Here is a 115,343-nt window from a genome sequence, read left to right as displayed (position 1 = left end):
CTTTTGCGTATATACATCTACCAGCAAATTTACATCCTTCCATCTCATATTCTTTACTCTCCATGACGGGTGGTGCGACATCTTGGTCCCATTTTCTCCCTACGCGTGGAATCGAATCCAATAGTAGTTCCGTGTAAGGATGAGCTGGTTCATTTAATACCTTCTTGGCATAACCAAATTCAATTAAATTACCTCGATACATGGTAGCAATATAGTCACTCACATAGTAGGCTGTTGATAAATCATGAGTGATATAAATAAAATTAACATTGTATTCATCCTTTAGTTTTTTAAACAAATTGACGATATTCATCCGTAAAGACGCGTCTATCATCGCGACGGGTTCATCTGCAACAATTAATTTTGGCTTTGGAATCAACGCTCTGGCAATAGAAATTCGTTGCAATTCTCCTCCTGAGAACTGGTTTGGGTATTTGCCAATGACATGATCAATCTCAATACCTACAGAAGCTAGCACTTCAGAAACAACAGCTTTAGCTTCTTTTCTTGTTTTTGCAATATCTAAATTTATTGCTGTTTCATAAAGATATGAGTCTACTCTTTTTCTTGAACTAAAAGATGTAAATGGATTTTGAAAAATTGGTTGCACCATTTTATAAAATTCTTTTCGATTTTTTCGTTTTGCATAATGAGATAACGGTACACCATCTATTACGATATTACCCGATGTCGGTTCTAGCAGTTGCAGAATCATTTTCGCCATCGTTGTTTTTCCACAACCAGATTCCCCGACAATGCTCATAATCTGTGGTTTATCACCAGCCAGTGAAATGGATACTTGATCCACAGCCGTAAGCTTTTTTCCAAAGATCATTCCACCAATCTTAAATTGACGGGAGAGATCATTGATTTCCAAAATATTCTGAGCCATGAGCAACCTTCCTTTCCTCGCCACTTAATTTAGCAAATGGCAGCTAGCATAATGTTCTTCTGACATATAAACCCTTTCAGGCTCCACAGTACGACAAATATCCATAGCATGTGGACAGCGTGCAGCAAATCTACAGCCAACTGGAGGATTTTTTAAACTAGGTGGTGTACCAGGTATTCCTTCCCTTGAACTGTTATCTCCTATTTTAGGAATGGCATTTATTAACATTTTAGTATATGGATGGCGTGGATTATTGAAAATTTCTTCAGTCGGTGCTACCTCAATCATTTGGCCTGCATACATGATCCCCATTCTGTTTGTAATTTGATAATGAACCCCCATATCATGGGAAACGATGACAATTGAATTTTTCATCTTCTTTTGTACTTGCATTAACATTGTTAATATTCCTCTTTGAACAACAACATCTAACGCAGTGGTTGGTTCATCCGCCAAAACAATATCTGGCTTTAAAAAGGTAGCAAGAGCAATAAGAATTCGTTGCCTCATACCACCACTTAATTGATGAGGAAATGCCTTCAAAACTTCGGGAGGTAATTCCAATTCTTTCAAGTAATTTAGAATTTCTTGCTGGAGGACCTTTTTGTCAGTAATGTCATGGTATTTACTGATTGCATCAAAAAATTGATTCTTTATCCTAGCAACTGGATTCATGACATGCATAGCCCCTTGTGGTACATAGGAAATTACCTTCCACCAGCTTTTATGAATTTCTCCATTGTTATAAATAACTGGGGTACCAGATTTATCAGAGGAATGAATTTCTACATTTCCATTTGAAATTTCCAACGGATATTGGATTAGATCGTACATCACCTTCAATAATGTAGATTTCCCACAACCTGATTCACCTGCTATACCGAATATCTCATTTTTTTTGACTTCAAAATCAACCTTATCTACAGCTTTCACGTATCCTGTTAATATGTTGTACTGTGCACTTACATCATTTAATTTCAGCATATTACTTCCCTCTCCTTAATGCAGAATATTGCTGATACCCTGTCATAACCAGGAATAGTGCGATAAATATCAAAGTGGTTGCAATAACTGGTGAACCAATCCACCACCATCTACCCGCCAGCATTGCTTGATGTTGATTTGCCCAATAAATCATAGTTCCCAAAGTAGCTTTTTCATTACTGGACATTCCAATAACAGCAAGCCCCGCCTCTGAACTAATTGCAACCAATATGGTGTTAATAAAGTTAGCTATCGACCATCCAGCAACAAAAGGAAATATTTCTTTCATTATGATTTTTAAGACACTTTGACCCGAGAAGATTGAAGTACTTATGAAGTCATTTTCCCTTAACGATAACGCCATGGAACGAAGCTGTCTTGCAGGCCAAGGCCAATTAAAGATTATCAATACAATTGCTATATATAATAATGAAGCTTTTCCCTTCATCATACTTCCAAGTAAAATTAAGATTGGTAGTGCAGGGATTACGATAAAAGAGTCCGTAAGTAGTGTAATAAGTCTGTCAATAAATCCACCTTTAAAACCAGCCCAAAGCCCTAATATCGCGCCAATTAAAGTGGCAAAAAACGCGACAAAAATACCTATGAAGAAAGAATTTTGAATCGCTTTTGCTAACAGCCAAAACGTGTCTTGTCCTAAGTTTGTAGTGCCAAACCAATGTTCCCAGCTAGGCTGTAAATTATTGGGATACGTTCCCCATTCAGTAGGGTTTCCATTATAGAAAAAAGGAACAATAAATCCCAATATTAAGAATACTATAAGGATAAGGAGCCCAAATTTTAATCGTACATTCCAGTTTTTCATATTATCATCTCCAAGGTTGCTTATCGATATCGAATCCTAGGATCTAAAAACGGATACAATAAATCGACGATAAACGTTGCAATTGCAACAGCAAGAATTGAAACGGTTATGGTTCCCATTATTAAATTGTAATCTGCCTGTAAAATGCCACTGTAAATTAATGTGCCTAGACCAGGATATCCAAATAATATTTCTGTAATTAATGCTCCATTAAAGATAGTTCCAATTTGTAGTGCCAGCATTGTTACTTGTGGTAATGCAGCGTTAGGCAATACGTATCGAGTCATGATTTTTCGTTCCTTAAGCCCTTTTAATCGAGCGAAGTGGACATAGTCCTCTTCTGCAATACCTGAAGATAAGGTTTTCATACTTATCACCCACCAGCCAGTTCCTACGAGCATAATGGATAAGGCTGGCAAAATGGAATTATAGGTTACACTTTTAATAAATTCCCAAGTAAACACTTCACCTTGCATTGTTGCTGAAAGTGGAAAAATCGGAAAAATATAGGATAGCAACATGATGAGTATTAACGCCACAATATAATAAGGGATGGGGTACAAAACGATTGAGATTGATTCAAGTATTTTGGAATAAGATTTTTCTTTACGAAAACCAGCTAATAGACCGACAGCATTGCCAATTACCCATGAAATTAAAGTTGAAATTAATAACAGTCCCATTGTCCATGGTATTGCTCGCGCAATCAGTTCATTTACTGGTGTAGGATAATTTGCCAATGAAGGTCCGAAATCTTGAGTTAGTACAACACGTTTAATAAATCCTCCATACTGTGACACAAGCGAACCTTCAAGTCCGAATGATTCATTTAATGTAGCACGCATAGATTCAACCGCTTCCGGCTCCATAAACGAAGATTGAGACATCATTCTCCCTATCATTGCTTCCACCGGGTCAGAAGGTAAAAACCTTGGTATAAAAAAGACCGTAGTAACACCAATAAAAATAACTAATAAAAACGTTAATATTCTAGAAAACAAAAATTTATAGAAGCTCATGTGTATTCAACTCCTCTGCTACTTGTTTTATCAAGTAACTTCTAAAGTAAGGTAAGATTGAGAAACCAGGCTATTAAGTCCTTCCTGGTTTCTCAACCTCATGGTTTTTACATCTATTATCTGCCTGAAGGCTTAAAATGTGGAGTGTAGAACTTAAATTGAGACCACCACCACCATGGGCCCTCGTAAGCATTATCAGATGTCTGTATCCCATCCCAATAGTACGTATCAACAGGAACAAACTTAGATGTTCCGACCATAGGAAGGAAAGGTATTTCTTTCACAAATTCTTTATTAATTTCTGTTATATTCTCTATGACTTTTGGATCATCGCTTTGCAATGCATTTAGTTCATCAATTAAATTACTTACACGGTCGTTTTCCCAACGTGCTCTATTACCAGGAGCTTGCTTACCGTTTGGTACGACATATTTTTTATGCCAACCTTCCATTTGAGCTGTCGTATCCGGTAGTAATCCACAGGCTGGCCAATATGACCCTACTTCGAATCCCCCCGTTGATTCACTATCCCAGAATGTTGCAGCATCCATTTGTTGAACATTCACTTCGACACCATTTTTCCTCCAACTATCCGCTACGGCAAATGCTAGTCTCATAGACTGAATTTCGAAGTCTGCAGGTGCATTAATTGTTATTTCCCATGGTTTACCATTCGGTAACATCCACTTACCGCCTTTTTGAGAAAAGCCCGCATTTTTCAACATTTTCGCTGCCTGTTCAGGGTCATATTTCCACCAACCGACACCAAATATATCCACCATTTCTTCAGTATCAGCGGGTAGACCATCAATTCCTTGTTGTTTTAATACTTCAACAATTTGTTCAGCGTATTTTTCTTCAAACGGCTTGTATCCATCACTTAATTCAAAGTCTTTCAACCAACCTATCATTGGTTTATGATAATTTTCTTGCAGAACCGCAACCGGTGGCAACTGGATTGGCGAAACTCTTAGCATACCTCCAAATGTCGCCATCGAAACATTCTTAATATCTGTCATTAATGCTAATGCCCAACGTACATCCGGGTCGTTATATGGCTCTTTAGATACATTGAATGACATACCACGCTCACATGGATCATCCATAGTTGCATAAGGGAAGGATTCATACCAAGCCCTTGCATATTCGTTTTTGCTCTTTATGATATCCCAACTTTCTGGGGTAATATCCTGAAGAATATCTAAATCATGCTGGATTGCAGCCATAATTCTTTTCTCTTCTGGTCCATATGATTTAAATAAGATGTATTTAGGTCCGGGTTCACCTACTAATTTTCCTACATCACTTTTTTCCCAATCCTCACGTTTTTCCCATAAAAACCAATTTCCTTGTTTGTCACGATCTTTCAATTTATACGGTCCAATTCCTATAGGATCAGAGTACTTAAATTGTGTCGGATCTTCATTTTCCCAAATATGCTTAGGCACAACTCTGAAACTATTTCCCCAGATGACAACACCTAGTTTTTGAGATAATCTTGTTTCTGGATTATTTGTTTCCACTTCAATTGTATAGTCGTCTACAGCCTTCATCCTTTTCACTAGATTCGTAAAATAACCACTATAGCCTAGTTCTTTGTTTTCATATAACATATTCGCGGTATATTCGACATCATGTGCAGTAAACGGAGTACCATCTGACCATGCTAAACCTTCTTGGACTTTGAAGCTAAACTTCGTGAAGGTGTCATCCAATGGTTCTGGAAAGGTTGCTGCCAAATCCGGAATTTGTTCGCCTTTAACCGTATCAATTTCCCATAGATGTGCGTGCAATAATTGATGTAGTCCAGCATCCTGTGGCGCACTTCCTGCCATATAGGGATTCATACGAAACGGGTCAGCAGTTCTTCCGCTTAGAATATCTACGATTAAAGTCTCACTTCTCGGTGTCCCTACATCGGTCATTTTACCAGTACTTCCTCCACTATTCTCCCCCTTATCTGTTCCGGAGGTTTTTGGTGAGGTTTTATTATTGCCCAAACAACCAGACAATACTAATACTATTACCAACAATAGCACTGTAATCGTTTTCACATTTTTCATTGTTCTCCCCCTCTACTAGAAATTACTTGTATTTTATCAACTATTGTTTTTGATAACTTTTAAATATCTTAGATTTGTAGGAAATTTATTAGTAATTTATTAAATTGTTTTTTGAAATTCTTTAGGACTTATTTGCTCTATATGTTTAAAAACAGTACTAAAGTATGCAGCATCTTGAAAACCTACCATTTCCGAAATTTGATATACTTTTAGGTCTTTATGCCGTAACAATTCTTTTGCTGCACGAATTCGAACTTGATTTAAAAATTCACTAAATGATTTAGAAGTATATTTTTTGAATTGAGAACTTAAATACCAAGGGTTTAGATATACCGTTTCAGCCACTTTTTGCAATGTTATATCCTCCATATAATGAAGCTCTATATATTTGATCGAAGCACGGATATAGTGAGGGCTATCTTCTTTGTTTTGAAATTGTATATACAGTGACATTGCATATCGTTTTAATAGATTCAACAAGTGTCGTAACGTTTTGATCTTTTTAAATTCCTCTATGACGTCAGGCAGTTCTGCTTCTAATTTGTGCTGTTTTATCTCTTTTTCTATATAAGCGATTTCCCAAATAATTTCCCTTTTTAATCGAATAGGGTCAAGGTAAAAATCAAGATGATATAATTGGTTTAAATTTCTTTCCAAGTAATCCAACAATTTGCTATCGTCATAGCCTAATAGCATTCTAGTAACTTCATTTCCTGTGAAATAGGAGGTAATTGATATAGACTTTTGCTTCTCTATCATTTTTGTATAAGACTTATCATCCATCACACAAGTAAGTTCATTAAATTCCATAAATTCTATTATTCGTTTGCAATTCTTATAAGCATCCATCAAACACTTTGGATAATAATTAAAGCTATGAAAAACCATTCGGATGGAAGAAACTCCATTAGAACAAAACCTTTGTTGATATTTATAGAGCTTTTTTTTCATCACTTCCACACTTACAGGATTGTGTAAAATCATTACGAAAAGATTTTCAAACACTACAGCATCCATTCTTTGCGTGTCATGCACATATTCTAGTTCTTGATAAAATTTTTCAAATATTTTATCAACATACTTATTTGCTGAAATAACTGCCATATGAATCGAAGTTTCGGTGGTCCATTTACTAGATAATTCTTGTTGTCCATTAAGAAGTCTTTCTAATATTTTCCCATGTTTGGATTTTTTATTTTCACTTTGCAACTCAAAGTGTTCTTTCTCTATATTTTTTAGAACTTCAATAATTGCCTGGTATCTACAAGGCTTTAATAGATAATCAAAAGCTCCGTTTTTCAGAGCATTTCGAACATATTCATAATCATCATAACCACTTAAAACAATCACTGAAATATGGGGGTAATCGTTTTTAATTTTTTTTGTTAATTCGATTCCATTCATTTCGTGCATCATTACATCAGTAATAACCACATCCAATTCAGTTAATGCTAATACCTGTAGTGCTTCTCCCGCACTCTGAACCATGCTCATGATTTCATATTCCGAGCAATGTTTTTTTAAAATATAAGCAAGACCGTTCAATACAGATTTTTCATCATCAACCAACATAATTTTAAGCAATATCTTCACCTCTTTTTATTAAATTGTTAGTTTCAGAGTAATTTGTCTCGGTCCAATATTCTTCTTTGAAATCTGCCCTCTTTTTTAGCGTTACAGTAATTTTTGTACCTTGATTTATCGAGCTATCAATTGATACACCATAATTTTCACCGAAAAAGTATTTAATTCTTTGTTGTACCAGCCAAATTCCTATACCTCCAACCCCTTCTTCCTTTTGACTCATTTTCTTATATAGCAATTCAAGCTGATCTTTTGACATGCCACACCCATTATCTACAACATTAAAAATGATGTCATTTTCCTCCCCATATCCAATAATTTGAATTTTTCCTCCATCCTTCATTTCACGAAAAGCATATTTAATGGAATTTTCCACCAAAGGTTGAATTAATAACTTTGGTATTTTCTTCTCTGAAATACTTGGATCAATATGAAATGAATACTGAAGTTTTTCTTCATATCTCAAACTTTGGATATGTAAATAATTTTCAAGTTGATACATGTCTTCTCCCACTGTAACAAAATCATCTTGATGCGTTATGGAATATCTTAAGATATCAGATAACACTCGGATGACATCGCCGGTCTGTTCATCATCTTTCATAATCAACATCCAATAAATCATATCTAGAGTGTTATAAAGGAAGTGTGGATTTAACTTAGATTGAAGATTTGCCATTTCAGCTTTTCTGTTGAGCAGCTGTTTTTTGTAAACAGTCTGTATCAATGTGTTCACTTTTTCCACCATATAGTTAAAATGATGAATGATAGTGCTGTACTCATCATTTTGAGTATCCTCTATTACAACATCTAGATTACCTTGTTGTACCTTTTCTATGCCTCCTAAAATTTTCTTTAAAGGCCTTAAAATAAGTCGGGCTGTAATCATTGCGAAGATGAATATCGCCGTTAAAATTGCTAAAACCATAATTAGCAATATATGATTTATTTCCTGTACCTGGGTAACAATTTCTGTATCTGGAACAACTCCAATTAATTCCCATCCATGGTAATCTAATAAATAGCTAACCTTTGTACCTGAAATCTGACTTAATATTGTTTTTGATTTATTTATCAAATCTCGGTTCTTTGCAAAAATGACTTTATGATCTTTGACGAGGTATATATTTCCTTCATATCCAAGTTGTACTTCATCCATTTGTTTTAAAATTTTTTCACTAACATCAACTCTTAACAGGCCAAGTAGTTCACCGTTATCATGAATAAACATCATCACAGTGTTTTTTAGTGGACTAGTTTCTGTCGACCAAATAACATCATTTGCTTTATGTTCATCAAAACTCTCCAATATTTTTCTAGTTTGCTGATCTATCTCAAATATAGGTGAAGAATAATATAAGTTCATTGGTTTATAATTGACTGGAATGATATAGATATTGTCAATCATGTCAAGATTAGATAGTTTAAAAATTTCCTTTGTTATTTTGAATTTAGCGATGTTGAAGTTTACCCTATCGTTTTCTATGTCTTTTAAATAATTTTTTATTACTTGGTTATTTTTAATTTTGTTTACATCCTCGTCAATTTTCTGATATTGCATCTCGACTCTTTTCCCTATTTGCCGGACTGTTTCCCTAAAATATGAATCTGATTTTTCTTGAATGATTGAACTAATCCATTGCTGAAAAACAACCAAATGAAAAAAAACTACAATTGACGAAATTACTACAAACCAGAGCAGAATTTTCTTTTTAAGTGAATTTATTTTTAAACCCCTTATTATTATCATCTCATTAATCCTTTCGTTTTAATGCTCGCTTATATATGTAGTTTTCTTGTAAAGTTTCAATTCCACTTGGTAATATATCCCATTATTTTCAATTGATTTTCTTTTCGTAAGCAAGGTCTACCGAATATTAAAATTAGTTGAGCTAATAGGGTTTTATCCTTTTTGTCGAAGTTAGGTGCTAGGAGCATTTATTAAAAATCTATTAAAAAAGCTTGTTCACGAAGGGGGTTATCATATATGGACATAATGTAAATCAATTGATTATGCCGTTTGGTGGACAATTACAGTTTTAGTCGAATTTTTCCTTGGATAAATCACTATAATTTCATATCTCCGTTTTTTTCGGTGGCTATCTTACTTTCATTTATAGCTCCTTATATCCTTTTTAGATGACATACACGTAAAAGGTGTCAATAAATAGATTTGCAGAGAAACAAATGAAGACCATAACAAAAGAATAGGAAAAGGATATCTTAAATTGCTTGTCATACAAGAACTTTATCTTAAACATCTATCGTTGTATCAATAAAACAAATAAATCTCATCGGACTGTCAGAGTCTAGCATATACTTGAGAGAAAAAACTTCTCTCTCAAAATGTGAATATCATTAAATATGAAAAGAAGTCCTAATACTGGTAATGTTATAGGTGACAAAACTAAATACATACCAAGAAGGACTTCTTTTACTGATTTTTGCATTAACCTTGTGGGTTACCAACTTTATTCGCTAATCTTTAGGTTAAGTACACTATAATAAGAGTAGGTGTTCCTCTTTAAATGATTTCCAATTCATCCTTACCCGGAAGTTTCGGCAAAGCTGCATGCGGTTCTGTCTGATACCAATAAGCAACAGATGCAATATCATCTTGCAACGGAAGATATCTGCCTTCGGAACGCCATCCAAGTGCTTGAATTGTGACTTTTAAATCTTTTTCAAAGCGGATAGGATCCATAATATGCCAGCGATACATACCAAATCGCTGTTGGCTTCTATATAATCCGTCCGGTTTTATCACTTGAGGAAGTCCAAGAAAGGCCGTTGAATATACTCCATACTCCCCCTTCGGTTGCTCAAAATTCCATGCACCACCAAAATAATCTTCGGTACCAGTGCCGCAAATGGTTGGGAATTCCTCATCTCCATCCATATAAAACTTAATTTCACCTTCTCCCCACCAACCATTATTATTGACTCCCCAAGCTATGTAGGTACCAACGTAATGGCCATGTCCTTCGATTCCATCTACTATCGTATGAACGTCTTTATACTTGAGGGGATTGCTGCGATTCCAAAAAGCATGGAAGTAGCCTACATCTTCCGGTATCTCAGTAAGACTGTAATCAATTTGAAAGTATAGCGGAAATTCATCATTACTGATATTTTCAATCGTAATTTTGGCTGACTTTCTAAAAGGCATTTCCCAATACGAATTCATTCCTCCAGCTGGATTGACTGCAACAGGAAGAGAATTTACATTACATCTCTCATTCCATCCATTACAGTAGAAATCACCATAAGGGACTTCTACAGAAGGAGATTCCTCGCCATCCCAGTACATACGGATGATTGCACTACGCCAGTGAGCCGGAAAACAAGTCATCCAAATATGTTGAATGACACCAGGTCCTTCAATTTCAGCTAAAGTAAAAGTACTTTGCGGCTGGAGCATAATAGATGGAGACACTTTCCACCCTTGACCCAAATCACGGGAAGGACCCTTACCAGTTCCCTCTGTCGCCATTCCTCCTTTTCCTTTTTCACCTGTAAAGTTCTCTGCACTGATCGATCTTGTTTTAGCCTTTGAGATTCTTGATAGATTGCCTAATCCCATTCCTAATCCATTAAACATGTATGTTCTCCTCCATTTCACATTTTTTTATCATTTCAATCAGAGAGGATGACGCAGAACCATTTCCCCAATCAAAAATAGTAAACTCACCAGCAATATCGATATTTTCACCGTGATGGGCATTTTCCATTTCAAAACCGAAGTCCAATTCACTAAAATGTGGGAATGTCTTATCATAAAGCTCCTTAACCTTTGGATTCTCTGGACAATACATCATATAAAAAGATGCCTTCATCGCCCATAAACTGCGAAGTTTATATTCTTTTTTTTCAGTAATCTTAAAATAATCCAAATACGTAAGAGCAAATAAACTTTGCCTTGCATCATTCCACTCATCGTCTGATGTCATAACACTAAAACCACCTAAAACTGGTAGATTTACATACTCCGGCTCCCAAATAGCTTGATAGAGCGAAAGTTCCGCTAAAACCTGCTCACCACTTTTTAAATAATGATCTTTGTGAGTAGTCAAATATAGCGCTTTCAATGCTTCAGTAGTCCAATAAATAGAAAAATTACATTGATTATACAATCCGCTTCTCGGATCCTTTATACCGTATTGCTTACCTACCCACATCCTCGAGCACGACCAATATGTTTCAAAGTCTTCCCAACGACCATTTGGAACTATTTCTTTTAAAACAAATTCCATCCCTTTTATGCCTGCGCTTAAATACTTAGCTTCCTTCGTGATATCATATAAGCTCGTTAAAAACCAAACATGTAAAGACGTCTCCGGACTTTCTTGCAAAAAGGCTGAAATTTCTCCTGTCTCCACATGAACCCAGCCTGGAAAACTACCATTATCATCCTGAAGCTCAATTAATCGTTCTGCAAAGTTTATTGAATAAGCCAATAGTTCAGGATCCTGTTCGATATCCTTATACCATTTCAGCATCCACAGACAAGTCCAAGACATATCCAATAGATGACCAAATCCTTCATGATTTTCCGGTCTCCGATCTGAGTGTCCCCAATGACCACTTTCCCAATTTTGATTTGGATCAGCCCAATAAACAGAAGGGAATAATCCATTTTTTTGCGGTGCTGATAATGCAAAGTTTTTAGCGTGTTCGGACCTTCGAATCATTTCTTTATTGTTCCAGCGTTCTCCCCATAGTCGGTATCCATAGGCACTGCGCAAGCTTGAAAACCACGCTTGATTCCATATGCTTTTCTTTTCACGCCATATGTCCTCCTGCCCTAATCCAGGGGTCTGAGCAGCTCGGACAATAAAAACACAACCACCAACATCTTTTTTCCCTAATTGAAATTCTTGCCATACGATAGGCTCCCAACGATTAAACGCCCAATCATAAGTATGTTTTGCATAAACTTCTAAGTTTTTTAACGATTCTCCTCTCTGCTCGCGTTCATTTTCCACCATCCGCTTTTTTCCAAAACGCTCCCATAAAAATTCGGTAACAGAGGAAAAATTTCTAGTCTCTCTCACACTTTGCCATTGAACTAAATAAAAACGGAATAATACTTGCCCATTTTCTAAAGGTATCGGTCGATCGGTTATTTTATGGTAGACATGTTTCGTTTTTTCATAGTTGCCTAATCCATAAAACAGTTTCCTTTCGGGTTCAACGTAATCCATAATGTGTGGAGCAATTCTCGATCCATCTATGAAATCTAGATCCGGAACTAAAGCAAACAGATTATCCTCTTTTTCAAAAATAACCGCAGGCGATTGGAAAAACAAATCCCCTATTACCATTTCTTCTTCCGGACATAAATGTGGTTTCCAAACACATTTCGTTGTTGGGTCTATTAATTTCATATTTATAGAAATACAATTTCGGGAAGATGATACATCTTTCCATTTAACTTCTACAACAGCTACATCGTCCTTTTCTTCCGTAATCGTCATATCCAAGCTACCGTTTGTCTGATCTAACTGTATCCATTTATCGAGCCATACAGGAAATTTATTATTCAACATTTCACCCCTTATGCTCTTTTATTAAACTAAGATTTTACAAATAACACATACAATCCATTAATAATCCGTTCTCCTGATGTATGTCTGAAAATGATGAGATCTATCCCGCTTTCTCGAAGTTAGTTCTCGTATTTTTCCTATTTATATTGATATAAGATCTCAAAAAATCGAATGTAATACTTTTATACCTGCTTCTTTCATCAAATAACATTTATAGGAGGTGTCTTCAGTTAATTAATAGTCAAAACACTTTTTCAAATCCTCTTCGTTGAATGGTAAAATATCTGGTAATGGTAAACGAGCCTTTACAGGTAAAATCGGCGATACTTCTTTATGTGGTTCTGTTTGGTACCAATAGGTAGTGCTTGAGTAATCATCACTTCGATTGTTATTATGGCCGTGTTCAATCGTTACTTTAATAGACTTATCAAATGTGATCGGATCTTGAATATGGTAACGGTATGCTGATATTTTCCCCGACCAGTTCGGACCGCCTCCTAGAATAATTCCATGATAAGGCGTATTTTGTTCTTGTTGTGGGCACCATGCCGTATTAAAATAGTCTTCCATTCCTGTCCCATGTAAAGACGGTGGCCAAGCTTCTCCATCTATAAAAATCATATCGTCCCCTTCGCCATACCAATTCCATTCCCTAGTAACTCTTAGATTATGAATATTTAAATTGCAGCCAACATAATGGCCCTTACCTTCTGCTTCAAGCATGACATAATTACCTTCACCTGTCGTATTCTTACCTCCAAAACAATAGAGCGCGTTGGAAACGCTTTCATCTATCCCTTTTGTTAATTCGCGATTCCAAATCGCATGAAATCGAAGCGGACTATCAATTTCTTGTTGGTAAAGTTCATAATCTACATAAAAATAAAACTTGATAGGTCTCTCAGTATTACTTTCAATTTCAATTCTGGCATTCTTTCCAAAAGGCATTGGGAAAAAGCAATTTAATGCCCTACCATCTTCAGGACTCATTTGCAATGGTGCAGATGAGTAGTTTTTAGTTATACCATGACCCATTCCAAAGAAATCACCAATTGGAGCTTGAACACTAGGATTCTCTTCCCCATCCCAATACATCCTAATCACAACTTTTCGATGAAGGAATTCCTCCAAACTATCATCCAACGGCGCCATTGTCATCCAAATATGCGTTATGCATCCAGAACCTGAGATTTCACAAATATCAATTTTATCACCTGGAAAGATTTTCAAAAAATCTCTGTTTCCACCTGTTGTATCATAGCTAGATACTCTTTTTCTTTTACAGTCCCTCTCGCGGTATAGATCTCTCAATGAAGTGCCCAAAAAAGCCATAATCGATTCTCCTTATCTATAAAAATTGCTATGAATGATTAGATAGATGTTTGCCTAGACTTCCTCCAGGGTGGTATAAATGGAAATCTTCCTTTGTAAATTGTCTTAATTTAGAAAGGGCTACGGCCAATGCGTCTCCAATCACAAGCGTTAATGTAGAGCTTGTAGTAGGAGCCAATCCAAGATGATCCGCCTCTGTTTGATAGTAATACGTAAGTGCCACATCACAGGCCTTGGCTAATGTTGAATCTCCCCTTGATGTAATAGCTATTTTTTGTGAACCAATTTTATCGATTGTTGGGAGTAAATTAAGCACTTCTGTAGTTTCGCCACTATTTGAAATCATAATGACAATATCGTTCTTTTCAATCATCCCTAAATCGCCATGAACTCCTTCAGTGCTGTGTATAAAAAAGGCTGGAGTTCCAGTACTTGATAATGAAGCAGCTATTTTTTTCCCAACATGACCAGATTTCCCTACACCAGTTACAATTACTTTCCCTCTTCCCCTAAATATCATATCGATCGCCATTTCATAGCTTGGTCCAATATGGTCTGAAAGTTTTTTTAAAGCGGAGGCTTCTATTTCAATAGCGTTTTTAACTAAATGAAGTACTGACATTTGATCCCTCCCAAAAATAATGGATTATTCACTAATATCAATAATTGGGTTAAATATTTGATTTGTAGGTCCTTTTATATTGTTAATTAAACGATCAATCAATATTTTCCCTACTTTCACACCAATTTCATATGGTAATTGCTTAACATGTAAAATACTTGGAGATTCCAATAATTGTGCTGCTTCTGTTTCACCGTAAGATGCTACAACAATATCCTTAGGTATTGTTAAACCCATTTTTCTCAATTGAATAATGGCACCAAAAGTCATTGTGTTATTAAATGATAAGATTGCTGTAGGTTTACGATCTAATTTATAAAAGTTCGTAATTGCTTTAACACCATCATCTTCTATAAAGTTTCCATTAAAAATAAGCTCACTTTCTATGCCTAAGCAATATTCGTCCATTGCTTTTTGATAACCTATATACCGTTCCATACCTGTACTGACTTTCAAAGACCCGTTAATCACACCAATATTTGTGTGACCTTGTTGAATAAGTTGCTTAGTTAATTGATAAGCACCTTCTAGATTATTTTCAACTACGGAATCTATTTCCCCTGTATCATTTTGTAACTTTCGGTCAATCAGAACGATGGGTACGCCTGAATTATTAATTTGGTTAATTAGCTCATCATTGCCTCCGGACGTTGCTAAAACAATAGCATCTACTCTCTTTTCCATTAATACTCTTAACATTTTCCGCTCTTTTTTTTGATTTTCATCGCCGCTTACAAATAATAAATAATAATTTTCATTTTGAAGAGTATCTTCAATACCTCTGGAAATTCTCATGAAATATGGATTGGAAATATCCGGAATAATTACTCCGATCGTATTCGTTCTATCTATTTTTAAACTTCTTGCTATTGCATTTGGCTGATAATTCAGACTTCTTGCCACCTTACGTACTCTTTCTTTTATTTCATCACTGGCGTATCCAGTATTACTTAAAACCCTTGATACTGTGGCCGTAGAAACCCCAGATTCTTTTGCAATATCTTTTATTGTTACCTTATTCAAAATCATCACTTCCCTTGTGTAATCGATTAACTAATCCTTTTTTACACGTATTAGAAAAGTGGGATTGATTTTGCAACTTATATAAGGGTTTATGAGTAAAGTCGTGTTAAATTTATAATAACTCGATAAAAATCCATTATTTAGAAGGAACATTTAACTTTAAATTGCCTCCTTTTTTAAAAGTGCTTTCACTTTTTATATTCTAATATTTGTTAATAATCTACTTTTCTTTAACAAAACTAATATCCTGAATTAATTGAAAAAATGTCATAACTATTACACATGCTGCAAAAAATTATCAACCTCTTCTAATCTAGGAAGAGAAGGTATAGCCCCATCTTTCGTTACCGTCAATGCACCTACAGCATTGGCAAATTTCACAGCTTCCTTCAATGGTTTTCCACTAACTATTCCAACAGCAAGCGCTCCGTTAAATGAATCTCCTGCCGCTACGGAGTCCACAGGATTAACTGGGAACCCAGGGATATGATAAGTTCCCGATTGATTAACAATTAGTGCCCCTTTTTCTGCTAGAGTAATAATAATATTTTCTACCCCTTTTTCCATTAAAATCCTTCCAGCAGCTTTTGCATTTTCAATACAATTAATTGTAATTCCAGTAAGAATTTCCGCTTCGGTTTCATTCGGCGTTAAATATGTTATTTTACTCAAAAGATCATCACTTAATTTTTGCGCCGGGGCAGGGTTAAATAAAATGGGAACATCATAATTCGTAGCATATGCTATCGCCCGTTCGACCATTTTAATATCCATTTCAAGCTGCAGTACTATTATCTTTGCATCCCTAATTAAATGTTTAGTATTTTCCAAATCATTGATTGTAAAATTCAAATTGGCACCTGGTACGACAATAATTCGGTTATCTCCATTGTCCTCCAAAATCACAGATCCAACACCCGTAAAATTTTCCCTATCCCGCAATATATATTTAGTATTTACATTTTCCTTATTTAAGGCTAACATAGCCTGATCCCCAAACTGATCGATTCCTAGTTTACCTACCATTGTAACTTTTCCACCAAGTCGCGCAGCTGATACGGCCTGATTTGCCCCTTTCCCGCCTGGAAATATTGAAAAATTTGTACCAATTAATGTTTCCCCATTTTCTGGGGCTCGTGGTGTTCGTACAACAAGATCCATCATAAAACTTCCAATTACTAAAATACTCACAATATGCCCACCTCTTAATAATGGTTTTCATAATCAACACTTGGAATGTATGGATTTACCCCAAACCAACTTGTTTTCCTACCTTTACAATTTAATGCTGAATCTAATATCAACATTTTTATTTAATGGTTTTAACTACCTTGACTTTGTAAGTCAATTATTTTCGATTACACCTTTTTTAAGAATAACGTTTGCATAGAGAGCGCTTTCTCCGGATGCAACTATTGCATAAGCTCTTTTTGCATGTTCATAAAACTTGAACCGTTCTAACATTTGTATCCCATGTTTTACATCGCTATTTTTTTCAATTACCTTTTTATATTCATCCCAGATTACTGGTTTCAAATCATCACCTTGAGATACAGCCATTAATGAAATCGGATATTCAACATAGGTATCTAAAGGCATTAATTGAAGGATTGCATCTAATATTTCAGGGATTCCATGTCCGTCACAACGTATTAGATGGCTGGCATGAGATGCTGCAGGAAAATTACCATCTGCAAGTACAATCTCATCTCCATGGCCCATTTCTATTAATGTCTTTAGCAGTTCAGGAGAAATAATTGCAGGTATATTTTTTAACATGAGAATCCAATCCTCCCCTATATTTCCATAAAACTCTATGCCATGCGATATGTTGGAACTGGACGCGATGGTTTAAAGCAATCAAATTCTTTTATGATAACTTCTAAATTAAATTCTTTATGGACTAAATGAATTGTGTCCTCTACTATTTGTTTCAAATGGTCAGTTTCTGCATTAATTCTTGCATTAATCAATAACTCTAGTTTGTTCGAATCCCAATTATTAGAATGAATATCAAAAAAAATTGGAATATCTAAATTTCTTACAGCACTTAATTTTATGGATCGTTTTTCATCTTCCGCCCATAATTTTAGATGAGCTATTTCAGCATCTATTTCTTTAAAGCGTTTAATTAATTCAAGCATGATAGTATTTACCAGACTTTGTGCATCTTTTATATTTCCGTAAAGTTCCATACTGGTATTTAGCCAACCTAATTTGGCTTCTCCTTGTGCATATATGTCATAATCAATTATCAAACTTTTATCCACTGAATTACTTACATGTAAAACTTGATTAAGCCAATTCGAAGCTCCGTCATCCTTTATTGCAGATAATGTTACACATGGAATTCCAGTAAAGTCCTTATTAAGTTGCTTCCTTAAATAGGCTATGTCATCTTCTTCCATAAGATCAACTTTATTTAGGACTAGACATTGGGCCTCCTCCAATTGTTTCCGGAAAACATAGGTTATTTCCTCTGCAAAGTTTGTTGTCTGTTGATACATTTCACCTAAACGCCTTGGATCTACCACAACTGTAAGTGGCGCTAATTGTAAGCGGTTACCATGAAAGGCTTTCAATGGTTTGATAACCGTAGCTACTATATCTGTACAACTACCAACAGCTTCAGCAATGATTACATCCGGTTCATTTTCTGAAATTATTTGATTGATTTCATCAGTTAAATCCTCAAATCTACAACAAAAGCACCCGCCATTGATTTCTAATATAGGAAATTGTTTGTGCTGAACCATCTTTGAGTCCACCAATTGTTGCCCCTGATCGTTCGTTACACAGGCAACATTTAACCCTTTCGAACGCAAATGGTTAGCAGCCGAAAGCATAAGTGTTGTTTTCCCGGCCCCTAGAAATCCACTTAGCAGTAAAAGTTTTATCTTTTTCATTAAAAGACCTCCCAATAGTAGTTGAGTCAAAACTTGATTCAATTCCCAATTGTTATCTATCCTTCAATAGCATTATCCTTTTAGTCCTCCAATAGTAATACCTTCCAATAAATACTTCTGACAGAAAATATATAAAATTAAAGGAGCGATAAGTGACATAGTTACCCCCGCCAAAATTGCAGATAGGTTTCCTGCTCCAAATAATCCTGTTAGTACCGTCATACCAAGAGGTAAAGTCATTTTCTCGTAAGTATTTAAGAAAATTAACGGCCGAAAAAAGTCATTCCAGTTTGCAATAAAAAGCATTACAGAGGTTACAGCAACCGCCGGCATTGACATTGGCAATATTACTTTATAATAAACCCAGAACCGATTAGCTCCATCAATATATGCTGCTTCATCATAGGTTTTTGGTATCGCTAACATCATTTGACGAATTAAAAATATTCCAATCGGGTTGATTAACGCAGGTAATATCAACGCAAAATGAGTATCGACTAATCCCATCTTAGACAAAAACAAAAACTGCGGAATGATTGTAACTTGACCTGGAATCATCAAACCTGACAGAAAGATAATAAAGATGATATCTCTTCCAGGAAATTTAATACGAGAGAATGCAAACGCAGCCATACTTGAGATGAATATATGCCCTATTACAACAATACCTGAAACTTTTATACTATTAATAATAAAATCAAAAAATGGAACTCTATCGAATACATCCAAATAGTTTTTATAAATAAAATCAGTCGGCCAAAAAGTTGGAGGTAATGAAAATGAATCTTTTGGCAAACGTAAAGATGTTGAAATAATCCACATAAACGGCAATATGATATAGATAGCAAAAGCCATTAACAAACTATTGGCAAACAATTTTGAAATACGTTTATTCCTAATTGGATTTGATTTAAATTCTGCATTTACCGTATTTTTCTCTAAAACCGCATTTTCGGAGTTTTCCATAAAGTCACCACCTTGAGATTATAGTTATTCATTATCATAGTTAACCCACTTATCACTCATTTTAAATTGGAAAATGGTTACAGCTAAAATAATTAAAAATAAGCTAACCGCTAACGTTGAAGCATATCCCATTTCATGATTCTGGAAAGCTACTTCATAAATATAAAGGGTAATCGTACGTGATGCATCCAGTGGCCCACCACCAGTAATTAAATATGGTTCATCAAAAATTTGTATGGCGCCAATCATGGTTGTAATGAACACAAAGAAAATCGTTGGCGTTAACAATGGTATTGTAATTCTAAAAAAGCTCTGAACTGAGGTTGCACCATCAATCTCCGCTGCTTCATAAAATGTTTTTGGAATAGCTTGCAAGCCAATTAAGTAGTAAAGGAATCCGTTTCCAACAAATTTCCATAAACTAAAAATGGCGACAGACAAGTATACCCATGTCGGAGATGTTAACCAATTAATAGAATCGATTCCTAATAAATTCAAAATATAATTTAAAACACCAAAGTCATAATTAAACATAAACTGCCACGCAATTGCAACGGAAGCTGTCGTAACTAAAACAGGGAAGTAAAAAATAGTTCTGTAAAAATATTTCCATTTGTTAGAAATGACTTTCGTTACACCAACTGCTAATAATAACCCAAATATCATGTGCATCGGTACGAGGATGATGACAAATTTAAATGTATTCCAATATATTAATCTAAGTCTATCATCTTCAAAAAATGTCTTAATATTTGCCATACCAACAAATTTTGCCGGTGATATTACATTATACTTTGTAAAAATCAATACAATTGCATGTACTAAAGGCTCCGCTATAAAAATACCAAATGTAATTAATGCAGGTGACAAAAATAGCAAACCTACCATAGTGTTCTTAAATGTATTTTCCATATCTCACCTGTCGCCCCCAAATGCATTATAAGGTGTAATATGCCGAGCAATCCTATATATAATTACTCGGCATATTTTTAATGTATTATCATTAATCCTTAGCTAATAGTTCATCAATTTCCTGTTTTGCTTTGCTCATAGCTGATGCTGCATCCATCTGATTAGATAAAATCGCAGACATATAACGGTCGAATATTTGGGCTACTCCAGCGTATTGAGCGGGTGATTCAACTGGTTTTGAAATATCTGCACTATCCATATATATCTTCCAGTTTTTTGCCGGAGTCTGTGGAAGCACTTCCTCCATTACAGATATTCTGGAAGGAATTGATAAGCTTGCAAGAGTATTCTTTTGTGAAAAAGTTCCACTTAAAAATGCTGATAGTTTATAAGCCTCTTCTGGATATTTGGTTCCCTTTAGAACTGGGAATATACCAGCACCAAAAATAACTTCTCTAGTCTTTAAAATTGGTAAATGCTGTACATCAATAGAAGTAAAATCATTTTTCTCATAAGTTAGAAATGGCCATTTCCCTGCTGCCGCCATTGCTACTTGTCCAGACATTAACTGGGTAATTTGGTCTGTATCAGGATTTGGTACTGGTGATACTTTATACTTATAAATTAAATCCTGAAATAGCTGCATAACTTCAATTGCATTTGGATCATCCAATCTGCTAGTAGTCATATCTTCATTTAAAATAGAGGCTTCATTATTATATAACCACGCAGAAGCTCCAAAATAATAGTTAGGTATTGCAAAACCATATTGCTTGTTTCCGTTTTCTTCCTTTGTTAATTTCTGTGCATACTCAATGAAATCATCTAGATTCCAATCTTCACCTGGTACCTCTAAGCCTGCTTCTTCTAACAAATCCGTATTAAAATGCATCACTACGTTATTCCAGTCCCAAACAAACCCATAAGTTTTACCATCAATAATAAATGGTTCCTGTATTTTTGGATGGATATCCTCATAATTGTCTAATGGCTCTGGATCCGCTGCCATAAATTCATCCATTGCTAGTAATAAATCTTGATCGACAAACATATGAACTCCCTCGATTGCTACTCGAATAACATCTGGAGAATTACCACCAGCTATCATTGTTTGAATTTTGTTAAAGTAATCTGCCCATCCATTAGAATTAACGGTGATACGATTTACTTTTATATCCGGATATTTCTCATTAAATTCATCCATCAAGATTTTCAACTTCTCATCGGAAACATCCTGAGAAGATAATACTAGAGTAAGTTCCTTTGTTTCCTCACCATCTGACGAAGATGAACTGGAACATGCAACTAGTAAAGAAAATACTAATACTATACTTACTAGCATTGAGATTGCTTTTTTCATTAGAAATACCCCTCTCAGATTAGTCTTTTTCGTTCATCTTTCTTACTTTCACTAAATAGATAGATTATTTATGGTTCTTATCACCTCTTTATTATTTTTTTTCATATAATTTATAGTTACATCTATCTGTAACTACCAGTTATAAATACTGAATTTGAAATGGTTGATTGATGTCGACTACAATTTTATCGAAAAATTTGATTGTGTGACCCTCTTTTGTGTATTTAACCTTCTGCTCACCAACAAATACTGATTTAATTTCTTTAGATGTAAAAAGATCACTTTTAAATGATTTTAAGTACAAATTTCCTTTTTTAACATTGAGCTGAATATGACCATCTTGATGACGGAAATCACCCCAGCCCTGATTTAAGGACCAAAAACTACAAAAATTATCTTGATTAATGATGGGGCTAAAACCAATATGACCATTGACCATATCATATTCGAATCCACTAAGCGCCAATAAAAAGGAGTAAGATGCCATTGAGCGGGCATAGTTACTACCACATTCAAATTCATTCCAAGGGTTCCTTCTGTACCCATCATATCGGTGACGGACTGCCTTCACTACATTGAGTCCCTCGTCTATAAAGCCTTCATAGATCATATGACAAGCTGCTTGATATTCAAAACCATTCATAGTCTCATCGGCATACGGAACAGGCACTTTTGGACTATCACCATGTGGCCATGTCGCAATAACCAGTCCTTGCTCATCATTTAAAGCATAGATACGACAGGCATTAGCGTAATCTCTCATACAATCAATAAAATTATAATTATAGATAGACTTTAAGGCGGATTTTACTTTATCAGGATCAAAGATATATCCTAACCCAACAACATGTGCATGCCATTGTCCTATTACTTGATCAATATGACAGCCATTTCCAACTTGATATTTTATCTCCCCTAATTCTAGATCTATCGGGAACCTCTCATCCTGTAAATCTATTTGTTGGAAGAAATACTCACCGTTAAACAAGTTTTGATCAACCCAAGCTTTACCCGTGTTGTACAATTCTCGATACTGATTCCCATCATTGTCGCCAATAGCATCGGCCATCTCTGCAGCCGCGAGTAATGCAGTATGATATAATCCTGTTATATAAGTGTTAGGACCATACATTTCAACATCCAAAGTATGATGTTGTATACCTTCCATTACTCCGTCTTTATCTCTATCCCACCAATCGGTATTCGATGGCTCCCAAGCAAATTCTAATGCTTTCTTTACTTGTTTCCAAATGGATTTTAACCATTCAGTATCACCTGAAATTTTCCATTCCCTATAGGTTTTGATTACTCCACCCATCTGTCCATCAGCAGCTGCCCTTTTATGTCCTAAGTAATTTGATGCATTTGTAAGCGTTGTACCGACGGGAAGCATTAGCCGAAATGCCATCTTACCGTTTTCAAATTGTGTTTCTTTATAATCCACATTTCTCATAGATCTTGCTAAACTTGGAAACAAGAATGGTGTAACTTGTTCATAATTCCATACATGTGTACAGGACCCTTCACAGCAACCTTCCTCCGCATGACATCCCTCAAACCCATAAAGAGTACCATTTGATAAACGTGCAACAGTTGGAGTTTTTAAGATTGAGATATTACTAGAGATGGAATCAATAATATAGTCAGGGAATGTAGAGTTAAATAATGTTTCTTTGAACTCAGCAGTTTCTTCGTAAAGACGGGTTAAGTTGCTCCATACATATTTTGTGGAGGATACGGAATCCTCAAATAACGTAGCATAATAATTTTTCCAACTTGGATAGTCACAATTGTCTGTTCCGGAACAATTACTGACATTCCAAAAGTTTACATAGTTAGGAAAGTTCCATGAAATAATAAAACGAAACTCCTTTTTTTCTCCAGGCCTTAAAGTTTTGTGGTTACTTAGCAAACATACGTCTTGATAATTATAAGTTGCTACTTGGTGCGCCCCTCTACCCTCGTTATAGTTTCTTTCTTTAAATCTGCCAGGACTATTAAAATCCTTCCAAAAAACGGTTAGATTATCAAACCATTCACCTCTATACCAATAGCTTTGATAGCTAACATCATCACCGTCTGTACTTAGAGTCAAATCCCCATATTCAGGCTGTTCTTCAGAAAAATAATTAGAATATAGTTTAATTGACTTAAAATCCCCATAGTCCTTGTATTGATTCACTGCTTCTTTTTTAAAGGGATTTGTTAAATTACCAGTTATACTTACCTCTAATTCTTCATTAGATTGGTTTATTACCTCATATAAAAAAATTGCAACCGGTAAAGAAGAATCTTTATCATTTAACGGAATTAATGGATTAAATGCCGTCAGTTTCACATCAAGCGGTGTTTTACTATCCATGAAATCAATTTCAGCAAATGGAAATTCCCCTTTAAATGTACTACTTTCAAAATGGGGGAAACCGGACATGGCTTCCCTTTCAACCCCGAAACCATATCCTCTAAATTTTCCATTACCGCTACCTGTAAATGGTGGGTTTATATCACTATTGATTACTTTTGCGACTCTTACCTCACCTTGGTGTTCTGCCTTGATAGCAAAAAATGAGAAGCCGTTATAACTATTTTTGTTGGGTCGATTAAAAATCTCCCAATCTATTAATCTTCCATTTCCCGCCAAACCAATTGAACCTGAACCTATACCACCGAGTGGAAAAGAGATATGATTCGTGTTATTTCCTTTCCTTACGAAATCTTTTTCCATCAGATAAAGATCATTCTTGTTTTCAGATGTCACGTTTATCTCCCCCAGTGTAGACCTTCATAAAATTACAATTCTATTACTTTTCCACCTGCATTTACTTTAATCCCTGAAGCATCACCGTATAAAACGATTACTTTAGGTTCTACTTCACCAGTTTCTTTATTAATCTTTTGTTCATAAGTTCCCCATGCTCTACCGGTACTCCAGAATGAGACAAAATTTTCTTCATTAATTCGTGGATTAAAGCTTATTTCACCCCTTGGGATATCGAACTCAAAGCCACTTAATGCAATTAGTAATCCCCAGCTAGCCATACTACGTGCATAATGATTTCCACACTCTACTTCATTCCAAGGATTTCTCCTATAACCATCATGCCGGTCTCGAACTGCTTTTACGATGGTTAATCCTTCTTCTATCAATCCTTCATAAATCAAATGAACTGCTACCTGATATTCAATGCCTGTCCATACCTCATCAGAGTAGACAAAGGGAAGCTTAGGTCTTCCACCATTTGGCCAAGAGCAGAGTAATAGACCTTGTTCATCATTTAGGACATATGTTCTCTGACAATTAGAATGATCCTCAAAGTTTTCTTTAAAATTATATTTATATATTGAATGAACAGCACTTTTTACTTTTTCTTTTGGTAACAAATATCCTAATCCGAATAAGTGAGCTAATTGTTGACCAAGCATTTGATCTGATAAGCATCCCTCACCATGTTGATATTTATACTGATTGACATCTTCAAGACGCTGTATGTAGAACTCGCCATTCCAAAGTAGCTCATCTAATCTTTTGGAACTCTTTTCAAATACTGTTTGGTATTTTTCTTCCGTATCTTTCTCTCCTAGATAGGATGCTATTTCTTGACCAGCTCTTAAAGCGCCTAGGAAATAAATACCTGTTAATGGGTTTGGTCCATAAAATTCAATGTCATACGTGTTATGCTGCTCTCCATCAAAGACTAAGTCATTATCATGGTCCCATTGGATTAGCGCATAGTTCAAAGTCTTTTTAAGAGATGGCCACAATTCCTTCAAGAATGCATCGTCACCTGAGAACTTCCATTCCCGATATGCTCTCATAATAGTTCCCATTTGACCATCAGCTGCCGCTGGTGCCGTTCCACCATGCCAAATCCACTCAGAATCAAACATTTTAACTGCACGAAAGTTCATTTTCCCGTCTTCATTTACTTCTTCCAAAAATTCTGTTTGTCTCATATTTTGTTCTAGTTTTGGAAATAAGAAAGCAACTGTTTGTGCATAGTTCCATACATGTGTACAGGTCCCATCACAACAACCCCAATCATCAAAGCAACCTTCATAGCCAAGAAAACGCCCATCTTTTAACCAAAAGCAGGTTGTACTACGTAGATTTGTAATATTGCTTGCCACAGCATCTATAACATAATCAGGTAATGTACTATTAAATAATGCATCATGGAATAATAATGTTTCTCTTACCAAGCGCTCTTTATTGTCTATTAGATATTCTGCAACTGACCAAGAGCTATCAAAATAATTAGTATAGTAGTTTTGTGTAACTTCCCTACCTTCTTCCTTCACCCTATGCTGGTCTCCCCATCCATTAAGTCGATTTGGAAAATACCATGTTAAGATAAATTGAAACTCCTTTTCTTCTCCAGGTAAAATCACTTCACTAGCTCCAAGAGAAGCTGTATCACTTTGTCCATCACCAGAAGGTGTATCATAACCAAGATCATTAAGTTGTCCATCCTCTACAAAGTCATCCCAGAATTCCTGTAGAAAATCAAACCAAGCTCCGCGCAACCAGGAGCGCTTATAAGTAATATTTTTATTGGTAGTTACTAATGACATATTTCCATATTTGAGATCGTTTTCCGAGAATTTCTTGGAATGAAAGTAGATTCCTGAAAATTCCTTATTTTTTCTGATATCGTTTACATTTTGTCCTGCATTTTTAAGCGATAGATTACCAAATTGATCATAATCAACACCACCAACAGGGTTTATCATGGAGGCAGCAATCGTTACATTTACTGGTTTATCAGATGAATTCCTAACACTGTAGTTAAATACTGCTCCTGGGATACCAGAATCCTTTTCATTAAGAGGTATAAAAGGTGTAAACGTTCTCATATTAACGTTTAAAGGTAATGTAGAATCTGTGAAATCAATTCTTGCAATTGGATATTCTCCTAGAAGAGTCGATTTTTCCATACGTGGAAGTCCCGCTCCTGTTATAGGATGATAACCGTGTGATAGGTCATGAGGAGGATTAATTCTAGATTCTAAAACTTTAGCAATCGGCTCTTCACCATCTTGTTTCACCCAAATTGAAAAAAACGTATTTGGCATAATAGTCCGTTTACCTGGACGATTGAATATTTCCCAATCCCTTAATTCACCTCTACTTCCAATGGAGACATTTCCTGTTCCTATCCCACCTAGTGGAAATGCAGCAACTTGATCTTTTCCACTATATTTGCGTTGTGTATTACTACTATGTAATTTTACTTGTGTATTTACCATTTTTCTCCCCTCCCGTGCACGTGCACGTTTTTTCGTGCACGTGCACATTTATAATTGAAATTTGAATGACTTTATACTATCATTGAAAATATGATTTGTAAATGGAATATTCAAAAAAAATATATTTTTTAAAAATTTCGGAGGAGTCGCATTGTTATGAAAAACACTACAAGCTTTGAAATTGCAAAGTTATGCGGGGTTTCTAGGGGAACCGTATATCGTGCATTAAATAATAAACCTGGGATTAAACCTGAGACTAAAGAAAAAATTTTAAGGGTAGCCAATAGCCTAGGTTACCGTCCTAATTTTGTCGCACAAAGTCTTGTCAAGAAAAAGACCATGACTATTGGCATTATCGTTTTTGATCTTAATAATCGTATATTTTCCCAAATTATTAATTCCATTGAATCATATGGTAGAAAAAACAATTATTTTGTTTATCTTACACTTAGCCATAAAGATTCAGATTTAGAAAAAGAACAAATTCAATATTTAGTTGACCGACAAGTAGATGCCATTATAATGATGTCTGTCAATAAAGGTAAAGAGTTTGAAGATTTCTTAAAACAGTTTAACATCCCTATTGTCACATTTGGTAATAAAATTTCGGAAAATATTCCATTTGTTTGGATTAACGACAAACAAGCAATAAAAGATGCTGTATCCTATCTGCATAATAAAAAATACACAAAAATAATATATGTCTGTCCTCAGTTAGGACATTTGTACACAAATGAAAATAAGTATAGTCCAGAACAAAGACTTGAAGGATTCATTGAGGCATTAGAAGAGTTGGATGATATGAATGCGGAAATTGTTTCGACTCATGATTATCTACAAACAATACATGAACTTGTAAGTCATAGCTCGGAAAAAATTGCTATTTTATGTACAAGTGATATTTATGCATTGCAAGTTGCTAAAAGTCTAAAAAAGAATAATATCAAGATACCGGAGGATGTTGGGGTTATGGGATTTGATAATATAGATATCTTAGAGTTTACTAGCCCTGCACTCACTTCTATTTCTTTTTCTTTGGAAGAAATAGGTAGAAGTTTATTTAATTCCATAATGCATCTAATAAATGAAGAAGATGCTCCAAAAGAAATTTTACTAGATCATAATATCATTGCTAGGGAATCCGTTTAATGGACAAGGGGACAGGTTCCTAGTTTTCACCCGGAATAATAGGAGAATATATTCTTGATAAGGAGAAAAATATTATGCAGGTTCAATTAGTTATTGAAGAAATCGTTAAAAAATTATCAAAAATAAATGGGATTACTGCTATTGTTTTAGGTGGTTCAAGAGCAAAAGGTACTAGTACCCCAAAATCAGATATAGATATAGGTATCTATTATAAATCTGAATTGAAATTTGATATCCCGAAACTTCAAGAAACAGCAACAGAAATCGATGATACTCAACGGAATAATCTAATTACACAAATTGGAGAATGGGGACCGTGGATTAATGGTGGTGGTTGGCTTACAGTACACGGATATAAAGTGGATTTTTTATTTAGAGATTTCCACAAAGTCGAAACTGTAATGGAACAATGCCGAACCGGTGATGTTACGATAGACTATTATCCTGGCCATCCCCATGGATTTATAAATGCCATTTATTTATCTGAAGTAGCACATTGTAAGATTTTATGGGATCCTAGTGATTCTTTAAGCACACTAAAAAAACAGACAATCCCATATCCTGAAAAATTAAAACGCAGTTTAATCGACAAGTTTTTCTGGGAAGCATCATTTTCACTTGTATTTGCAAAAAAAGGTATTGATAGACTGGATGTCTCCCATGTATCTGGTAGTTGTTTTAGATCAATCTCATGTTTAAACCAAGTAATCTTTGCAATCAATGAATGTTACTGGATGAATGAAACTGGTTCGATTGATATAGCAAACTCACTAGCTATTACACCAAAAAACTATAAATCCAAGGTAAATGAAACATTTGGTCTCCTCTTGCCAGACTCAGAAAAAATGGAGAAGGCAATTAATATAATGGAAGATTTAATAAGTGAAGTGGAGGGATTAGTGATGTTACATAGTTGAATATTTCATTCGTCTCTAATCAATCATAATAACTTCTTTGGCTTTTGCAAAAATAATATGACGGTAACTTTTGATAAATGTGTACTAGTTTTTAAATGTTTGCATGATCATCTCGCTAATTTTTTTAAAAGAGACACCTGGAAATTTTATATCTCGTTACTTTTCATTGTTTACAGTACATGAAAAAAAAGTAAAGGAAAACGTTCTAATCAAGGTTTTACACGCCAAATCGTCTTTGATTAACCCACTACACAAATGAAAGTGCTCAATTAGCACTTTTCTAAAATTTGGATAAAAAACTCTTTGGTTCCATAATGTAGTGACTTCCCATCTTTTAGCGAGGATTGCCTTTTAACATGGATTTTTCGTTCTCATTTTTGCGATTTTGAAAAATTCAAAAGTAAAATAATTCCTTCAGTGAAATTTATAACATATTTGTAAAATACCATTATTAAAATAACCGAAAAAAGAGAGACTGATAATATGAAGGATAAGTTGATAAGTGAATTTTTAGGAACATATTTCTTGATTTTTGCAGGCGCAGGAGCAATTATTATAAATGAATTGACTAAAAGCCTAACACATATCGGTGTAGCCATAACGTTTGGACTAGTTATTATGGTATTGATATATACTTTCGGTCATATTTCAGGAGCGCATTTTAATCCAGCTGTGACAATTGGTTTTTTTACATCAGGTGATATAAAGAAGAAAGAAGCAATTTATTATATTCTAACTCAATTAATTGGTGGAACTTCTGCAAGCATTACCTTATTTATTTTATTTGGAAATGTTTCTTCCTTAGGTGCTAATTTTCCGAAATTCTCATCTTCACAAGCATTCATACTAGAATTCATTCTAACATTCTTTCTAATGCTCATTATTTTTGGTTGTTCAGTTCATGGAAAAGCTGAAAAATCCTTTGCAGGAATTACCATTGGTGCAACTGTAGGGTTAGAAGCGATGTTTGCAGGACCTATTTCTGGAGCTTCTATGAACCCAGCAAGGTCAATCGGCCCTGCATTAATTTCTGGAAATACAAATTATTTATGGGTGTATGTAATTGCTACTATATTAGGAGCATTTTGTGCATCAATTGTATATAAATTGATTTATAGATAAAAGTAAAATAATGCTTCCTTTCTAGTTAGTCTAAAAATCTCATTTAGTTGTCAGTACTAGGTAGAAATAACGAAAATCAAGAGCTGATAAATGTATGAAAGATTTGCAGCAGATAATAATATGTTCGATCTACTTTTGAAATAACTGAGAAACCATAATAATAACAAGATTATTAGAGGTAAATAGTATTATATGCGTTTAAAAAGATGAGTAAATGGAAGCAGTAAAATAGGCTTTGGATGAACTAGATATTTTATCATTTTATTTCTGCCCCCTCTTTGATGAGGAAATAAGACCCCATAAGTCTATACAAAAGTCAAAAAGTATTTCTGATATTCCTTAATAAAGAACCTATTTTAGATTCTTCCTTTTTAAAATATGACACATGGATAATTATCCAAATAACAAAAACACCTACAAAATCCTTTACTAGATCTATTATCGAAAAGGATCTAAATGGCACAAAGTATTGATGAATTTCATCTATGAGGCCATACAAAATAGCCACAGTGAAACAAATCGCTTCCGTTTTTGAATCAAGGCTTCGAAAGGTGAGGATAGCCAAAATAAGAAGCAGATACAAGATTCCAAATTCAATTAAATGAGCGAGTTCTAAACAAGCACCAATAATAACAATTATGGAATTACTAATATAGTTTGAAAGATTGTATACTGATTCAGGATCAAAGGAACTGGATTGTATCCATATAAATATTATGTATGGAATAGGAAGAATTCTTAAAATTAGCTTCATGGAAGGCTCCTTGTGAATTATTTACTAAAAGAGAGAAGGCAATTAACCTTCTCCCTTTTGATAAATGGATTATTCCGTTTTTGCACCGGTAGTCAAAAATCCAACTGAATTCATAATTTCTTACAGTTTTCTTACTTATCATCTTATGAGCCAAATAACTTAACCCTTCCTGTTGAGAGCATTTTCCTATACATAAAAATCATCTTGTAACCAAATTTCATGAAAAAAACAAAGAAATAATACGATAGAATTAATATTACTAAAGCTAAGAAGAAATTAAACAGAAGAGATTTCCTTAACCATTCAATATCAAAAAATTGTAGAGCCAAATTAAATATGCTTATAAACCCCATGTGTGCTACATATATTCCTATAGCATTTTTTCCAATCCATGAAATTATGGACTGGTGACCGAAGTTTTTGTTTTTTATCAATAATAAAAATAAAAATACTGTTAATGGAATAGTTGATAAGTAATAACCCATTCCACCTTTCGTACCATCCAACCATATTCTAGTTATTACACTTTCAGCAGCCTGTAAAATTGTTGCCAATATGAATAGATAGATGATCGTCTTTGCCTTTACTTTAGCTATTAATTGTTTTACCTTTTCAAAGTTAAAAGCTATATAACAACCTAGAGTTGTATAAAATAAACCAAAAAATAATGCATCTCTTGTATCTAAAGGAAGGTGAAAAATGCCGGAGTAGGTTTGACCAAAAAGCCCAATGATATTAAGTAATAAACTTATTACTAATAAGAGATGAAGTTTTTTTAATTTAATGAACAAAAACAATATAATCATGGACCAAATTAATGCTGTTAAAAACCATAAATGATATGAAGTATTTCCCATCCCATAATATAGAACGCCTAATTTTGGAATAGATAAAAAATATCTAGCAATTTCGCTTTTAATTTCAAGACCCATATGTATAGCTAATAATAAGTTTACTACGCAATCGTAAATCAAATAAATAAAATACCAAACGACAAAAACTTTTACTAATTTTAGTATATAACCTTTAAAATACTTAGTATAATTTAAGCGTTTTTTTATGTTAATTCCTAAGAAAAAGCCTGAAGCAATAAAGAAAAATGGTATCACGAACCTAGGGAACAGTAGTAACCAAATATTTAACCGATTGATTTGATTTCCATCAAATAACATTGTATGAAAATACACCACGATAAATATGGAAATACCTTTCATAAAATCAATCGAATGTATTCTGTCAACGATAATAATCACCCCATCCGTAATTTTAAAAATAGTTACTAGCAAATTGCCCCATATTAGTAACAATAAAAAGATTCAATTCTTGATAAACATTATGTAAAAAAATCAGTCTGTAGCAACTTCCTAAACAAGAAGAAAAAAAAAGAGAAGGTGATATAATCCTTCTCTCAGTTATATTTTTGCGTTTTTTAAAATATTGCTCAAAACTTCTGCATTTGGATAGTTATATTCCTTGTATTGTTGAATAACCTTATCTGTATTAAATGGAACCCTGACAATAGTAGTTTGAAAATCGTTATCTGTAATATCTATTAACGCGTATGAGGATTTTTTTATACCATCAAAAGGAAGTCCTACACTCCCGATGTTTATTACACACTTACCGTTAATGTACCGAATATATGGCTTATGAATATGGGCGTAAATATAAAAGTCTGCCTCGTTTTGCATGAATTTAGTGGTTAAAAATTCATCACTTTCAAATGGTGGTACAATTTCAAACAAACTATTAGGAGTTGCATGGAAAGCATGAATCTTCATACCTTTTGATTCAATCATTAATTCCATTGGCAGCATTTCCAAATAGTCTATACTATCCTGATCAAGTTGCGAATAAATCCAATCTCGCTCTCTATTCATCATGTCCAACGCCTGGTCCGGAACCTCTCCTTGACTCACACCTCTAACAATCCATTCATCAGCATTACCTTTGATGACATCACAATTTAAAGACTGCACCAATTCAAGAGATCGCTTCGGCTCAGGACCACGGTAGCATATATCTCCTAAAACATAAATCTTATCAACATTTTTTTCCTTGATATCCTGTAAAACGGCCTCCAGCGCGACGGCGTTTCCATGGATATCTGATAGAAAGGCTAGTTTCATTGATTTATACCTCATTTCAAATGTTTACCATTTATCATATCTGTAATTTTAACTCGTTGTCTACTGAAGAGATTAGTGAATCGCTTGAATTATGAATAATAAAATGATCGTATTTTACTAGCGTCGTTCCTTCCTGATAATTATCTTCAATTAATAAATTCGAATTACCATTCAAATTATTTATAATATTTCCAACGAAATTTTGGCCCATTTCATGCGCATGAACATAACCTCCACCAAATCTAGGATTAATTTCAGAAATGATATAGCCATCTTTTGTTTTAAAACAATCAACATCAATAGGTCCTAATGGTTTAAGAATATGAATAAGTTGTTGAATTAATTGTTTTAATTCTGGGTCTTTTACAGCTATAGACTTATCTGTTTCTCCAGCCCTCATTGAAATTTTTCTCTTCATGAATATATTCGTGTTTTCCTTAGATACAAGATCAATATAGCAATCAACCCCATATTCGTCACCATTGATGAATGGTTGGACGACTAATTCTTCGTTGTCTTTAAGGAAAAATTCCAAGTCATTTATATTGTTTACCTTGTATATCCCTAAACTAGCACTACCACATCTTGGCTTTATTAATAATGGAAAATTTAATCTTCCACTATTTATATCTTCTCTTACCATATCCATATAATAATACGTTTGCACACAGGGAATATCATGGTCTTTTAAAAATTGGTACGTTAAATATTTATCGAAGCAAATATCGACAATATCTTTATCTGAAACAATGATAGATATATTTTCTTTTTCAAAATCATTTTTATGTCTCGACAATAACGATAGTTCAGGATCAATGAGAGATAAGACACCTTTTATATCATATTTAGCGCACAAATCTTTTATATGTTGAACATAATTTGGGTGTATAATTCGAGGAACAATCTCAAAAGAATCGGCATATGACAATGCAGGGGCAGTAGGATCACAATCAACCGCTATAATTTTTCCATTGATTTTGTGAAGTTCTTCTTTAAAATATTGTATCAATTTAACTCTCCGTCCAACACTACAAATTAATATATTCATGAAACATTCCCTTTCATTAATGTCTTTTTAATTATTAAAAGCAATAAATTTCCTCATTAAAAAATTGTCTTAATGTTTCCTTCTTTCTAACTGAACAAAAAATATCATTATCCATTGCAACAATCCCAGGACGCTCTTTAATAAATGGAGGATTAAAGACAATTGTATACGCTCCTACATTTTCAAAAATAATATAATCGTCCCTTTCAGGTAGAAAATCGCACACATTGTGAGCTAAATAATCTTTCTCCATACATGTATATCCAACAATATGAAAGTCTTCATTCTCTATAATTTTCTTGCTTTTCCTAACTACTCTCATAGGTAGGTTATTCTTATGCATAGTTGGTTTTACATTGTGAACACTTCCATCTACTAACACAAAGTTTTTATTCCTTACCTTTTTTACTTCTATTACTTTTGCAATAAAAATAAAGGTATTGGCCACCATTGAAATACCGGGCTCTAATATTAGATTAGGTTTTTTGGAAAAATGTCGAAATTCTCGGTTCATAACTTTACATATTGTTTCTGCATATTGATCAAATGTTGGCGCAGCAATATTAAATAAATCAGGTAATTCACCATATATCCCGCCACCAATATCTATATATTCCAATGTCTCTAGTAAGCTTTCTTTTGCTAAGTTACAAAGTGTTTGTGTAATAAACTCATATGTCTGTAAGCTTCTATTTCTTGTAGAAAAATGACCATGCAAGCCGATTATTTTTATATTTTTCACAGATAGAAGTTCCTTAAGAATGGCATTGAAGTTTCCATTTTCTACACAAATTCCAAATCTACTTATTTCATATCCTTCTTGTAAAGTACTAACTCCACCTAGTGAAATATCAAAGTTAACTCTTAATCCAATTTTTATTTCTTTGTTTTGATTATTTAATGCATACTCTTTAACAAAATCTACCTCGTACATTGAATCAATGTTAATTAGACTCTCATTATTTAATGCATAGTAAATATCTTCCTTACTTTTTAGAGGTCCGTTAAATATGATCCTTTTTGGGTTTTCTCCAATTTTAATTGCCAAATCGTACTCTAATCTTGATACAACTTCTGCATACGCTCCTATTTTTGATAATTCTTTACATAAATACGGGAGGTAGTTTGTTTTATAGGAATAACCGATGATGAAGTTTGCATACCTACTTTTAAATGCCTTTTCGATTTTTTGATAATTCTCTCTCAGTTTATTTACATTTAATAAATAATAGGATGAGCCGAAATTCTCCCCCAGCTGATGGATTAAATCATAATTCAACTTGTTATTTCCGAGTTCTGAATGAATAACTGATTCCATTGAAAATCCTCCATTAATAATGAACCCATTATTTTTTTTCAGTTTTTGTAGTTGTATCTACTATTTCTCGACAATCAACTCGTTAATATATTTATTTCCTTATGCCATATTTTTAGATTTTTAAAAATAAGCACAATACAACGATTTATTTCAAAATTTTTTTTTCAAAAAAAAAAAAAAAAGCAATAGCTTTTCATAATAGCTATGCTAACTGATCATTTTTTCTTATTTATTCGATTATTCCTATTAACATCATTTTCTTTTAAGTTGAGTTTTACATTAGTCAAAGTATTATCCTCAATAAGATATGGAAATGATCCTATTCCTCCATTTATTGTATCAATCCCTATCAAAGATTGTTTCGAAATAAAAGTATTTCCTTTTATTGTGCTATTGAATACTTTTGTAGGGTCATGTTCAGATGCATCTCTTCCTATTTGAATAATTGAGTTCGGATCTTCTGCTAAGTTAACATTAAATTTATTGTATAGAACATTTACCTTTTTAGCTTCAAGAGCTAAAATAATTGGCCCTTCAATTTTTTCATTTTCAAATGTTGAATGATAGAAAGCAGCTTCGGTTTCGGTATTATACGTATAAAATGTCGTATCCTCAAATTTACAGTTTTCCAAAACTATTTTACCAGCAACATTTAATGAAAATAAACCATTAATCGAATAACAATCTTTATACGTACCAAGAGCTAAATTCATTTCCACTGTATTATTAAACTTTACATTATCGTAAATACTAGCATTATTTCCATCTCCACTTAGTACATTACTACCTGTCAATGTTACATCTTTTAAATGAATTTGTTTCCCATAAACATAAATACCACCATTTATGTCACTTTTATTTGTTGAACTGAGTGTAATATTATCTGCTTTTATACCTCCATTGACTGTTTGATTGAAAGATATACTTGAATCAATGCCTTCAACTCCATGTACTATTACATCCGTACCTCCTTCAAAAACGGCCAAACTTGATAACAATGTATTATTACTATAGTTAGTATTACCCCATGTAGTAAAATCTGTATGATCAAACGTATTGTTTTTTACAGTAGCACCATAGTAAGCAGGATTAATCGAAAATCCGATTCCATCTTTTACATTTGGTCCAAAATAGTTCTCTTCAATTAGTGCATTCCCCCCATATGCAAAAACCATATGAATCGTATTATTCAAGAATTGATTTCCTTTAATATTCGTGTTAATTGCAGGATAAAATCCAGGTTCTATATCGATTCCACTTTCAGGAGCTGTACCGTTCGTATTATGAATTTTGTTATTCACAATATTTACTCCATCCGATGCCCCGACTGTAATACCTTGTCTTCTGTTGTAGCCAATTTCACAATTTGTTATTGTTATATTTTTGGTTATCGCAACCGTCATTCTATTTACTATAATATTATTCTTTGAATCACTATTAAAAACTGCCCTAAAATAGACTGCATCTTCCGGTATTTCAGAGTACCCCCAGGTCGAATTAAAATGCAGATCACGTTCTGCCCGAATTAAACTATGATCCTTCCGATAAAAGAAGATATCATAATTTCCATCGACGCCCTCTGGAAGCCACATCATAATATTACGGTAGTGCGGATTTTTATAGATGGGATTATTAAAGTTTGCTATTTCATTATTTTTGGTTCTGACTTTCCCCTTCGTTGGAATTAATTTACCATTCTCATCAATTCCCCCGATTTCGATATCTTCTTCAGTTATATAATTCCCGTATATTGTCGTGCCACCAATCTCAATTCCATCTCCGGTAAATTTTTCTATCTTAACCCCATTTATTTCAATATTTTGAGCACCTGCAGTATCAATCCCGTTTCCCCATTCATGTGATCCACCTGTATGTTCACCTTTTTGGGAATAATCATGAGTTTCTCGATCTCCGCGTATTGTTCCGCCTTTTATTCTAACGTTTTCAACCTCCGAATCTAGAAATAAAGTGGAATATATTTCGAAACCATTCGATTCTTTTTGAATGATTGCTTTTTCATCTAAAAGAAAAGTCATATTTGAAACTAAATTGATTCTTGCTTCGGTATCATCCTCCTCTTTACCCTTGCAAATTAAATAGGTGCCTGGAGGAACATAAAACGTTGTATAACCTTCTTTTTGCGCCCATTTTATTGCATCATTCAATCCTTTTGTTGTTTCCTTGGGATGTGTTCCATCGTTGGATATTCTCCACTTTTTAAGTTCTAAAGAATAAACATTTTCTTCATTGTTTGTTGGGAAAGTTTTCTCAATGATTTTATCTAAATGTAGTGAATCTTGAGATGACATAAAAGCTGAATCATCATTTTTTCTGTCATACTCGTTTTTTTGACTACCTTGGACTTTGAATATCATAAAAATACCACAAATAAGAATAAAGGTTGAAAGAACCTTGAACCAGCTTTTCACAATGTTTCATTCCTTTAAATAAAAACTATATTAGCTTTTTATCTAATTTTTAATTTTAATGTTAAGAAACATGTTGATTTAATGTATTCGTTCTTTCTTGTATTTTTTGTTTATTTGAGATTTTTTTACCTAACTTCATAAATGGCTCTTCCACGAAATAATAAGCTAGTGTTGAAACACAGATTGTCACTACTATAGTCAATAGAAAAATTACCCACATCGGAACTAAACCATATAGTAAGTATGTTAAACTTAGGAGAACAATAAGATGGTATAGGTATATGCTATAAGATATCTTTCCTATAAAATTTATTGGTTTAAACATCAATATATTTGTTATCTTTTCAGATCCTAATGCGATAATAATAAATAAAACCGCCCCTAAACATGCAGTATAATCCATAACAACTCTCCCTGGATAAGTAAAATTAATGAGACTTAATAATCTCAAACCTGCCCCGGGATAATTATAAAAAACGAAAGCGGATAGTAACAATATCCACTTATTAAGCTTGGATATTTTACGATACATGATCATAATATCTTTTAAGTGTTTCGCTATCACACCTCCAAATATAAACATGGAAGTGTAATGTAACGAATCCCAATATGTAGTAAAATAACCGTTGCTAACTTGAAAGCCAAAATGGTCATTAAGAATGGAAAATAAAGATAAAAAGAAACCAATGAGAATACTATATTTCCAATTACATTTCTTAACAACAAAATAAACTAACGGGAAAATTAATGATATTCTCATTTCATGGACTAATGACCAAATAACGTTATTAAACACATCTGAGTGAATATTACCAATTAAAAGCAAGTGCTCAAATAATATTGGTATGCTGATTTTAGTAGTCCATGTAAGATTAAACCAATGACTCAAATCACTAATCCCACCTCTTGATAATATGAGTGACAAAATGATTGATAGGATTATTGAAACTAAGTATGGCATATAGATTCTTAGAATTCTCCTCCTTACAAATATTGGATAATTAATGGGTCTTCCATTTAATAACGGTAAGGATAAAACAAATCCACTTAAAACAAAAAATAGAAGAACTGCAGAATGCCCATTTATTAGTACTTTAAATGGCGAACCAGCAATTAATACCGAAAATAAGTAAGTCGGCGTTATATTAACAGTATGACCAACCATAACTGTTAATGCAGCTAACCCTCTTACTGAATCAAGTTGATCAAATCTTCCGTTCAAGTTTTTTCCTCCTTGATGAACAGCTTTTAAACCAATAAATTCCCACTATTCTGAAAACACTGTATATCCTACTATTATGTTTAGTTGGCAGCGATAACGCTATCGATCTATTTTTCACCTCGCCACCAATGAGCCTGATGTACTAAAAGATCTTGGGTTATTATTAATATTAATCACTTTTAACTTGCTAAGCTTCTCGATTAACCTAAAATCAGCAATATTATTATTACTTAAGTCCAATCTTTCCAAGTTGGTAAAATATTGTATACCATCTAAATTAGAGATGTTTTGACTACTAAGATCAAGTTCTTTAATCTTGCCTAATTCCGATATAGAAATCCAACGGTCAAGCGGATTCAAAATCTTTTTCCTTACACATCTCTCTAAATTAGGGTCAATAAAAGTTGCTACACCTGCTATTTCTGAAGTAGTATAAAATTCCATACCTATTTTCTTCGCTTCATCAATAATTTCTTGAATAACTTTAGGTGAGATCCTCCACTCACCAGCAGCATTTGATTCATCTCCCCAACCGAACTCATCCCAGTTAATATTTTCAGGCAATATTGAATGACACATAATGATTAGGTTACTCCCCGCTTGTTTTGCTGCTTTCATTATTTTTTTTATATACTTGGTATTATGCAAATAAAGGCTATCTGCACAAATAGAGGCCGCAAAACCAGTATGGTCGAATGGTAATAAATATTTATCATATAAATGCCCTCTTACAATTTTAAAATATTTTGGTACTAATTCTTCAATTGTTGCCTCGTTACTTTCAGCATATGGAAACGCAAAGGAAACTGGATTTTTAAATTTCTCATTTGTTTTAGAATGTTTTTGTTTTTTCATCCAATCAAGCATCGCTTCTATTTCATCATCTATCCATTTTGACAAACCTTTTTCCTTAGAATACTGATCAGCACGTTGATGATTAAAGCCATGATGGGCTATTTCGTGACCATAAGACTGTAATTCTAATAACATATCAATTTCCTTCTGTGTATGCTCTCTATTTCCTTCAAAATGATGAAATGCATTAATATTAAATGTTACTTTAACATCATAATATCCGAAGATCTCTTTCCCGTATTTCATCCATTGATTTACTCTAAAACTATCATCAAATGAAAAAGCAATGCCTGGTTTATTAATGTAGGGTAACTCATAATCAAATTTACTACTTTTATCTTCGGCATCTACCTTATTTATTAAGTCCATATAAAACCTTTTCCAGTAAAGTTTCCAGTACATATATTCATATATAATAGACTTAATTTTCCCTATTTTCTTTGGAAGCTTGCTCATTAATAATTCACCCTTAATTATTTTAAAATTTATTGAAGTAATAACCATACTTCAAAACAACGTCCTATCTCTCTATTACGAAAACATTAATGCCCTTATCTTTAAGGTAAGAACATAAATTCAAACGATCCTAGAAATAATTTCACTTTCGTATCTAGAGTCATTTATAGAATAAACATTCCTTCCATTTACAACCTCGCCAACATACTTGCTTTTAACTGGTTCCTTTTCGATAGCTTTATTTAAAAACCATTCATATTCAATATCGATGTGTCCAATATCTAATGCCCGATAACCACTAAGTGCTAAATCATAAGCTAACACGGTAGCAGTTGGACCAAGTGCAATCAATATCAATTTTGATTTATTTTGTTTTTTTACTTCTCCTAAAATTTGATCATAATTAGCGAACGCATTTGTAGCTGGACATAGTATTCTTTTAATGGATTTTGCATTATTAAATAAATCATTGCCTATTCCTAGCCTGCTTTGTTCTCCTTCAACAATAACGATATCTTGTTTTTCCCATAACTCTTTAAATAACCTGAAACGCCTCTCTGTCATACTCTTGTCTTTATGGTCTATATATAAGCGTGTTACTAATGAATCATAATATTGTTTGTTTTTTTCAAGCAGTTTATAGATTTTAAAACGATTTAAATTTAAATAATTAGTCCAGTAACTCCTTGATTTATCTGTACACCAATTGATGTCTTCAAAAATATTAGGAATAAAAACTGCGTGATTATTTTGGTTGCTCCTAATGATTTCCTTTAATCTGAAACTTAATTCCTTAGAATATGGTTGAAATCGCAAATTATCTCCATTCATAAGGTAAAACTCTCCATCACCAAATCTGCTTATCGAACAATTATTATTAATAATAAAATTTAAGCTTTCATCAGTCGATTTTACAGAAGGAGGTTTCAATAAAAAAAATATCATTCTATTAAATAGAATGATCATCCTTTTTTTTATTATAGGGATTTTATAATATGCTTTTAATAAATATTTTTTCAATTTCTCTTTCCCCTTATTAAAAATCAGTATTTATTTAAACTATTACAAATCTATATAAACATTATTTTAAAAGCATCCTATATCATCATTAATGTTTTAATAAATTACTTAATTAGCTTGTTCAGAATAAATGAATTTTGTCCTAACATTAATCTAATTAACATTAGTCGAAAATATAGTCTTCCTCTCAACCTAAACCCTTTGGACTTTAAGTATTTAGAACTTTCTCTATTAAAAAATGTTTTTAAAGAATACTCTTTAAATGCATTACTACTGGATAAATCTTTTAAACATTTTTCTACATATTTAATATCTTTAGAATGCAGAAGGTAATCCAACGATGCTAAAACTTGCTCACAAAAAATTGTAGGAATTGTTATTCGTGCAATTTTTTTATAATTATGATGAATTGCATATTTTTCAAACCTTTTTACCATCCTTGTTAATCTAGATAGTAAAGTATTTGGAATTGAACTTAATGAATTTGAATGTTTGTAGTAATTAACAAACACTTCAGGGGTTGTACTGATTGTCTTTGTATGACATAAATAGTACAAATTAAATAATATATCTTCTGCATAGATTTCTTGATTAGGTTCAAACCTTATGTTGTGCGTTTTTATTAATTCGTTTTTATATAACTTGTTCCAAACACAATATGCATGTTTAAATGGTAAAAAATAATCCAAAATATATCGAGATAGTCCTAAACTCTCAACATCTATTAATCCATCTTCTAGTGCTAAGGAAACTTTTGAGGGTTGATTGTTTTCTGGACTATAGACACTTCTGTAATTACAAACAGCAATATCGCTTTCATTTTTAGTTGCATTGTTAACTAATACCTCAAACATCCTCTTCTCAACCCAATCATCAGCGTCAATAAATCCTATAAACTCGCCATTTGCAATATCTAGACCAGAATTTCTAGCTGATGATAACCCTCCATTAGGCTTATGGATTATTTTTATCCTTGAATCTATCTTTGCGTATTTTTCACAAATTTCTCCACACTTATCTTTTGAACCGTCATTAACAAGAATAATCTCAATATCTTGGAGAGTTTGATTAATAAGAGAATGTATACATCTTTCTAGATAAGCCTCAACATTATAAATAGGAACAATAATACTAACTATTGGCATCTTTTTATCCCTTCTTTAAAGAAGATCTTGTCATATTTATGGACTTAAATTTTGATTTATTTAAACTTATATTTATTATTAAAAACTATTTTCGTAGTCCTTAAGACTGTGTTCTACAAATTCCTATCCACATCGTATAATTTCAAATATCTTATAATCTCGTCTACACTATCTGCTATAAAAATGTGTTTACTTTGCTTTGCCTCTTCTTTATTTTTAAAACCATACCCATAAGTCACTGCAATAAAATCAATTCCCACTTCCTCAGCACCAATTGCATCATAATAGCTGTCACCTATTAACACGACTCTTGAGAAATCATTTTCTTTCAGTTGTTTTAAACACATGAATATAATATCCGTTTTACTGAGTGAATCTAGGTGATCCATTCCTTTAATCACATTTATATAATCAGACAACCCGAAATATTTCAGAATATCTTTTGCAAAATCATCCCTTTTTAATGTAGCTACTGCCGTCTTATATCCCTTTTCCAATAATAGTTCTAGCATTTTATTAATACGTGGATAAACCTTTGCTTCATACATTCCTTTTTCTTTGTATCGTTGTCTGTATATTTCAACAGCCTTTCTTGCTTTACTTTCCGAAAAACTACATTCTCGAATAAAAGAATCAATAATTGGTGGACCTATAAAACTTCTTTGTTGATTTTCTGTAAGTTTAAGACTCCCCATTTTATTTGCGGTATAGCTTGCACCTATCATAATCCCAGCTGCTGTATCCAATAATGTACCGTCTAAATCAAAAATCACAGTAGAATATTTCACATTATTCCTCCAATGTCATTTTTATAAGATTGGACTATATATATGGGAATCACTATAAATACTTGAAGTAATAAAGTGAATGTTCATTTTTCTTTCAATAAAATTCAAATGCTTCCTAATGGCATCGTTTTTCTTTATAAGTTCTTCTATTGTAGAACTATTAATCATTTCATTGGAAAAATAATTATTCATTTTATTAATATGAAAGCCATCAAATCCAGCAAGATAAACATTATTTATAGATAATCGGTTTAATAGATTTAATAGCATTAGTCCTGAATTATCTGATATTAAGGAATTATCAATTAGTAAATCCGAATAGTTAATAACAAATGAAAAATAATCATTTGTTGTAGGAATGTTGGATGTTGTGATTAAGGATATATTATTATTATTTTTTTCTCCCATAAATTCAGAAAGGGAATTAAATCTTTTTTCATTACTAATAAAAATAGCATTTGTATTCAAAGTTTCAGGGAGAAAATTCACACAAATTACAAAAGGGTCGTTACTATGAATAAAAGTACGTATTTTCTCCAATTCAGTCTTAATTGTTTTTCCAGGAGCAATAATAAGCACTTTTCTATTCCCTATAAGGTTGTTGATTATTTCAATATTTTCAGTATCGTCAACAAAGTGATGTTGATAGTTAATATATAAATCTTCTATTAAAATGGGATCAAAAATATCCTTTTTACTTAAAGGAATCAGTTTCAAAATTGTATTAATAGATTTCACTGAAATTGTCTGCTTATTTATTAAATATGATGCATAATTAGGATGTGTATTATTTACCGCTGAAATATAATAAGGTAAAGAATATCCCCACTTTGATTCATAAGAAAATTCCCCTAAATGTTCATCAACAATTTCCAATAAAGGTACAACATTATACTTTTCCTCAATATTATTATTAATATATTGGGTAACGAGTTCCGTACATAAATTTCCTGCTCCTCTTCCCATACCAAAAACAGAAGCGTCTATAATAAGCTTTCTTTTTGTATGCAACATTAACAGTTCTTGAGCATTTGAAAATGATAACTGTAAGTTATTATGAGAATGAAACCCAATGCTTATTGAATCGTTGAGATTATTATCGATTAAATGATACATTCTTAATAGATCATTTTTATACATAACCCCAAGTGTATCCACTAAATAAAATGCATAAGGATTAAGCTTATTAACCATTTGAACCAATTTTATAAGGTTTGAATCATTGTAACTCGTTGTGCCTACTGGTTGAATAAACACCTTATAACCTTTTCTAATAAGTTTTTCTCCATAATCCATAGCTTCTTCTATTTCATTTTCATGAAACGTTAATCTGATTCCATCAATTGAAGAACCATCACAGTTATTAATTTTGTCAATCGGAATATATGGATAATCTATCATCCCAACATAGAAGATATTTTTGTGCTTTGGATTAATGAACTCCTTTATACTTTCGACATCATTGAATACTGATCTATTATGATTAAATTCTTGATCCCTAATAAATCCACATTCAATAATATCAATATTTGATTGAGATAATTTTTCTATTACTTTTTTTATTGTCCGATATCCGAAATTCCAATTATTAATATATCCTCCGTCACGCAAGGTGCAATCCAACAGTTTTATATTATTCATTTTTTAGACCACACTTTCTAATTGAGATTGAATAATACTTCTGACCTTTTCCAAATCCTTTGGAGTATCTACGGATATTGTAGTGGCAGTGGCTTCAATGAATTTAATCCTTTGCCCATTTTCCAAAAAACGAAATTCATCAATGTCTTCAGCTTCTTCCAATTGACCTCTTTTTGCGTTATAACAAAACTCAAGGGCACTTTTAGTAAAACATTGTACACCGACAAATTTTTTATAAGTAAAGTTATAAGTTCCCTTGGGATATGGGACTGGAGATCTAGCCATATACAAGCCATAGCCAAATATATCTGTTACAATTTTAATTTTTGAAAAATCAACTGCCTCTAACGGATTCGTTAACTCTGTCATTAAATTCGCTACATAAAAAGAATCAGGATCTATATTATGAGGTAATATTTTTAAGATTGCATCAACTTCTATAAGTGGTTCATCACCATTAACATTAATATAAAAATCTGCATCTTTCTTAGTGGATACCTCATACAGTCTATCCAAATGAGTTTTATGCTCAGAAGAAGTCATTACAGTTTTTATTCCATATTCATTACAAACCTCTTCAATTTGTTCATTGTCTGTGGCCACGATTATTTCAGATAATTCCTCTACCTTTGATAATTTGTGGTGTACCCACCAAATCATTGGTTTTCCACATATGTCAGCTAAAGGCTTTCCTTTAAACCTCGATGAATTGTACCTAGCAGGAATTACACCTAAAATTTTCATTTACTTTTCTCTCCCACTATAATTTTATATTTATCTCAAAAGCTATTAATATAGTATTGGTTTACCATTAGACAGATTTCTTTAATAACTTAGTATTCTTTTCTAATACCGTCTCAAGATTTACTCTTTCAAAAACTTCAAGCATTCCTCCCCGTGTTGCATTATAAATTTTTATGTTATGGCTATCTGCAAATTTCTTTGCTACCTTATAAGCATTAATCATTTTTTCTACAGCTGATAAGAATGTCGGATCCACATGACCGTATTCTTTAAAATGATGGTTCATATCTTTTGGATATTTACAATCTACACCTAATAAATAAATTTCTTTAAAGCCCATGTATACCGCAATTTGTATGAGTGAATATGTTATGGAATACCCATCGTAAACAACGGAAAAAGCATTATCACTAAATTGCGTTTTGTATTTTTTATGAGTTTGAGAATGATTAAGTAAATTTAAAGGATAGATATAGTCATTCTGATTTATTTTCGGCCATGAAATCGTATCTCCTATAAATTTACCTTGGACATCAAGCTTTGTTACATGATCCTTAAGTTGATTAAATACATGAATCCCCTGAATTCCATAATATGTCGGCCTCCACTCAGTTTCGTCGAAGGCTAAACAAATTGAGTTCATACTAAAAGTTATTTCGCCTTTTAGTTTTTCTAAATCTTGAATGGTTAAACTCGGACCTGTTGCAACAATAAAGCACCTTTCTCCTTTATGTTTACCTTTAATGCTTCTTAATTTTTCATAACTACTGTTTTTATATATTCTGCTAACTCTTAATATCTTTTTAATATTGAAAGAAATAACCGAAAAAATATAAGGAAAAATAATAAACTGTATTCGCCTTATTGCTCTAATTAAGATAATGGCAAATTTATATCGTTTAATAATATCTTTTAAAGCCATCATTTTTTACCTCTTTACATAAAATGAAGTGCAAAAAAATAACACCTTAATGTCAGTGTTGAAATTTTTCTTATTAAATTTTTAAAGTAACTATATATAATCTCAATCCAAAATTCGAAAAATAATTTATTGATCGTTAATAATTATTGAATAACCAAAGGATTCCATTTATTTCAAATTAATTTCCAATACTCGTTGTAATCTAAAAGAGGATTAAAGAAATTTGAATTAATAAACAGATTCTCATACATATTCACCGAATTAAATACATTTATTAACTTCTTCAATAATTGGGTTTAATTTTTTCCTCGAAAATTGAGAATACTTATACAAATCCATTTCCATATCAGTTGTAGTTGCAACTCTTATCGCCTCTCCCTGTAGAAAATATTGCTCTACATCTTGGGATTGATGACAAGCAAGCATTTTCTTCTTTAAGTTACGTTCATATTGCGTAATCTTTATTGTATTTTCTTTTATAGATGAAGATGGAGTGAGTAAAAATTTAACATTATGAGTACCTAAAGGTTGATTGGGATAGTATTCTGTCCATTCAAATAACTGATTATAATTGATTTTATTGCATACAGACTTCACAACATAGCTAGTCAAATCATGATCTCTATGCCCGCCTTCTATACAATGCACATATATTCGCCCTGGTCTCAATTTATTAATTAGAAAGTGGATATCATCGGAAATATTTTTTAAATAACGTTGGGTTCCCCCATCAGGAAATCCTAAGCAATAAATATTATTTTCAGGGATATTTATTAGAGATAATGCCTGAACTGCCTCTTTATATCTTATATTTGACTTTTTTTTCGATTCACGTCTTGTAACAGCCCAACTTTCACCACCCCTCCCTGTGCCATTAGTAATAAATACAACTTTTACATTATCACCTTTTAGACTATGTCTATAGAGAGTAGTCCCTAAACCTAAAACATCATCATCTGCATGTGCAGCAAACACAAGTACATCCGTCCTATTTAAGTTATTTAAAGTAATAATACGACCAAGCATTATTCTTGGATAAATGTATAAACCTCTTATAGTTTCAATTAGCTTTATTACCTTTTCACGTCCTTGTATATTGTCTATCATTTTCCCTATGAAATATTGAAATAGTTTAACAAAAAACTTTTTTATATCAGCAAATAGCAAATTGCCAACCTCCTTATTCATTAGTGTGACAAGGTTTTGGCATAATCACACACTTTCTAATAATCTTTCAAGGTGATTTGTGTCATTTATGTTGGTCTTTTTCAATTTATCTGCAAAACTTATGGATAATTTTCGATTATTTATAAGGGTAGTAATTGCCAAATACATTTCATTTTCATCAAATTTAACAATTAGTCCATTTTCTCCGTTGACAATTTGTTCTCTTGCCCCTACAAAATCTGTTGTAATGATGGGTTTATTTAATACTCTTGCCTCTGTCAAAGTAATACAATAACCTTCATGTCTCGATGGTTGAACATAAATATCACATTGTTTAATATATGGATATGGGTTGATTTTTTGTCCTAAAAGAATTAAAGATTCTTTTAAACTTAATTTCATTATCAATGCCTCTAGGTCAGCACGACAATCGCCTTCTCCTATTAAATACCATCTAATTTTTTTACCATCTCTCATTAATCGAGAAAGTACTTCTGGAATTAAGTCATGGCCTTTCTCCCTCGTTAACCTTCCTACAGTTACTATCCGTAAACCATCGAATTGATCATTAAAACCAATTTCTCTTGAAGCTAATTCTTCTACAATTTGCTTGTCAATTAGGTTATAAAATATAGATGTTTTCCCTTGAAATTGTGGAAAAAGATTTATAAATTTTGCCATTCCTTCCTTTGAAACACAAAATATTTTATCGTATTTTTCATAAAACTCTTCATATGGTTTAAGCTGCTCTTTATAATGGGACACATCTGAATGTATCCAAGCTATCTTTGTTTTAGCTTTGATATTGTTCATGACAAATACAACAGGAAATGAGGCTGGTACATGGTATGCGATTGCCAGATCATATTCTGTTTTAATCTTTGGTATCATTTTCGAATGATACCATTCCTGTTTAAAAACACTTTTTGTCGCTTTGGAAAGTAATGAAAACCACGCAATTTTTATTGCCGATATTAATTTTCCTTTTTTAATATGGTTCCAAATCTTTTCTAAAGTTGAATTTTCATTACCATACAAACAGTCCACTTTCACATAATCAGGGACTTCATCCTCAAGTTCTCCGCCTACTCCCATTACTAAAACAGTTATTTGATACTTATCTTTTGGAATAGATTTCAACATTGAAATCAATGCCTTTTCTATCCCTCCCACAACCATTCGACGAGTAACAATTACTACTTTTTTCATTTCATCATCCTACTCAAATAATTGCCCATATTTATATTGCTGAACGTCCAAGTTTTTTCTCTGCAGATAATAATTTTCCATTATTAATTTTGAACACAATATCACAATTCTCAATTATGCTTAGTCGATGAGCAATAATAATTAAAGTCTTTTCACCTTTTAAACTATCAATAGATTTCATTATTTCTTTTTCCGTTTCATTATCTAGAGCTGACGTTGCTTCATCCATAAAAATTATTTCAGGATTATGATATAATGCCCGTGCAATGCCGATACGTTGACGTTGCCCTCCGGATAATCTTACTCCCCGCTCCCCAACTGTAGTATCCAGTTGTTCTGGTAACCCTTTAACGAAATCCATTAATTGAGCTTGCTCTAATGCGCGCCATACTTCTTGATCATCAATCTGTTTGTCATCTACTCCGAACGCTACATTTGCACGAATTGTATCATCTGATAAAAAGATGGATTGTGGGATATAACCTATTTATTGCTGCCATAAGGCTAATTGGTCAAATAAATTTTTATCAACTAGAATACTACCTTTATCCTGCTGGAAAAGACCGAGAATAATATCAACGAGAGTCGTTTTTCCGGCACCAGATTCACCAATAAATGCTAATGAACGACCAATTGGAATAGTTAATGATATATCCTTAACTGTATATTCAGTCTGGTTCGGATATCGAAATGAAACTTCATTTAATTTTATTGAATCAGTAAAAAGTCTCTTTTTCTTAAGCAATGTCATTTGTTCCTTATCTGTACCACTGCTTATATTCAAAGCGTTCTTTGACTTTCCACCTTGCTTTTCACTCAAAAATAAATCGTGATAAATGACCGATAAAGCAGGCTGGCTATACCGAATCGTAGTGATTATTGAAGTAACTCGAGTGATTGATGGCATTAATCGGAATGCAGCCATAGCAAAAAGTGCCATTGTCGATACTAACTGTGTTGTATTCATCCCTTGAAATACAATTATTAGCATTGTTATTAGAACAATTGACACTATTAATGTTTCAACAAATAGTCGTGGTACAAATTCTAAAATTCCCATGAAGCGACTATTATTTGCACTAATCTGACTTTGTATTGTGAAATTATTTATAAAGAAATATTCTTTACCAGATACTTTACTTCTTTACTTGCACCCAATCCTTGGTTAACCCATTTGATACGTAAAATTATAAATTTGTATGCTCATTTTTCTCAGGAATGATTAACATGTAGCTGTCTGGTATTATCATTATTCATAGCTAATACAGAATCAAGATCTACTCTTTCAAAAACTTCAAGCATTCCCCCCCTTGTGGCGTTGTATATTTTAATATTGTTCTTATCCGCATATTTCTTTGCTACCTTATAGGCTTTAATCATCATTTCACCTGCATACAAAAAATATGGATCCACATAATCATCATAATTTCTAAAATGATGATTTAGGTCTGTAGAGTAATTGCAATCGGTACCAAGTAAATAAATCTCCTTAAATCCCATATAGACCGCTATTTGAATTAGAGAGTATGTGATTGTATAGCCGTTGTATATTGCCGCAAAGGGATCATTACTAAATTTTATATGGTCTTTTTTGGGACTTATTTTATGGTTAAGCATATTAATCGGGTAATAATAGTAATCGCCAGAAAAATCTATATCTAATTTCTTCGGAATAGTGTCACCGACAAACTTACATTCAACATCTAACTCATCAATATATTTTTTCATGCGAATAAATGCAATTTCATCCTGAACTCCATAATAAGTAGGTCGCCAATCCGTTTCATCGAAAGCTAAACAAATTGAATTCATGCTAATCGTAGTTTCACCTTTTAATTTTTCAAGATCTTCGATTGTTAAGCTTGGACCTGTTGCAATGATAAAACATCTTTCTCCATAATGTTTATCTTTTACATTCTTTAATTTTTCATAAGGTGAGTCTTTATAAAAGCGATATACCCTCAAAAACCGCCTTATGTTAAAAATAATATTTGGTATTATATATAACTTTAAATAACGCTTAATACGCCAATGGGATTCTCCTAATTGTATAACTAGGGAATAAATATATTTATTCTTTTTTAATGTGGCTTTTATATTCATCATTTTCCCTCTCTTCTTACATTGCCTATCGCCCTAACTTTTTATCAATCGACATTAATCGACCGTTGTTTATTTTAAATACAATATCGCAATTAGCAATTGTACTTAATCTATGAGCGATGGTGATAAGTGTTTTTTCACCCTTAACCCATCAAGCTGTTATTTGAACCTTATCTTTAGGAATAGATTTCAACATTGAGTTCAATGCTTTTCTACGTCTCCCACAACCATCCACAGAGTAACAATTACCACTTTTTTTATATCATCATTATGCTCAATAATCGCTCATAATTATATTGCTGAACGTCCAAGTTTTTTCTCTGCAGATATTAATTTTCCACTATTAATTTTGAACACAATATCACAATTTTCAATTGTGCTTAGTCGGTGAGCAATAATAATTAAAGTCTTTTCGCCTTTTAAACTATCAATAGATTTCATTATTTCTTTTTCCGTTTCATTATCAAGAGCTGATGTTGCTTCATCCATAAAAATGATTTCAGGATTATGATATAATGCCCGTGCAATGCCGATACGTTGACGTTGCCCTCCGGATAATCTTACTCCCCGCTCCCCAACTGTAGTATCAAGTTGTTCTGGTAACTCTTTAACGAAATCCATTAATTGAGCTTGCTCTAATGCGCGCCATACTTCTTGATCGTCAACTTGTTTGTCATCTACTCCGAACGCTACATTTGCACGAATTGTATCATCTGATAAAAAGATGGATTGTGGGATATAACCTATTTTTTGCTGCCATAAGGCTAATTGGTCAAATAAATTTTTACTATCAACTAGAATACTACCTTTATCCGGCTGGAAAAGACCGAGAATAATATCAACGAGAGTCGTTTTTCCGGCACCAGATTCACCAATAAATGCTACTGATCGGCCAATTGGAATGGTTAATGTTATATCCTTAACTGTATATTCAGTCTGGTTCGGATATCGAAATGAAACTTCATTTAATTTTATTGAATCAGTAAAAAGTCTCTTCTTTTTAAGTAATGTCATTTGTTCGTTATTTGTACCACTGCTTATATTCAAAGCGTTCTTTGCCTTTCCACCTTGCTTTTCACTCACAAGTAAATCGTGGTAAATTACCGATAAAGCAGGTTGGCTATAGCGAAGCGTTGTGATTAATGAAGTAACTCGAGTGATTGATGGCATTAATCGAAATGCAGCCATAGCAAAAAGTGCCATTGTCGATACTAACTGTGTTGTATTCATCCCTTGAAATACAATTATTAGCATTGTTATTAGAACAATTGACACTATTAATGTTTCAACAAATAGTCGTGGTACAAATTCTAAAACTCCCATGAAGCGACTATTATTTGCACTAATCTGACTTTGTATTGTGTAATTATTTATAAAGAAGTCTTCTTTGCCGGATACCTTTACTTCTTTACTTGCACCTAGTCCTTGGTTGACCCATTTAATCATTTTTCCGCTTACTTTCTGTTGTTCTATACCGAGTTCACTAATTTTTTTACGAAAAGCTTTAAAAAATAAAAAAACACTTCCACCTAATAAGACAGAAGCTGTAATTGTTGCTATGGGTGCTGTTACCAACAGAAGGACTAATATAAATGAAATGACAAGAATTTCTGTAAACAGTTGAAATCCAGATAATATAATTCCGTAAAAGAATCTATTTACCTCCCCATTTACATTTCGCAGCAAATCCGCTGTATTTCGTTGTAAATGAAATGTATATGGTTTGGTTAAATATTCCTTAAACAATCTTCTGGACAATTTTACCTTCTGATTTAAAATGACTCTGATTTGTGCATAGTTGAATAAAAGCAGATAAAGGTTCTTTAGTACAAATATAGTTAGTAAAAAAAGGACTGCAAATATTATAAACGATGAAGTTGATTGGAAATTAAAAAATTGATAAATAAACGATAATGCTTTTTGTTCTTGGATAATATTTGGGTTTGTTAAGATTCCGACAAGAGGAACAATTAATCCAATTCCTACCGTTTCAAATATTGCCGCAATAATCATCATCGAAAGTAATATTAATAACAGTTTCTTTTCTTTTTTATTGAAGAGAGCCATTATTTTTTTGATAGTTTCTTTCATTTCCACACACACTTTCTTTTTATTGTAAAAAATATGCTGTTACTGTTTATATAAATGTTAATATTTCTGTCCATTCCGAAATATTTAAGCTAAACAAAATACAGCTACTTTTAAGATTGTAATTATAGACGCTCCAACTATTCTCTTCTTCTGTAATTGATGGTTTTCCACATAAACTTTTTTAAGTTTCGGGAGTTTCTTTAGCAATCTAAAATCACTAATTTCATTGTTTTTTAGATTCAATTTCTCTAGATTTAAAAAATATTCAATACCATCTAAATTTGATATTCCTTTATTACTAAGATTTAATTCTTTTACATCAATTAGCTTATTAATTTCTATCCATTTATGAGAAGGTATCGACAATTGATTTCTAATTGCTGCTTCCATGTTAGGATCAATGAATGTTGCAATACCAGCGATTTCGGAAGTTGTGTAAAATTCCAAGTTATTTTTCTTTGCTTCCTCAATAATTGTTTGAATAATATTAGGTGATACTCTCCAAGCACCCCATGTAGTAGCTTTATTCCCAATACCATAAATATCTCCATTATCATCTTCGGGTAATATCGAGTGGCAAGTTAATATCAAATTCTTCCCGGTTCTTTTTAACAACTTAATTATTTTCCTTATATAGTAAGTATTACAGGAATAATACCCATCTAAACAAATTGAAGGAACAAAACCAACTGAATTGAATGAGGTTAAATTATCCTTATTTAGATGTCCTCTTGTAATTTTGAAATAATTAGGGACTAAATGTTTTAATATGCCCTCGTTGTAAACAAAGTGTGGAAAAGCAAAAGAAACGGGCTTTTTGAATTTTTCTTTTGTAATAGAGTGTGAATGTTTTTCCATCCAATGAAAAAGTGCTATAATTTCGTCTCTAAGCCATTTATCAATACCATATTTTGTTGTATACTTCCTCGTATTCTCATGTTTAAATCCATGGTGGGCTATTTCGTGACCTTGTGCCTGCAATTCCAACAATTTATCTATTTCATACTGTGTATGTTCCCTATTATTATCAATAGGATTTACAGCATTAATATTAAATGTGACTTTAACATCGTAATATCCAAACAAATATTTCCCATATTTATACCAATCATATACCCTATAACTATCATCGAATGATAATGCAATTCCAGGTTTATTAACGTATGGAATTAACTGTTTATTTTCATCATCTGGAATATATTCTATTTGTCTTACCATATTTCTATATAATGTGCTCCAATATCTCCAATGAAAGTAATGTTTCAAAAGATTTTCTAGAGTACGTTTAATCATTTTATTCAATGATTCCACCACCATAGATATAATGACTATGCTTGTTTTAATTTCTTTTTTTCTATATAATGCCTATTCAATCTTCGCTTTATTAAAGAAAGAGATTTTGCTAAGATGCGATCCATTTTCCATAAAAAGTAGTTTTTGATGACTAATTTATGCCCATCAACAGCTACTAGCCAACTATTATCAGCAATTTTATATTGATCAATTGTATGCATTCCATCTTTTTTCCAATCAAAATTATTTTTTGAACCTTGTAATACTAAACTAAGTTCTTCCTCTTTATAGTCACTTTCCGATAAATGAGTGATTTTAAATACCCTTATGGCACTCCCATAATTTGGTTGGCCATCTTGTGTGTATCTATAAATAATGTTCTTATTAACAAGCACTCTTCCTCCTGGCCTGGTAATGTTATAATTATTCTCTATTAAAGGACTTTTAGGATGCTCGTTCCAATCTTTATCTAAATGATTCGAGAAAAAAAGATGCAATTTCCCACTCTTTCCAGCAAACATCCACCATTTATTCTTATAATAAAAAATACTGGAATCAACATAATTACCTTGAATTAACTCTGATGCTCTTTCCCATTCGTATGGGAATTTCTTTGCTTTATATAGCAACACTTTGTTTATTTCACATGTTTCAGGTATCATGTAATAATCATCTTTCATCTTAAATACATAGGGATATGATAAATGATAGTTTTCTTTTAAAACCATTCTGTCATATTTCCAGCTCTCACCATCTTTACTCGTCGCCAATCCAATTATCCCCTTGCCTGAACTCTTCTCTAAAATTTCAAAAAACATGTAAAAAACTGAATTGTGATAAGTAATGAATGGATCCGCAACAAACTCTGCGTACACATCTGTCACATCTGACGCTTGCAGAACCGGAACCATTTTTTTACTTAATGGTCGTTTGGATATGATAGATGGAGATTTAAAAACCGATATTGCCCAAATACCTACAAATATTTTTTTGTTTATCAGAAAGAAGATTAATAGGGCTAATATAAGTAAACTACTTAAAAGTATATACATGTAACCACCTTTCATTTCTAAGAGTTCTTTTACATTACGCGATCAAATGTAATGTAATTATCATGTACTTCATTAAATCCAATATCTAAATTTGAGGAAAACTTTTCACATAAATCTTCATTTTGAATTAAATTTACAAGAGCTTTATAAATTTCATCTTCATTTATTTCAACAATCAAACCATTCTCACCATTTGTAATTTGTTCTTTCGCCCCAGCAAAATTTGTTGTAATGATTGGTTTTCTTAAATATTTTGCCTCCGCTAAAGTTATACAAAACCCTTCATGTCTAGATGGCTGAACATAAATATCGCTTTGTGCGATATAAGGGTAAGGATTTGGATCTAAACCTAATAGAATAAAATGATTCTTCAAGTTTTTTTCTCTTATTAATTGTTCATATCTTCCTCTAGATGGTCCATCTCCTACACAGTACCATCTTACGTTATAGCCCTCAGCTACTAGCTTTTCTAGTGCTAGAATTGCTAAATCTTGACCTTTTTCATCTGATAATCTCCCAACAGTTAAAATACGAATTCCATTAAAAGAATCTGTAAAACCCACCCCAAATTTTGATTGTTTTCTAATAAGGCTGGGTGAGGATGAATTTAGGAATGCTTTTGTTTTATTTTTTAATTTTGGAACGAGTTCTAATAACCTCATTTTTGCCTCATTGGATACTACAAAAATATTGTCATATTTTCTATAAATACTTGATGCAAATTTTGGATTAAAGCCGATTTTAGTAACATCAAAATGAATCCATTGAATCTTCTTTTTCGCTTTAATCTTTTTTAAAACAAAATAGCTTATGAAGTCCATTGGACCGTCATAAGCTACCGCAATATCATATTCTTCATTAAATGCTGGATATTTACTTAGTAAATATTTAAAATAAATACTCCTATTCTTTAATGCTTTTGTAATGATGTGAAACAACATTATTAAAAAGGCAGTAAGAAACTTTTTATTTTTAATTAGGTCTAATGATACTTCGTGAGGAGGTTTATTTAACATATCTTTTATATTTTTATAATTTTGAAAGTATTTAACATGAACATCGGATGGAATATGATCTAAAAAACCACCATACTTCTCAAGCATAAAAATGGTGATAATATACTGATTTCTAGGTATATTGTTAATCATATTTAATAAGGCTTTTTCAGTTCCACCAATATTCATATTTATGATCATAAATATTATTTTTTTTTTTCTCATTTAAACTTACTCGCTTTCATAAAAATCTTCAACTTATTAATTTGTAAAATTTGTTTAACTCCTCAAGATTCCCTTTTTTTTCTTGTTTCAAGTAGTTAATAATACTTTCCCTAAGATGATGATTTTGAATTAATGATAATATGCCTTCCGCTATTGCATCCGCATCCATATCAACAACCAGCCCATTTTTCCCATCTACCATTTGGCTGTAAACTGCATCAAAGCGCGTTGTTACAACAGGGATATTTAGCATACGTGCCTCTGCAATTGCTAGCCCGAATCCCTCAAACCTTGATGTTTGAACATAGATATCCGAGTTTTTTATTAATCGATATGGGTTTTCGGTGACCCCCAATAATATAAAATAATCAGTTAGGCCTTTTTCAATAATCGATTTCTTTACTTCCTGCATAAGTGGGCCTATACCTAAAACATACCACTTAAAATTAATACCTTTTTCCTTTAATTTTAAGCACGCATTTAATGCAAAATCATATCCTTTTTGATGTGCTAATCGACCAATTGTTAGAATTCTATATCCATCAAAGTTATCGTGATAATCCTCTCCGATTTTTGCCATATTATTAATAAATTTGGGATCATTAATATCATATAATATTGAAATCTTATTATGATAAAACGGGAATGTTTCTAAAAATATTTCTTTTGCTGAATCAGATACTGCAACAATTTTATTGTATTGGTCATAAAATTGTTTTTGATAATTTGCTTCTTTTTTATCTAGCCTATAACTCACATTTACCCATGCAAACTTCTTATTTGCTTTTACTTTTTCAGCAACATAAAATGTTGGAACACCTTGTGCATAACTAATTGCAATGTCATATTGTTTCGGATTTTCTTCAATTACATTAGATATGTGATCCCAGAATAATCTTGCTTTTTGAGCATTACTATAGTTTCTCAATCGTAAATTTATAGAGAATTTCAACCTAGATTTAAGCATTTTAAAATCTGTATTCTTTATCGAATATACAATTGCCTTTTTTATACTTAAACTTGTAAAATTTGTGTATGGAAGTGGTTTTATTAAATTTACTTCCTTCGGAACCAATTTTTCAAGGAGTTCTCCATGAGCAAATAACATTAGGTCGACCGAGTACTTGTTATAATCTAATAATGAGAGTAAAGTTATTAAACTTTTTTCCGCTCCCGCAGCGACTAGTGAATCGATAACAAATAGCATTTTTTTCTTCATTTCATATTCCCCTGTACGGAATTTCATTATTTTATTTTTTAATTAAATGGATTAATTACAAAAAGTAGGCAGTATATTTTTTGTTTCCACCCAATTAAAGGATTGATTAATAAAAGGCTTATACTACTAGCGAAAGTATTTTTTAGTTGTTTTAATTCCTGCTTATCATTTTTAAGCTCCAATTTTGCTGTAAAGTAGTTCCAAAAAAAAGATTCAAGAAAGGATTTGTAAGCCAAATGAAGAAGTGTATCTTCTTCTATCTTCATAAAATAATCTGCTCTTTCTTTTAATGCGTAAACCTTATCAAGTTTCCTTTTAGTATAGATTGACCTCATAATACTATTTGGACTTTGAACATAATAATAGAGACTGGCTGCTATATAAGTTACTTTTTTACAATTGTATAATATTTGATGAATAATAAATTCGTCTTCATGAATACGTCCTTCTTTGAATATAAGCTTTTCAAAGATTTCTCTTTTATATAGTTTATTACATATAATGATCCACTTAATATCGTTATCTTCATTAACCATATCTACCGCTTGTTTCTGTGGATATAATTGATATAGAGCTTCAATATTAGAATAATGGCTAATGTGTAAATCATTATTGTGCATATTTTTGCTATAAGTATCATGAACATTTACTTTTTTAAAATCGCATAAGACTACATCAGAGGAATGTAATTCAGCAATGTCATATAAAATTTCATACATTTTTTTATCAATATAATCGTCACTATCGACAAAGCCAATATACTTACCTCGAGCAATCTTAATACCCGCATTTCTTGCAGACGATAACCCACCATTTTCTTTGTGTATCACCGTTATTCGTGAGTCTTTTTTTGCATATCTATCACAAATTATTCCACATCGGTCAGGTGAACCATCATTTACTAGGATAAGCTCAAAGTCTGTAAAAGTTTGGGCCAGAATTGAATCAATGCACATTTTTAAATAAGGCTCAACCTTATATACTGGTACTATCACACTAATTTTCGGGTGCAATTTTTTCAACTCTTTCTTAGTTTTTTGTCAAATACAAAATTCGGAGAGTCTTAATCTAATGGCTTCTTACCCTTTGTTCACTTTTAAAACCTTGGGGTTTAACACAAATAAAACTAAAAATATTTTTTGTTTCAAACCAATTAAGGGATTTTTTAGTAAGAATATCAGACTTTTATCTAAAGCCCGTTTCATTCCTTTTAATTCTTTATTGACATTATTTAGATCCAATTTAGCCTTAGTGTAATACCAGAAAAACACTTCCATAAAGTGCTTTAAGGCCAGATTGAATAAATGCTGTTGCCCAATTGATCTAAAAAAATCGACTCTTTCCTTGAGTGCATAAACCCGATCAAACTTTTTTGTACTAAAACTAGAACCTATATAGCTATCGGACCTTTGATAATAATAATATAATTGATCCGCAACATAAGTTATTTTCAAACAACTATAAAAAACTTTATGTGCTATTAATTCATCTTCATATATTCTACCTTCTGTAAATCTTAATTCATGAAACAGCTTTCTTTTAAATAACTTATTCCAAACCACTATCCATCCTAGACTGTTCCTTGGTTCAGTTATATATAGTTGATTTAAAGCTTCAATATTTGTGTAATGTAATAACTTTAAAGCTTTATCACACCTCATTATTGGATTTTCACCTTCAGATACCTTTAAATAATCACACATAACTATGTCTGAAGAATGTCGAATAGCATATTGATATAAGATCTCATACATTTTTGGATGAATATAATCATCACTATCAATAAAACCAATATATTGTCCATTGGCAACATCAATCCCTACATTCCTTGCCGATGAAACTCCTCCGTTTTCTTTATGAATAACTACTATTCTGGAATCTTTTTTTGCAAATTCATCACAAACTTCCCCGCTATTATCTAAGGAACCATCATTTACAAGAATTAGTTCAAAATTAGTAAATGTTTGATCCAATATTGAATCAATACACCTAGTTAAATAGGATTGAACATTATAAACTGGTACTATAATGCTAATTAATGGTTTCATAACAAATACCTTCTTATTTAATCCTTAATTTTTTTATCATTTCTTTTGTATTATAAAAACTATACAAGGATAAAACGTTATAATTTAACAAGGTAATAATTAATTTATCTTTTAATGAAAGTAAGTCATTGGATATTATTTTTTTATAATATGTTTTTACTATTTGCTGGATAACTAGCAAATAACGATTTCTTTTTTTATATTCCATAACTTCGTTCAAAATATAATACACATTATCCAAACATCCGAAGGCAAAACACGAGAAATACTCTTTAGATAATTCTGGATAATGTTGAGTCATAAAAGGTATAATTTCTTTCCAACCTAAAAAAGCATCTAACCTCTTTTCATTAAACTTAGAAGTTAAAATGCTGCCTTCGCGTTTTACATACATATAGCCAATCTCACTCGAATACACGACTTTCTTTGCATTGGAAAACACCTTATAAGATGTTGATAAATCCTCATGGATTCGTCCATCTGGAAATAAAATATTTTCAAAGCAAGACTTTTTGAATATCTTATTACATACTGAAAACCTATATAATTCACCTTTGAAAAGTTCACGCATTGCCTCTAAATTATCAAACTCAATTATTATTTTCTTTTGTAATTCGGTAACTTTCTTTCCATTAATTTCTCTGCCAAACTTGCAAATCCCTATATCACCATTAGTTTTTTCACATAACTCAATTAGGTTTTTATACATATTAGGATCGATATAATCATCACTATCTACAAAACCAATATATTTACCACGAGCTATTTTCATCCCAGCATTTCTAGCAGAGCTAAGTCCGCCATTTTCTTTTTGTATTACCTTTACCCTATTATCTTTTTTTTCATATTCTTTGCATACTAAACCGCTTTTGTCTGTAGATCCATCGTTTACTAAAATTACTTCAAAACATGTAAGAGTTTGTGAAAGAATACTTTCTATGCATTTTTCTAAATAATCTTCAACATTATACACAGGCACTATAATACTAACCTCAGGTTTCATCGTTTACATTACCTTTTCTTTATCATTAATTTTTTCTTTCAAGGCCGTCGATGAAACTCCCTTCGTATATGGAAAATAGACAATATCGACCCCGACTTGGCGAAATTTCTTTTCGACTTCAATAAAAAGAGGATCACCTTTCCAGTCATCCCCGACAAACATTACGTTGAAATATAGACTTTGCCAGGCAGAAAATTTATCTCGATTTGTTTGAGGAACAACTTCATCTACGAATTTTATCCCCTCTACAATTGCTACTCTTTCAGGATATGGAATGACTGGAAGTTTATACTTATATTTTTCTACTAGCTCATCCGTACTAACACCCACAATTAGATAATCACATTGTTCTTTAGCCCTTTTTAAGATGTTTAAATGACCTACATGAAATAAGTCAAAAACGCCCGTCGTATATCCAATTTTATACGGCTTCATTCATTAACTCCCTACTTTCACCATAACAAATATTATTTATTCGTTTAAATAAGTTTTCACTTGCCCTTCCATCTTCGTAAGAGCCTATTTTAAAGAAGAAGTTATTTAAATCCTTTGAGTAGGCGCTCGTATCAAAATGAAGAAACTTATATAAAAGTTCTTCAATATTCATCGCTGCTTTAAATGGCAACTCAAAAATATTAAAATATAAGTTTCTATCCTTCTCAACATACTCCCCATAATCAGGAACATATAAAAAGCAAGGTTTTCGTGTTATTGCAAAATCAAACATTAAAGAAGAATAGTCCGTAATTAAAACATCCGAGATAGTAAGTAATTCTTGGACGTCATCATAATTTGTTACATCCAAAACATCATTTCCTTCAATGATGCTATTTGAAATGGAAAGTAGGTGCGGATGAAACTTTACCAAAAAAATCCATTTCCCGCCGAATCTGTTTTCTAGTGATCTAGTGATCTCTTTAAATTCCAATTTATAAACTGTATAATCTTGATGGCTCCTAAAAGTTGGAGCATATAAAACAACTTTGTAGTCGTTAGGTATGTTTAATGATTTGAGTACATTACTTTTTATATTTGGATTATTGCTAAAGAGAGCATCATTCCTTGGCGTTCCGTTTTCAAAAATTTCTCCGGTATACCAAAAAGACCTCTTGAAAATATCTGTACTGAATTGACATCCAGATAGTAAGAGGTCACATTTCTTTGAATCACGTTTAGCCATTTCGATATAAGATTGTGGAAGTTTTTCCTCCGCATCCTTCTCAATTTGTTTTAATCGCAACGAACTATGCCAAGTTTGGATATAATATTGATCTTTTCTTTTAACAAACAAATCAGTCGTTCTAAAGTTGGTAATTACAACTTTTGAAGTGCATAGTTCATAGAAATATTTTAAAGACATATTTTTTACTTTCCTAACAAATGGTATGTGTTCATGCTGTTTCACATCATTAAAAGCCCATACGATATCGAATTGATCCCTCGGTGTATTTTGGGTGATATATTCAGATATATATTTAGGGTTGCATCCATACTGGCTTCCATAATAACTAATCAAAAAGATTTTGTTATGTTTTATAGGAAAACAATTGAAAATATAAATAATAATAAGGCTTATTATTTTTTTTAGTTTTCCGTTTAGACGGTCCATTTATTTAATCCCCTTTTTATACTTTAAAGCTTAGGTTAATTCGCTCTAATCCTACAGGCTTAGGCAGGATTTTCATCTTCCTAAACAATTTTCTTAAAGCTAGAAAACATATATTCATTATTGGATGGATCTTATATAAGATAAGCTGCGTTTTTAATTCTTTGTTTCCCTTTGCAGCAATCATAAATTCCTCGTAATGCGACTTAATGTAAGCCCGGATATTTTTTCTATTTTCCCCGTCTTTATCTATCGAACGATTCATCATTAAAAGATTATAATGGATGAAACAATTTGTTAGGATGACAGTAAAAGACTCGTTACTTAGGTCATGATAATACTGTTCAACAAATATATGCCTTTCTTTCAGTCCTTCGATGATATCCAAATTCCTCAATGAATAATTGAAAACAATGCTTTCGCTCCGCTGGAAATAATAATACATAGGTGCGTGTGTTATCACGTATGTATGGACTCGATGCATAACAAGATGTGCCCAAAAGACATCTTCAAATAAGACCCCTTTTTTAAATGGAATATCTTTAATGAGGGCTGTCTTATAAAGCTTTCCCCAAGCAAAGTTTTTCACTATTTCATTTCGAACTAGTTCATACATAAGCTTTTTATTATTCAATAGAATAAATGGATCTTTTTTTGAAAAATATCGATTGTCATATAGCAAGTGATCCTCATAAGCATAATAAAAAGCCGATTGAACGACATCAGCTTGATGATCTATACTTATTTGGATTAATACTTTAATCATATTTCTTTCTATCCAATCATCACTATCCACAAAAAGTGTAAAATCTCCTGTTACATATTCCATCCCTTTATTTCTAGCATCTGATAATCCTCCATTTTTCTTATGGACAACTTTGATTCTATGATCTTTTTCAGCATATTCATCAATTATTTGCCCACAATGATCTGGCGAACCGTCGTTGACTAGAATAATTTCTAAGTTAGAATATGTTTGCTCCAAAATGCTTTCGATACATCTATGAATATACTTTTCAACCTTATAAATCGGGACAACAACACTAACTAATGGCAACAATGAAATCCCCTACTTTAACATCATCATCTTAATTGTTTTCTTCATTCACTTTCTTCCACTTAATAAATTCTATTAATGTTTTATACTCTTCAAATTGTTCTTTTCCTACTCCTGATTCCTTTAGTTCACGTGCAAAGTCAACCCATTCTTCATCTAACTGTATCGATTTCTGCTCTACGGTTTGATTTAATAATATCCTTACATCGACATCCAATACTTTAGCAATTTTTTCTACTACATTAATAGAAGGATTTTTATTAACGCTTCTTTCAATATTACTTAAATACGATTTTGCTATGCCCGCTCTATCAGCTAATTCAGTTAAAGTAAGACCTTTTCTTTTTCTAATTTCATATATATTTTTCCCAATCATCTATTTTTACCTCTCTCATCCCGATATAGGATGGGGCATCTCGACTTTTTGTGTCATTGCCTTTTTCAGACTTTCGATCACCCTCATTTGTTCTTGGTTTGCAATATTTGATCCAGAAGGAAGACAAATACCTTTCATAAATAAAGCTTCTGAAATGCTTTGATGTTCATGATGTGAGTAGTATTTCGCCCCTTTAAAAAGTGGTTGCAAATGCAATGGTTTCCATACATGACGCGCTTCAATATTTTTATTAGCGAAGTATTTGAGGATTTCAGATGATGTAATTCCTGTCAATTTATCATCTATTGTTAATGTTGTAAGCCAGCGATTAGACAAAGTATCTTCGAGTTCAGGCATGAAGTGAATGCCGGGCAGGTTTGCTAATTCTTTATAATACTTTAAAAATATTAATCTCTTGGCTTTTATTCTATCCTCTAAAACCTCAAATTGCCCTCTTCCTATTCCAGCTAATATATTACTCATACGATAGTTGTATCCCATCTTGCTATGTTCGTAATATGGAGCAGAATCCTTTGCTTGTGTAGCTAAAAAGCGTGCTTTTTGTATCGCATCCGTATCATTGGAAACAAGCATTCCGCCTCCTGATGTTGTAATAATCTTGTTGCCATTAAAAGAAAAAATTCCAAATTTACCGAACGTCCCACTTTTCTTGCCTTTATATTCGGATCCGAGTGATTCCGCAGCATCTTCAACCATTGGTACATTATATTGATTACAAATTGTTAGAATTTCTTCCATCTTTGCACTTTGACCGTATAAGTTGACAACAATTACTGCTTTTGGCATTTTCCCCGATAGTACAGCTTCTCTAAATGCTTTTTCCAATGCTTCGGGTGACATATTCCATGTTTCAGGTTCTGAATCGATAAAGACTGGTTCTGCACCTTGATAAAGAATTGGATTGGCACTCGCCACAAAGGTAAGTGTTGAGCAAAAAACGGTATCGCCTTTTTTCACTCCACATAAAGAAAGCGCCAAATGAATGGCGGCCGTTCCTGAATTAACTGCTAAAGCGTCTTTAACTCCCAGGTAACTTGCCATCTCATTTTCAAATGCGTCAACATTTGGCCCCAGTGGTGCAATCCAGTTTGTTTCAATTGCCTGCTGAATATACTTCCATTCATGACCTGACATATGCGGCGGCGATAGTAAAATTTGCTCTTTCTTGTATTGATTCATGAAACCTCCTCCATTTTTTGTTCTTCTTTTACCTTAGCTGGAACACCGACCGCAGTACTATTTGCTGGAATTGGATTGATCACAGCTGCCCCTGCTCCAATTGTGGACCATTCTCCGATATTAATATATGGAATAACTGTTGCCCCCGCTCCTATATGAACTCCCTCTTCAATTTTGACAGCTCCAGTCAATGTAGCATTCGGTGACAAGTGTACAAAATCTCCGACATGATTATCATGTTCTACGACTGAACTTGTATTAATAATGACATGATTGCCAATCTGACTATCTGAATCAATCACTGCATTGGCCATAATAACCGTTCCATTACCAATCGATACACTGGGACTTATGATAGCTGTTGGATGAACGAGAGTGGCATAATATATATGCGGTAGATTTAACTTACTAATTATTTCTTTTCTTACTTTGTTATCACCTATAGTAATGACAAATTTTACGTCGGGAAACATACTCATAATGGTCTTTGCAAAGGGTATTGGCCCAACGATTATATTGCCTTTCTTACATACTTCTTTATATTTATCATCAAGAAATGCAATAAGCTTAATATTTTTATGCAACACAATAAGATCCCGAACAACTTTACCGTGTCCACCAGCACCGATCAATACGATGTTCATCCATGTCCCTCTTTCAAAATTGATGTTTACCCTTTAAAATCCTCCATCGTGGCATGACCAGGTTGATTAATCCCATCAGAAATCAAAACATTTTTTACCGTTAATATTAAAATTTTCATATCTAAGAGTAATGATTGGTTTTGCACATACCATATATCTAATGCAAACTTCTCTTCCCAGCTAATCGCATTACGTCCATTTACTTGAGCCCAACCAGTAATTCCGGGTTTTACTAAATGACGCTTTTCCTGTTCCTCTGTGTATAAAGGTAAATATTCCATTAAAAGAGGGCGTGGTCCAACTAAACTTAGGTCGCCTTTTACAACGTTAATGAGTTGAGGCAACTCATCTAAGCTATACTTGCGTAAAAACCTACCAAACGAAGTTAACCTTATTTCATCCGGGTAAAGGTCCCCCCATTGATCTCTATCATCTGTCATGGTGCGAAATTTATATAAATAAAATGGTTTTCCGTATAGCCCCGGCCGTTGTTGTTTAAAAAAAATAGGACTGCCTAGTTTAACTCTAACTAGCAGTCCAATACAAACCATAAGGGGAAAAGAAATAATTAAAAGTAATAAAGAACTTAAGAAATCTAAGAGTCTTTTCATCTATTTACAACTCCTAGCTGTTAGTTTGTTGTTTCCAGCAACATAATAAGTTTCGTTTGAATTTCATTCATTACATCTTCCATTAATAAAAACTCCGTCTCCTGCCCCTTCACGTAAATATCCTCCAACAATTCCTTAAATTGCTGTTGGAAATCCCCTTCTCTCATACTCATCTCTATATCTTCCTCACTTTATCTCTGATACTTTTAAAAAAACCTAGGTGTGCTGCAAATCAAACACATTCGTACTGAATTGTAAAAAATCACTCGGTTGTACTGCGAGTGTATTCGATACTCTGCACGATTGTGACTATTCCTCGAGATGTGCCGCAATTGGGTCCGTTACGCCGTACATTTTTGATAATCCTTCGAGATATGCCGCGATTGAGTACGATTCGCTGCACATGTGTGAAATTTCTTCGAATTATACTGCGATTGAATACGATACACCGCACATTTGTGTTTACTCCTCGAGAAGTGAAACGAATGCCTCCAACACGCTGTACAATTGTGAAAAACTACCGAATTATGTGGAGACTTATGTCCATACTCAACCGATTAGTGATAAACCCTTATTTCATTCTTTTAGTTAGTTAAAATTTCTCTGTTTAAAATATATCCATTTGGATTTCTAGATTGCCATCGCCAAGAATCTCTACACATCTCTTCAATATCTTTTTCGGCCGTCCAACCAAGCTCCCGTTCAGCTTTAGAGGGATCAGCATAGCAAATGGCTATATCACCTTTTCGTCGTTCTGTTATTTTATAAGGTATTTTTAGATTGGCTGCTTTTTCAAATGCTTCCACAATTTCTAATACACTGTACCCTTTACCCGTTCCAAGATTGTAAGCTTCCACTCCAGTAGTTCTCGTAACTTTTTCCAATGCTTTTAAATGGCCTTTTGCAAGGTCGACTACGTGAATATAGTCTCTCACACCCGTACCATCTTTCGTTGGATAATCATTTCCGAAAATATTTAGTTCTTTTAACTTCCCTATTGCGACTTGTGTAATATACGGCATCAAGTTATTCGGAATTCCGTTAGGGGCTTCTCCAATCAGTCCACTTTCGTGGGCGCCAATCGGATTAAAATATCGTAATAAAGCAATACTCCAATTCTCGTCGGATGTATAAAGATCACGGAGAATTTCTTCGATCATTTGTTTCGTACGACCATAAGGACTCTGTGCTCTTAATGCAGAGTCTTCGGAAATCGGAATGCGTTCAGGCATTCCATACACTGTTGCAGAGGAGCTAAAAACTAGATTTTTAACATTGTATTTCCTCATAACATTGCATAATTTGACAGTGCCACTAATATTGCACTCATAATACATAAGTGGAATTTGGACTGATTCCCCTACTGCTTTTAGTCCTGCAAAATGGATAACAGCTTCAATTTTATTTTCACTAAATACTTTCTCGATTATGTCCTCATTCATTAAATCCCCTTGATACACTTTAAAACCTCGGCCAGTGATGTGGCTGACGCGTTTTAAAGATTCAGGATGACTATTTTTATAGTTATCAAGGACAATAATGTCATATTCTGCCTGCAGAAGTTCCACGCATGTATGGCTTCCTATATAGCCAGCTCCTCCAGTTATGAGTACTGCCAAATGAATCCCCCCTTTACATTAGTCCCCGATTAATCGATACAATTTTTCTACTTCCTTTTCATTTCCGTAATTATTTTTACTTACATTTGAAATTAATTGCTCCCTTAACGTGTCATCATCTATTAATCTTTGAACCCCTTTTACAATTCCCTCCACATTCGCGGATGTGATTAAAGCATCATATTCATCTTGTGCTTGACTTCGTGCAGTAGGAAAATTCGTGATCACAACAGGTTTTTTTAAAATTTGCGCTTCGCGGACAGTCACTGCCTTACCTTCATATCTCGACGGCTGCACATAAATATCACATGCTTTAATATATGGATATGGGTTAACCTTTTTGCCCAATAAAAAAAATCGCTCGTTCAATCCAAGTTTATTTATTAATGTTTGGAGATCATTTTCAAGCGACCCATATCCAACGACGTACCATTCTATGTCATACCCCTTCTCTATCAATTCCTTACAAGCTTTTATCGCCTGGTCAATCCCTTTTGCGTGTGAAAGTCTCCCCACCGTCACTAATATTGTTTTTCCTTCGATTCTCTTTATTTCTACTGGTTCTTCATCCATAGCCTGTTCGTGGATGAGCTCCGGAGAAAGAATATTTTCAATGACTGAAGTTTTTTCTTTATATTTCGGAAAAAACTTTAAGAACGTTTTCGAGCAGTCCTCGGATACTGCCACAATCTGATCAACCTTATTCCACATTTGATTTTCCAGCTTTTTGTTGATATAAATATTGGAATAATCGGTATGAATCCAACCAATTCTTTTCTTCGCATTTACATTTTTTCCTATAAAATGATGCGGCCATAGGAAACTTATGGCCGCATCGTATTCTTTATTTAATTTTGGAAGAAATGCATGAGATATTTCCCAACCGTATTGGATATTCAAATATCCGGGTTCATCGATCTTTTGTATTTTTCCTTGCAGAGAGCTTAGAGTTCTTGCAAGTAATCTTGATATTCCTATTTTGTAATGACCTTCTTCAATCGTTTGTTTGATTGATTTTCTGAATGTACTATATTGTGGAACCTCAGCTAATAATTTCGGTCCAGCAGGTAAGAATGAGAGAAATTCGCCTTCGTGCTTATAAAGCATTAAGTCCACATCATATTTACTGTAATCGATCGTTTGCAATAAGCCGATTAAACTTCTTTCGACACCACCTACTGCTAAGTCAAAAGAAGATATAAGTATTTTTTTCTTCATCATAATCTTCTCATCCCACACTTCTTAACCCATACAAATTTATCCAATCGTGTACAGTATCACGAATATTGAATCCGTATTTTGAGATATTATTTGAAATTAAACTTTCATTTGGTTTTTCTATTTTTAAAGAATGCTCAATGCAATTACACCATCTAGATACATTCTCTACTAGTGGTAAAAAGGTGACGAGCCCCAAATCCATATCTGTACTTTTAGGAACCGTATCCGCAACCACACAAGGGATTCCGGAGCATTGCGCTTCAAGAAGAACAATTCCAAAACCTTCAAATTTAGACGGAAAAAGAAATAGATCAAAAGCTTTCATCAAATTTGGAATATCAGATCTAACGCCTAAAAATCGAACGTGATTTTGTAATCTTAATCTTACTGCTTCTAATTCAATTGTTTTTCTTAGAGGTCCATCACCAACTAAAAGGGCGATATAACTAGAATCTTTTTCAACCATTTTTTTTAATACTTCTAATAGGAATTGATGATTTTTCGATTCGGAAAAGCGTCCGATATGTCCGATGATTTTGGAATCGGATGGTATACACAATTCATTGAGAATTTGCTCTTTGCACCCTTCACCAGCAGTTAAAAATTCATTAATATTAATTCCATTTTTAAGAATGTGCACTTTGCTTGAACTGCCAAATAAAAATCTAGCCGCCTCTTCACTGCAACTGCACAATTTTGTTGCAGATATTTTTATTAAAAATTGCAATCCCTTTAACATTAGCAACCCTTTCCATCCATTCTGCAACCAGTTATTGCTATGTGAATGACAGATTCTATGCTTAATTTTGCATATTTTTGCTGCCAATGCAGGGAACCCACTTTGGAAGTCGGTATGTGCATGAATAGCCGTATACTTATTTGCAGATATAATATTGATCAATGCCTTCAAATAGCGAATGGGACCAGAAGAACCAAGACTAGGAATATGATAAATATTCCCACCCATCTCTTTAATTTCTTGATCAAAATCACCTGGTTTATCACTGTGTGTAATAAAATCAAACTGAACTTTTTTGCGATCAATATGTCTATAAATATTCATAATCAGCGTTTCCGCACCACCTCTTTCCATGGCACTTACAATATGCAGCACTCTCTTTGGTTCAGTCATTTGTTCCTTCTCCTAACCAAAATAATTGCTTCTATATATAATATTTAAACTAATGACACTTTCAATAAAGTAATATATTAAATAACAGATTAGTAATGCATAATAGATTAGTCTTTGGTCTTTTTGTCTAAATAGCTTTACGATCCAGGAGATTAGAATTAACTGGTATAAACTAAAGTAAATTCCAAATCTGGCGAAAATCCAATTTTGCGTGGAGATAATCATAAACATGAAACCAACGAGCGACATATTGACGATATAATCACTGCTTGGAAATATGGTTCTAAGTTTTTCCCTGCCAAGATAAGCAATTATTAAGGGAACCGCTTCCACGACAACCCTCAAAATATTCGCTCCACCTTCATTAAAATTAGAATAATGCCCATACTGGCTATCCTCTATAGCAGCGAATAATAGAGATGAAAACTGATGGTATCCAACTACAATCAATAAGGAAAATGCCAACAAAACGACCGTTGCTTTTGACCATGCCTTATATCTTACGAAAAAATAAATCGGAATTAAGATTAACGCACTTTGATGAAAAGATGAGGCAAAAAGAATAATAAAAAAATATTTAATCCAATTTCCATTGACTAAATATTTTGTCGCAGTAAAAATAATGGCAGCCGCAAGTACTTGCCTGATTCCATTCATGGAAACTAAAAATAAACCACCCGTAATATACACATACACGCTTAGTTCGATCATTCGTGAATATTTAAAAAAGACAGCAATAATTAATATATTTGTGATAGTAGCTGTTGTAAAAATCATGATTTGCGGGTCATTGGAAATCATTTTTAGTAACTTTTGAAGAATTCCAAATCCGATATCTTTTTGTGAAATGATATATTCCCAAGAAAAATCATTGATTTCATATATGTGTTTGTAAAAGAATGTATCTCCAATATTTGATCTCAATCCAGAGATGATAATGAGGGACGCAAGGACGCCTGTCATCAATATTTTGTTTGGTTTAATGGGGACTGTTGTTTCTCCTACTAGAACAGGTTCTCCAAAATACCTTGCAAAGAAGGATAAAATAAATACGATTGCAAGGTTCAGCCATAGAAATGTCATTATTCCGTTCCCTTCACAGTGAGTGTTCAAAAATCAAACTAGCCAGAACGCAAAAATTCGAAGTGTCGTTTTTACCGGCCTTTTTGAACATTCCCTTCACAGAATTTCGACTATGTCACTGCCGTTTTAGTCTTAGACACTATATAAAGATATAACAGGGCACCAAAGGGAATAGCGGTTATCGTTAAGCCTTTGCATGGTGTCTCACTAATAAATCGTTTATTCTTCATGAAAAAACTACTGGAAACATAATGAATTGCCTGCCTAAATTTAAAAGACAGACTGGCAAAAGGAAGCTTCATTAATTCTTTTCGATAAAAAGCAAAGCCTCTTGGATTTTTTCGATATTGATGAAACATATTTAAGGATGAACCATCTTGCAAATACTCAACATTGCATAGTACCTCATTCATTAGCAGCATTTCATACTCTTGATCCAACATGAAATATTTATACGCCAAGCCTACATATTTCTCGTTTTCAAAAAGAGGATACGGATATTTTTTCGTTAATTCTGTTCTGTAAACTAGTTTTTTATCACCCGTTACCCCATGAAGATTGTAGAGATCAAACAATGTTGAACTTTTAACATTATTAGGTAATTTGGTTCCGATTATTTCATTATCTAGATTTGCGTCCAGTCCGATAATTCCACTTACTTTCTCATTGCCGTATTTCTCCCAAAAGTCTTTAATTTTTTCAACAGCATCATCAGGCATATAATCATCAGAATCAATGCATACATTTAGTTCTGTATCGATAACTTCGTATGCGGTATTATGCGCTCCATGCATTCCTTTATTTTCTTGCGAAACATAGCGGATATCGATTTTATTTTCTTTCATCCAGCCTTCAACTAATTCCTTCGTGTTGTCCGTAGAACCATCATCAATAATAAGCCAACAAAAGTCATTGCTAGTTTGCCGCAATAAACTTACATAACAGTTCACTAAACAATATGAACGATTATACGTTGGAGTAAAAATCGTTAGTAATTTCTTCATTTAATTCATCCTCGACACTTAAGTAAAAATTCTCTATCTTTTTTGCAGTAGTCCGAATATCAAAACCCTTTTCTGTAAAGAAATCAGAGTTTTGAATTCTTAGCATTTTTTTAGATAATGCATTATTTATTTTCTCAATCCACGATTCAATATTCTCCAGAGGAGCATATTCGATCAGGTTCAATCCAATATCGACCTCTTTAGAAATCCGATCTGAGATTATACAAGGTAATCCAGAACCTTGAGCTTCAATCAATGAAACGGGCAACCCCTCATGTATGGAAGGAAAGACAAATAAGTCAATGCCTTGAAGAATACGTTCAATATCATGGCGGACTCCTAAAAATTTCACTTTTTCTACTAATTGTAAATCACGTACCTTTTTTTCAATCACACTTCGTAATTCTCCATTACCAATAAGAAATAATGTGGCATTTTCATGTACTTTATGAAATTCTGTAAATAAATCAATTAAGAACGAATGATTTTTTTGATGGTTAAACCTTCCTACATGGCCAAGTACGAGAGTGTTTTCTTTAATATTTAATTCTTCTCTTACTTGTTGTCTAGTATCCTTTGAAAATCTAAACCTATCGTACTCAATTCCATTTTTTAAAATTATAGAGCTGCTTGATTTTTTATTAAATAACCATTTGGCCGCATCACGGGAACAAGCAAAAAAAGTGGTACTACTTGGAATAATATAATTTCCGACTAACCACTTATACGTTCTTGCAGCGACGCCGCCTTCACTTTTCGTATTATGACTATGCGAGATTCTGACTGGAATCCCTGCTTTTTTCGCTTCACGCAGGACAATTCCACTCATCTTATCTAGATGAGAATGAATAATCTTGTAACGAGAGTTGGTAGAAAAAAACTGCCTTAAACCGTGTATATAATTAAAATGTCCTACATCCGAAATATACGGAATTCTATGGATTTTCCCACCCATTTTCATAATTTCATTATCAAAATCACCAGGCTTACACGTTAAAAAGTCAAACTGAACGTTTGCCCGATTCATATTCCGATATAAATTCATAATGAGTGTTTCGGCTCCACCTCGATTCATATTGACTGCAACATGCAACACTCTTAATGGACCGCCCACTGAACTTCCTCCATCTCATCCATCACTTTTTTGTACATGATCTTTTTCTCTTCCAACACCTTGTTTAAGCTATATTTTGCTAATATGATTTTTCGACTTTGTGATCCGAAATACATGCGAAGGGCTTTATTTTGTGCTAGTTGAATGACCCTATTAGCAATTATTGTTTTATCATTTTCAACGATCCACCCATTTGCATTATGGGAGATTAGTTCTCTGTGACCTCGATTATCAACCGCAATAATTGGCAAACCGCAAGCCATTGCTTCCATAACATTAACGGGTAGGCCTTCTCTCATACTTGAAGCTACTGCAGTGTCACTCATTTTTATAAGCAAATCAATATCTTCTCGTTGTCCTAAAAAGTCAACTGAGTGTTCTACATCCAATTTTTTAGAAAGCTGTATACATTTATCCAATAAGGGACCATCTCCCGCAAAAACGAATTTCATATTTGGAAGATGTTTTTTTATAAGTGGTATTGCTTCAATTAGAAGTTGCTGGTTCTTATTTTTATTAAATTCAGCCGCGTAAAACAATAAAAAAGCATCATTTTCATAATGATACTTTGCTCTTAAAACTAATTTATGGAATTCCATCACGGGAGCAAACCGCTCCGTATCAACACCAACTCCGTGAATATGTTCTATACGCTTCGCTTTAAAATGTTTCGTCGCAAGTGCAAAATCCTCTTCATTTATCGTTAATAAACAATCGGTAAAATACGCAAGTGTTTTTTCAATCGGATAATAGACAAGCCAATTGATAAGCGGAGCTCCCTTGCAAAAATGAAACCCATGTGCCGTATAGATGACTTTTGTTCCGTTTTTTCTTGCTTTTATTGCAGCTAATCTCGTTAACACTCCCCCCATCGGTGTATGGCAATGGATCATATTATACTCGTTTAGATTGATGATTTTTTTCAAATCCTTGTATGCTTCAATGTTTTTTATATTGAAAGGTGATCTTTGAATAGCAATATTATATTTCTTGTCTACATAAGGGATCTCTAAAGTCCCCAACGCTGCAACATGTACTTCCCAACCTTGTTCCTTAAACCACTTTAAGTAAGGAATATGAAAAGATGTGAAATGCTCATCAATCGTTGCACAAAATAAAACCTTTTTCATAGCGATCACCCAATTAATTGTCGATCGAGTACAGAAGTTAAATAATCAAGAAGATCTTTTCTTAAATCCTCTCTTTGTAAGGCAAACTCAATGGTTGTTTGGATGAAGCCCATTTTTTCTCCAACATCATATCTGGTTCCTTCAAAATCATAGGCAAAGACTGCTTCATAATGATTCAGCTCAGCAATGGCATCCGTCAACTGGATTTCTCCACCTGCTCCAGGTTTTTGATCGGCTAATATTTCAAAAACTCTCGGATTCAGGATGTACCTCCCCATGATGGCTAAGTTTGAAGGAGCTTCCTCTTCGATTGGTTTTTCTACTAAGTTATTAACACTATAAAAACGGTCGCCAATCATATTTCCATCTACGATGCCGTATCTTGACACTTCGTTTTCAGGAACGGATTGAACTCCTAAAATGGAGGCATTATATCTTTCATATTGTTCAATCATTTGCTTTAGACAAGGCTTATCTGCTTGAACAATATCATCTCCAAGCAACACAGCAAACGGTTCATTTCCAATAAATTTTCGGGCACACCAGATGGCATGACCTAACCCTTTCGGTTCCTTTTGACGAATATAATGAATGTCGACCAATTGGGAAGACTTTTGAACCTCATTTAGTAAATCGAATTTTCCTTTTTCGTATAAATTTTGCTCCAGTTCAAAGGAATGGTCGAAATGATCTTCAATCGCCCGCTTCCCTTTACCTGTCACTATGATAATATCCTCAATTCCTGACTCGATTGCTTCTTCAATAATATATTGAATCGTTGGTTTATCAACAATTGGCAGCATTTCCTTCGGCATCGCCTTTGTAGCAGGCAAAAACCTTGTTCCTAACCCTGCTGCAGGGATGATTGCTTTTCTAACTTTCATATACGTCTCACTCCTTATCCTGAAACTTGCATCATTGGCTGTGGTATCAATCTTACTTTTCTATTTGCCAAGCCTATTAATGTCTTTCTCAACATGTCGCTCTCCATTGCAGTATACGTTTCTATTATTTCTTCAATTTCTTCCAAATAAAGCTTTGCTTCTTTTCCGATATAAATATTTGGATGTACTTGCTTATCAATGATTTCTTCATCTTTTAATAATTCCTCATAAAGCTTTTCTCCAGGTCTAATTCCTGTGAATTCAATCCCAATTTCATCAACAGAATGCCCTGATAGCTTTATTAAATTCGTAGCTAAGTCAATAATTTTTACTGGCTCTCCCATATCTAAAACAAAAATTTCTCCACCTTTAGCAAGCGCCCCAGCCTGTATAACTAGTCTTGAAGCTTCCGGAATGGTCATAAAATAGCGAACCATTTCTTTATGGGTAACCGTAACGGGACCGCCTTTTTCAATTTGCTTTTTAAAAATAGGAATAACACTTCCTCGGCTTCCTAACACATTACCAAACCTTACAGCTACAAATTTCGTTTTACTCTTTCCATTCATATTTTGAATAATCATCTCAGCCAATCGTTTTGTCGCTCCCATAACGCTCGTTGGATTTACCGCTTTATCCGAGGAAATCATGACAAATGTCGTTACTCCATGCCAACTTGCAGCCTCTGCAACATTTTTAGTACCAATAATATTATTTTTTACTGCTTCCTCTGGGTTGCGTTCCATTAATGGAACATGTTTATGTGCTGCAGCATGGTAAACAACATCAGGCTTATACTTACTCATGACGATCATCATTTTATTTGCATCTTGTGTATCAGCGATTTCAGTTAAAAATTCAATAGGCAAATGGCCAAATTTATCCTTTAACTCCAATTCAATTGAGTAAATGCTATTTTCTCCATGCCCTAATAGCACTAATTTTTGTGGGTTAAACTTTGAAATTTGTCGGCAAATTTCTGAACCTATCGATCCTCCAGCCCCTGTAACGAGCACCACCTTATTCGTTATATATTCTGAAATACTATCAATATCCAATTCTATTGGTTCCCTTCCTAAAAGATCCTCGACTTGGACATCACGAAATTCGTTTACGGCTACTTTTCCTGTTATTAAATCTTCAAGGAGAGGAAGGATTTGAGTTTTAGCCTTCGTTTTAGCACATTCCAAAAAAATGGTGTTTAATTTTTTCCTCGATAAAGATGGTATGGAGATGATGATAAGATCTATCTTTAAATCTTTAACCGCTTTTTCAATTTGATTGATCCCACCGAATACTGGAATACCAAATATATCCAGTTTATGCTTCTTATTGTCATCATCAATAAAAGCAACGGGCAATAGTTCTGCATCCTTACTTATTAGTAATTGTCTTGCTACCATCGTTCCAGCTGAGCCCGCTCCAATAATTAATGTTCTACTCCTATCATCTGTCTTGTTTAAATAACGATCGCGATACATTCTCCAACAAAATCTAGACCCACCTATTAAAAGCAAATGTAGAAGCCAAGTAACAACTAATAATCTTAAATAAATTTCATTCATGACCACCTTTTGTACAATGGCAGCGACGAAAATCGTCAACGTAACGACTTTAAAAATAATGATTAACTCCCCGATGCTCGCATATTCCCAAGCTTTTTTATACACCTTAAAAATAAAAGAAAAAATATGATGACTAAAAACAATAGATAAGCAGATAAAGATAACTGGCAACTGAAATACATCAAGACTTGCATTCACTAAAAAACGGCTGATAAAAATAGCCGTCAACACAATAAAAGAATCAACGATAATGAATAAAGATAGTCTTTGTCGATAAGTCATAAAAACCCGCCTTTAATTTATAATATTAAAATATTAAAGATGCTAATGATGGGGTCTTTTTTGTAAAACCACATCATTAACATCTTTAATGAATTGGGGCATCTAACCCCTCCTCACACCACACCAACGACGACTTGCGTCTAAGGCAGTGAACCCACAGCATGATCGAGTGCCTCCGTTGATATTGGTTAGGAGACATTACCATTTTTACTCAATAAAATCGCACTATAGTTCTTAATAAAGAACACTTTTGCAAAAAAATCTACCTCTTATTATTTAAAATAACTCCTACAATTTTGGCCCTAGCATATTCTAATACTTTTTTCGTTTCTACTGCACTGTCGATATTCGTTTTATTTTGCTTAACTACCAAAACAACACCATCACAAATATTTGCAATAATTTTTGTATCCGTAACTTCAAGTATGGGGGTTGAATCAATAAGAATAATGTCATAAATGGATTTAACTTTTTCCAATAATTGATGCATTTGTTGGGATGCCAACAACTCTACAGGGTTGGAAGGCATTCTTCCACTAGTTAAAATGTCCAATCTTTCAATCGAGGAAGAATAAATTGCATCTTCTAGAGGTGTTGTACCTGTAAGAACATCCGTTAGTCCATAGGCATTAGATGTTTTGAATATGTTGTGGATATTAGGGTTTCTTAAATTCCCATCAATCAGAAGAACTTTTTCTTGCTGCTGAGCCATCGATATAGCTAGATTAGCTGCTGTAGTCGATTTTCCTTCTAGTTTACCCGGAGACGTAATAAGAAGTGTTTTGTTTTTTTTATCATTGTTGAGAAAAAATAGATTAGTTCGTATCGTACGGTATTGTTCAGAAATAATGGAATCTGGATTGGCAAATGTAATTAAATTTCTTTTTTTATTGGAGATGATTCGCTTTTTCTTATTAAAAACCAATTGACCCACCTCTGAATCCGGATTCGTTATTATTCTTTCTTTTCCGTATATTCTTATTATTCATGGAGGATACACTTCCTAATACTTGAATGCCCAATATCATTTCAATATCACTTTCAGACTTAATGCTATCATCTAGGGAATCAATGAGAAAAAGTAATCCAATTCCTAAAACCATCCCGAATACCATCGCTGCAAGTATTATCTTATTTGGGTTACTACCATTTATTGGTGATGGATTCTCCGTTGCCTCTGATAATATTCGAATATCTTCTTTATCTTCTTTGAATTTAAGTATACGTGGGATTTTTTCAGAAAAGACTTTAGCAGTCGCATTTGCAATCTCAACAGCTCTTTTAGAATCTGTATCTGTAACACTAATTCTCACTACTTGTGACTCATCAATGTTATACACACTAATTTGCCCTGCCAGTGAAGCAGGTGATTTTTTTAAACTAAGCTCTTTGATCACACTTTCTAAAACAATCGTGTCTTTAATAATGACTTGTAGAGTTTTCCTATATACTGGGTCTGCTTCAATAATGATATTTGTTGAAGCTTCATACAATGGATCCGTTTTATGGAGGCTGATATAATACCAACCTGCAATCGTCGTTAAAAAAGTAATGACAAAAACGATCCAAATCCTTTTGATGATGACGCTATATAAATGTTTCAAATTAATTTCTTTTGCTATCCCTTTTCCTTGATTCATAAAACCACCTTAAATGGATGACGTATTGATTCTTAATAAAGAACAAGCTAAGTAAAAAAAAACAAAAATTACATATGTGATTCGATTAAATATATAATAGTTCTTTATAAAGAACAAGTCAATAGCCTTTTTATATTATTTTAATCGGAAATGACTAAACAAAGAAGTATAAGAAAAATGTTTCCGTTGATACTATCCAAGAATTATAATATTCTTTTTTTACAAAAAAAGAACGGGGCTGTTTTAATGAAAAAGAAGAAAAACTCTCTTATTAACGAAGAGCAAATTAGGATTACTTCAAACTTAAACAATCTTAAAGCTGGAGATTCAGTCAATGAACACCGAATGTTCGAAAGAGGAAATATTATTCAGGCTGAAGAGGAAATTAAACAGCAAAACGATAATTTATGAAGGCAAAAGTGCAATTTCCTTGCTCTTGTGAGAGGTGTCTGTAACTCCGGATAATGTTGGTTAAATGGAAAACGGCTTGGAAATTTCCAAGCCGTTTTTTCTAGTTAATTGCCCTATTTGTTAATTTTACAAGCAATCGCCCTATTAGCAGAGGAAAAAGATAACTAAATTTTATGGATAATGCATCTTTGATTGTAGGAGTAATGATAAACTTTTTTCTGTCGATATTCCGAATAAATCCTTGTCCTACTTTTTCAGGTGAAGCTTTAAAATCTTTCGGAATTGGGAGCGGTGAAGAAGACTTCGTATCAGTCAGAGGCGGATGCATGATATGAAATGTAATTCCACTATCTCTATACTCTAAGTTTAAGCATCTTGCTAATGATTCTATTGCCCCTTTACTAGACGCATAGGAACTTAAATTAGTATATCCAGTAACTCCAACTCCTGAACTAGTAAAAATGATCTTACCACGTTTTTGGTCTTTCATAATTGGCATAACTGCTTTAGTAATATTTATTCCCCCGTAAAAATTCACATCCAAAACTTTATTAAAATCTTCTCTACTATGTTCCTCGAAGTTTTTAAACAAACATAGGCATGCATTATGTATAGCATAATCTATACTTTGAAACTGACGATTTGTTTCATTTACTGCCATTTTTACCGATTCCAAATCTGTAATATCACATTTAAAGGTTAAAAGTTTTCCTGGATGGGATTCCTTTAATTTTTCAACGTTTTCACAATTTAAATCAAGAACACAAGCGTAATTCCCTTTTTTCAGCCATTCCTTAACCATAGACAAACCAATACCATTATTTCCTCCGGTAATTAATAGTGTTTTCATAGTTTCCTCCATCATCAACTTTTCTCTTATTAAAATTTATTCCTTCCTATTGAAAAATTGATATTTTAAAAACAAAAAAATGCATCTATTTAAACGAATTTTCCACATTCATTTATGAGATCTATTGTTAAGCGATATAGTACATAAATACAATCATTGATATTTTTCTATCAAATATACTTTCCAATACAATAAGGGATTTTCTTTCCTAACTAAAAGAGCACTAATTCACAATCAAACTCGGACAACTTTTCCAAATTTAATAGTTTAAAAGTTTTCAATTTATAATTTACATACATCAAAAAATAAGGCTTTACCGAATATCTCGATAAAACCTTATGCATTCCCTTTCTTAATAAGACTTTGATTCGCTTTCGATGTCCTTAGTTCAACCGTCAATGATCTTCCTTTTGTATATGCCTTTATCAATAAAGGAGCTCCCGTTGTATTCTGAAATCTAAAATCTTTTCCTCCATAAGATACCGTAGCATCCCGACCTTTCGCTATATATCCAACATTAACGGAATGGTGATGCAATTCAACATAGGATACCGGTAGCTGATCCACTGCATTATATAAAGTAGTAGAAGTTTGGCAAATTCCGCCTCCAATTCCTTCAACTAACTTGCCGTTTAACGCCTCCATTGCTTTTTGATATCCATGCTCCGCATCGCTTGGTCCAACGGTTGTATTAAAAGAAAAATAATCATTTACGCCTACAATAACATTATTAATAGCGTTTGTTGAAAGTTCTATATTTATATTCCGTCCATCTGGGCTGCCTCCAAAGTATGTTGTGAATGAAGCAACGACCACCTCATCCAACTGGGAGGCTTCTTCCTTTTTATACCCGCTCTCAGTTACATCTAGAGGAAGTTCTACCCTACCACCTTCTGCAAAAGCCTCCACCACTTTATCGACTAATTCCTCTTCCTCCAAAATTACTCTTGGACTGCCTTTAACGATTTTCCCATCATTTCCAACTCGATCAGGTACCATTCTTTGATCGTAACCTTTTGTCGTATCTGTTCCTCTTGCAACTTTCCTCGCCCAGTTTTGAATCTCCTGTTTATACGTATCTTCATTTTCTTTTAGATCTTTAAGAATATAATTAAATGTTTTAATGACTTCATTCGTATTCGGATCGACGACTTCAATATCGATTGGCTTAAGTTCTTCTGCTTTCCGTCTTTCTTCCTCTTTGCGCAGTTCCTCTTCTCTTTTCCTTTCCTCTTCTAATTTTTTCTGTTCTTTCTCATACAATGCTTTTTGTTTTTCTAATTCAGCTATTTTCTCATTCAGCTCTTTTTGTTTTGCGGCTTGAACGGAACATCCGGTCAACCCTAATAAACTACTTACCAATATAACAGTAAGCACCCCTCTGCTCATCCCCACTTTTTTATCCCTACTTTTCATATGTTTTTATCGTTTCATTCACATTTTCCACTCTATTCAACTGGGCTTATCTATATTCTCTAATCATTGAATTTAGGCAAGAGTGGTAAAAAATAAAACGAGTCGCGATGTTTTCCCTCTAAAATTATGATTCTATATGAAACCATGATTTCCTTGATTAATATATGCAATAAACAAATAATTCGTTCGACGGTTTTTTTCGGCATACTTTTTATGGATTCTTTTTTACATCCTCTAACATATTTGACGTAAAAACATACACTTTGGATGCAAATAATTTTTTCATCTTGTTTTAAATCTGGACTTATACTTCAATTTCATTTTCAGAATGTATTACTTGATGTGTTGAAGGACATTCCGCTGTTTACAAGCGCTGTTTGAACTCGTTGCACAAAAATTTAAAGGAAATAAAATCAGAGTAGCGAATATAACTAGTTAACATATTGGTTAGGGGTGCACTATGCATGGAAGCAGTGATTGTGAATCAAAGTATAACATTTACATTGTTTGGCTTTTCCAAACTTCATGATCAAAACAAAGCGTATAGTGATACGATGTTCGAATTGCTGAATAAGGTTTGGGAGGAAGTCAGACAGAAAAAACTCTATCATAAGGGTATTAACCATGTTGTATATGATGCGGATCACCTGATATTTGCTGGTATTGAATTGAATACTCCCCCTCCAGAAGATTCATCATTAGAAAAAAAGATTGTACATTTGGATAAATATGCCTATTGTAAGCACATCGGACCGTATAGTGAATTGGATAAAACCTATGGAAAAATTAAATCATTAATTGAAACTTACGGGGAGCATCATCAGCCACCGTCAATGGAAATTTACGGCCATTGGAATGAAGATGAATCGAAGCTTGAGACCGAGATTATTTTTAATATTAAATAAATCCCTTGCCATATTAAAACCCGATTTTCTTAAATTAGAGAATTGGGTTTTAGTATTTAACAAACAGATTATCAATAACAAGATTTATCTTTTTTCTATTAAATTAGAATAATAACTTTTTAACCAAAGTTTAAAGTCTGCTCCGTCCTGTCTTTCTTAGAAAACAATTGACAACTTTGTGAACAAATTGAATAATAAATATGAAGGGGGCAATAAAATGAAGGATCATATAAAATTACTAAATGCTGTAAAATATGTTGGTTATACAGTACTCACAATTGGAATTATTATTTTCTTATACGGATTTTTTGTAAGCGATCACAGCACGATTACAAGTATTGGAATTGGCACAGTGATGGGTGCAATTTTTATCTTTTTAATGGGTATTTTTTTCGTAGCAACAGAGGAATTGCAGGAAAAAACAGCTAAAGGAGTTAGGATTATTCCTACTAAGGAAAAGACTTTGTGAACAAAAAGGGGCGCCTTCATAGGCGCCCCTTCAGAATTTACATATCCCAAATCAAAATGAGTAATGTCCCGAAAATCGTAACGAGGGCGATCGCAAATCCATAAAAAAGATTCGTATAAATTGATCCTTTATCTCCTGTTTCGCCTGCATGCATAAATACAACGAGTTGAACGGCTGCCTGCACAAAAGCGGTGACTAAAAGAATGGTCATAGCTACTGCAAATGATAGATCAAAGAAATACACAGATAGTGCAACAGCAGTAAGGACTAAAGAAAAGGCAAACCCCATTACTTGCTTCCTTGGAAATAATTCGCTCATATTACATCATTCCTTTCAAATAGACGAAGCTGAAAATAAAGATCCAAACAACATCTAAGAAATGCCAGTAAAGTGAAAAGATGAATGATTTATTAGCTGTTTCCGGAGTAAGTCCACGTTTTTTCACTTGTAAAATGATAAATAATCCCCAAAATAAACCGATGGTCACGTGTGCTCCGTGGGTTCCTAAAGTCGTTAATAAAATCGCGGTGAAAGCACTCGTTTGAAGACCTGCTCCAATATGCACATAATGCGTAAACTCATAAATCTCTACTCCTAAAAAAGTAAGACCGAGAAGGAGTGTAATGGTAAAGAATGAGATCATTGCATTCTTTCTACCTAATCTCATCGCATGAACACCAAGTCCAATTGTAAAGCTACTAGTTAAAAGGACAAGCGTTTCGATCAGCACAGGAGTAATTTCGAAAATCTCTGCGCCTGCAGGTCCGCTTCCTGTGCGATCCACTAGTGTAAAATAAGTTGCGAAAAGCGTGGCAAACAGCATAATTTCGGCTCCAAGGAAAATCCAGAACCCTAAGATATTTAATTTGTTTTGGTCTGTACTATATTCAAGTGGAAGCGAGTGATCTATTTTCATTAGCTAACACCTCGCAGCTTTTTTTCTGTATCTTCAACTTCTTTAACAGAAATATAATATCCGTTATCCTTTTCAAATGAACGATGTGCCATACAAACAAATATACCGATCGTTGTAATGATCGCTGGAATCCACATGCTAAATACGAATGAAAATCCCCAAACAAAGAAAATACTACTCATAATAAAAGGAACACCACTATTATTTGGCATATGAATCTTATCCAATTTTCCTTGGAATAAAGGAATATTCTTTTTCTTAGCATCCCAGAATGCTTCAATTGAACTAACTTGCGGTGTGACAGCGAAGTTATATGATGGAACTGGACTATGTGTTGCCCATTCAAGCGAGCGTGCATCCCATGGATCTGAACTAATATTTCTTGAAGCATAACGAGTACTGTAGTAAACATTATAGACAATTAAAGCAAAACCAATGGCAAGTCCTACCGCACCGACAAATGAAATTAAGTTCAATGGACCAAACCCAGTTGCTTCAGAGTATGTGTACATCCTGCGCGCCTGTCCGTCTAAACCAGTGAAGAACATTGGGAAGAAAGTGACATTAAAGCTAATAGCAATAAACCAGAATGCCCATTTTCCGATTCTTTCGCTTAGCATGAAACCGAACATTTTTGGCCACCAATACGTAAGTCCGGCAAGCATCGCAAATACTACCCCAGGAATAATGGTGTAGTGGAAGTGTGCGACTAAAAACATCGTATTATGATATTGATAATCAGCACTTGCCATCCCTAGCATTACCCCAGTTACCCCACCGATTGTAAAAATCGGAATAAAACCAATCGCATAAAGCATCGGAACCGTAAATTTAATTTTTCCTTTCCACATCGTCAACAGCCAGTTAAAAATCTTAATTCCGGTTGGAATCGCGATAGCCATTGTAGTAATTGAGAAAATACTATTTGTTAGTGGCCCTTGCCCCATTGTAAAGAAATGGTGGGTCCAAACTAGGAATGAGAAAAACGAGATAATAACGATGGAAGCGACCATTGATTTATATCCATAGAGATTACGTCGTGAAAAAGTAGAGATAACCTCACTATAAATACCAAATGCTGGAAGAATCAAGATATAAACCTCTGGATGTCCCCAAACCCAGAAAAGGTTCGCCCAAAGCATGTCCATGCCACCATTGGTTGTTGTAAAAAAGTTTGCACCAAAAAGTCTATCCATTGTTCCTAATAACAGAGCGATCGTTAACACCGGAAAAGCAAAAACAACAATGGCATTCGTAATGAAAGCAGTCCATGTAAACATTGGCATTTTCATCAATGTCATACCTGGCGCTCTCATTTTTAATATCGTTGTAATAAAGTTAATTCCCGATATTAATGTCCCAATACCAGCAATCTGGATCGAAAGCATATAATAATTGGTTCCAACCGATTGACTGAAGTCATTACCCGCAAGTGGAAAATAGGAAGTCCAGCCAGCATCAGGTGAACCACCAATGACGAAAGAAATATTGAACAACATGGCCCCCATAAAAAATAACCAAAAACTTAATGCATTCAAGCGAGGGAACGCCACATCACGTGCACCAATTTGTAGTGGTACAACGAAATTCATTAAAGCATAGATAAATGGCATTGCCATAAAAATAATCATTACCACCCCGTGGGTGGTAAACACCTCATTATAGTGCTGGGCATCTAAAAGCGTATTTTCAGGAACAGCAGTTTGTGCCCGCATCATGAGCGCATCTACGCCACCACGAAATAACATTAGTAAGGCGGAAATTAAATACATAATACCAATTCGTTTATGGTCAACAGTTGTCAACCATTCGCGCCATAAGTAACCCCATTTTTTAAAATATGTTAAGCCGACGACGATGGCAATAACGGTAAGACCGATAGCAACCATCGAAGCATAAATCGCCGGGCTTGGATGTGGAATGGCAAATCGATCAAAGTAATTCATACTTTTTGACTCCTTTCATGCAAAACGATTTGTTAACAAACTCTACATCTATTAATGATGATGTTTTTCTGTTTTTTCATGGGAATCTTGCCTATTCTGTGCATGTTCATCGTGATGTTGTTTTGAACCTTCATCCGAATCAGTTGATCCATGATGATGACCGCCATATTCACCTTCCGGAGCAGGTAAAAAGGTTAAATGTGTGCCGCTAAACGTTAATTGTCCAAGATGACCTGGTTCTAATAGTTCATTGAATTTATTTTCCGTTAATGGCTCGGCAGTCGCTTTTACCTCTTCAACCCATTTATCAAATTCTTTTTGAGGCATGGCTTTCACTTGAAACGTATTTTCTGCGAATCCCTTCCCACTAAAGTTCGCATTTCTTCCCATGTATTCACCAGGTACGCTGGCTGCTAAGTGCAAAGTCGTTACCATATCTGACATAGCATATTTTTGACCGCCAAGCTGAGGAATCCAAAAGCTTGTAATCGGTCCATATGAGTAAAGTTTGAATTCTAACGCACGATTTGTTGGGATATATAAATAATTAACCGTTTCGATATTTTCTTCTGGATAACTAAAGTGCCATTTCCAATCAGAGGAAGAAGCATAAATCGTTAATGGCTTATGATCTTCATATCCTTTTGGTGTTGCTTCGACTTCATAAGTCGATTTAACCGTGACAATCGAGAGAAATATAATGATTATGACGGGAATACCTACAATAATTGATTCAACGACCGGATGCCCTTCAATGTGTGGTGGTTCGTAATCGTTACTTTGTTTAGATGCTCGATATTTGGTAACGACAAATATTAATAGGGTGAAGACCGCAATCACAATAATTGCCATCGTCGCAATCGAAATCCAAATCACATTGGCTTGTGTTTCTGCTTGAGGCCCTTTTGGATCTAAAACCATTAATGGTTCACAACCGGTTAATGCAAACATACATGTAATAACAAAACTAAAAAAAGCCCATTTCATTTTCATTCAGGTCCCCTCTTTCTTTGAAGATGAAATCTAAAATGTAAAAATACCAAAGTTATATATCATATTTTATTATCATCAAATAATAAAAACAGTTAAATGTGATAAAAGTCACAAAGTTTTCATGAAGTTTATTCACAGAATGTTAATAAAAACGACTTAAAATGGATATTATATCGATATAATAATGGATGTTTATAAAAATGAAGTAAGATAATAGGATAATTATTAAACGAGGTTATCTATTATTAGAGGTAAGTTGTACATTTTACATGTACATAGGGTAATCCGAAAAGGCTTGCAAATCGTTCTTTGCAAGCCTGTTTTTATTTTGTAGTTTAGATAAATTTAAAAAATGGTGCGAACCTCTGATTTCAAGTAAATATACTTCTGCTTCTTTGACCTAAGTCCATTGACATTAGGTGATGCTTTTTAGGCAAAAAGATATATTTTTTTCTCTAATAGAATTCCTCCGGCCATTCCAATTCAAATCCATCTTTTCTCAATTCCGCTTGAAATGCAGTCAATAGTTTTTCATCTTCTCTTACCGTTTTTGGATTGATATTGTGTTTTATACAAAACGCAACTAATGCCCCGCAGGCTTCGCCTATATTCCACTCCGTAGGATGCAGGCGATAGCAACCGTTTGTAATATGTGTCGTTCCGATATTTTTGCATCCGGCTAATACGTTGTCGACGTCTTTCGATAGTAATGCACCTAACGGAATATGATAAGGCAATGCTTTAATATCAAGATAATTTCTACCAGCCATACTTGGATGTAAATCAATACTATAGGAACCGATTCCCACCCGATCGTGATAGTTTTTTCCAGTTCTCCCTTTATTAAAATCTGGAGATACGTCTTGTTCAAGAATCGTATACTCGGCTTTAATTCGTCTAGATTCACGAATATATGCCGATTTAGCCAATCCATCCTTTGTGCCAAATATATCTTTTCTAAGCTTTAATCCTGGGTAACCTATTCCCCCATCTCGTCGCGGCGCTTCTGTTTGTAACCAATAAAGAAGTGAAAGGCTGAGCTGTTTTGCCTGATATATATGTTTCTCCTTTTCTTCTTCTGAAACATCATAAATATTTCCTAAAAAGTAATCATTTTGTGGCCAATTCATCAATGTTATGTCACCAGCTTTATATTGTGACTCAAACTGGTTTTTATAAAATATTCGACGATATTCCCAAAGTGGGAACCCTGTTTCTTCACGAAATAATGTATACTCTCTTTTTTCTTTCGTAATTGGATGCGGGGCAAAAAAACTTAAATATTTGTCCGGCCAAATATCGGGATGAAATTCTCTCCAAAACTGGTACATTTCAGGTTCTGGAATAACATGATTTTCTCCTTCGCGATATTCCATAGGCAATACGTATGTGAAAGCTTGAATATCTTCTGGATTACTCTCTTCTAAACCATTAGGTTCTCTCGTTTCAGCTTTAGACTCCGCTCCCACAACATATTCAATATCAGCCAAAGGGAGAACGTCCCCTGTTTCTGTTGCATCAATAAAATATGGAGATGTCACTTGCACCTTTTCACTAGTAATCGTATTTTCAAATGTCACTTCACGTATGTTTTTATCTATTTTTAGAACTGAGATGATTTTTGTATTTAAGCTAAGTTGTAATTGATTTGTCAAAAGGTAAGGCATAAGCATTTCATATAAAACATGCAATGAAACTCGTGGATCATGACAAATTTTACTTACAAGACCATTGCCAGGATTAAAAGAAGGACTAGCCTCTTTCACATTAAACGCCTTAAAATATGTATCTATTACTTTATTACGGTAAGTCCGATATCTTTTTGTACATCCAAATTCTTCAATCCATGGATGTTCATCTGGTGGAACACCTTGAGAAGTGACTTGCCCCCCAATCCAGTCTGTTTCTTCCGTCATAAAAACCCGAAGACCATTCGCACAAGCAGAAAGAGCCGACGCACAGCCCCCCATCCCTCCACCAACAATCACTAAATCTACTAGCATGTAAACCTCCTTAATGATAAAACTTATTTTTTCAGTGACTTCGAAATCTACACATGTCCCTATCGCTCTACTCAAAACAATGTTTTTTCTTTTATAGTTAGTTGGAGTAATCAATCAACTTTGTCAAAGTGATTGATCTTTTATTTAACAGACTCTTAAAAACTTCCGGAGCCTCACTAAACGATACTTTTTCTTTAATATACGGTTGAATATCAATCCTTTTTTCATCTACTAATCTCAAATATTCGCCGATATTTCTTCCTTCTGTCCAACGGATAAATCCATATGGATAATCAATGGCTTGTTGTTCGTAAATTTTATCATAACGACCAGGACCACCCGCTCGTGAGATTAGAATTTGTGCTTCTTTTCCAAACATAAGATCCCTGGGAAAATTTGGTTCAATATCGCCTACAATGACTACTTTTCCTTTATTACGAATCCACCCGAGACTTTGCTTCGTCAATATCGATTGTTTCCCACCTGCACATATTAAAACCGCATCGGCACCATTATTATTTGTAGATTGATATATTGCCGTTTCCATCTCTTCAACAGATGAAAATGATTTAATCTTATCTAACATCCCTGTACGTTCTTCTGAAATATCATAGGCAATAACGTTATAAGCTGCTGCATCAGCTATTTTGGCAATCTGTTGACCAAGAACTCCTAAGCCTGCAACAACAACTGTTTCTCCAAATTGTAAGTTGGCGATCCTGAGGGCATGTATCGCAATAGCACCTAATCCACAAAGCGATGCTTCCTCAGCAGTTAAATTATTCGGCACTTTGATACATAACGTTTTTGGAACTAGTAAGTATTCAGAATGTCGCACATAAGGGGCACCATAGCACGCTACAATGTCACCTTTTTCAAGATTTTCTACATCTTCCCCACATTCAATTACTGTTCCAACTGCACTATATCCGATTGCATATTCCTTTCCAACACTATTTTCTATCATACTTAATTCGGTACCTGGAGAAATGGCTGAATATAATGTTTTGATTAATATATGGGAAGGTTTGATCGAAGGAATCTCTTCTTCTATAATTTTAACCCTTTTATTGCTTGCAACGATTGATTTCAATGGTAGGCCTCCTACGTTTACCTTTACGAAAACCACTTTTCTATGTTACTTCTTACAAACTTATCATCATTTAAATGAGGATATTGTGCGTATACACGATCAATTTCTTCATTTTGGCCAAGACTCAGTTTTTCTTTTTCAAGCAAGCACCAATTTCCTTTTAAAAATCCTTGTCTAGCCAAAATTTCATTTATTCCCGCAATGCTACCTTTAAAATCGTGGCTCGGGTCAAAAAAGGCTGCATTTGCATCTGTAATTTCCTGCCCTAGGGTTAATAATTCTGATGGAATAAATTCCTTATCTTGAACCGTTTTAATTTCATTGAATATCTCAACAACTTTTTTCGTCCATACCGACCAATGCCCCAATAATCCACCGACTATTTTCTTTTCTATCTTTTTATTCCCAACTTTTATTCGATACGTAGTTAAAAGATCCGCTACGATATTGTCATCATTCCCTGTGTATAATGCGATTTCTTCATTTCTATTGGAATGGCAAACAGCACGAACAACATCAAATGTTTGATATCGATTAAACGGAGCTATTTTTACAGCGTGAACATTTGGAAGGTCAGCAAACGATTTCCAAAACTCATAACTGAAAATCCTTCCACCCACAGATGGTTGTAAGTAAAAGCCGAATACAGGAATAATGTCTGCGACACTTCTAACATGAGTAAGTAATTGCTCTTCTGTTAAATCCTTTAATCCTCCAAGACTTACTAACCCAAGATCGTAACCCACTTTTTTCGCAAATGAAGCTTCTTTTAATGCTTGTTCGGTTCGCCCGCAAATTCCAGCTATTTTAATAAATGATTCTGCTACTTTAGCTTTTTCAATCTCTTCAATCGCTAGTGATAAAACTTTCTCATATAAATTAAATTCAGGATTACGAATTTCAAATTGCGTTGTATGTACGCCGACAGCAATCCCACCGACACCAGCATCAATATAATAACGAGTGAGTGCTCTTTGACTCTTCTCATCTAGTTGTCTATTTTCTGTTAAACCGAGTGGATGTGCGGGGATAACAGTACCATTTTGCAACGCTTTTTTTACTACTGGACTAAGCATTTAAAACACTCCTTCCCGTTCTTGGAAATGAGTCGGTTTATTTAATGTTTCCCCGCCCAGCTTAACCCAGCCTGCTACTAATTCAATCATTTCGTTAAGAGTCACCTTAGGATATCCAAATAATTTATGAGCTTTCGAAGCATTATTTAATAGAGCGGTTGTTTGTTCTTCACCGATAAAGTGAGCAGCTTTATTAAAGTATTTTCCAAATTCTTCAGCTAACCAGCGAACCGAAATCGTTTCCGGTCCTGTAATGTTCAATATTTTAGGTGGTGATTCGCAATGCAATAATGAGCGCAGAGCATACTCATTTGCATCACCTTGCCATATAACATTGACACTACCCATAGTGAGATCAACTGGATTTCCTTCATATACTTGTTTGGCTATTTCAAGCAATACACCGTACCTGAGATCAATGGCATAATTCAATCTATATATAAGAATAGGTGTTTGATTTTTATGAGAAAAATAGGTGAACACTCGCTCCCGACCTAGACAAGACTGGGCATACTCCCCAATTGGACCTACAAATGTGTCCTCTGAACAATTCGTACTCCCAACTTTTGTTAGAGGATACACATTTCCTGAGGAAAAAACAACAATGCGTGAATCTTTAAACCTTTCAGCAACCTTTCCGGGTAAATACACATTCATCGCCCATGTAAAATGCTCATTACCGTATGTTCCAAATTTATTACCGGCCATATAAATAATATTTTTTACTTTTGGAAGTGACTCCATTGCTCCTTCCTCTAATAAGTCCAATGCAATCGTCTCTATTCCATAGTCTTCGAGTTCTTGTTTCAAAATTCCTGAGGAAAATCTAGATACACCAATGACTCTTTTTTCAACCCCAGCTGCGTTTATCGCCCTTTTGGCCATTTTCGCAAGGGTCGGGCCCATTTTTCCGCCTACACCTAAAATTAATATATCTCCGTCTAATGTGGATAATTGTTCAATGAGCTCTATTGAAGGTTTTGACATGAAATCCTCTAACTCCACAACCGTTTTCATGTTGTCACTCCCTATTCATTTAATCTTTGAAACTTGTATCACCCTGTATTTATTATTTTCTCCCGGTAATTTGTCGGAGAAAGACCTGTATATTTTTTAAAAGTACTTGCAAAAGTGGTTGCATTCAAATAACCAACTTTTTCCCCGATTTCCGCAATCGTCATATTTTCTTTTTTTAGATATTCTTTTGCATGATTGATTCTTACACGATGTAAATACTCAGTAAAATTAACACCAAAATTATTTTTAAAATACTTGGAGAAATACTTTGATGATGTATCTGTAACCGAAGCCATATGTTCAAGATACATATTATCCATGTAATGCAGTTCTATATAATGAGCTATGAAGACTGGATTTAATTTATTGTCTTGGTCTTGAGCCTGTCTTCCTTTTTCTAAAATATAATTCACTACCTGCATAAAGGTACTTTTCAAATCTTCAAGGTTTTTGGAGTCCTTAATACTACCGTCAAATTCCATTTCAAGCATGTGCAATTTTTGTTGTTCTTCTTCATTTAGTTGGAGATGTCTTTTCATGTATAGAAGCAGACTTTGCAAGATCGCCACAAATTGATGACGTTGAATATTCAAATCGATATTTTGCACGATAATGTCATCGATAATCTGGATGGAGTCCTTTTCATTTCCGCTAACGAGTAAATTGGGTAATTTTTCCACATTTTCGATTGGAAAATACACCTGTGCCTTAGGTTGAATGGTTTCGGAATCATAAACAGAACCCTCAACTCCAACATTTCGATATAAGGATGAATGAATAATATCCTGATACGCTAATCTCAAATAATCCACCTTTGATTCATACACCTTACTAATAACGGCATAAATATCGGACTGCATCGATACTTGAGCATGTTTTATAAATTGTTGAACAGCTTGAATCACATGTTTTCGTTCGGATGTATGATTTATTCCAACTAGCACCAAAAATTCTGTATCCATTTGATGAAATACAGTTACGTAATGTAGATTTTCTTTTAATCCACATTCAATAAATTTCTTATATTCCTCAATCTGCAGCGTTTCTTTCATTTCACTAATTGGTTTACTTTCAAATGTCAATTGTAAAAGAATGAACCGGCGATCCATGAATAAATCTGAAACATAATCCTTTATTTGCGAATACATTACAGGATTATCGTGACTTTGCGTAATGGTTTGGATAAAAATATATTTACTCAACTCTTTTTGCAATCTTTTTTCTTTGTTCTTAGATGCTTGAAAATCTTGTTTTAATTGGATGATCGATTGGAAAATACTTTTCCAATTTGGTTCTCCTCCAATGATGAGACCGGCTTTTTTGATTGGGCGAAACAAATATAAACTAACAACGAGCAATAATAAGAGTGTAACGATACCGCTAATGAGCATTATCGTTTGTTGGTCGTTTGTAATAGATGCAACAGCCGTATACTGAAATGGGATTCGATTAATGTATGTAAATCCGTTATAGTCCGATTTATAAACGACATATTCATACTTTTGATTCTTTACTACCCTTTCTTCACCAGCGCCTATATATAACCCTTGAACGACCTCACCTAAACTAATCTTTTCTTCTGTTGATAAGACAATATTATTGTTTTGATCTAATATTAAAAAAGAGGTCTCATCCATCATTGTTCTTTGATTTATATTTTCCAATAAAGTATCTACGTTTAAAAAAACAAGAATGTTTTTGGAAGAAAATTGGGTGTTACCTGCAATCGTTATCAAATTTTTGGGTTTATAGTTTTTTCCGCTTGTTTTTTTCAAGTAGGTCCTTGCAGGGAATATTTCCAACGGTTTTTCATCAGTAAAAAAAGATGTCCAAAACATAGCATTATGTTGTTTGTTTTTATATTGTTCATTAAAGTATTCATTTAAATCTATTGTTCCCTGTGATGTTATCGCAAGATCAGAATGATCAAAGAACACAACAACGTCCTCAATATAATCGTGAGAGGATGAGATTGTTATCAGTTTATGCATGTCTTTATAAAGCAGATAATTAATATAACTTCCTTCATCTTTATCTTTCGGGTCATAAGGTAGAGTATCAATCGAGTAAATTAAGTTATTTATTTCTCTAAACGTATCATCAATCGATTCAATGATTCCGCTGACAATCAGGCGATTATTTTCCTTCATTTGCTCGTAAAGTCTTTGTGTAGAGGTTTTCATAAGATAGTAATTGGTCGAAAACATGATTAATACAAATATGAGCAAGACGGAAAATATACGCATGAAACCTCTCACAGTGATGAACTTTTCCATTTGTAACACCCCGTCATGTCAGAATGTAATAATACACTACATTCGATATGGCCCTTTATTATCCCTTCTCAGAACCTAACATTACCCCTTTTGCAAAGTACTTTTGGGCAAATGGATAGATAATTAAAACAGGAATCATACTTATGAAAATGGTGGCATTTTTTAATGCTTCAGGAGCCAAAGCGGCTTTATCAATCAAACTTTCATTTTCGTTATTTGCAAAAATTAGCATATCCCGCAAAATGACTTGTAGTGGATATTTTGCTGAATCATTCAAGTAAATCATAGGAAGAAAATAACTATTCCAATGTCCCATGAAATAGAATAGTCCGATTGATGCTAAGGCAGGTTTGGAGAGCGGAATCATGATGGTGAACAGAATTCTAAACTCTGATGCTCCGTCGATAACTGCAGATTCACGAAGAGATTCAGGCATACTCTCAAAGAAGCTCTTCAAAATAAGCAATTCAATGGTCCAAATAGCATTTGGAATGACTATGGCCCAAATCGTATCAATCATGCCTAGACTTTGAACAAGAACATAAGTTGGAATCATTCCGCCATTAAAGAACATCGTCAAGACGATAGCGAGCATAAAAAATTTTCTTCCGAAAAACGTAACCCTTGATAAAGGATAGGCTGCAATAGCTGTCATGAGTAAATTAATCGTCGTTCCGAGTCCTGTATAAATTATCGTATTTAAATAGGCTTTAGGTATTTTATTTTGACTTAAAATTTCTTTATAGGCGTCTAAGTTAAATCCTTTCGGTAGCAACCAAACATTCCCTTGCACGACCTGACTCGTCTCACTAAAAGATACAGCGACTATATAAAAGATGGGATATAAAATAGCTATTCCTATAGAGCTCAAGATGATCGTATTGATAACAGTAAAGATCGTAAATCGCTTTTCTCCTACCATAAACTCTTACCTCCAAGCCTTCTACTTAACAGATTGGCAATTAACAGCATGATTAAAGCAATAATCCCTTCAAACAGACCAACTGCAGCCGCATAGCTATAATTTGCTTGAAGTAAACCTTGCCGATAAACATAAGTAGAAAATACATCAGCAACCTCATAAGTCATTGGATTGTAGATTAATAAGATTTTTTCAAATCCAATTCTGAACATATTTCCTGCCTTGATAATGAATAATATTAAAATCGTCGGCATTAATCCTGGCAAAGTAATATAGCGGATTCGATCCCATCTGGTCGCGCCGTCTACTTTTGCAGCTTCATATAAGTCAGGGCTTATTCCAGCGATTGCTGCTAAATAGAGAATTGATTCATATCCCATTAACTGCCAAATATCAGATCCGATATAAACCGTACGGAACCAACTTGGTTCAACAAGAAAGTAAATTTTCTTAAATCCAAGTGCAGCAATGATATCATTAATAATCCCGCTACCCGGGGATAGAAAGTCAATAAGCATACTGCTGACAATAACGATGGACAAAAAGGACGGTAGAAAGCTGACTGTTTGAACCGACTTTTTAAACCAAAGCATACGAACTTCATTTAATAGAATGGCAAAAATGATTGGAAACGGGAATCCGATAAGTAAGGTATAAAAGCCTAATAGAATTGTATTTTTAAAAAGTTTAAAGAAATCCGGACTAGAGAAAAAAGTGAGAAAGTGCTCTAATCCTACCCATTCACTTCCTGTAATCCCTGACCAAACATCGTAATCCTTGAAGGCGATTATTAATCCATACATTGGGCCATATCGAAAAAGGGCAAAAAAGACAATACAAGGTATAAATAGTAGCAATAATTGTCGATCTCGTTTGATATGTTTAAATATAGAGACCCAACGTGATGGTTCTGGTTGTTTTATTTGCATGTTATGCGTCCCTGAATGTGTTTTTGGCAAACTGGTCCCTCCCAATTAAACATAAAGTGTGCCGTCTAAACTCGGGGAATATAGGGCTGGTACTCTTATCCAGCCCTTATCCAATGAGACAATCTCTATATCCGATTTACTACATTATTCACTGTCAAAACGCTTCTGAGCATCGTTATAAACTTGGATAAAATCGTCTACCTTCAATCGTTTAGCTTCTTCAAGCCAAGCGTCCCATTCCTTATCACCATGGGATTTAGTCATCACGTATTTTGTGCTGAATTCAATTCCAGCCGTTAATAAGTTCGGTTGTAATTTTGCTATAGTGTCATTTTCTTTGTCATTAAACTTCAAGATAGGATCAAGCGGCTGCATTTTTCCTTGCATCATGTCCTGTGCCTCTTGTTCTTTTTTTGTGTAATTAAAATACACACTGCGCTCATCTGCACGTAGGTACATTCCTTCTACCCACATACCATATTGGTTTTCCAAATCTTTAATCCCGACGACATCAACATTTAAGTCAGGATACGTGATCTTTCCATCTCCCTCATCTTTGTAGATTTCGTCTTTAACACCTACCATAATTAACTCTGCGCCAGATGGACTAGATAAGTAATCAAGAAGTTTTAAAGCAATTTCACTCTTGTCATTCTTCGTAACTGTGTGTCCCCAGTTCGCAATTTTATCTAAGCTGCGAATTGTATTTTCTGGACCCACCGGGTTACCGTAACGAAGATCATAATCTGGATTTTCAGCTTTTACTTGTTCGTAGAACATATCAAGTCTTCCAATCCAGTCAAAGGTAACGAATGATTTTCCAGTTGTCATTTTTGTTGTCCAAGATGCTTCAGTATCAGTAATAAACTCCTTATCTAGTAATCCTTCATTATATAGTTTTTTCATAAAGTCCAACATTTCTTTATGTTTTGGATCTGTAAATTGGAATTTCCATGTTTTATCGGATTCATCATAGTAAGCTGGATATTGGGCACCTGTGATCCCCCAACCGAATCCCCAGTCTCTATAAATAAATTCAGCTGTTTTAGACGCATAAGGGGCGGAATCCGGATATTCTTCTTTTAGTTTTTTCAACGCCTCATAGAATTCTTCTGTATTGTTCCATAACTCTATGCCATTCTTATCAAAAATATCTTTACGATATAAGAATCCGTGGTTTAATTCGCGGTTTACACCATATATTGGCCATGTATACATATTACCTTTATCATCAGAGAAGGATTTCATAACCCAATCATTTTCCTCTGCATACAATTTCTTGTAGTTAGGAAGTTCATCTAAATATTCATTAATGGCAACGACCGCACCTTTTTGGCCAAGCTCATTTACCTTTGCAACAGGTAAACCGTGCCAAATATCAGGAAGTTGCCCTGACGCAACAACTGTATTTAATTTTTCACTATAAGTTCCGGATGAGTACGATTGTATATTCAGTTTAATTCCTGTTCTTTTTTCAATTTCTTTAATGACGGCTTTATCCTTTAAGTTGCTTACATCACTTACAAGCATCCAAGTAATTTCTACTGGTTTATCAACTATAGGTAAATTGATTCCTCCTGTATCACCATAATCTTCTGTAGGTTCATTTACTTGTTCTTCAGAATTGTTTCCGCTTTCATTTTGTTTATCAGTTCCACCGCCAGTTTTTTCTCCGGAAGTACTGCAACCTGCAAAAATGCCAAAGACAAGAAGTAAAACAAATAACAATTTCGATAATCGACCTAGCATTTAATTTCCTCCCTTTTTTTAAATGCCTTTTTATCGCCAAATAATGGGGAATACTATACGATCAACACATTATACATTTGATCATATTCACAATATTCGGCCTCATCAACAGGCACATCAAATATAGAATTATTAGCAACAATTGTAAACAAACGATTTTCACTCACTCTATACTCTGAAATAAAAATCAACTGAAAAACACGAAAACCCTTGCTATATCAAGGGTTAGGACAAGGGTGGAAATTGATAAATAGGTGGAAATTGATAATATCAGTAATTTGATTTGTTATGTAACCGCACACAAAAGATCTGATAAAAATAAAGTATCCATGACTCAGTAAGGGGATGTTTTTTACTAAGAAGTTATATCATGCTGATCTGGATATAGTTGTACTTTATGTTTGATCTTTTCAAAAGCACGATTTGCAGATGCCATGATAATAAACGCAGGTGCACTAGCTCCGAAGAACACGATTAGTCCTGGTACAATAATGGCTAAAATGCCAGTAAAGAATAGGCCGACAATCATGATTATCGTCGAAAGCGGACTTGCAAAGGCAAATAAAAAGCTATATTTAAAATAGTTAAGCAGCTTCATTTCATAGCTTACGAACACAGGAAAAATATATAGGCACATCAAACAAAATAAAAACAATATGATAATCAGTAAGAGTGCGAGTATTTGAAAGGATGTCCCTTTAGAAATTAGGATAACTCTATAATCAATATAAAAGATGAGTAACAGAATACCCAAAGTAAGACCAATCATATTTGATTTGGCAAATTCTTGTTTAAATCCCTGCCAGTACGTTTTAAATACGGGAAGATCGATTTCCTCTCTCATCCATTTACGCATTACCGAAAATAATGCTGCCGTAGAGGGCATAATTCCAAAGACAACCCCACCTACCAGAATAAAAATAATCCAAAGGAAATTTACATAGATGAGACGAATAATCCAGTCCCCTAACTTATATAATCCTCCAAGAAAGCCTTTCATTTCCATCGCAAAATCCTCCCGCCAGTAGGAAAAGTTGTATCGGTCCTTCTTTGTAGATTATAGCATAGGCACAAACAACTTCTCAGAAATTTAAGGAATTAGAATCTTAACAACAAAAGCGCAAGTGCAGTTCAGTGACATACTTGCCAAAAGTCTCCTTCGGCCTAAGCCATGCGATAAAGGAAACACGCCGAGGGACGATTCTGGACTTCTTGCGCAAAAGAAAAGGACAAGAAGTTTGCTAGTCGACGACTGCTTGCATTAGACGGAAACTATCTTTATATAGTTATCCATAACTCTCCATATTTGTTATTTCCCAGTAACCAATAAAAAAATGGCAAGGACTCTGCACACTTGACCCGCCGCTGTATTCTATAGAAACTAAATCATTATTTTTTCTACTACTGGCGTTAAGTTATCAGCGATACTTAAAAAGCCTAAATCAGTAGGATGTATACCGTCGACTGTTTTTTCTTGCCACAGATCTCCGAGTATATTTGTCCCTTCGCAAAAATAAATATGTTTATCTCCTTCTTGCTGTAATTTTTGTATGAGTTGTTTTTGGAAATCTAATCGCTCTAACCGCTCTTGAAGGAGTTGTCGATTTATTTTTTCTTGGGCATATGGAAATTTCGAAACAACCAAAATAGGGGTGTCGGGATATTTTTCACGGTAAACTTGTATAAAGCGAGGAAGTGTTTCTCTATACAATTCGGTACTAACACAGTTCGGCTCATAATCCAATACGAGACAAGCTGGATTTTCAATTTCACTAATGATATGTGCCATATTAACTTCTCCCTTTCCATTTCCCGAAAATCCTAGATTAATAAACTCCCTATTGATTCTTCTGCTCATAATATTTGTGTAGGCCATGCCGGGACGAGAGGCACATCCACCTTGAAGGATCGAAGTCCCATAAAAGATAAGTTTTTTCTCATCCATATAATCTGGTGGCGCTGCAATATTTGCATCTGTATCAATACCTACTAGGACTTCATTTACCCCTTGATAAAGAGGGAAATGTAAAGTTATAGAAAGCAGACTTTGCTCCTCTCTTTCAAATAACACCACTTCATAATGGTCTTCAGTATGTTCATATTTCGATACACTGCAAAAAACCTGCTCTCCCGGTTCACCAATATAACAATCAAATCCACATTGACCTGTAGCAGGCATATGAAACATATTGGCTTTTCCTTTTAACTTCACCTTGATTGCTAATTTTCGAGTATTAGTTCGAAAGCGAATTTGTCCTCCTGCAGTAGAATCAGCCAAAAAATCAACTGGTTCTGTAATTTCGTACAATGGATGCTTAGGTAATCTCCTATAAACTTTTTCCTCGTTTAACCAAGCAAAACCATTAATACGAAAAGGCGGCTTTCTAGGATCAATCCAATTGATTTCACACGCTTCAACTATATGAGGTTGCATATTTCTATCTAGATTTCCTACTTTTACCTGACTACTTGCTTTGTTCATCTAAATCCCTCTTTCGATATTTTGAAAAATATATAAAACTATCATTCTTAGATGTTATTTTCATTAAACTTTTTTATCACTTTTTCCAAAAGTTTCGTTCATTCTTTCGATTGGATCATCTTCAATCGCTGAATCCCACTCTAAAACTTGATTTACTCTAAGCAATTCTTTTTTTAACTTGGCATACTGAATGCCCTGAACTGTCGTTTTGTCTTTAAATGCTAAGCTTGCTGCTACTCCAACTGATTGCCCTAGAATCATAAACACAGGCTCCATTCTGATCGATCCAAATGCAATATGGGAAGCTGATAAGCAAACAGGAACAAGTATGTTCGTACATTCTTCTTCTCTTGGTCTTACTGAACGATACGAGATAGAATACGGCGAAATTGGAATCTCCACATCTCCTTCATTCACACATTGTCCAGCGATTACAACTCGTCTACAATGATGAGAATCCATTTGATATGAGGCGAGACCAATAGAATCATTGATAACTGACTGACCTAAACAATTGTGATCCGTCACTACATAATCAGATATCATCCTTCTGCTTTCACGTATATATAACTGTGGTGGCCAGTGCCCGGTTTTGACAAATTCATCTTTCGGCAGTCCCCATTTTGCTACTTCTTCTCGTATGGACAAGGGCACTTGTGAATCATTAGCTAAAAAATATAGCATTCCTAGATTATAATTAAAATGATCTTGAAAAATTCTTTCTCTTGTTTCATAACTTCCCTCAGGCCATTCATAATTCATCCCAATATAATCTGTTGAAACAGCACCGTAATTATTCAAATCTGTTTTGCCATTTGGCAGCAATGTATGTAAATTCATGGCATCCCATACACCAGCATTGATATACCTTAGTAATAGTGTGTACCGGTTTGGATCATAATATGGCGGCTTTGGAAAAGGAATACGATTTTCTTCATCTTGTGTTAAACATAATCTAAAATTATAGGCTTGAATCCGTTTATCCCCTTGCCCCCGAGTCTCGATTTCTTGTAATTCCGGCTCTGTAATTCCAGGTAGTAAACCGCTTTCATTTTTCCCTTCAATTACATATGGATCAACAGGAACTTCAAACTTATGATGAGGATAACCAAATTGGACACCATTGTACGTCTCATTATATGTAGCATTCGATTCACGCCCTACATAATAGCTGATCCCAGCTTTAGCCATTAAATCTCCCTCATAACTTGCATCAACAAAAATATGGCCAATAAAAATATTTCCATTTTCCATAGCAATTCTTTTAATCTTTTTATTTTCCATCTCTACTTCTTTTAAATGTTGTAGATAATAGACAGGGATTTCATTTTCCTCTAACCATTTTGTAAAAATAAATTTTGCCACTTTTGGTTCAAACGTCCATTGTTCTTCTTTTCCATAATATTGCCCGATTCTTTTATAAAATTCTCGTGATAAACCACCTACCGCTTCCTTAGCACCGAAATCAGTAGCACCTAGTCCACTTGCTGTCATCCCACCTATATGGTTGCTAAATTCGACTATTACGACACTCAAACCTTTTTGTTTTGCTTGAATTGCAGCTGTAATACCAGCAGGAGTCCCTCCATATACAACTAAATCACTTGAAATTTCATTTGCATGATTACTTGGATTTGACGGTGTATAATATTTAAGGTTTTCAAAGCTCATCTAATCCCCTCCACATAAAACATCTTTACTTAAGATTGTTCCCAATGTTACAAAGGCATCAACTTCTTCTAGGTTCAGTATATCAAATAATCCCTAATCCCCAATGCTATAATTTATTGCACCATAAGCCGAATCAACAAACAACACTGTTGAAAATGACATTAATTTTTACAGTAAATCTATAGAGAATATAAAGGAATCCGAATATTTTATGGACATTGCCAAACAATTTTATTTCAAAAGTAAGTGCAAAAGCACAAGCGCCTGAATCGACGTACAGGGCCTCAGGATGTGGGTTCGCCTTTCGCCACAGGACGTGACGCGGCTTCGACTGAGATAAAGAAAACACGGCAAGGAACGATTTGATGTTGACTTATCCTAAGGAGAAGAAAAACAAGTTTACCAGTCGACGATTGCTTGCGATGACGAATACTACCTACCTAGAAAGTTGTCCGCAAAGTTCAATTGTATAATTTCCTGGACTATGAAATAATCTATATATACAAAAAAGTCCCATCACGAGATTGGGACTTTTTTTTATGGTTTAAATTACATAAACAAAATAACCAATAAATATAACAAAAAGTACATACATAATCGGATGAACTTCCCTTGCTTTTTTCATAGCAATCATGCTGATTGGATAAAGAATAAAACCGAGTGCAATGCCTGTTGCCACACTAAACGATAATGGCATCATTATGACAATGATAAAACTAGGAATGGCAACGGTTAGGTTGCTCCAATTAATTTTTCCGATTTCCGTTGCCATCAAAGCCCCGACAATAATGAGAGCTGGAGCGGTAATTTCTGGAGTAATAATAGACAAGACAGGTGAGAAAAACAATGAAACGGTAAAACACGCTGATATTACAATGGATGTAAAGCCTGTCCGACCTCCAACTGCTATTCCAGCTGTAGACTCAACAAACGAAGCTGTAGTAGAAGTACCTAAAACAGATCCAACAATCGTTGACATAGAATCAGCCAATAGAGCTTTACCTGCATTTGGAATTTGGTTGTTTTTCATTAGACCTGCTTGGCTTGCAATCGCAATTAACGCACCAGCAGTATCAAAAAAGGCAACAAACAAAAAGGTAAAAATGACTGCAAGCACTTTAGGAGAAAAGATGTCATCCAAATGGTTGAAAACAACTCCAAAGGTTGGTTCAAGACTTGGTATTTTCCCAATAATTGCTTGAGGAGGTTTTATTACTCCAAATACCATTCCAATAATGGTAGACAGTACCATTCCATAAAAAATTCCGCCTTTGATACCTCTATTGAATAAAATAATCGTAATGATAAAACCCGTAATAGCAAGTAAAGTTGGAGCAGTACTAAGATTTCCGATCGATACGTAGGTTGCTTCATTTGAAGTAACGATACCAGCATTTTTCAAACCCATAAAGGCAACAAAAAATCCGATTCCTCCCCCTATTGCATGCTTTAAATCTTGAGGAATGATATTTATAATCTTTTCACGGATTTTCAACAAGCTTAAAATCATGAACAAAACGCCTGCGATAAATACACCCGTCAGTGCCGTTTCCCAGGGTATATTCATGCCAATACAAACCGTAAACGTAAAAAAAGCATTAATGCCCATACTTGGGGCAATACCAATTGGATAATTTGCCATTAATCCAATTAATAATGTGCCAATAATTGCAGATAAAGCTGTTGCCGTAAATAATGCTCCTTTATCCATACCTGTCTGGCTCAAGATCACTGGATTAACAACTAGAATATATGCCATTGATAAGAATGTTGTGATTCCTGCTGCACTTTCTTGCTTGAATGAAGTGCCTCGTTCGGAAAATTGAAAGTAGTTTTTCATGATGAGTCCCCCGAATATAAAAAAATCCCCTGTCAAACTCGAACTGCCAGAGGAAGGTTTACAAAGGACAAGAAAAAGCTTATGGATTTTTCTCATTCCCTTGTAGACCGGCAATTTACCGCAGCCGGGTAGAGACGTTCAAGCCTTATTATTGAACTTATACAAGGTTTTTATAAAAAAGTAATAAAAGAATGTTAACAAGGATAAAGTGATGAGTCAATAACATTAGCCTTTGTCAGCTAATTAAATTAATTTCGGATCCTAACGCTCTTTAACTAGAAATGGCATTTCTCTTTGAAGTTTGCCCCTCCATTGACGAACTTCTAGTTATATACCATCAATAAAATTATCAAACATCTCAAAAGATTCTTATAAATGTGATGTTTATCACATCTCTCCACATAGATTTTTGGTATTATCATTTCGAATAAACACGTGCTCGGAACATAAAGGAGGTAGTTATGAAAAAGTGATAATATTTAGAAAAAAAACTCAAACTCTTACACAAAACAGACATGAAAAACAAATTCAATTTATTATTCCTCCTGAGACAGAATTAAAAAGGCAAATCGAGATTATTTCCCTTAGTGAAAAAGATTTATTCATTGTTAAGGGATTAGAACCAATCATTCACCAAAACATTACTACCATTGTAAATGAGTTTTATGAAAACATAATAAATAAACCAAATTTGCAGCAAATTATTGAAACGTATAGTACAGTGGACAGACTTAAACAGACGTTTAGGATCCATATTATGGAGATGTTTGCTGGTGAGATTAATCAGGAATTTATCGCGAAAAGAGTTCGGATAGCTCATGTACATGTAAAAGTAGGTTTAAAAACAAAATGGTATATGAGCGCATTTCAGAATTTAATGAATTCATTAATAAAACTTGTGGCGGAAAAAATAGAAAATAAATCCGATTTAATGGATGCAGTTAAAGCTATTAGCAAATTACTTAATTTTGAACAGCAATTAGTCCTAGAAGCATATGAGCAGGAGACAGAAAAGCAACGTCAACTTCAAGAAGAAAAGAGATCTAAAATTCAACAAGTGGGAAGTAGAGCAGAGGATTTAGCGGCAATCGCTGAAGAGACGAGTGCTTCTATTGAACATTTAAATTTACAATCAGCTGCCATCACGGAATTAGCTCGACAAGGATCAGAACTAGCGAGCGAGGCTGAATATTACTCTTATAACGGGATGGACCAATTACAAAAATCAAGAGAAAGTATGGAGTTTACAAAGGCAAGTGTGGATAATATTATCACCAATTCAAATGAATTGAATCGTTTATCAGATCAAATTGATATGGTTGTTTCAATTATCAAGTCTGTTTCTGACCAGACCAACCTCTTATCCTTGAATGCTGCTATTGAGTCTGCTCGAGCTGGTCAATATGGGAAAGGTTTTGGGGTTGTAGCAAACGAAATTCGCAACTTGTCAGAGCAAACCAAGAAATCAATTTTAGAAGTATCCAAACTTATATCAGAAACAAAGATTCAAATCAATAATGTAACTTCTTCTATTCATGAAGTAGCAGATATTATTCAAAATGGAACTAAAATAATGTTAAGTACAAATGACGCCTTTGAAGAAATCTTAAAGTCTATGGTAAAAAACAAAGAACAAAATAATTTAATTGAAAGTGAAATACAGTCTTTTATAAAAGTAATTACAGAGATATCAAGTGCATCGGCACAAGTTGCAGTTATAGCGGATGGATTAAATCAAGCCACCTATGAATTGAACTAACAGTATAGCAATAATCTTTTGGCTCCTTTACAGGTAATACTGCTTTATGACAGGAACCCATCCTCTTCTTAATTCATATCATGCCAAAAAGATATAAAGAAGGTGGTTCTAATCGAGCAGTCTATTTATTTAGAATTCTTATCCAAATTTGGTGTCGGTAGTGCACACCCCGGGGGTATGGATCTTACAAAAGAATTATTGGAATCTGAAGGAATAAACGAAGCGTCTCATATTTTAGATGTAGGATGCGGTACTGGTCAAACAACAGCATATTTAGCTTCCCATTATGGAGCAAATGTAACAGGGATGGATATTAACCCAATCATGGTGGAAAAATCTAGATATAGGATGGCAAAAAACCAATTACCTGTGGAGATTATTCAAGGATCCATTGAGAATTGCCCTCTTGGGAACGATACATTTGATTATATTTTTTCTGAGTCTGTGCTTGCTTTTGTCAATGCACCTAGAGCACTTAAAGAAATTTTTCGCTTATTAAAAAGCGGTGGCCGTTTCATTGCTAATGAACTTACGATGAATCAGCAGCTTGAAGATACTGAACAGGAAGAAATAAAAAAATTTTATGGCTTTGGATCTTTCTTAATGGAGGAGGAGTGGATCACTTTATTAGAAGATACCGGTTTTAAAAATTTACAAGTTTACAAACCGCCATATTCTCTTACACAAAATAATTCAATACCTGAATTTCACTACTCAGAATCTATTGAACCGAAACTATTTATGGTCATGATGGAGCATTTTAATAATATGTATAAGTATGATGGGGTCATGGATTTTCGAATTTTTACATGTACTAAGGAGTAAATCAAAAAGGCTTGCAGTACCATTTATATGGCCGCAAGCCTTTTTAGTTCCGTAGCTTAGATAAAGAACGGGAAAAATGGTCCGAATGCCCTGATTCCAAAGAAAGGGAATCCGAATAATCCAAAAGGTCCGAAAAATGGAAATAAGCGACTGCTGCTTTCCTCTCCCATGTGATGATGCATTTTAGGCATAATAAGATATAATTTTTCATGATCATGGCTGTGTAGTATTCCTTGATAAACAGAGCCATCATTTAATTCAACTTGAACAAATTGATACATATGATGTTTAGCCTTATCATGAAAATGCTTCATATCTCTATGATCTTGTACAGTTTGATCCACTGGCCTTTACCTCCTCTATATTCTCCATTCAAAATATTCTTGCTTGTGGGTTTGTGTTACGGGTTTTGATAAGTTCATGAAGAAAAAGGAAGGTGAAAGTTTCACCACGAGCGAAGGGTGAAGTTGCCAGCCAGCAGTTCCTTTTTCTGTTAATGTTCCTTTTTTACCATTGTGTAATGTTAGAAAAATCAGCAAATCTGTTTTTAATGTGCAAACGTAATGAGTGTTTGTATGTTAGTTAAGAATTCATCACTTTTAAATAATCGAGGCTTTTCCGAAAAGCGACCATGTTGAATATCAATGTTTAATAAGGCCGTATGTTCCCAATTCATTATTCTTCTTCCATGAATATTCTTTTTAAATTATGTATATATGTACAATAGATTAAGTAAATAGGTTTTTGTATTTAGATTTCTAAAATTATTAAAACCGTTTCAATGCTGAATACATCGAAACGGTTATTCCTAATTAAGCCTCCCACTTAAAAAACTTTGCACCAACAGCAAATGTTACAACTGCCCATAATGCGAGTACGCCAATATTTAACCAAAAATGCGTGTTTAAAATCCCTAGTCCATAAACCATGCTATCACGAATGCCATTCGCAAAATAAGTTAGCGGGGAGATGACTGACAGCGGCTTAACATAACTTGGCAGTATAGATAATTCAAAGAAAATCCCGCTTAAAAACATCATGAGAAAACTGCAAATATTCGCGAGTCCCATATAGCCATCCATTGATTTTGTAAATGCGGTTATCATAAATCCGAGAGCGGAAAAGGAGATCGTTCCGACGATAAAAATAATCAAAAAAGAAAGGATATTGATATTTAGCGTAGCTTTGAAAAAGAGAACACCGATTAATGTAAGCAGCAAGATTTGTACAACGGAGAGAATAAGTCGCACGAGTGAAATGCTTAAACCGAATGTTTTCATAGTGATTGGTGTTACCATCATTCGCTTTAACAGACCATTGCGACGCATTTCAATTAAACTGACCATCCCAAATAACCCTGCTTGGGCGATCGATAAAGCAATCATGCCCGTAACAAGAAAATCGGTATATTTTAGTTGATCATTACCTGATGAAATAAATTTTGTTTGCAAAAATAGCTGCGGTGTTACTTCTGCAATTTTATTATTCGTTTCTTGTAAAATACTGTTTACAATCCCGCTCATAATTTGACTTAGTGTGGAATTTTCTTTTTCTTTGTTTAATAATAACTCAACTGACTTTGCATCAGGACTTGCAGGAAGCACAATGGCTGCATCAATCTTTTTATCTTTTAGCCAAACTTCAGCTTGTTTCCTGCTAACCGGAGAATCTTTTTTCCAAGCAAGCATTGGGATATGCTTTAAAATTGTTTCTAAGTTTGAAGCTAGTTCGTTAGGCTCATCCATCACGGTCACAATGTTAGCCTCAAAAGAAGTGTCTCCATCATTCAATCCACCAAAAATGGTAAGGAAAATAACCATTAATAAAACTGGGAAGGCAATAGACCAGCCCCATACAGCTTTTTCGCGAAATGTGGATTTAAAATTCGCTTCAAATAGCTTTCGAAACTGCTTCATCGTTAGTCCCTCCACTCTTTCCCTGTATAAGAGATAAAAACATCTTCAAGGCTTACATCTTTAATCCCGATCTGTTTAACTTCAATTTGATTCTCTGTCGTGTATTTGAAAAGCTCATATAATGATTGTTCAGTATTCGTTGTTGAAAAATAAAGAGTATTTAGCTCAGTTTTTACGTTTGTCACTCCGGGATATTGCATCACTATATCAACGAATTTCTCAACATCTTTTAATGTAGTTGGAAAAGAAAGGTGTATTTCACGTTCTTGTGACAAAAGGTAAATCAAGTTTTGTGGAGTATCTAAGGCGATGATTTTTCCTTGGTCAACAATACACACACGGTCGCTTAACTTTTCCGCTTCTTCCATATAATGCGTCGTTAATATCGTTGTCTTCCCTAAGCCTTTAAGATTCCGGACAATATCCCATATGTTTCTTCGTGCTTGTGGGTCGAGCCCAGTGGTCGGTTCATCAAAAAATAAAATATCTGGATCATTGACGAGTGCTATGCCGATAGCAAGACGCTGTTTTTGCCCACCGGATAAAACCTTTACTCGTTTATTTCGATGTTCAGTTAAGTTAATGAATTCGAGAACTTCTTCAACTGGCCGGGAACGTTTATATAAACCGGCAAACACATCTAGGCTTTCATAAACGGTTAGTAAGTCAAATAATGCACTTGTCTGCGGTTGGACGCCGATGATTTGCTTAATTTGTTCAGCATTACGTTTCCAGTTCATTTCTTTTATTTTGATTTCTCCAGAATCCGGAGTTTGCAGTCCTTCAATCATCTCTAAAGTTGTTGTTTTTCCAGCCCCATTAGGACCGATAATCGTAAAAATTTCACCCGCCTCCACTGAAAAGCTAATCGAATCAACAGCTACCACCGTTTGAAACGTTTTACGAAGTTCCTTTACTTCCAATATAGGCACACTTCAATCCTCCTTAAAAATGCATAAGTTTTTATGATAAGTGTAAGAAAGTGGAAAATTTTTTCACACGGTAAATTGTATTCCGATAGGTAGGAGAATACTAATGATATTTTATTTTAAGTAGGTACTTTGAGAGGTCTTCTACTTTAATTCGGAGATTAAAAAAATGACTAAACTATATAGAACTTGGTTTAGTCACTCATTTTGTCAAGTCAGTTGACAACTATATCAATTTATTGCAGTTTTAATAATGTGAGTACCTTTTTCTCCTTTTTAATTAACTTCGAATCCACGCTTATTTCATTTATTATAAACAAGAAAGTGGCGTCTCTAATAAATTCAGAATTGCCACCTTTTCTAAAATCGTACTACTTATCTTTCTATAACTGTATAAATACAAATAGTACATAACACTAAAGTGGCCTAGTAATGATAATGGTATGGATAGTGGTGATATGGGTAGTATGGGTATGGATGCGGATACCCATATCCAAAGCCCGGACCACCAAAGCCAAGACCTGGATAAAAACCAAGTCCAGAGCCAGGTCCACCTAATCCTAGACCAGGGGCAAAGCCAAACCCTGAGCCTGGGCCACCTAATCCTAGACCAGGAGAAAAGCCAAACCCCGAGCCAGGACCACCTAAACCAATACCTTGACGAATCCATTCATCTGTTATGTTAGGGGCATTATATTATCACTTTTATCCTCCTCATATATATAGTCATTAAAGCATATGCATTAGCGGATAAATCACCTGGGTATTTGCCCTGAATCTCAAGGATTATATGCCATAAGAAGGTTTTTACAATATATAATTAATATTAATAGGACTGGATGCCTGTTGAATCTAGCTAATTACATAACATGGTCTTAATACTTTTTCACTTACTACACCATGTTGGACGCATATTAAAAAGCTGTCGAGACTTTCTCGACAGCCTGAGCTTTCTTAAAAAAGGTTATTTACTTACTTTTACATCTATTATTTCTCTTTCCTTACAAGTAGTGAACAGCTTTCCACATGCGCAGTCTGAGGAAACATATCTAATGGCTGAATATACTTCACTTCATACATGTGGCTGATGGCTTGTAAATCTTTTGCCAATGTAGAAGGATTGCAGGATACATAAATAAATTTTTTTGGTTTTATTTTTAAAAGAGTTTGTAAAAACTTCGAATCGCAGCCTGTACGTGGTGGATCTACAATAATTACGTCTGGACTCCATCCTTGTTTTAACCATTTTGGTAAAATATCTTCCGCTTTTCCTGTTTCATACTTGGCGTTCTGGATACCATGTTTCAAAGCATTTTTCTTTGCGTCTTCAATTGATTCAGGAATTATATCCATTCCACGAATTTCTGCAGCACCATCAGACAGCCATAGTCCAATGGTTCCAGAACCACAATAGGCATCCACAATTTTTTCCTTTCCAGTGAGAGCAGTGGCTTTTTTTACTTCATCATAAAGTTTCACTGTTTGTTCGGGATTTAATTGAAAAAAAGCACGCGCTGAAAGCTCATAAGTGAATTCATTCATTTTCTCGTCAATGAATTCTTTTCCCGTAATATTAAGCGTTTTTTCTCCGAAAACGAGTGATGTTTGCCTTGGGTTAATATTTTGCATAACCGAAACGACTTCGGGTAGACGTTTTTTGATTTCTTCCGCAATCATTTCTTTGCGCGGAAGTTTTTCCCCTGCTGTCACGATGACAACTTGAACTTGTCCAGTTTGTACTCCTACGCGAGTAACGATCGTTTTCACAATACCTTTTTTCGTTTTTTCATTAAAAACGGGGACCTTGAAGTCTTCAAAAATTTGCTTTATTGCATTATTTACCTTATTGGTTGCAGGATGCTGTACGATGCACTCAGGGACACTAATTAGCCGGTGGGAATTCAAACTATAAAGCCCAGCCACAATTCTTCCGTTCATTTCTCGCAATTGAAATTGGCTTTTATTACGATATTTCCATGGATCTTCCATACCAATGGTTTCACGTATATCTAGATCTTCGACATTGAATTTCGTATGTCTTTCAAACGCTTGTAGTAAGATATCTCGTTTTTCATTTAACTGTTGATCATAGCGTAAATGCTGAAGCTGGCAGCCGCCACATTGCTCGTATACAGGGCAAGGTGCTTTTACTCGAAATGGAGATCGTTTTCGGACCTTTTTTACGATGGCTTCTGAAAATTTAGGATGAACTTTTACAACTTCCACAACAACTTCTTCACCAGGTAGTGCTCCAGGGACGAAAACAACCTTCTTTTTAAAATAGCCAACGCCTTCACCATTGATTCCAAGTCGTTTTATCGTAAGGGGGAATTGTTGATTTACTTTGATTATCGTTTCATTCTCTTTTGTCATATAATCACTCATTCTACTATTAATTCTTTGATGGGCGGTTCAATACTTCTCCATAAATAGAGGGAGGCATAGCTTAAATATGGATGCCATTCGCTGCTATATTCCAACATCTCTTCTTTTGTAGGCTTCCGATCAAGTTCGTATAGTTCTTTAATCGCATTTTGTAAACCTATATCTGCAAAAGGAAATAGATTAGGTCTTCCTAGTCCGAATAAAAGGAAACATTGAACGGTCCACGGGCCGACTCCACGAATTTTTATTAATTCTTTCATAATTTCTTCATCAGACAGTTTTGACAATTGCTCTAAATTTATTTTGCCATTTACAATTTGTTTAGCGAGTTCTATTACATATTCCGCTTTTCGCTGACTAAATTTTAATGGTCTTAACATTTCTGGTTCCATATTTGCGATTGTCTCTGGTGATGGATAAAAATAAACATCGTCAATGTGGAAGCCAAATGTTTTAACAAAACTTTCGGTCAAGGAAATGGCAAATTTCATATTCACTTGTTGATGAATAATCGATTTTACTAACGTTGTAAATGGTGAAAAATCTAATACTATTGGTGTTCCTCGATGATTTTCGAAGATTTTATTCAAAGATGTTGTTAAAAAGTGATTCTGAATTTTAGCCAAAGACGTGTTCCATTGAAATATTTCCGAAATTTTTTCTATGATATTTAATTTTGTTTCATCATATTGACCGCTGACTAGGAATGTTGGTTCGTCTGTTGATCCAATTGCCTGCACTGTCGCCACTTCAGGCACTGTATGATAAATAGGGACTTTAACGTAACGATTTTTTTGGTTCACAATATTTAGCGGATCCATTGACAATCTACTTAACGCCAAATCAAAATCATATGGGCCGGAAAACTCTATTTTTTCTTGCCACATTAAAATCTCCCCCAAATGGTTAAATGTTTATTCATTATACCATCGTGGGGGGAGTTTTTTCACTTGCATAAATTGAAACTCTTATTGTAGGAGTCGAAAAAGACGTTAATGAGCTATAATTGGGTTTTTCACTTTTTCCTTCAGCATATAATCATCAAGACTTTTAAAAATATACCCACGCTTTTTTAAGTCTTTGATTACTTTTTCCAACGCATCTGCATTATCTTTGGAAACAGTGTGCAATAACACGACCGCTCCTGGGTGAACCTGTGCCATAATATTGTCATAGGCGTACTTCCAGCCTTTTTGTTGGTTAATTTGCCAGTCTTTAAACGCCAAAGACCATAAGACATGAACATAACCTGCATCTTGTGCCACTTTAAGGGTGCGTTCGCTCAAAATTCCTCGTGGCGGACGTAAATACTGCATATTCGTCTGCCCCGTAACTTTTTTGGTTTCTTCCTTCACTTTTGCAAGCTCTAATTTTATTTTTTCATCACTAATTTGGGTCATATCCGGATGACTCCATGAATGGTTCCCAATAATATGCCCTTCATCTGCCATTCGTTTCGATAATTCAGGAGCACTCTCTAAGTAATGCCCGGTAACAAAAAAGGTAGCCGGTACTTTTTCCTTTTTCAAAACATCTAAAATTTTTGCGGTATAACCATTTTCGTATCCATTATCAAACGTTAAATATAATATTTTTTCGTCGGGGCTCCCCTTATAAAAAGCTCCATATTTTTCAAGAAGCTTATCATATTGCTCTCCGGCATCTGCCTGCCTCTCATTAGCCCCTTTTTTAAATCCCCAATGAATCGGTTTATTAGTAATAGCATGAGTATTCCCAGCATGAAAAAATATAAGAAACAAAGTTGGTAATATTAACAGCCACTTTTTCATTTCCATTCCACCTTTCACTCTTTTTCTTTAGATTTTTCCATCCTCAAAAAAACATTCCTGACAATAAAAGGGACAGGTTCAATTGAACCTGTCCCTTTTGGCCCCGTCCCCTTTCACCCTGTCGCCACTTTAATTTGCGGTGAAGGAGAAGGAGAGGTGGTCTTGGATTGGGAGCCAAGCGCCTATTTTTTGAGAGGTTACGTTTTTGACGGCTATTTTTCGCTGTGTTCCTCGAATGACTAAGTATACTTCTCCATATGTTACTTCTCCTTTTTCTATTAGAGCTGGTACATATGCGTGTAAGTAGCCGACTCGCTTTGGATGAACATTGTAAATTTGTGAGTGCTTTGTGCCTGCGCCAATAACTGTTTCTGTCGCAACGGGTAGATTTGTTTTTTCCATCGCTTTAATTAGCATCATTTTCTGTACATCTTCTGAATGTGGAACTCGACCTGTTAAGCCGCCTTTAACCCTTTTTTGTACTTGTTGAACGTAATTAATTTGGTGGTTTATTTTCCCAGCTGTGTTATCGTAAACATTCGTGTTTATTTTTTGATATTGCCAATTTGGAATTGTTTCAGCTGATTTGTAATTTAATGGCCATTCCCCCATATAAATCGTTGCACGCATTCCGATTGAAAGCGGGGACTTATTAATGGAGGACTCATTCAATATACGAATTAAATTCGGATTATCAATTGCTTCGTTTGAAGACTTGAACAATTCTTTTGTAAAATTGCTTGGTTTTAAATAGATTAAATCTTCCATTTCGTTAGGTACTGTATTTTCTTTTGCTATATTTACCACAGATGATGGCAGTTGAATGGCTCCTTTTTGTTGCCCTTTTGCAAATGAAAATTCGGTAGGTCCCGATAAAATTAAGAGAAATATAATCATTAACTGCAATCCAAAGCGATATTGTTTCATAAAGGCAAACTCCTTTCATCATTTACCTTTATGTTTTTCCGAAAGTTGTCTGTTTATCCACTTCACAACAAATAAAAACCGATTCCCATGATAAAGTATGCTGCAAGCAAGGTTGCACCTTCAAACCAGTTTGATTCTCCATCATTAACAATTACAATCGTCAGTAAGACGGAAGTAGCCATTGCTATTACTTCAGGCAACGTAAAGATGAGTGGCATGGAAATAGGAAAAAACAAAGATACAATTACGAGAATTGGAGCAACAAACATGGAAATTTGAAGAGTCGATCCTACTGCAATTTCTACTGCAACATCCATTTTATCTTTAAAA

At 34.0% G+C, this 115,343-nt stretch carries 99 protein-coding genes, 1 pseudogene and 1 riboswitch (2 of these 101 only partly in view); of the genes and pseudogenes, 8 read left to right on the top strand and 92 right to left on the bottom strand.

The features are described from left to right. From KHA97_RS21505 to KHA97_RS21410, 20 genes are all read right to left on the bottom strand, one after another. Nucleotides 1-892, bottom strand: the 5' portion of a protein-coding gene (locus KHA97_RS21505) for an ABC transporter ATP-binding protein (protein WP_213126841.1). 155 nt of this gene lie to the left of the window's left edge; only the first 892 of its 1,047 coding nucleotides appear in the window; it begins with the start codon at nt 890-892; its stop codon lies beyond the left edge, outside the window. A 24-nt stretch (nt 893-916) separates the two neighbouring features. After that, nucleotides 917-1,876: an ABC transporter ATP-binding protein gene (locus tag KHA97_RS21500; RefSeq protein ID WP_213126840.1), complete on the bottom strand. Its 960-nt coding sequence runs from the start codon at nt 1,874-1,876 to the stop codon at nt 917-919. Nucleotide 1,877: 1 nt separating this feature from the next. Then, nucleotides 1,878-2,702 carry an ABC transporter permease gene (locus tag KHA97_RS21495; protein WP_213126839.1) on the bottom strand — a complete coding sequence of 275 codons (825 nt, stop codon included), beginning with the start codon at nt 2,700-2,702 and terminating at the stop codon, nt 1,878-1,880. A 20-nt stretch (nt 2,703-2,722) separates the two neighbouring features. Then, nucleotides 2,723-3,721, bottom strand: a complete 999-nt coding sequence (locus tag KHA97_RS21490; protein WP_213126838.1) for an ABC transporter permease — start codon at nt 3,719-3,721, stop codon at nt 2,723-2,725. Nucleotides 3,722-3,837: 116 nt separating this feature from the next. Beyond that, a complete protein-coding gene (locus KHA97_RS21485) occupies nt 3,838-5,784 on the bottom strand; it encodes an ABC transporter substrate-binding protein (protein ID WP_213126837.1) in 1,947 nt (648 codons plus the stop codon). Between the two features lie 99 nt (nt 5,785-5,883). After that, the gene (locus tag KHA97_RS21480) at nt 5,884-7,368 is read right to left on the bottom strand and encodes a response regulator transcription factor (protein WP_213126836.1); all 1,485 of its coding nucleotides are present in this window, start codon (nt 7,366-7,368) and stop codon (nt 5,884-5,886) included. Further along, complete coding sequence (locus KHA97_RS21475; protein WP_213126835.1) at nt 7,361-9,118, bottom strand: sensor histidine kinase; 1,758 nt, start codon at nt 9,116-9,118, stop codon at nt 7,361-7,363. Before KHA97_RS21475 ends, KHA97_RS21480 begins: the two co-directional genes overlap by 8 nt. A gap of 774 nt (nt 9,119-9,892) precedes the next feature. After that, the gene (locus KHA97_RS21470; RefSeq protein WP_213126834.1) at nt 9,893-10,969 is read right to left on the bottom strand and encodes a glycoside hydrolase family 172 protein; all 1,077 of its coding nucleotides are present in this window, start codon (nt 10,967-10,969) and stop codon (nt 9,893-9,895) included. Further along, nucleotides 10,962-12,914 carry a hypothetical protein gene (locus KHA97_RS21465; RefSeq protein WP_213126833.1) on the bottom strand — a complete coding sequence of 651 codons (1,953 nt, stop codon included), beginning with the start codon at nt 12,912-12,914 and terminating at the stop codon, nt 10,962-10,964. The genes KHA97_RS21470 and KHA97_RS21465 overlap by 8 nt, the downstream gene beginning before the upstream one ends. Nucleotides 12,915-13,151: 237 nt before the next feature. Then, nucleotides 13,152-14,249 carry a glycoside hydrolase family 172 protein gene (locus KHA97_RS21460; RefSeq protein WP_213126832.1) on the bottom strand — a complete coding sequence of 366 codons (1,098 nt, stop codon included), beginning with the start codon at nt 14,247-14,249 and terminating at the stop codon, nt 13,152-13,154. A gap of 28 nt (nt 14,250-14,277) precedes the next feature. Then, nucleotides 14,278-14,871: a KpsF/GutQ family sugar-phosphate isomerase gene (locus tag KHA97_RS21455; RefSeq protein WP_213126831.1), complete on the bottom strand. Its 594-nt coding sequence runs from the start codon at nt 14,869-14,871 to the stop codon at nt 14,278-14,280. Between the two features lie 24 nt (nt 14,872-14,895). Then, a complete protein-coding gene (locus KHA97_RS21450; RefSeq protein ID WP_213126830.1) occupies nt 14,896-15,894 on the bottom strand; it encodes a LacI family DNA-binding transcriptional regulator in 999 nt (332 codons plus the stop codon). Nucleotides 15,895-16,170: 276 nt separating this feature from the next. Next, a complete protein-coding gene (gene rbsK / locus KHA97_RS21445) occupies nt 16,171-17,085 on the bottom strand; it encodes a ribokinase (RefSeq protein WP_213126829.1) in 915 nt (304 codons plus the stop codon). 153 nt (nt 17,086-17,238) lie between these two features. Then, a complete protein-coding gene (locus KHA97_RS21440; RefSeq protein ID WP_213126828.1) occupies nt 17,239-17,673 on the bottom strand; it encodes an RbsD/FucU family protein in 435 nt (144 codons plus the stop codon). Between the two features lie 35 nt (nt 17,674-17,708). Then, entirely contained in the window at nt 17,709-18,800 is a 1,092-nt protein-coding gene (locus KHA97_RS21435; RefSeq protein ID WP_213126827.1) for a GTP-binding protein, read from the bottom strand. 72 nt (nt 18,801-18,872) lie between these two features. Then, the gene (locus tag KHA97_RS21430) at nt 18,873-19,766 is read right to left on the bottom strand and encodes a carbohydrate ABC transporter permease (protein ID WP_213126826.1); all 894 of its coding nucleotides are present in this window, start codon (nt 19,764-19,766) and stop codon (nt 18,873-18,875) included. A 24-nt stretch (nt 19,767-19,790) separates the two neighbouring features. Continuing rightward, the gene (locus tag KHA97_RS21425; protein WP_213126825.1) at nt 19,791-20,678 is read right to left on the bottom strand and encodes a carbohydrate ABC transporter permease; all 888 of its coding nucleotides are present in this window, start codon (nt 20,676-20,678) and stop codon (nt 19,791-19,793) included. 91 nt (nt 20,679-20,769) lie between these two features. Beyond that, entirely contained in the window at nt 20,770-22,038 is a 1,269-nt protein-coding gene (locus KHA97_RS21420; RefSeq protein ID WP_213126824.1) for an ABC transporter substrate-binding protein, read from the bottom strand. 139 nt (nt 22,039-22,177) lie between these two features. Beyond that, nucleotides 22,178-24,796 carry a GH116 family glycosyl-hydrolase gene (locus KHA97_RS21415; protein ID WP_213126823.1) on the bottom strand — a complete coding sequence of 873 codons (2,619 nt, stop codon included), beginning with the start codon at nt 24,794-24,796 and terminating at the stop codon, nt 22,178-22,180. A gap of 32 nt (nt 24,797-24,828) precedes the next feature. Continuing rightward, on the bottom strand, nt 24,829-27,285 hold the full coding sequence (locus KHA97_RS21410) for a GH116 family glycosyl-hydrolase (RefSeq protein ID WP_213126822.1): 2,457 nt from the start codon (nt 27,283-27,285) through the stop codon (nt 24,829-24,831). A gap of 156 nt (nt 27,286-27,441) precedes the next feature. Between KHA97_RS21410 and KHA97_RS21405 the strand changes: the two genes are divergently transcribed. The 3 genes from KHA97_RS21405 (at nt 27,442) to KHA97_RS21395 (ending at nt 30,473) form a co-directional block, all read left to right on the top strand. Continuing rightward, nucleotides 27,442-28,434: a LacI family DNA-binding transcriptional regulator gene (locus KHA97_RS21405; protein WP_213126821.1), complete on the top strand. Its 993-nt coding sequence runs from the start codon at nt 27,442-27,444 to the stop codon at nt 28,432-28,434. Nucleotides 28,435-28,508: 74 nt separating this feature from the next. Continuing rightward, nucleotides 28,509-29,351 (top strand): nucleotidyltransferase domain-containing protein, encoded by an 843-nt coding sequence (locus tag KHA97_RS21400; protein WP_213126820.1) that lies wholly within the window; start codon nt 28,509-28,511, stop codon nt 29,349-29,351. 483 nt (nt 29,352-29,834) lie between these two features. Then, entirely contained in the window at nt 29,835-30,473 is a 639-nt protein-coding gene (locus KHA97_RS21395) for an MIP family channel protein (protein ID WP_213126819.1), read from the top strand. A gap of 316 nt (nt 30,474-30,789) precedes the next feature. Here KHA97_RS21395 and KHA97_RS21390 read toward each other — a convergent pair whose 3' ends face one another. The 45 genes and pseudogenes from KHA97_RS21390 to KHA97_RS21165 all read right to left on the bottom strand — a co-directional run bounded on the left by KHA97_RS21390 (nt 30,790) and on the right by KHA97_RS21165 (nt 79,517). Further along, entirely contained in the window at nt 30,790-31,227 is a 438-nt protein-coding gene (locus KHA97_RS21390; RefSeq protein ID WP_213126818.1) for a VanZ family protein, read from the bottom strand. Between the two features lie 143 nt (nt 31,228-31,370). Next, a complete protein-coding gene (locus KHA97_RS21385; protein ID WP_213126817.1) occupies nt 31,371-32,513 on the bottom strand; it encodes an acyltransferase family protein in 1,143 nt (380 codons plus the stop codon). A gap of 126 nt (nt 32,514-32,639) precedes the next feature. After that, nucleotides 32,640-33,356 (bottom strand): metallophosphoesterase family protein, encoded by a 717-nt coding sequence (locus KHA97_RS21380; protein WP_213126816.1) that lies wholly within the window; start codon nt 33,354-33,356, stop codon nt 32,640-32,642. 34 nt (nt 33,357-33,390) lie between these two features. Beyond that, on the bottom strand, nt 33,391-34,404 hold the full coding sequence (locus tag KHA97_RS21375; protein ID WP_213126815.1) for an ATP-grasp domain-containing protein: 1,014 nt from the start codon (nt 34,402-34,404) through the stop codon (nt 33,391-33,393). A gap of 34 nt (nt 34,405-34,438) precedes the next feature. After that, entirely contained in the window at nt 34,439-35,722 is a 1,284-nt protein-coding gene (locus KHA97_RS21370) for a type III PLP-dependent enzyme domain-containing protein (RefSeq protein WP_213126814.1), read from the bottom strand. A gap of 215 nt (nt 35,723-35,937) precedes the next feature. Next, nucleotides 35,938-38,097 (bottom strand): right-handed parallel beta-helix repeat-containing protein, encoded by a 2,160-nt coding sequence (locus tag KHA97_RS21365; RefSeq protein ID WP_213126813.1) that lies wholly within the window; start codon nt 38,095-38,097, stop codon nt 35,938-35,940. Between the two features lie 115 nt (nt 38,098-38,212). Further along, complete coding sequence (locus KHA97_RS21360; RefSeq protein ID WP_213126812.1) at nt 38,213-39,373, bottom strand: acyltransferase family protein; 1,161 nt, start codon at nt 39,371-39,373, stop codon at nt 38,213-38,215. A gap of 114 nt (nt 39,374-39,487) precedes the next feature. Next, nucleotides 39,488-40,684 (bottom strand): leucine-rich repeat domain-containing protein, encoded by a 1,197-nt coding sequence (locus KHA97_RS21355; RefSeq protein ID WP_233713703.1) that lies wholly within the window; start codon nt 40,682-40,684, stop codon nt 39,488-39,490. 120 nt (nt 40,685-40,804) lie between these two features. Then, nucleotides 40,805-41,704 carry an SP_1767 family glycosyltransferase gene (locus KHA97_RS21350; protein WP_213126811.1) on the bottom strand — a complete coding sequence of 300 codons (900 nt, stop codon included), beginning with the start codon at nt 41,702-41,704 and terminating at the stop codon, nt 40,805-40,807. A gap of 104 nt (nt 41,705-41,808) precedes the next feature. Next, nucleotides 41,809-42,849 (bottom strand): glycosyltransferase, encoded by a 1,041-nt coding sequence (locus KHA97_RS21345; protein WP_213126810.1) that lies wholly within the window; start codon nt 42,847-42,849, stop codon nt 41,809-41,811. Nucleotides 42,850-42,962: 113 nt separating this feature from the next. Then, on the bottom strand, nt 42,963-43,637 hold the full coding sequence (locus KHA97_RS21340) for an HAD hydrolase-like protein (RefSeq protein WP_213126809.1): 675 nt from the start codon (nt 43,635-43,637) through the stop codon (nt 42,963-42,965). A 21-nt stretch (nt 43,638-43,658) separates the two neighbouring features. Beyond that, the gene (locus tag KHA97_RS21335) at nt 43,659-45,278 is read right to left on the bottom strand and encodes an aldolase catalytic domain-containing protein (RefSeq protein WP_213126808.1); all 1,620 of its coding nucleotides are present in this window, start codon (nt 45,276-45,278) and stop codon (nt 43,659-43,661) included. A 3-nt stretch (nt 45,279-45,281) separates the two neighbouring features. Then, nucleotides 45,282-46,022: a 3-deoxy-manno-octulosonate cytidylyltransferase gene (locus KHA97_RS21330; protein ID WP_213126807.1), complete on the bottom strand. Its 741-nt coding sequence runs from the start codon at nt 46,020-46,022 to the stop codon at nt 45,282-45,284. A 67-nt stretch (nt 46,023-46,089) separates the two neighbouring features. Continuing rightward, nucleotides 46,090-46,947, bottom strand: coding sequence for a 6-hydroxymethylpterin diphosphokinase MptE-like protein (locus KHA97_RS21325; protein WP_233713702.1), 858 nt, complete (start codon nt 46,945-46,947; stop codon nt 46,090-46,092). A 258-nt stretch (nt 46,948-47,205) separates the two neighbouring features. Continuing rightward, a complete protein-coding gene (locus KHA97_RS21320) occupies nt 47,206-48,111 on the bottom strand; it encodes a PIG-L deacetylase family protein (protein ID WP_213126806.1) in 906 nt (301 codons plus the stop codon). A gap of 45 nt (nt 48,112-48,156) precedes the next feature. Beyond that, nucleotides 48,157-49,320 (bottom strand): glycosyltransferase, encoded by a 1,164-nt coding sequence (locus KHA97_RS21315; protein ID WP_213126805.1) that lies wholly within the window; start codon nt 49,318-49,320, stop codon nt 48,157-48,159. A gap of 31 nt (nt 49,321-49,351) precedes the next feature. Continuing rightward, nucleotides 49,352-50,227: pseudogene (locus tag KHA97_RS24190) on the bottom strand (ATP-binding cassette domain-containing protein). Nucleotides 50,228-50,532: 305 nt separating this feature from the next. Continuing rightward, on the bottom strand, nt 50,533-51,423 hold the full coding sequence (locus tag KHA97_RS21300; RefSeq protein ID WP_213126803.1) for a 6-hydroxymethylpterin diphosphokinase MptE-like protein: 891 nt from the start codon (nt 51,421-51,423) through the stop codon (nt 50,533-50,535). Between the two features lie 291 nt (nt 51,424-51,714). Further along, entirely contained in the window at nt 51,715-53,514 is a 1,800-nt protein-coding gene (locus KHA97_RS21295) for an ABC transporter ATP-binding protein (RefSeq protein ID WP_213126802.1), read from the bottom strand. An 84-nt stretch (nt 53,515-53,598) separates the two neighbouring features. Next, nucleotides 53,599-54,807, bottom strand: a complete 1,209-nt coding sequence (locus tag KHA97_RS21290) for a polysaccharide deacetylase family protein (protein ID WP_213126886.1) — start codon at nt 54,805-54,807, stop codon at nt 53,599-53,601. Nucleotides 54,808-54,842: 35 nt separating this feature from the next. Then, nucleotides 54,843-55,859 carry a glucosamine inositolphosphorylceramide transferase family protein gene (locus KHA97_RS21285; RefSeq protein ID WP_213126801.1) on the bottom strand — a complete coding sequence of 339 codons (1,017 nt, stop codon included), beginning with the start codon at nt 55,857-55,859 and terminating at the stop codon, nt 54,843-54,845. Between the two features lie 29 nt (nt 55,860-55,888). Then, nucleotides 55,889-57,079: a glycosyltransferase gene (locus KHA97_RS21280; protein ID WP_233713701.1), complete on the bottom strand. Its 1,191-nt coding sequence runs from the start codon at nt 57,077-57,079 to the stop codon at nt 55,889-55,891. 28 nt (nt 57,080-57,107) lie between these two features. Next, a complete protein-coding gene (locus KHA97_RS21275; RefSeq protein WP_213126800.1) occupies nt 57,108-58,298 on the bottom strand; it encodes a glycosyltransferase in 1,191 nt (396 codons plus the stop codon). 38 nt (nt 58,299-58,336) lie between these two features. After that, nucleotides 58,337-59,311, bottom strand: coding sequence for a glycosyltransferase family 2 protein (locus KHA97_RS21270; RefSeq protein WP_213126799.1), 975 nt, complete (start codon nt 59,309-59,311; stop codon nt 58,337-58,339). A 66-nt stretch (nt 59,312-59,377) separates the two neighbouring features. Next, the gene (locus KHA97_RS21265; RefSeq protein WP_213126798.1) at nt 59,378-60,346 is read right to left on the bottom strand and encodes a glycosyltransferase family 2 protein; all 969 of its coding nucleotides are present in this window, start codon (nt 60,344-60,346) and stop codon (nt 59,378-59,380) included. Between the two features lie 13 nt (nt 60,347-60,359). Further along, nucleotides 60,360-61,349: a glycosyltransferase gene (locus KHA97_RS21260; protein WP_213126797.1), complete on the bottom strand. Its 990-nt coding sequence runs from the start codon at nt 61,347-61,349 to the stop codon at nt 60,360-60,362. Nucleotides 61,350-61,352: 3 nt separating this feature from the next. Then, nucleotides 61,353-61,784, bottom strand: a complete 432-nt coding sequence (locus tag KHA97_RS21255; RefSeq protein WP_213126796.1) for an adenylyltransferase/cytidyltransferase family protein — start codon at nt 61,782-61,784, stop codon at nt 61,353-61,355. After that, a complete protein-coding gene (locus tag KHA97_RS21250) occupies nt 61,771-62,958 on the bottom strand; it encodes a CDP-glycerol glycerophosphotransferase family protein (RefSeq protein WP_213126795.1) in 1,188 nt (395 codons plus the stop codon). The genes KHA97_RS21255 and KHA97_RS21250 overlap by 14 nt, the downstream gene beginning before the upstream one ends. A gap of 16 nt (nt 62,959-62,974) precedes the next feature. Then, nucleotides 62,975-64,012: a glycosyltransferase family 2 protein gene (locus tag KHA97_RS21245; RefSeq protein ID WP_233713700.1), complete on the bottom strand. Its 1,038-nt coding sequence runs from the start codon at nt 64,010-64,012 to the stop codon at nt 62,975-62,977. A gap of 31 nt (nt 64,013-64,043) precedes the next feature. Continuing rightward, nucleotides 64,044-64,388, bottom strand: a complete 345-nt coding sequence (locus tag KHA97_RS21240) for an XRE family transcriptional regulator (RefSeq protein ID WP_213126793.1) — start codon at nt 64,386-64,388, stop codon at nt 64,044-64,046. Between the two features lie 15 nt (nt 64,389-64,403). Beyond that, nucleotides 64,404-65,588: an aminotransferase class I/II-fold pyridoxal phosphate-dependent enzyme gene (locus KHA97_RS21235; RefSeq protein ID WP_213126792.1), complete on the bottom strand. Its 1,185-nt coding sequence runs from the start codon at nt 65,586-65,588 to the stop codon at nt 64,404-64,406. Further along, nucleotides 65,585-66,232: an acetyltransferase gene (locus KHA97_RS21230; RefSeq protein ID WP_213126791.1), complete on the bottom strand. Its 648-nt coding sequence runs from the start codon at nt 66,230-66,232 to the stop codon at nt 65,585-65,587. The genes KHA97_RS21235 and KHA97_RS21230 overlap by 4 nt, the downstream gene beginning before the upstream one ends. A gap of 26 nt (nt 66,233-66,258) precedes the next feature. Then, a complete protein-coding gene (locus KHA97_RS21225; protein ID WP_213126790.1) occupies nt 66,259-66,843 on the bottom strand; it encodes a sugar transferase in 585 nt (194 codons plus the stop codon). Nucleotides 66,844-66,863: 20 nt separating this feature from the next. Further along, nucleotides 66,864-67,016: a hypothetical protein gene (locus KHA97_RS21220; RefSeq protein WP_213126789.1), complete on the bottom strand. Its 153-nt coding sequence runs from the start codon at nt 67,014-67,016 to the stop codon at nt 66,864-66,866. Nucleotides 67,017-67,427: 411 nt separating this feature from the next. After that, entirely contained in the window at nt 67,428-68,462 is a 1,035-nt protein-coding gene (galE, locus tag KHA97_RS21215; RefSeq protein ID WP_213126788.1) for a UDP-glucose 4-epimerase GalE, read from the bottom strand. An 18-nt stretch (nt 68,463-68,480) separates the two neighbouring features. Next, complete coding sequence (locus KHA97_RS21210) at nt 68,481-69,683, bottom strand: glycosyltransferase (protein WP_213126787.1); 1,203 nt, start codon at nt 69,681-69,683, stop codon at nt 68,481-68,483. A gap of 7 nt (nt 69,684-69,690) precedes the next feature. Continuing rightward, nucleotides 69,691-70,815, bottom strand: a complete 1,125-nt coding sequence (locus KHA97_RS21205) for a glycosyltransferase family 1 protein (RefSeq protein WP_213126786.1) — start codon at nt 70,813-70,815, stop codon at nt 69,691-69,693. A 12-nt stretch (nt 70,816-70,827) separates the two neighbouring features. Then, nucleotides 70,828-71,898, bottom strand: coding sequence for an EpsG family protein (locus KHA97_RS21200; RefSeq protein WP_213126785.1), 1,071 nt, complete (start codon nt 71,896-71,898; stop codon nt 70,828-70,830). Nucleotides 71,899-72,008: 110 nt separating this feature from the next. Continuing rightward, the gene (locus tag KHA97_RS21195) at nt 72,009-72,902 is read right to left on the bottom strand and encodes a glycosyltransferase family 2 protein (protein WP_213126784.1); all 894 of its coding nucleotides are present in this window, start codon (nt 72,900-72,902) and stop codon (nt 72,009-72,011) included. Beyond that, nucleotides 72,865-74,016, bottom strand: coding sequence for a glycosyltransferase family 1 protein (locus KHA97_RS21190; RefSeq protein ID WP_213126783.1), 1,152 nt, complete (start codon nt 74,014-74,016; stop codon nt 72,865-72,867). Before KHA97_RS21190 ends, KHA97_RS21195 begins: the two co-directional genes overlap by 38 nt. After that, a complete protein-coding gene (locus tag KHA97_RS21185) occupies nt 74,001-75,152 on the bottom strand; it encodes a glycosyltransferase family 4 protein (RefSeq protein WP_213126884.1) in 1,152 nt (383 codons plus the stop codon). Before KHA97_RS21185 ends, KHA97_RS21190 begins: the two co-directional genes overlap by 16 nt. Then, complete coding sequence (galU, locus tag KHA97_RS21180) at nt 75,152-76,030, bottom strand: UTP--glucose-1-phosphate uridylyltransferase GalU (protein WP_213126782.1); 879 nt, start codon at nt 76,028-76,030, stop codon at nt 75,152-75,154. Before galU ends, KHA97_RS21185 begins: the two co-directional genes overlap by 1 nt. A gap of 14 nt (nt 76,031-76,044) precedes the next feature. Next, nucleotides 76,045-77,877, bottom strand: coding sequence for a polysaccharide biosynthesis protein (locus KHA97_RS21175; RefSeq protein WP_213126781.1), 1,833 nt, complete (start codon nt 77,875-77,877; stop codon nt 76,045-76,047). Between the two features lie 262 nt (nt 77,878-78,139). After that, on the bottom strand, nt 78,140-78,802 hold the full coding sequence (locus KHA97_RS21170; RefSeq protein ID WP_213126780.1) for a CpsD/CapB family tyrosine-protein kinase: 663 nt from the start codon (nt 78,800-78,802) through the stop codon (nt 78,140-78,142). Next, nucleotides 78,792-79,517 (bottom strand): YveK family protein, encoded by a 726-nt coding sequence (locus KHA97_RS21165; protein WP_213126779.1) that lies wholly within the window; start codon nt 79,515-79,517, stop codon nt 78,792-78,794. The genes KHA97_RS21170 and KHA97_RS21165 overlap by 11 nt, the downstream gene beginning before the upstream one ends. A 246-nt stretch (nt 79,518-79,763) precedes the next feature. On the opposite strand from KHA97_RS21165, the gene KHA97_RS21160 reads away from it, so the two are divergent. Continuing rightward, the gene (locus KHA97_RS21160; protein ID WP_213126894.1) at nt 79,764-79,928 is read left to right on the top strand and encodes a hypothetical protein; all 165 of its coding nucleotides are present in this window, start codon (nt 79,764-79,766) and stop codon (nt 79,926-79,928) included. A 100-nt stretch (nt 79,929-80,028) separates the two neighbouring features. Here KHA97_RS21160 and KHA97_RS21155 read toward each other — a convergent pair whose 3' ends face one another. After that, nucleotides 80,029-80,778, bottom strand: a complete 750-nt coding sequence (locus tag KHA97_RS21155) for an SDR family NAD(P)-dependent oxidoreductase (protein ID WP_213126778.1) — start codon at nt 80,776-80,778, stop codon at nt 80,029-80,031. A gap of 336 nt (nt 80,779-81,114) precedes the next feature. Continuing rightward, nucleotides 81,115-82,194 carry a VanW family protein gene (locus KHA97_RS21150; RefSeq protein WP_213126777.1) on the bottom strand — a complete coding sequence of 360 codons (1,080 nt, stop codon included), beginning with the start codon at nt 82,192-82,194 and terminating at the stop codon, nt 81,115-81,117. Nucleotides 82,195-82,658: 464 nt separating this feature from the next. Between KHA97_RS21150 and KHA97_RS21145 the strand changes: the two genes are divergently transcribed. Then, nucleotides 82,659-83,099, top strand: coding sequence for a GyrI-like domain-containing protein (locus KHA97_RS21145; RefSeq protein WP_213126776.1), 441 nt, complete (start codon nt 82,659-82,661; stop codon nt 83,097-83,099). Nucleotides 83,100-83,316: 217 nt separating this feature from the next. Next, nucleotides 83,317-83,568, top strand: a complete 252-nt coding sequence (locus tag KHA97_RS21140; RefSeq protein ID WP_213126775.1) for a hypothetical protein — start codon at nt 83,317-83,319, stop codon at nt 83,566-83,568. A 37-nt stretch (nt 83,569-83,605) separates the two neighbouring features. On the opposite strand, the gene qoxD is transcribed toward KHA97_RS21140, so the two are convergent. The 16 genes from qoxD to KHA97_RS21060 form a co-directional block, all read right to left on the bottom strand. Next, nucleotides 83,606-83,887 carry a cytochrome aa3 quinol oxidase subunit IV gene (gene qoxD / locus KHA97_RS21135; protein ID WP_213126774.1) on the bottom strand — a complete coding sequence of 94 codons (282 nt, stop codon included), beginning with the start codon at nt 83,885-83,887 and terminating at the stop codon, nt 83,606-83,608. Nucleotide 83,888: 1 nt separating this feature from the next. Next, nucleotides 83,889-84,485, bottom strand: coding sequence for a cytochrome aa3 quinol oxidase subunit III (gene qoxC, locus KHA97_RS21130; protein ID WP_213126773.1), 597 nt, complete (start codon nt 84,483-84,485; stop codon nt 83,889-83,891). Then, on the bottom strand, nt 84,485-86,431 hold the full coding sequence (gene qoxB, locus KHA97_RS21125) for a cytochrome aa3 quinol oxidase subunit I (protein ID WP_213126772.1): 1,947 nt from the start codon (nt 86,429-86,431) through the stop codon (nt 84,485-84,487). The genes qoxC and qoxB overlap by 1 nt, the downstream gene beginning before the upstream one ends. Nucleotides 86,432-86,482: 51 nt before the next feature. Next, nucleotides 86,483-87,424, bottom strand: coding sequence for a cytochrome aa3 quinol oxidase subunit II (gene qoxA, locus KHA97_RS21120; RefSeq protein ID WP_213126771.1), 942 nt, complete (start codon nt 87,422-87,424; stop codon nt 86,483-86,485). A 455-nt stretch (nt 87,425-87,879) separates the two neighbouring features. Then, complete coding sequence (locus KHA97_RS21115) at nt 87,880-89,427, bottom strand: FAD-dependent oxidoreductase (RefSeq protein ID WP_213126770.1); 1,548 nt, start codon at nt 89,425-89,427, stop codon at nt 87,880-87,882. A gap of 97 nt (nt 89,428-89,524) precedes the next feature. Next, nucleotides 89,525-90,520, bottom strand: coding sequence for a zinc-dependent alcohol dehydrogenase (locus KHA97_RS21110; protein ID WP_213126769.1), 996 nt, complete (start codon nt 90,518-90,520; stop codon nt 89,525-89,527). Nucleotides 90,521-90,543: 23 nt separating this feature from the next. Then, complete coding sequence (locus KHA97_RS21105; RefSeq protein ID WP_213126768.1) at nt 90,544-91,596, bottom strand: dihydrodipicolinate synthase family protein; 1,053 nt, start codon at nt 91,594-91,596, stop codon at nt 90,544-90,546. Continuing rightward, nucleotides 91,597-92,613 (bottom strand): NAD-dependent epimerase/dehydratase family protein, encoded by a 1,017-nt coding sequence (locus KHA97_RS21100; protein ID WP_213126767.1) that lies wholly within the window; start codon nt 92,611-92,613, stop codon nt 91,597-91,599. A 38-nt stretch (nt 92,614-92,651) separates the two neighbouring features. Beyond that, on the bottom strand, nt 92,652-94,889 hold the full coding sequence (locus KHA97_RS21095; protein ID WP_213126766.1) for an AraC family transcriptional regulator: 2,238 nt from the start codon (nt 94,887-94,889) through the stop codon (nt 92,652-92,654). 58 nt (nt 94,890-94,947) lie between these two features. Further along, complete coding sequence (locus KHA97_RS21090) at nt 94,948-95,811, bottom strand: carbohydrate ABC transporter permease (protein WP_213126765.1); 864 nt, start codon at nt 95,809-95,811, stop codon at nt 94,948-94,950. Next, on the bottom strand, nt 95,805-96,740 hold the full coding sequence (locus KHA97_RS21085) for an ABC transporter permease (RefSeq protein WP_213126883.1): 936 nt from the start codon (nt 96,738-96,740) through the stop codon (nt 95,805-95,807). Before KHA97_RS21085 ends, KHA97_RS21090 begins: the two co-directional genes overlap by 7 nt. A 144-nt stretch (nt 96,741-96,884) precedes the next feature. Continuing rightward, entirely contained in the window at nt 96,885-98,489 is a 1,605-nt protein-coding gene (locus tag KHA97_RS21080; RefSeq protein ID WP_213126764.1) for an extracellular solute-binding protein, read from the bottom strand. 355 nt (nt 98,490-98,844) lie between these two features. Continuing rightward, nucleotides 98,845-99,495: a YesL family protein gene (locus KHA97_RS21075; RefSeq protein ID WP_213126763.1), complete on the bottom strand. Its 651-nt coding sequence runs from the start codon at nt 99,493-99,495 to the stop codon at nt 98,845-98,847. Nucleotides 99,496-99,870: 375 nt separating this feature from the next. After that, entirely contained in the window at nt 99,871-100,971 is a 1,101-nt protein-coding gene (locus KHA97_RS21070) for an SGNH/GDSL hydrolase family protein (RefSeq protein ID WP_213126762.1), read from the bottom strand. 63 nt (nt 100,972-101,034) lie between these two features. Further along, on the bottom strand, nt 101,035-102,642 hold the full coding sequence (locus KHA97_RS21065; protein WP_213126761.1) for an FAD-dependent oxidoreductase: 1,608 nt from the start codon (nt 102,640-102,642) through the stop codon (nt 101,035-101,037). 544 nt (nt 102,643-103,186) lie between these two features. Beyond that, nucleotides 103,187-104,482, bottom strand: a complete 1,296-nt coding sequence (locus KHA97_RS21060) for an NCS2 family permease (RefSeq protein ID WP_213126760.1) — start codon at nt 104,480-104,482, stop codon at nt 103,187-103,189. Nucleotides 104,483-104,565: 83 nt separating this feature from the next. After that, nucleotides 104,566-104,667: riboswitch (purine riboswitch) on the bottom strand. A gap of 284 nt (nt 104,668-104,951) precedes the next feature. On the opposite strand from KHA97_RS21060, the gene KHA97_RS21055 reads away from it, so the two are divergent. Continuing rightward, nucleotides 104,952-106,241, top strand: a complete 1,290-nt coding sequence (locus KHA97_RS21055) for a protoglobin domain-containing protein (RefSeq protein ID WP_213126759.1) — start codon at nt 104,952-104,954, stop codon at nt 106,239-106,241. A gap of 177 nt (nt 106,242-106,418) precedes the next feature. After that, entirely contained in the window at nt 106,419-107,066 is a 648-nt protein-coding gene (locus KHA97_RS21050; protein WP_213126758.1) for a class I SAM-dependent methyltransferase, read from the top strand. A gap of 56 nt (nt 107,067-107,122) precedes the next feature. On the opposite strand, the gene KHA97_RS21045 is transcribed toward KHA97_RS21050, so the two are convergent. The 9 genes from KHA97_RS21045 to cax all read right to left on the bottom strand — a co-directional run. Further along, on the bottom strand, nt 107,123-107,410 hold the full coding sequence (locus tag KHA97_RS21045) for an LSm family protein (RefSeq protein WP_213126757.1): 288 nt from the start codon (nt 107,408-107,410) through the stop codon (nt 107,123-107,125). A 203-nt stretch (nt 107,411-107,613) separates the two neighbouring features. Continuing rightward, the gene (locus KHA97_RS24350) at nt 107,614-107,742 is read right to left on the bottom strand and encodes a hypothetical protein (protein WP_267912467.1); all 129 of its coding nucleotides are present in this window, start codon (nt 107,740-107,742) and stop codon (nt 107,614-107,616) included. A gap of 136 nt (nt 107,743-107,878) precedes the next feature. After that, complete coding sequence (locus KHA97_RS21040) at nt 107,879-108,982, bottom strand: ABC transporter permease (protein WP_213126756.1); 1,104 nt, start codon at nt 108,980-108,982, stop codon at nt 107,879-107,881. Nucleotides 108,983-108,984: 2 nt separating this feature from the next. Next, the gene (locus KHA97_RS21035) at nt 108,985-109,914 is read right to left on the bottom strand and encodes an ABC transporter ATP-binding protein (protein ID WP_213126755.1); all 930 of its coding nucleotides are present in this window, start codon (nt 109,912-109,914) and stop codon (nt 108,985-108,987) included. A gap of 984 nt (nt 109,915-110,898) precedes the next feature. Then, entirely contained in the window at nt 110,899-112,284 is a 1,386-nt protein-coding gene (gene rlmD / locus KHA97_RS21030; RefSeq protein ID WP_213126754.1) for a 23S rRNA (uracil(1939)-C(5))-methyltransferase RlmD, read from the bottom strand. Nucleotides 112,285-112,292: 8 nt separating this feature from the next. Further along, nucleotides 112,293-113,183, bottom strand: a complete 891-nt coding sequence (locus KHA97_RS21025; RefSeq protein WP_213126753.1) for a DNA-3-methyladenine glycosylase family protein — start codon at nt 113,181-113,183, stop codon at nt 112,293-112,295. Nucleotides 113,184-113,288: 105 nt separating this feature from the next. Beyond that, nucleotides 113,289-114,086, bottom strand: a complete 798-nt coding sequence (gene pdaA / locus KHA97_RS21020; RefSeq protein ID WP_213126752.1) for a delta-lactam-biosynthetic de-N-acetylase — start codon at nt 114,084-114,086, stop codon at nt 113,289-113,291. Between the two features lie 129 nt (nt 114,087-114,215). Next, nucleotides 114,216-115,013 carry a YfkD famly protein gene (locus KHA97_RS21015; RefSeq protein ID WP_213126751.1) on the bottom strand — a complete coding sequence of 266 codons (798 nt, stop codon included), beginning with the start codon at nt 115,011-115,013 and terminating at the stop codon, nt 114,216-114,218. Nucleotides 115,014-115,075: 62 nt separating this feature from the next. Then, nucleotides 115,076-115,343 carry the final stretch of a calcium/proton exchanger gene (gene cax / locus KHA97_RS21010; protein ID WP_213126750.1) on the bottom strand. Its footprint extends 791 nt past the window's final position, so the window shows 268 of its 1,059 coding nt (coding positions 792-1,059); its start codon lies off the right edge, out of view — the gene reads right to left on this strand; it ends in the stop codon at nt 115,076-115,078.

Origin of the sequence: Lederbergia citri (assembly GCF_018343625.1) — a bacterium.
Lineage (GTDB): Bacteria > Bacillota > Bacilli > Bacillales > Bacillaceae_C > Lederbergia > Lederbergia citri.
Note: the sequence above shows the minus strand (reverse complement) of the source record. Positions and strands in the feature narration are given on the sequence as shown.

Coding starts and splice junctions, on each gene's coding strand:
- KHA97_RS21040 (WP_213126756.1), bottom strand. CDS start 108,982: ATGAAGCAGTTTCGAAAGCTATTTGAAGCGAATTTTAAATCCACATTT.
- KHA97_RS21260 (WP_213126797.1), bottom strand. CDS start 61,349: ATGAAACCTGAGGTTAGTATTATAGTGCCTGTGTATAATGTTGAAGAT.
- KHA97_RS21370 (WP_213126814.1), bottom strand. CDS start 35,722: ATGGAATCAGTTATTCATTCAGAACTCGGAAATAACAAGTTGAATTAT.
- KHA97_RS21140 (WP_213126775.1), top strand. CDS start 83,317: ATGAAGGATCATATAAAATTACTAAATGCTGTAAAATATGTTGGTTAT.
- KHA97_RS21345 (WP_213126810.1), bottom strand. CDS start 42,849: ATGCCAATAGTTAGTATTATTGTTCCTATTTATAATGTTGAGGCTTAT.
- KHA97_RS21455 (WP_213126831.1), bottom strand. CDS start 14,871: ATGTCAGTACTTCATTTAGTTAAAAACGCTATTGAAATAGAAGCCTCC.
- qoxB (WP_213126772.1), bottom strand. CDS start 86,431: ATGAATTACTTTGATCGATTTGCCATTCCACATCCAAGCCCGGCGATT.
- KHA97_RS21375 (WP_213126815.1), bottom strand. CDS start 34,404: ATGAATATATTAATTTGTAGTGTTGGACGGAGAGTTAAATTGATACAA.
- KHA97_RS21475 (WP_213126835.1), bottom strand. CDS start 9,118: ATGATAATAATAAGGGGTTTAAAAATAAATTCACTTAAAAAGAAAATT.
- KHA97_RS21390 (WP_213126818.1), bottom strand. CDS start 31,227: ATGAAGCTAATTTTAAGAATTCTTCCTATTCCATACATAATATTTATA.
- KHA97_RS21195 (WP_213126784.1), bottom strand. CDS start 72,902: ATGAAGAAATTACTAACGATTTTTACTCCAACGTATAATCGTTCATAT.
- KHA97_RS21145 (WP_213126776.1), top strand. CDS start 82,659: ATGGAAGCAGTGATTGTGAATCAAAGTATAACATTTACATTGTTTGGC.
- KHA97_RS21425 (WP_213126825.1), bottom strand. CDS start 20,678: ATGGAAAATACATTTAAGAACACTATGGTAGGTTTGCTATTTTTGTCA.
- KHA97_RS21250 (WP_213126795.1), bottom strand. CDS start 62,958: ATGGACCGTCTAAACGGAAAACTAAAAAAAATAATAAGCCTTATTATT.
- KHA97_RS21115 (WP_213126770.1), bottom strand. CDS start 89,427: ATGCTAGTAGATTTAGTGATTGTTGGTGGAGGGATGGGGGGCTGTGCG.
- KHA97_RS21325 (WP_233713702.1), bottom strand. CDS start 46,947: ATGATGGCTTTAAAAGATATTATTAAACGATATAAATTTGCCATTATC.
- KHA97_RS21435 (WP_213126827.1), bottom strand. CDS start 18,800: ATGAAAAAGATAAAACTTTTACTGCTAAGTGGATTTCTAGGGGCCGGG.
- KHA97_RS21220 (WP_213126789.1), bottom strand. CDS start 67,016: ATGAGTATGAGAGAAGGGGATTTCCAACAGCAATTTAAGGAATTGTTG.
- KHA97_RS21275 (WP_213126800.1), bottom strand. CDS start 58,298: ATGAAGAAAAAAATGCTATTTGTTATCGATTCACTAGTCGCTGCGGGA.
- KHA97_RS21060 (WP_213126760.1), bottom strand. CDS start 104,482: ATGAAAAACTACTTTCAATTTTCCGAACGAGGCACTTCATTCAAGCAA.
- KHA97_RS21235 (WP_213126792.1), bottom strand. CDS start 65,588: ATGAATCAATACAAGAAAGAGCAAATTTTACTATCGCCGCCGCATATG.
- KHA97_RS21290 (WP_213126886.1), bottom strand. CDS start 54,807: ATGATTAAACGTACTCTAGAAAATCTTTTGAAACATTACTTTCATTGG.
- KHA97_RS21335 (WP_213126808.1), bottom strand. CDS start 45,278: ATGAATAATATAAAACTGTTGGATTGCACCTTGCGTGACGGAGGATAT.
- KHA97_RS21395 (WP_213126819.1), top strand. CDS start 29,835: ATGAAGGATAAGTTGATAAGTGAATTTTTAGGAACATATTTCTTGATT.
- KHA97_RS21050 (WP_213126758.1), top strand. CDS start 106,419: ATGGATCTTACAAAAGAATTATTGGAATCTGAAGGAATAAACGAAGCG.
- KHA97_RS21080 (WP_213126764.1), bottom strand. CDS start 98,489: ATGCTAGGTCGATTATCGAAATTGTTATTTGTTTTACTTCTTGTCTTT.
- KHA97_RS21090 (WP_213126765.1), bottom strand. CDS start 95,811: ATGGTAGGAGAAAAGCGATTTACGATCTTTACTGTTATCAATACGATC.
- KHA97_RS21405 (WP_213126821.1), top strand. CDS start 27,442: ATGAAAAACACTACAAGCTTTGAAATTGCAAAGTTATGCGGGGTTTCT.
- KHA97_RS21165 (WP_213126779.1), bottom strand. CDS start 79,517: ATGAATCAAGGAAAAGGGATAGCAAAAGAAATTAATTTGAAACATTTA.
- KHA97_RS21295 (WP_213126802.1), bottom strand. CDS start 53,514: ATGAAAGAAACTATCAAAAAAATAATGGCTCTCTTCAATAAAAAAGAA.
- KHA97_RS21255 (WP_213126796.1), bottom strand. CDS start 61,784: ATGAAGCCGTATAAAATTGGATATACGACGGGCGTTTTTGACTTATTT.
- qoxC (WP_213126773.1), bottom strand. CDS start 84,485: ATGAAAATAGATCACTCGCTTCCACTTGAATATAGTACAGACCAAAAC.
- KHA97_RS21160 (WP_213126894.1), top strand. CDS start 79,764: ATGAAAAAGAAGAAAAACTCTCTTATTAACGAAGAGCAAATTAGGATT.
- KHA97_RS21265 (WP_213126798.1), bottom strand. CDS start 60,346: ATGAAACCATTAATTAGCATTATAGTACCAGTTTATAATGTTCAATCC.
- pdaA (WP_213126752.1), bottom strand. CDS start 114,086: ATGAAAAAGTGGCTGTTAATATTACCAACTTTGTTTCTTATATTTTTT.
- KHA97_RS21485 (WP_213126837.1), bottom strand. CDS start 5,784: ATGAAAAATGTGAAAACGATTACAGTGCTATTGTTGGTAATAGTATTA.
- KHA97_RS21155 (WP_213126778.1), bottom strand. CDS start 80,778: ATGAAAACACTATTAATTACCGGAGGAAATAATGGTATTGGTTTGTCT.
- KHA97_RS21240 (WP_213126793.1), bottom strand. CDS start 64,388: ATGATTGGGAAAAATATATATGAAATTAGAAAAAGAAAAGGTCTTACT.
- KHA97_RS21430 (WP_213126826.1), bottom strand. CDS start 19,766: ATGGAAAACTCCGAAAATGCGGTTTTAGAGAAAAATACGGTAAATGCA.
- KHA97_RS21355 (WP_233713703.1), bottom strand. CDS start 40,684: ATGAGCAAGCTTCCAAAGAAAATAGGGAAAATTAAGTCTATTATATAT.
- KHA97_RS21400 (WP_213126820.1), top strand. CDS start 28,509: ATGCAGGTTCAATTAGTTATTGAAGAAATCGTTAAAAAATTATCAAAA.
- KHA97_RS21285 (WP_213126801.1), bottom strand. CDS start 55,859: ATGTATATACTTTTAAGTAGTTTACTTATATTAGCCCTATTAATCTTC.
- KHA97_RS21330 (WP_213126807.1), bottom strand. CDS start 46,022: ATGAAAATTTTAGGTGTAATTCCTGCTAGGTACAATTCATCGAGGTTT.
- KHA97_RS21420 (WP_213126824.1), bottom strand. CDS start 22,038: ATGAAAAAAGCAATCTCAATGCTAGTAAGTATAGTATTAGTATTTTCT.
- KHA97_RS21205 (WP_213126786.1), bottom strand. CDS start 70,815: ATGACTGAACCAAAGAGAGTGCTGCATATTGTAAGTGCCATGGAAAGA.
- KHA97_RS21280 (WP_233713701.1), bottom strand. CDS start 57,079: ATGAGAAAAAAAAAAATAATATTTATGATCATAAATATGAATATTGGT.
- KHA97_RS21410 (WP_213126822.1), bottom strand. CDS start 27,285: ATGGTAAATACACAAGTAAAATTACATAGTAGTAATACACAACGCAAA.
- KHA97_RS21075 (WP_213126763.1), bottom strand. CDS start 99,495: ATGGAAATGAAAGGCTTTCTTGGAGGATTATATAAGTTAGGGGACTGG.
- qoxD (WP_213126774.1), bottom strand. CDS start 83,887: ATGAGCGAATTATTTCCAAGGAAGCAAGTAATGGGGTTTGCCTTTTCT.
- KHA97_RS21070 (WP_213126762.1), bottom strand. CDS start 100,971: ATGAACAAAGCAAGTAGTCAGGTAAAAGTAGGAAATCTAGATAGAAAT.
- KHA97_RS21470 (WP_213126834.1), bottom strand. CDS start 10,969: ATGTTTAATGGATTAGGAATGGGATTAGGCAATCTATCAAGAATCTCA.
- KHA97_RS21300 (WP_213126803.1), bottom strand. CDS start 51,423: ATGAATATAAAAGCCACATTAAAAAAGAATAAATATATTTATTCCCTA.
- KHA97_RS21015 (WP_213126751.1), bottom strand. CDS start 115,013: ATGAAACAATATCGCTTTGGATTGCAGTTAATGATTATATTTCTCTTA.
- KHA97_RS21460 (WP_213126832.1), bottom strand. CDS start 14,249: ATGGCTTTTTTGGGCACTTCATTGAGAGATCTATACCGCGAGAGGGAC.
- KHA97_RS21025 (WP_213126753.1), bottom strand. CDS start 113,183: ATGTGGCAAGAAAAAATAGAGTTTTCCGGCCCATATGATTTTGATTTG.
- KHA97_RS21490 (WP_213126838.1), bottom strand. CDS start 3,721: ATGAGCTTCTATAAATTTTTGTTTTCTAGAATATTAACGTTTTTATTA.
- KHA97_RS21495 (WP_213126839.1), bottom strand. CDS start 2,702: ATGAAAAACTGGAATGTACGATTAAAATTTGGGCTCCTTATCCTTATA.
- KHA97_RS21065 (WP_213126761.1), bottom strand. CDS start 102,642: ATGAGCTTTGAAAACCTTAAATATTATACACCGTCAAATCCAAGTAAT.
- KHA97_RS21095 (WP_213126766.1), bottom strand. CDS start 94,889: ATGGAAAAGTTCATCACTGTGAGAGGTTTCATGCGTATATTTTCCGTC.
- KHA97_RS21365 (WP_213126813.1), bottom strand. CDS start 38,097: ATGATATTCAAAGTCCAAGGTAGTCAAAAAAACGAGTATGACAGAAAA.
- KHA97_RS21230 (WP_213126791.1), bottom strand. CDS start 66,232: ATGAACATCGTATTGATCGGTGCTGGTGGACACGGTAAAGTTGTTCGG.
- KHA97_RS21380 (WP_213126816.1), bottom strand. CDS start 33,356: ATGAAACTAGCCTTTCTATCAGATATCCATGGAAACGCCGTCGCGCTG.
- galU (WP_213126782.1), bottom strand. CDS start 76,030: ATGAAAGTTAGAAAAGCAATCATCCCTGCAGCAGGGTTAGGAACAAGG.
- KHA97_RS21085 (WP_213126883.1), bottom strand. CDS start 96,740: ATGCAAATAAAACAACCAGAACCATCACGTTGGGTCTCTATATTTAAA.
- KHA97_RS21200 (WP_213126785.1), bottom strand. CDS start 71,898: ATGACATTTCTATGGCTGAACCTTGCAATCGTATTTATTTTATCCTTC.
- KHA97_RS21210 (WP_213126787.1), bottom strand. CDS start 69,683: ATGATGAAGAAAAAAATACTTATATCTTCTTTTGACTTAGCAGTAGGT.
- KHA97_RS21100 (WP_213126767.1), bottom strand. CDS start 92,613: ATGAAAACGGTTGTGGAGTTAGAGGATTTCATGTCAAAACCTTCAATA.
- KHA97_RS21105 (WP_213126768.1), bottom strand. CDS start 91,596: ATGCTTAGTCCAGTAGTAAAAAAAGCGTTGCAAAATGGTACTGTTATC.
- qoxA (WP_213126771.1), bottom strand. CDS start 87,424: ATGAAAATGAAATGGGCTTTTTTTAGTTTTGTTATTACATGTATGTTT.
- KHA97_RS21175 (WP_213126781.1), bottom strand. CDS start 77,877: ATGACTTATCGACAAAGACTATCTTTATTCATTATCGTTGATTCTTTT.
- KHA97_RS21225 (WP_213126790.1), bottom strand. CDS start 66,843: ATGAAAAGACTCTTAGATTTCTTAAGTTCTTTATTACTTTTAATTATT.
- rlmD (WP_213126754.1), bottom strand. CDS start 112,284: ATGACAAAAGAGAATGAAACGATAATCAAAGTAAATCAACAATTCCCC.
- KHA97_RS21150 (WP_213126777.1), bottom strand. CDS start 82,194: ATGAAAAGTAGGGATAAAAAAGTGGGGATGAGCAGAGGGGTGCTTACT.
- KHA97_RS21315 (WP_213126805.1), bottom strand. CDS start 49,320: ATGAAAAAAGTAGTAATTGTTACTCGTCGAATGGTTGTGGGAGGGATA.
- KHA97_RS21440 (WP_213126828.1), bottom strand. CDS start 17,673: ATGTTAAAAAATATACCTGCAATTATTTCTCCTGAACTGCTAAAGACA.
- KHA97_RS24350 (WP_267912467.1), bottom strand. CDS start 107,742: ATGAATTGGGAACATACGGCCTTATTAAACATTGATATTCAACATGGT.
- KHA97_RS21500 (WP_213126840.1), bottom strand. CDS start 1,876: ATGCTGAAATTAAATGATGTAAGTGCACAGTACAACATATTAACAGGA.